The organism is Pseudomonas sp. GW823-FHT02C05, from assembly GCF_058797595.1.
In genome coordinates, this window is sequence record NZ_JBXAJU010000004.1 from 170435 (window position 1) to 281887 (window position 111453).

The following is a 111453-nucleotide window of genomic DNA, read 5'->3' on the forward strand; positions in this document are numbered from 1 at the left end:
TGGCCGAGGCTGCATTGCGCCACGACTACGTCAACGGCACCGACAGCTCCCCCGTGGTCTTTCTTGAAGGCATCTATGTGGCCCCCGGGCATCGTCGCCAGGGCATAGCCCAGCGCCTGATCGAGCAGGTCACCTATTGGGGGCAACAACAGGGATGCGTGGAAATGGCCTCGGACACCAGCCTCGACAACCTGGCCAGCCAGGATCTGCACCACGCGCTGGGTTTCGAGGAAACCGAGCGCGTGGTGTATTTCAAGAAACGCCTGTGACTACAGGCGCACGCTGGCGAAGGTCGATTCGTTGCGTGCCTGGCTCAGGGCCGACAATGGCCCGGACAGCGGCGCCAAAACCATGGCTTGCGGCAGCGGCATCATCGCCACCTGCTGAGTGGTGTTGGAACCGATGCGCTCGTCACGCGGTGGAATACCGAAGTACTCGCGGTAGCACTTGGAGAAGTGCGGCGTGGAGACAAAACCACAGACCGACGCCACTTCGATGATCGACATGGGAGTCTGCTTGAGCAGTTGCCGGGCGCGGATCAGCCGCAGCTTGAGGTAGTAGCGCGACGGCGAGCAATGCAGGTACTTCTGGAACAGCCGCTCCAGCTGTCGCCGGGACACGGCGACGTACACCGCCAGTTCGTCGAGGTCGATCGGCTCTTCGAGGTTGGCTTCCATCAGGGCGACGATTTCCTGCAGCTTGGGCTGGTTGGTGCCCAGCATGTGCTTGAGGGGTACGCGCTGGTGATCCTGCTCGTTGCGGATGCGCTCGTAGACGAACATTTCCGAGATCGCCGCCGACAGCTCGCGGCCATGATCGCGGCTGATCAGGTGCAGCATCATGTCCAGCGGCGCGGTGCCGCCGGAGCTGGTGAAGCGGTTGCGGTCGAGGGTGAACAGGCGGGTGCTCATGGCCACCCGGGGAAAGGCTTCCTGCATCGACGCCAGGCATTCCCAGTGCACGCTGCAATCGAAGCCGTCCAGCAGGCCGGCGCAGGCCAGGGCCCAACTGCCGGTACACACCGCACCCAGACGGCGCGACTGGCGGGCCTGGCTCTGCAGCCAGGACACATGTTCGCGGGTGACGGTGCGCTGGATGCCGATACCGCCGCAGACAATCACGGTATCGAGGCTGGGAGCTTTGTGCATCGCGGCATCGGGGGTGATCTGCAGACCGTCACTGGCCCAGACCTGGCCACCATCGACGCTGAGGGTGGTCCAGCGATACAGCTCGCGACCGGACAGTTGGTTGGCCATGCGCAGGGGTTCGACTGCGGAGGCCAGGGAAATCAGCGTGAAATTGTCCAGCAGCAGAAAGCCGATGGATTGAGGCGCACGGTTCTGGGGTTGGGCCCCGGAGTTGAACGACGTCATCGCGATATCTCCTCACACAAAGCGGGTGATGGCCTCAGGCGGAGGCTCTTTTTATGTGCCCTGTTCCTCAAGGGAGACGGGCTTGATATTCACAGAGCAATTGCCATGCCTAAAGTTGAATGGGCATTCAATAACTCCTGAAAACGACGTCGCGACGTGTCTACATAGCCCTTGTCAATGTGCGGATAAGAAGCGCCGCCGTCGGCGTGCGGTGGCCAGGCCCAGAGAGCTGTGAGCAGTTAGGTAGCACTTGCGCGGCAGGCACTTCGCACAGGGGCGGGCGAGTGTCACTCAAAGCACAACCGGGCCACGGGCACGGGGGCTGCCCGGCCCGGTTGGCGACTTGTCTATTCACGACGCGCTAAAAGGTGGCGCGCCCCTGGGCATGTGAGCGATTTGTGCGCGCCGGCATTCAGCACTCCACGGCGCTGACCGCCAGGCCGCCACGGGAGGTTTCCTTGTATTTGTCGTGCATGTCGGCGCCGGTATCACGCATGGTGCGAATCACCCGGTCCAGGGAAATGAAATGCTGGCCATCGCCGCGCAAGGCCATTTGCGCGGCATTGATCGCCTTCACCGCGGCAATCGCGTTGCGCTCGATGCACGGCACCTGCACCAGCCCGCCCACCGGATCACAGGTCAGGCCGAGGTTGTGCTCCAGGCCGATCTCCGCGGCGTTGCACAACTGCTCCGGGGTCGCCCCGAGAATTTCCGCCAGCCCGGCCGCCGCCATGGCGCAGGCCGAACCCACTTCACCCTGGCAGCCGACTTCGGCACCGGAGATGGAGGCGTTCTTCTTGCACAGGATGCCGATGGCCGCCGCGCCGAGAAAGAAATCCACCACGTTGGCGTCGGTGACGTCTTCGCTGAACTTCATGAAGTAATGCAGCACCGCCGGAATGATCCCCGCCGCGCCGTTGGTGGGGGCGGTGACCATGCGTCCGCCGGCGGCGTTCTCTTCGTTCACCGCCAGGGCAAACAGGTTGACCCACTCCATGGCGCTGAGGGTGGAGCCGATCACATTGGGCTTGTTCAGTTCCTGCAGGCTACGGTGCAACTTGGCCGCGCGGCGACGCACATTGAGCCCGCCAGGCAGGATGCCCTCGTGCTTGAGCCCCTGTTCCACGCAGTCCTGCATGGCACGCCAGAGCGCCATCAGACCGCTGCGGATTTCCTCTTCCGAACGCCAGACCTTCTCGTTGGCCAGCATCAGTTCGGCGACCCGCAGGTTGTGCTTCTGGCACAGGCCCAGCAGTTCCACCGCACTGGAAAAATCGTAAGGCAGCTCGCTGCGGTCCAGGTCCGCCACACCGCTGTCGGCCTGGGCCTGGTCGACGACAAAACCGCCGCCCACCGAATAGTAGGTATCGCGGTGCAGCTCACCCTCTTCGCCCGCGGCCACCAGGGTCATGGCGTTGGGGTGGAACGGCAGGTTGCGGTCCACCAGCTGCATGTCCCGGGCCCAGATGAAAGGCACTGGCAGCCGCCCGTCCAGCAACAGGGTGTCGGTTTCCCGCAGCAGCTCGATGCGCGTGCCGATCAGCGACGGGTCGATCGCGTCCGGCCACTCCCCCATCAGGCCCATGATCACCGCGTTGTCGCTGCCATGGCCGATGCCGGTGGCGGACAGCGAACCGAAGAGCTGCACCTCGACCCGGCGTACCTGCTCCAGCAGTTGCCTTTCCTTTAATACCTGGACGAACAAAGCCGCTGCGCGCATGGGCCCGACCGTGTGGGAACTGGAGGGGCCGATGCCGATCTTGAACAGGTCGAAAACACTGATAGCCATTGCTGCGTAACTCCTGGTTGAGCACTGTCCGGGCGCCGGAAACGCCCTCTGACGGAGCTGCTACGCTCAAGCTGCAATCCGCCGAGAAGGGCGCATCATCAGGCTTTTGCCAAGGCCCGCGACGTCTGACACCGACTCACTCATGCCCACTAACGCCGCCAGGCGCAACGCAGGGGTTTTGGGCGTTTTTTGCGGCTCAGTTGTAGGAAAAATCGCCCGAAAACACTGTAAGCGACCTCACCGACACTGGATGCGACCCTCCCTGTACTGGATACGACGCACCCTGTAGGCGACAGATTTTCACTGGTACATGATCAGTCTCGACTCGATTGCAAGGCACGGTGGTAGAGCTGTTCCCGACACACCAACCGCCACACTTATAAGCGCGGTCCAAACGCCGCCAAAAAAACATCCAGGAGTCCCCCCTATGAAAGGTTCCCCGTCGTTGTTGTTGGCCGCCATGCTGAGTCTGCCGCTTCTGGCACAAGCCGCAGAACCGGCACAATGCAGCACCGTAAACTTCTCCGATGTCGGCTGGACCGATATCACCGTGACCACCGCCACCACCAGCGTCGTGCTCAACGCCCTGGGCTACAAGACCAAGACCACCATGATTTCCGTGCCCGTGACCTACAAGTCCCTGGCCGACGGCAAGAACATGGACGTGTTCCTCGGCAACTGGATGCCGACCATGGAAAACGACATCAAGCCCTACCGCGACGCCGGGACCGTGGCCACCCTGCGGGCCAACCTGGAAAACGCCAAGTACACCCTGGCGGTGCCCGAGTCGCTGTACGACAAGGGCCTGAAGGACTTCGCCGACATCGTCAAGTTCAAGAAGGAACTGGACGGCAAGATCTACGGCATCGAGCCGGGCAACGACGGCAACCGCACCATCCAGACCATGATCGACAAGAATGCCTTCGGCCTGAAGGACGCCGGCTTCAAGGTGGTGGAATCCAGCGAGGCAGGCATGCTGTCCCAGGTCGAGCGCGCACAGCGCCGTGACACCGCGGTGGTGTTCCTGGGCTGGGAACCGCACCCGATGAACACCCGTTTCAAGATGAAGTACCTGACCGGCGGCGACGAGTTCTTCGGCCCCAACTTCGGCCAGGCCACCATCTACACCAACACCCGCAAGGGCTATGCCGAAGAGTGCAGCAACGTCGGCCAGTTGCTGAAGAACCTGTCGTTCACCCTGAACATGGAAAGCACCCTGATGGGCAACGTGCTGGACGACAAGATGAAGCCTGAGGCGGCCGCCAAGGCCTGGCTGAAGCAGAACCCTCAAGTGCTCGATACCTGGCTCGCCGGCGTGACCACCATTGACGGTAAACCTGGCCTGGAGGCCGTGAAAGCCAAGCTTGCACAAGCTTCAAATTAAGTAGTGCGCTTACGCCGGGCGGGCTCGCCCGCCCGGGCTGTTTTTCCCTTGCATGCGGACGTTCAATACCATGCTCACTGATCAGAAAATCCCCCTGGGCCAGTACATCGCAGCTTTCGTCGAGTGGTTGACGAAGCACGGCGCCAGCACCTTCGACGCGATCGCTACCACCCTGGAAACCATGATCCACGGCGTGACGTTCGCGCTGACCTGGTTCAACCCCCTGGCCCTGATCGGCCTGATTGCCCTGCTGGCGCACCTGATCCAGCGCAAATGGGGCCTGACCGCCTTTGTCGTGCTGTCCTTCCTGCTGATCCTCAACCTGGGGTACTGGCAGGAAACCATGGAAACCCTGGCCCAGGTGCTGTTCGCCACCCTGGTCTGCGTGCTCATCGGCGTACCGCTGGGCATAGTCGCGGCGCACAAGCCGCTGTTCTACACCATGATGCGGCCGGTGCTGGACCTGATGCAGACCGTGCCCACCTTCGTCTACCTGATCCCGACCCTGACCCTGTTCGGCCTGGGGGTGGTACCCGGCTTGATTTCCACGGTGGTGTTCGCCATCGCCGCGCCGATCCGCCTGACCTACCTGGGCATTCGCGATGTTCCACAAGAGTTGATGGACGCCGGCAAGGCCTTTGGCTGCTCGCGCCGTCAGTTGTTGTCGCGCATTGAACTGCCCCACGCCATGCCGAGCATCGCCGCCGGCATTACCCAGTGCATCATGCTGTCGCTGTCGATGGTGGTGATCGCCGCCCTGGTGGGCGCCGATGGCCTGGGCAAGCCGGTGGTCAACGCCCTCAATACCGCGGATATCGCCCTGGGCTTCGAAGCCGGCCTGGCCATTGTGCTGCTGGCGATCATGCTCGACCGCATCTGCAAGCAACCTGAAGCCAAAGTAGGAGGTGACGCATGAGCATTATCCGCTTCGACAAGGTCGACGTGATTTTCTCCAAGGACCCGCGCGAGCCCCTCAAGCTGCTGGACCAGGGCATGACCCGCAACGAGATCCTGAAGAAGACCGGGCAGATCGTCGGCGTCGAGAATGCCAGCCTGGACATCGAGAAAGGCGAGATCTGCGTGCTGATGGGCCTCTCCGGTTCCGGCAAGTCGAGCCTGCTGCGCTGCATCAACGGCCTGAACACCGTGAGCCGCGGCAAGCTGTTCGTCGAGCATGAAGGGAAGCAGATCGACATCGCCTCCTGCAGCCCCGCCGAGCTGAAGATGATGCGCACCAAGCGCATCGCCATGGTGTTCCAGAAGTTCGCCCTGATGCCCTGGCTGACCGTGCGCGAAAACATCAGCTTCGGCCTGGAGATGCAGGGCCGCCCGGAAAAGGAACGACGCAAGCTGGTGGACGAGAAGCTTGAGCTGGTGGGCCTGACCCAGTGGCGCAACAAGAAGCCCGACGAACTCTCCGGCGGCATGCAGCAGCGCGTGGGCCTGGCCCGTGCCCTGGCCATGGACGCCGATATCCTGCTGATGGACGAACCCTTCTCGGCCCTCGACCCGCTGATCCGCCAGGGCCTGCAGGACGAACTGCTGGAGCTGCAACGCAAGCTGAGCAAGACCATCGTCTTCGTCAGCCACGACCTGGATGAGGCCCTGAAGCTGGGCAGCCGCATCGCCATCATGAAAGACGGACGGATCATCCAGTACAGCAACCCGGAAGAAATCGTGCTCAACCCGGCGGACGACTATGTACGGACTTTCGTTGCCCACACCAACCCACTGAACGTGCTGTGCGGGCGCAGCCTGATGCGCAGCCTGGACAACTGCAAGCGGGTCAACGGCTCGGTATGCCTGGACCCGGGCGGCGATTCCTGGCTCGACCTGGCCGAAGGCAACACCATCAAGGGCGCACGCCGCAACGGCTCGCAGCTGGACCTGCAGAACTGGGTTCCGGGGCAAGCCGTGGAAGAACTGGGCCGACGCCCGACCCTGGTGGACTCCAGCATCGGCATGCGCGATGCCCTGCAGATCCGCTACCAGACCGGCAACAAACTGGTGCTCCACGACAACCAGAAAGTGGTGGGCATCCTTGGCGACAGCGAGCTCTACCACGCGCTGCTCGGCAAGAACCTGGGTTAAGCAGCAGACACAAAAAACGCCGCGAGCAATCGCGGCGTTTTGCTTTAACCACCCACCCCCTTCTGTAGGAGCTGGCTTGCCAGCGAACAGGCCCTGAAGCCTTGCAGCGCCCTTGAGGACGCCTTCGCCGGCAAGCCGGCTCCTACAAGGATGGGGCGGTTTTCACTCAGCTATAGACACGGCCAAGGAGCTGCCGATGGCTTTCGAACTGATCGAGCACATCCCGGGTGATCTGCTCCTGGGTGAAGCCCATCAAGTCGTATTCCTGGCTGCCGTTGTGCAGATACACCTCGGCGCGGTAGAAACGGCTGCGCACTTCGCTGTCGGCCCCTTCCGGCTGGGTCGATTCGCTAGGCGTCGCCAGGTAGCCGTCCAGGCTCACTTCATAGACGAAGGGATTGCCTTCATCCATTTCCACGCGCAGGCCCAACAGGTTCTTCGACTTGCCCAGGTTGGTCTGCACTTCCAGGCTCAGGTTGCGCAGTTGCGCAGCCGCTTCCTGCAGGGCCGGGCTGACGTGCTTGTCCATGTAGCGCTGCACCACCGACTGGGTCGGTTGCAGGTCCAGCTGGCTCAGGCGCTCGCTGAAACCGCGGCGGCCACGCTCGGCCAGTTGCGCCTGCTCCTGCTCGATCTGCACGTCCTGGCGCATGGCCTTGTGCAAGCCGAACATGAAGCAGATCAGCACCACCGAGAACGGCAGGCCGGCCAGCACCACCATGGTCTGCATGGCTTCGAAGTTGCCGGCGAACAGCAGGCCGATGGTCACCAGGGTGATCACCACCGACCAGAAGATCCGCAGCCAGTGCGGGGCGTCTTCGTCGACGTTGCCGCCCTTGCACGAAAGGTTGGCCATCATCACCGCCCCGGAGTCGGCGGGGGTCAGGAACAGCACGAAGCCGACGAAGATCGACACACCGATGACAATCTTCGAGGCCGGGTAGTGCTCGAGCAGTTGGTAGATCGCCATGGACGGCTGTTCCAACGCCGTCTTGCCCAACTCCACGGCTCCCTGATTGACCACCAGATCCAGGGCCGAGTTACCGAAGATCGACAGCCAGGCCAGGGTGAAGCCCAGGGGAATCAACAGTACGCCGGCCACCAGTTCACGCACGGTGCGACCACGGGAAATACGCGCGATGAACATGCCTACAAATGGCGCCCAGGAAATCCACCAGGCCCAGTAGAACAGGGTCCACAGGCCCAGCCAGCGATCGGACTTGGCGCTGTCGCCCTCATACACATAGAGGTCGAAGGTCTTGAGCACTACACCGTTCAGGTAGTCGCCGATGTTCTGCACGAAGCCGTTGAGCAGGTGCAGGGTCGGGCCAAACAGCAGGACGAAGATCAGCAGGCCGCTGAACAGCACGATGTTCAGGTTGGACAGGCGGCGGATGCCGTTTTCCACGCCGGACACCGCGGCGATGGTGGCCACCGTGCTCATGACGATGATCACGATCAGCAGGTTGGTGTTGCTGTGCTCCATGCCGAACAGGTTTTCCAGGCCGGAAGACACCTGCATCGAACCAATCCCGAGGTTGGTCACCAGGCCCAGCAGGGTCACGAACATGCCGAAACCGTCCACCGCGTGGCCGGCCGCACCCTTGACCCAGCGCTCGCCCACCAGCGGGTACAACGCCGAACGCAGTGCCAGTGGCTGGTTATGCCGATAGGCGAAGTACGCCACCGCCAGGCCCACCAGGGCATAGATGGCCCAGCCGTGCAGGCCCCAGTGCAGGAACGTCAGCTGCAGCGCCTGGCGTGCGGCCAGGTTGCTGCCCGGTACGCCTTCCGGCGGGTTGAAGTAGTGGTCCAGGGGCTCGGAAGCACCGAAGTACAGCAGCGAGATGCCGATGCCGGAGGAAAACAGCATCCCCGCCCAGGCGCCGTAGCTGAAGTCCGGGGTGTCCTGCTTGGTCCCCAGCTTGAGCTTGCCGTAGGAGGAGAACGCCAGGCCCACCACGAACACCAGGTAAGCGGCGATCACCACCATGTAGTACCAGCCGAAGCTGCGGGACAACCAGGCCTGGGCAATGCCCAGCAGTCGGCCGGCCTCTTGCGGGGCGATGATCAGAATGGCGGTCAACAACAGGATCAGCGCGGTGGAGGTGTAGAACACCCAACCGTTGACCCGCACCTTCTCCGGTGGGGTCTTTATAAGAGAGGCAGAACTCATTGCGCAGATGCTCCGGGCAGTGCGAGAGAAGGACACAAGGCAACACGGCACCCGACCAATCGGTTAGTTGGCAGCCGATCATCGGGTGTTATAAAGACACCCCGAAAACACCCGAAACCGCAAAAGCCGCGTTGCGCAACCGCATCCGGGGCCGGTGACGAACCTGCAGTTCGTCGCCTGGAACCCGGAGCGTCCTGCCCCTTCAACACGTGTGCTCTCTTGCCGGTCCACGCTATGCCGCGTGTAAGTTTCGGGCATTTTCGGAGGTCGTTTTTCCGCCATCTGCGAGCAGGAGAAACTCCCCAGGCAGCGACGATTTGTCGCAGATCTTATTCTTTGTTGATTGAACGTTCAATCAAAACAAAATAGACTGGCCCACAAGTCGACGGGCGTCATACGCCAATCGACAGGCCTAAGGAGAGGTATCAGATGCCCAAGGTCGGTATGCAACCCATACGCCGCCAGCAATTGATCGAAGCCACGCTGCAAGCGGTCGATCAGGTCGGAATGGGGGACGCCAGCATTGCGCTGATCGCCCGTTTGGCCGGTGTCTCGAACGGCATCATCAGTCACTACTTTCGGGACAAGAACGGCCTGATCGCAGCGACGATGGGTTACATCATGAGCATGCTCAACGAAGGCGTCAGAGCACGCCGCCAGGCCCTGACGGACGACAGCCCGCGCGCTCATCTGAAAGTGATCATCGAGGGCAACTTCGATGCCAGCCAGGTGAACGGCCCGGCAATGAAAACCTGGTTGGCCTTCTGGGCTTCCAGCATGCACCAGCCCGATTTGCACAGGTTGCAGCGGATCAACGACCACCGCTTGTATTCCAACCTGTGTTGCCAGTTCCGCCGTGCCCTGCCGCTCTACCATGCGCGCAAGGCAGCCCGCGGCCTGGCGGCCTTGATCGACGGTTTGTGGCTGCGTGGTGCCTTGTCGGGTGATGCATTCGACACCGACCAGGCGATACGGATCGCTTACGAATACATGGATCTACAACTGGCTAAGCAGGAGCGCTAGAGCACAAAAGAGACGCTCGGCCCCTGAACCGCCACTGATCAGCGCGCCCCGAACTTAGGGGCATGCCCGGTGGTCAAGCCCACTACTTAATGCACTTGCGAGGACACTATGGCCCGTTTCGAACTGCAAAAACTCTACATCGACGGCGGCTACACCGATGCCGGCAGCGACGCCACTTTCGATGCCATCAACCCGGCCAACGGTGAAGTTCTCGCACAAGTGCAGCGTGCGACCAAGGAAGACGTGGAACGCGCCGTGGTCAGCGCCGAGAAAGGCCAGAAGATCTGGGCCGCCATGACCGCCATGGAGCGTTCGCGCATCCTGCGTCGCGCCGTGGAAATCCTCCGCGAGCGCAACGACGAACTGGCCGCCCTGGAAACCCTGGACACCGGCAAGGCCTTCTCCGAAACCAAGTACGTGGACATCGTCACCGGCGCCGACGTGCTGGAATACTACGCAGGCCTGGTACCGGCCATCGAAGGCGAGCAGATCCCGCTGCGCACCACTTCCTTCGTCTACACCCGTCGCGAGCCCCTGGGCGTGGTCGCCGGCATCGGCGCCTGGAACTACCCGATCCAGATCGCCCTGTGGAAATCCGCTCCAGCCCTGGCGGCCGGTAACGCGATGATCTTCAAGCCGAGCGAAGTGACCTCGCTGACCACCCTGAAACTGGCCGAGATCTACACCGAAGCCGGCCTGCCGGATGGCGTGTTCAACGTCCTGACCGGCAGCGGCCGCGAAGTCGGCACCTGGCTGACCGAGCACCCGCGCATCGAGAAGGTCTCCTTCACCGGCGGCACCGACACTGGCAAGAAAGTCATGGCCAGCGCTTCCAGCTCCTCGCTGAAAGACGTAACCATGGAACTGGGCGGCAAGTCGCCACTGATCATCTTCGACGACGCCGACCTGGATCGCGCCGCCGACACCGCCATGATGGCCAACTTCTACAGCTCCGGTCAGGTCTGCACCAACGGCACTCGCGTGTTCGTGCCGAGCCACCTGAAAGCCGCTTTCGAAGCCAAGATCGCCGAGCGCGTTGCACGCATCCGCATCGGCAACCCGGAAGACGAAAACACCAACTTCGGCCCGCTGGTCAGCTTCCCGCACATGGAAAGCGTGCTGGGCTACATCGCCAAGGGTAAAGAAGAAGGTGCCCGTGTACTGTGCGGCGGCGAGCGCCTGACCGACGGCGAATTCGCCAAGGGCGCCTTCGTTGCACCGACCGTGTTCACCGACTGCACCGACGACATGACCATCGTCCGTGAAGAAATCTTCGGCCCGGTCATGGCGATCCTGACCTACGAAACCGAAGAAGAAGTGATCCGCCGCGCCAACGACACCGACTTCGGCCTGGCTGCCGGCCTGGTCACCAAGGATCTGAACCGCGCTCACCGCGTGATTCATCAGCTCGAAGCCGGTATCTGCTGGATCAACGCCTGGGGCGAGTCCGACGCCAAGATGCCGGTTGGCGGCTACAAGCAGTCGGGCGTGGGCCGTGAGAACGGCATCAGCTCGCTGAACAACTTCACCCGCATCAAGTCGGTGCAGGTCGAGCTGGGCGACTACGCCTCGGTGTTCTAAGCAGCTGTCAGCTACAAGCGGCAGGCCCAGGCAACAGCCTGGCTTGCCGCCTGCTCCCCATTCAATGCCAAGCCCGCTTCGCTGCCTTCCCTGCAGCTTGAAGCTTGAGGCTTGCAGCTCTCCACGGAGGCTCCAATGGCCCAAGAATACGATTACATCATTGTGGGTGCCGGCTCGGCCGGTAACACCCTGGCGACCCGTCTGACTGAAGACGAAGGCGTCACCGTCCTGCTGCTGGAAGCCGGTGGCCCGGACTACCGTTTCGACTTCCGTACCCAGATGCCGGCGGCACTGGCCTTCCCACTGCAAGGCCGTCGCTACAACTGGGCCTACGAGACCGATCCAGAGCCACACATGAACGGTCGTCGCATGGAGTGCGGTCGCGGCAAGGGCCTGGGCGGCTCGTCGCTGATCAACGGCATGTGCTACATCCGCGGCAACGCCATGGACTACGACGGCTGGGCCAAGCTGCCAGGCCTGGAAGACTGGACCTACCTGGATTGCCTGCCGTATTTCCGCAAGGCGGAAACCCGTGACATCGGCCCCAACGACTACCACGGCGGCGAAGGCCCGGTCAGCGTGACCACGCCCAAGGCCGGCAACAACCCGTTGTTCCACGCCATGGTCGAAGCCGGCGTGCAGGCCGGTTACCCGCGTACCGAAGACCTGAACGGCTACCAGCAGGAAGGCTTCGGCCCGATGGACCGCACCGTGACCCCCAAAGGTCGTCGCGCCAGCACCGCCCGCGGTTACCTGGACACCGCGAAAAAGCGTTCGACCCTGACCATCGTCACCCACGCCCTGACCGACAAGATCCTCTTCGAAGGCAAGCGCGCCGTGGGCGTGAGCTACCTGCAAGGCAGCACTGAAGAGCGCGTGGAAGCCCGTGCGCGCAAGGAAGTCATCGTCAGCTCCGGCGCCATCGCGTCGCCGCAATTGCTGCAACGTTCCGGCGTAGGCCCCCGCGCCCTCCTGGAAAGCCTGGACATCCCGGTGGTTCACGACCTGCCGGGCGTGGGCGAGAACCTTCAGGACCACCTGGAACTGTACCTGCAGTACGCCTGCACCCAGCCGGTGTCGCTGTATCCATCGCTGCTGTGGTGGAACCAGCCGGCCATCGGTGCCGAGTGGCTGTTCAACGGCACCGGCATCGGCGCCAGCAACCAGTTCGAAGCCGGCGGTTTCATCCGTACCCGCGAAGAGTTCGAATGGCCGAACATCCAGTACCACTTCCTGCCGGTGGCGATTAACTACAACGGCAGCAATGGTGTGAAAGAGCACGGCTTCCAGGCGCACATGGGCTCCATGCGCTCGCCGAGCCGTGGCCGCGTGCAGCTCAAGTCCAAGGACCCGCGCCAGCACCCGAGCATCCTCTTCAACTACATGGCCACCGAGCAGGACTGGCAGGAATTCCGCGACGGCATCCGCCTGACCCGTGAAATCATGCAGCAGCCGGCCCTGGACCCTTTCCGCGGCCGCGAGATCAGCCCGGGCATCGAGGTGCAGACCGACGAGCAACTGGACAAGTTCGTCCGCGAGCACGCCGAGACCGCCTTCCACCCATCCTGCTCGTGCAAGATGGGCACCGACGACATGGCTGTAGTGGATGGTCAGGGTCGCGTGCATGGCATGCAAGGCCTGCGCGTGGTGGATGCCTCGATCATGCCGATCATCACCACCGGCAACCTCAACGCGCCGACGATCATGATGGCCGAGAAAATCGCCGACAAGATCCGTGGCCGCCAGCCACTGCCACGCAGCACCGCGGCCTACTACGTAGCCGGTGAAGCCCCGGTACGTGGCAAGCCGATGCGCGATGTGACTCCCGCCGCGCAGTAAGCCTGACGGGCGCCGACCGCAAGGGTCGGTGCCCTTTTTCTCTTCCCTTTATTCCCTCAGAACTACTTCCTTGATCGCAGCCTTCGGCAGCGGCTACAGTTCTGCAACTTGCACATCCCCTTTCGCCCCCGCGCTCATCAGCACCTATACCTGTAGGAACCGCCGGGCGGTGTTCCGTTTGCTGGCGAAACGCGTCGACCCGCTATCGCGCCTCACAAGGAGGTCCTCCATGTTCGACTTTCACCCCCAGCTCAAGCAGCGCTTCGCTGCCTTGCGCACGGGCGCCGAATTCTTTTCCCTGCGTTATGTCCGCGAATCGGACCAGTACCTGTCGGTGCGCAAGAACGTCGCCGAGCCGCCGAGCCTGGGCCGAGACGAAGGGGCGATGCTGACCGTGCGGGTGCGCGGCGTGGAAGCCTACGCCGCCACCAACGACCTGTCGCAAAGCGGCCTGCAGGCCGCCCTGGACCGCGCCGAGCAGCAGGCCCGGGTCATCGCCGCCCATGCCCTGCTGGACCTGCGTGAGCAACCGGTCTCCAGCCACCGCGCGGACTATTTCTCGCCCAACCTGGAGCAGCCCTTCCCCTCCCTCAGCGACTGCTATCAGCTGCTGGGCGATGAGTCGGCCTCGGTGCCCAAGGATGAACGCCTGGTGAACTGGCAGGTGGGCATCGGCGTGACCCAGGTCGAACAGATCTACCTCAACAGCGCCGGCGCCGAGCTGCGCCAGGCCCAGCGTTTTGTCTACCCGGGCCTGGACGTGACCGCCTACGACGGCAGCGACAGCCAGACCCGCAGCCTCGGCCGGGAGAACTTCGGCCAGCAGGGCGCCGGCGATGTGATCAGCCGCTGTGGCCTGCTGGGGGCTGCGCCGCGGGTCGCCGACCAGGCCCTGCAACTGCTGCTGGCGCCCAATACCCCCCAGGGCCCGCGGGACCTGCTGCTGATGCCGGACCAGATGATGCTGCAGATCCACGAATCCATCGGCCATCCCCTGGAGCTGGACCGCATTCTCGGCGACGAGCGCAATTACGCCGGCACCAGCTTCGTCAAACAGCAGGATTTCGGCAGCCTGCAATACGGCTCCTCGCTGCTCAACGTGACTTTCGACCCGCAGATCCCCGAGGAACTGGCCAGCTACAGTCACGACGACGACGGCACCGCGGCCAGCAAGCAGTTCCTGATTCGCGAGGGCCTGCTGGTACGCCCCCTGGGCAGCGCCCTGTCGCAATACCGCAGCGGCCTCGACGGCGTCGCCAACAGCCGCGCCAGCAGTTGGAACCGTGCACCGATCGACCGCATGGCCAACCTCAACATCGAGCCCGGCGACCAGCCCCTGGAGCAAATGATCGGGCACATCGAGCACGGCATCCTGATGTCCACCAACCGTTCCTGGTCCATCGACGATGCGCGCAACAAGTTCCAGTTCGGCTGCGAATGGGGCCAGTTGATCGAGAACGGCGAACTCCGGGGCGTGGTCAAGAACCCCAATTACCGGGGGATTTCCGCGCAGTTCTGGCGCAACCTCAGCGCGGTCGGCGACCGCAGCACCTTCCAGGTGCTGGGCACACCCAACTGCGGCAAGGGCGAGCCCAACCAGGTGATTCGCGTCGGCCATGCTTCGCCGGCCTGCGTATTCAGCAAGATTGATGTATTTGGAGGAGACGCCTGATGACCAGGACAGCCGATCAGGCCCAGCCATTCAAGGCCTTGGTGCAGTGGCTCAAAGACGCGCTGCGCGAGACCGAGCAGTTCACCCTGAGCTACGCCGCCGAAGCCTCGGAGTTCATTCGCTTCAACCACGCCAAGGTGCGCCAGGCCGGGCAGGTGCAACAGGCCAGCGTGCATTTCAAGCTGATCGACAATGGCCGCCACGCCGACCTCAGCATCACCCTGAGCAATGACCCCGAGGTGGATCGCCAGCGCCTGGCCGATGGCCTGCAACAACTGCGCGAGACCCTGCCGCTGCTGCCGGCCGACCCGTACCTGATGCTCAACCACACCCATTGGCAAAGCCATCACGTGCAGGACCAGCCGCTGCCCGGCAGTGAGCAGGTGGTGGAAGAAATCGGTCGCGCCGGCGCCGGCCTGGACCTGGTGGGCATCTACGCTGCCGGCCCCATCAGCCGTGGCTTCGCCAGTTCCGGCGGGGCCTTCGGCTGGCACCAGGCCAACAGCTTCAACTTCGATTTCAGCCTGTTCCACGAAAACGGCGAGGCGGTGAAGGCCAGCTACGCCGGGCACGCCTGGGACAGCCAGGCCTTCGCCCTGCGCTTCCAGCAGGCCCGGGAACAACTGGAATTCCTTGGCCGGCCACTGCGCACCCTGGCGCCCGGGCAGTACCGGGCCTACCTGGCGCCGGCGGCCCTGGAGGAGATCATGGGCATGCTGGCCTGGGGCGGCTTCTCGGCCCAGTCGATCGCCAGCAAGCACAGCCCGCTGCAGAAGCTCTATGCCGGTGATGCCGCGCTGAACCCGCTGGTGTCGCTCGACGAACAGGTCAGCGGTTCCCTGAGCCCGGCGTTTTCCGACGAAGGCTACCCGCGCAGCGACCTGTCACTGATCGCCGCGGGCAGCGCCAATGCCCAACTGATCAACTCCCGCAGCGCCGCCGAGTACGGCCTGACCACCAATGGTGCCGGCAGCGGCGAGTACCCCAGCGCGCTGAACATGGCCGCGGGGCAGTTGTCCCAGCAGGAGATCCTCAAGCAGCTGGGCACCGGGCTGTACATCAGCAACCTGTGGTACCTGAACTACTCGGACCTGCCGGCGGCGCGCCTGACCGGCATGACCCGCTTCGCCACCTTCTGGGTGGAGAACGGCGAGATCCAGGCGCCGGTGAGCACCATGCGCTTCGATGACAGCGTCTACAGCCTGCTGGGCTCGCAGCTGGAGGCCCTGACCGAGCAACGCGAGCTGCTGCTGTCGGCCAGTACCTACGGTCAGCGCCAGACCGCTTCGATGCACTTGCCCGGAGCGCTGGTCAGCCGCCTGACCCTGACCCTGTAGAAACCGCCCTCAAACCTGAACTCACCCAGAGGTCCCATGCCCGAACGCGCGCCACTCGATGCCACCACCGCCCGCTGGCTGCCCTGGGTGGTGGCCATCGCCTTCTTCATGCAGTCCCTGGACGGCACCATCCTCAATACCGCCCTGCCGGCCATGGCCCAGGACCTGGCGGAAAACCCGCTGCGCATGCAGGGGGTGATCATCGCCTACATGCTCACTGTGGCCCTCTTGATCCCGGCCTCGGGCTGGATCGCCGACCGCTTCGGCACCAAGCGGATCTTCTTCGGCGCCATCTTGCTGTTCAGCATCGGTTCCCTGCTCTGCGCCCTGTCCAACACCCTGACCCAGCTGATTGGCGCCCGGGTGATCCAGGGCCTGGGCGGTGCGCTGATGCTGCCGGTGGGACGGCTGGTGGTGCTGCGTGCCTACCCGCGTTCGGAACTGGTGCGGATCATGGGCTTCATCACCATTCCCGGGCTTCTGGGGCCGCTGATCGGCCCGACCATGGGCGGCTGGATGGTGCAGTACCTGACCTGGCACTGGATCTTCCTGATCAACCTGCCGGTAGGCGCCGTTGGCTGCTATGCGGTGTGGCGTTTCATTCCCGACCTGCGCGGCAGCGAGCGCACACGCTTCGACAGCCTGGGCTTTGTGCTGTTCGGCGCGGCGATGGTGCTGATCACCATCGCCATGGAAGGCCTGGGGGAACTGCACCTGCCGCACTTGCGGGTGATGTTGCTGCTGTTCGGCGGGCTGGCCTGCCTGGCGGCCTACTGGCTGCGGGCCGTGCACACCGACAACCCGCTGTTCGCCCCGTCACTGTTCAAGGTGCGGACCTTTGCCGTGGGCATTCTGGGTAACCTGTTCGCCCGCCTGGGCAGCGGCGCCCTGCCGTTCCTGGTGCCCCTGCTGCTGCAAGTGGCCCTGGGCTATTCACCGTCCCAGGCGGGGATGAGCATGCTGCCCCTGGCGGCCGCGGCAATGCTGGCCAAATCCATCGCCCGGCCACTGATCGAGCGCCTGGGCTACCGCATCGTGCTCACCGGCAACACCCTGGCCCTGGGCATCATGCTGGCCAGCATGGGGCTGGTCAGCGAACAGACGCCCTACCCGCTGCTGCTGGGCATGCTGGCGGTGCTGGGGGCGATCAACTCGCTGCAGTTCACGGCGATGAACACCGTGACCCTGATCGACCTCGACGATGCCGCCGCCAGCAGCGGCAACAGCCTGCTGTCGGTGGTGGCGCAACTGTCCCTGAGCCTTGGGGTGGCGTGTGCCGGTGCGCTGCTGGGCGGTTTTACTGCTGAAGTGGGCAATGACGGAGTGGACACCGTACTCGGCGCCTTCCAACTGACCTTCCTCACGGTAGGGATCATGGCGATGCTGGCGGCGGCGATCTTCCTCCAGCTGTCGCCCACCGATGGCCGCCGAGCGCGCAAGGTCCAAGAGCAGCACATCGAACACTGAACCCACACACCTCCCCCCGTAGGAGCCGGCTCGCCGGCGAAGAGGCCCATGAGCCCTGCGCCAACCTCGCGGCTGCTTTCGCTGGCAAGCCAGCTCCTACACAAAACCGCTCCTGCGCGGTTGCTCGTCCAGAATTTGCAGGTTGTGGGAGCGGGACTGATACACTGCGCGACATTTTGTTTTGCAGGCCAGTCCCGTGACCACCATTGCCACCGCTTTTAATACTTTGCCCCTGTCTCCCGCCATGCTGGCTAACCTCGACTCCCTCGGTTATGCCCAGATGACGCCGATCCAGGCGCAGAGCTTGCCGGTGATCCTCAAGGGCATGGACCTGATCGCCCAGGCCAAGACCGGCAGCGGCAAGACCGCGGCCTTCGGCATCGGCCTGCTGAACCCGATCAACCCGCGCTACTTCGGCTGCCAGGCCCTGGTGATCTGCCCGACTCGCGAGCTGGCCGACCAGGTGGCCAAGGAAGTGCGCCGGCTGGCTCGCGCCGAAGACAACATCAAGGTCCTGACCCTGTGCGGCGGCGTGTCGTTCGGGCCACAGATCGCCTCCCTGGAGCACGGTGCGCATATCATCGTCGGCACCCCAGGGCGTATCCAGCAGCATCTGCGCAAGGGTTCGCTGGTGCTCGACGGCCTGAACACGCTGGTGCTCGACGAAGCCGACCGCATGCTCGACATGGGCTTCTACGACGCCATCGAAGACATCATCGAAAAGACCCCGTCGCGCCGCCAGACCCTGCTGTTCTCCGCCACGTATCCGGTGGGCATCAAGCAACTGGCGTCGAAATTCATGCGCGATCCGCAAACGGTGAAAGCCGAAGCGTTCCACGACGATACGCAGATCGAGCAGCGCTTCTACGAGATTTCACCGGAAGAGCGCATGAGCGCAGTGACCAAAGTCCTGCACCACTTCCGCCCGGCCTCCTGTGTGGCGTTCTGCTTCACCAAGCAGCAAGTGCAGGAAACCGTCGATCACCTGACCGCCAAAGGCATCTCCGCTGTCGGCCTGCACGGCGACCTGGAGCAGCGTGACCGCGATCAGGTGCTGGCGATGTTTGCCAACCGCAGCACATCGGTACTGGTCGCCACCGACGTCGCCGCCCGTGGTCTGGACATCGATGCGCTGGACATGGTGATCAACGTCGAGCTGGCCCGCGATTCGGAAATCCACATTCACCGCGTTGGCCGTACCGGTCGCGCTGGCGAGAAAGGCATCGCGGTCAGCCTCGTCGCACCGTCCGAAGCCCATCGCGCGCAAGCCATCGAACAACTGCAGAAAGCCCCGTTGAACTGGGATCAGGTCGATAACCTCAAGTCCCAGGGCGGCGCCCCGCTGCAGCCACCGATGAGCACGTTGTGCATCGCCGGCGGGCGCAAGGACAAGGTACGTCCGGGGGATATTCTCGGCGCACTGACCGGCGACGCCGGCATCCCGGGCGCCCAGGTCGGCAAGATCGCGATCTTCGACTTCCAGTCGTATGTGGCGGTTGAACGCACCGTGGTCATGCAGGCGCTGCAGCGCCTGAACAACGGCAAGATCAAGGGCCGCTCGCTGCGCGTGCGCGTCCTTTAACCCCACTGTTTGACCTGTAGCCGCTGCCACAGGGCCGTTCGCTTCTATTGAGGACACCGTTTTGCGTTCTACCGAAGTCGTGATCATTGGCGCCGGCGCCGCCGGCCTGATGTGCGCCCTGACCGCGGCCGGCCGGGGCCGCCAGGTGCTGCTGCTGGACCACGCCAACAAGGCCGGCAAGAAAATCCTGATGTCCGGCGGCGGTCGCTGCAATTTCACCAATATGTACACCGAGCCGGCCAACTTCCTGTCGCAGAACCCGCACTTCTGCAAATCGGCCCTGGCGCGCTACACCCAGTGGGATTTCATCGGCCTGGTGGCCAAGCACGGCGTGCCCTACCACGAGAAGAAACTCGGCCAGCTGTTCTGCGATAACAAGTCCAGCGACATCCTCGGCATGCTGCTCGACGAGTGCGATCAGGTCGGCGTGGAGCTGCGCCTGGACACCTCGATCCAGACCATCGAAAAGGTCGAAAGCGGCTACCTGCTCGACACCACCCTCGGCCAGGTTCAGTGCCAATCGCTGGTGATCGCCACCGGCGGGCTGTCGATCCCGACGCTGGGCGCCACCGGCTTCGGTTATCAGGTGGCCAAACAGTTCGGCCACGAACTGCTGCCGACCCGTGCCGGCCTGGTGCCGTTCACCATCACCGACCAGCTCAAGGAACTGTGCAGCGAGCTATCGGGGACCTCGGTGGATTGCCTGGTGAGCTGCAACGACCAGAGCTTTCGCGAGAACATCCTGTTCACCCACCGCGGCCTCAGCGGCCCGGCGATCCTGCAGATTTCCTCCTACTGGCAGCCCGGCGACAGCGTCGAGATCAACCTGCTGCCGGACCACGACGCCCTGGGCTGGCTGCAACAGCAGCAGGCCGAGCGCCCCAACAGCGAGCTCAAGACCCTCTTGGGGGAGATCTTCACCAAGAAGATGGCCGGCCTGCTGGCCGACCACTGGTTCGTCTCCAAGCCGATGAAGCAGTACACCCCGGCGGAGCTGGCGGACGTGGCGCAGAAACTCGGCAGCTGGCAACTGGTACCGGCGGGCACCGAGGGCTACCGCACCGCCGAAGTGACCCTGGGCGGCGTCGACACCCGGGAAGTTTCGTCCAAGACCATGGAATCGCTGAAGAGCCCGGGGCTGTATTTCATCGGTGAAGTGCTGGACGTCACCGGCCACCTGGGCGGCTTCAACTTCCAGTGGGCCTGGGCCTCGGGCTACGCGGCGGCGCAGTACGTCTGAGCCGCTGCGTCTCCCTGTAGCCGCTGCCGCAGGCTGCGAACGACCCGAAGGGGCGCGGCGATCCGATGTCCGCTGAGGTCCTGCGGACCTGTCGCAGCCTGCGGCAGCGGCTACAGGTGTCCGACCGGCAACGGCAACAGAATTTGCCGGCCGATGTGACGACGGCATTGCGCCGTCGTCAATACTGGCTCAATTTAGCTGCATCGCCCCGGAAGGCCTGCCCTACTCCATGTCCTCGACCTCTTTTCGCCAATCCCTGCGCCGCCTCTGGGCGCTGGATAAATTCAGCTACAGCGTGCGGGTGTTCATCGCCCTGACCGGCAGCATGGCGCTGTGCTGGTATCAGGATGAAATGGCCCTGCTGATCCCGCTGTTCCTCGGCATCATCGCCAGCGCCCTGGCGGAAACCGATGACAGCTGGCAAGGCCGGCTCAATTCCCTGGCCGTGACCCTGGTGTGCTTCAGCATTGCCGCGCTGTCGGTGGAACTGCTGTTCCCCTACCCCTGGATCTTCGCCATCGCCCTGGCCCTGGCCAGCTTCGGCCTGACCATGCTGGGGGCGCTGGGCGAACGCTATGGCGCCATCGCCTCGGCGACCCTGATCCTCTCGGTCTACACCATGATCGGCGTCGACCAGCGCGGCGGCGCGGTGATCGATTTCTGGCACGAGCCGCTGCTGCTGGTGGCCGGCGCCGCCTGGTACGGCCTGCTGTCGGTGCTGTGGCAAGCGCTGTTTTCCAACCAGCCGGTGCAGCAGAGCCTGGCCCGGCTGTTTCGCGAACTGGGTTACTACCTCAAGCTCAAGTCCTCGCTGTTCGAGCCCATCCGCCAGCTGGACGTGGAGGCCCGGCGCCTGGAACTGGCCAAGCAGAACGGCAAGGTGGTAGCGGCCCTCAACGTCGCCAAGGAAATCATCCTGCACCGGGTGGGCAACGGCCGGCCGGGGTCGAAGGTCAGCCGCTACCTGAAGCTGTACTTCCTGGCCCAGGACATTCATGAGCGCGCCAGCTCTTCCCACTACCCGTACAACGCCCTGACCGAGGCGTTTTTCCACAGCGACGTGCTGTTCCGCTGCCAGCGCCTGCTGCGCCAGCAGGGCAAGGCCTGCCGTGCCCTGGCCGAATCCATCCAGTTGCGCCAGCCGTTCGTCTATGACGCCACCTTCGCCGAGGCCCTGGGCGACCTGCACGCTTCCCTGGAACACCTGCGGATCCAGAGCAACCCGGCCTGGCGCGGGCTGTTGCGCTCATTGCGAGCCCTGGCGGCCAACCTCGGCACCCTCGACCGCCTGCTCAGCGACGCCAGCAACCCCGACGCCCTGGCGGACGCCACCGACAGCAGCCTGCTGGACCGTTCGCCACGCAACTTCAAGGATGTCTGGACCCGCCTACGCACCCAGCTGACGCCAACCTCGCTGCTGTTCCGCCATGCCCTGCGCCTGCCCCTGGCGCTGAGCATCGGCTACGGCATGGTGCATTTGATCCACCCTTCCCAGGGTTACTGGATCATCCTCACCACCCTGTTCGTCTGCCAGCCCAACTACGGCGCTACCCGGCGCAAGCTGGGCCAGCGGATCATCGGCACCGCCATCGGCCTGACCATTGCCTGGGCGCTGTTCGACCTGTTCCCCAGCCCCTTGGTGCAGTCGCTGTTCGCCATTGCCGCCGGGGTGGTGTTCTTCACCAACCGCACCACCCGCTACACCCTGGCCACGGCGGCCATCACCCTGATGGTGCTGTTCTGCTTCAACCAGGTGGGCGACGGTTATGGGCTGTTCCTGCCGCGGCTGTTCGATACGCTGCTGGGCAGCCTGATCGCCGGGCTGGCGGTGTTCCTGTTCCTGCCGGACTGGCAGGGCCGACGCCTGAACAAGGTGCTGGCCAACACCCTGACCTGCAACAGCATCTACCTGCGCCAGATCATGCAGCAGTATGCCGCCGGCAAGAGCGACGACCTGGCCTACCGACTGGCCCGGCGCAACGCCCACAACGCCGACGCCGCGCTGTCCACCACCCTGGCCAACATGCTCATGGAACCCGGGCATTTCCGTAAGGAAGCGGACGTGGGCTTCCGCTTCCTGGTGCTGTCCCACACCTTGCTCAGCTACCTCTCGGGCCTGGGCGCACACCGCGAAACCCGGCTGCCGGACGAGGTTCGCGAGCACTTGATCGAAGGCGCCGGGGTCAGCCTGGCGGCCAGCATCGACGAGATTGCCCAGGGTCTGGCCAACAAGACCCCGATCGATATCCAGAGCGATGCCGAAGAAGCCCTGGCCAATGAGCTGGAGCAGATGCCCGACGAGGTCGACGAAGGCCAGCGCCTGGTGCAGACCCAACTGGCGCTGATCTGCCGTCAGCTGGGCCCGTTGCGGACCCTGGCGGCGCATCTGATCAAGGACACCAGCGACAACGCAAAACCGTAGGAGCCGGCTTGCCGGCGAAAGGGGCCGCAAGACTCATGCACGGTCCGGAGTCGCTTTCGCTGGCAAGCCAGCTCCTGCACCTTCGGTTACATGCCGTGCTGGCGCAGCAGGCGGTCGTAGCTGCCGTCAGCTTTCATGGCAGCGATTTCCTTGTCGAACCTGGCCACGATCTGCGCATGCTCGGGGTTCTTCAGGCTGACCAGGATATGCAGGCTGTTCTCGCTCAGGGGCTTGGGCAGAAACTCCACCGCATTGCGTACCCGCGGTGACTCCCGGGCCAAGTAGTAGCGGGCCACGTATTCGTCCTCCAGGGTCAGCTTGACCCGATCCGCCGCCAGCATGCGCACCGCCATGGCGAAGTTGTGCACCGGCACCTTCTGCAGATCGGGGTCATTGTCGAATTCGGGGGAATAGGCGTAGCCACGCACCACTGCCACCGGGTACTCATGCAGCTGCTTGAGGTTGCTGTATTCCAGCGGCGCATCCTTGCGCTTGATGAAGCGCACGCGGTTGACCATGTATTCCGCGGAGAACTGCCCCAACTGGGTGCGCTCTTCGTTGTACCAGGCATTCACCAGCACGTCGTAGCGCCCCTCGCCGATGCCCAGCAGGGCCCGGGCCCAGGGCACCTGCTCGAATTCGCTGGAATAGCCGGCGCGGGACAGGGCGGTGCTGACAATGTCGGTGGCCACGCCGCCATTGACCAGGGTCGCGTCGGTAAAGGGTGGCCAGGCATCGGCGACCAGCCGCAGCCTTTCGGCAAAAGCGCTCTGGCCCAGCAACAGCAATCCGATCAAAGCCAAAGCTCGATGCAGTCGCAGCATGCTAATAGATCCTTAGCGGGCCCTGGGCCCAGCGCGTTCCAGCCCATACTCCAGGGTCGCGGCCTGTGCGGCACAGGTCGGCCCAGCTCCTAACATTAGCTCATCAGAACCCATGCACAGGTCTTGAAAACAGATTACACAAAGAAGACAAATACCAGTGATCTCAGTAGTGGCATTTTGACCCATCTCACAGAAACAATATCTGCGTGACAACCGGCAAGACATCCCGTGGCGATGTGCTTACTATTTCGCGCAGCACTCAATACAGGATATGAAGATGACCATCGAATGGGTCTGCAAACACCACACCGACCTGGGCAAGGAACAGTTGTACGCGATTCTGCAATTGCGCACCGAAGTCTTCGTGGTGGAACAGAAATGCCCTTATCAGGAAGTCGACGGCCGCGACCTTGAAGGCGATACCTGCCACCTGATGGCCTGGGACGGCGACCGGTTGCTGGCCTACCTGCGCCTGCTGGACCCGACTTCCCAGGGTGGCGACGTGGTCATCGGCCGCGTGGTCATCGCTGAACAGGCCCGTGGCCAGGGCCTGGGCCACACCCTGATGGAGCAGGCGCTGAAGCAGGCCGAGCGGCACTGGCCGCAAACGCCGATCTACCTCTCGGCCCAGGCTCATCTGCAGGCCTATTACGGCCGCTACGGTTTCGTGGTGGCGGGCGAAGCATACCTGGAGGACGGTATTCCTCACATCGGCATGCGTCGCTCCTGAGCCTCAGGGATAGCCCAGCACGGCCTTGATCTGCCGCAGGTTGGGCTCGATCCAGCCCTTGTCGATGGCGCCCCAGTTGTGGATCCGGTAACGCCCGGCATGGTTGCGCGCGCCTTCCTGCTGCTCGAACTCGCAGAGGATGTCCAGGTCCGCCAGGGCCGCGATGGTGTCCTGGGCGGTGCGCCGCGGCATACCGGTGACCTCGGTCAGCGCCGGCACGCTGCTGGCCAGGCCGCTGTCGATCAGGTACGCCACATACAGGCGGCGGTAGAAACTGCTCTTGGTCTTGCTCACATCCATCGCCCACTCCTTGCCTTCAGGGGTTAATCCGGCGCTCCCGCCTTGCCTTGCAGGTCGCGCCAGGTCAGGTAGACCCGCAGGTCGAACTCCAGCTGGTGATAGCCCGGCAGCATATGCTCGCAGAGCTTGTAGAACGCCTTGTTGTGATCCGATTCCTTGAAGTGGGCCAGCTCGTGCACCACGATCATCCGCAGGAATTCCGGCGCCGCCTCCTTGAACAGCGAAGCGATGCGGATCTCTTTCTTGGCCTTGAGCTTGCCGCCCTGCACCCGGGAAACCGTGGTATGCAGGCCCAGGGCACGGTGGGTCAGGTCCAGACGGTTGTCGAACAGCACCTTGTCGATGGCCGGCGCATTGCGCAGGTATTCCTGCTTGAGCTCCAGAGCGTAGCTGTACAGCGCCTTGTCGCTCTGTACGGCGTGCCGGCCCGGGTAACGCTGGCTCAGGTAGCCGCCCAGGCGCTGTTCATCGATCAACTGGAGCACTTGCTGCTGCAAGGCAACGGGATAGGCCTGGAGGTATTTGAGTGCGGTCATGAAGGGGCAACGCAGGGCATAAAAAGGCGCCAGTGTAGCGAATTCAGGCCTGTAGCGCGCTCCAGTCAAAGGGCTGGGCAAACTGGCTGGCGATACTGGCGGTCAGCGGCCGAGCCACCAGGAAACCTTGCACATACTCGCAGCCATTGGCCTTGAGCCACTGGTATTGCTCGAGGGTTTCCACGCCCTCGGCGATCACCAGCAGGTCGAACTGCTTGCACAGGTCGATCACGCAGCGGGCAATGGCGGCATCCCTTGGCGAGGTCAGCAGGCGGGCAATCAGGTGGCGATCGAGCTTGAGGGTGTCCAGTTGCAGGTCACGCAGGTAGGCCAGGCAACAACTGCCCGAGCCGAAGTCATCCAGGGCCACCCGCACCCCCAGCTGACGCAGGAGCTGCAACTGTTTGCGGGTGTCATCCAGGTTCTGGGTCAAGGCGGCCTCGGTAACCTCCACCTCCAGTTGGCGCGGTTGCAGGCCATGGCGCGACAGCACCTGGCGCAGCTCGGCCACCAGGTTGGGCATGTTGAACTGGGTGGCACTGAGGCTGACGCCCAGCACCAGGTCGGGACTGAACACCTGCTCCCAGTCCTTGCGCTGGGCCGCGCCCTGTTGATAGATCCAACTGCCCAGGCGGCTGATCAGCCGTGCCTCCTCAAGCAGGGGAAGGAACAGCCCCGGAGGCACGTCGCCCACACTCGGATGACGCCAGCGCAGCAAGGCTTCGAAACCGCGCAGGCGCCCGTCGGCAATGGCCACCTGGGGCTGGTACACCAGGGTGAATTCCTTGCGCTCCACGGCGCTGCGCACGCTTTCCTCGAGCATCAGCCGCGAACGGGCGCGGCCGTTCATCTCGTGATCGTAGTAGCGGTACTGCTGGCGGCCGGCGCGCTTGGCTTCGTACATGGCGATGTCCGCCGCCCGCAACAGGCCGTCCAGGTTGGAACCGCAGTCGGGGTAGATGGCGATGCCGATACTCGCCCCCAGCACCACCTCCAGGCCATCGATCTGCTGGTTGATGGACAGGCGTTCGATCAGCTTCTCGGCGATCTTCGCCGCTTGCTCGGGGAAGCTCAGCTCCAGCAGCGCGGTGAATTCGTCGCCGCCCATGCGCCCGAGAATGTCGAAGGAGTGCAGGCAGTCCTTCAATTGCTCGGAAACCCAGCGCAGCACCCGGTCGCCGGCGTCGTGCCCCAGGGAGTCGTTGACCCGCTTGAAGCCGTCGAGGTCCAGGTAGAGCAGGACCAGGGACTTTCCCGAGCGGTCGCTGCGCAGCAGGATGTTTTCCACCGTCTGATAGAAACCGCGGCGGTTGAGCAGGCCGGTCAGCGGGTCGGTCACGGCCTGGTATTCCAGTTGCTGGTGCAGGTGACGCACTTCGGACATGTCCAGCAGGGTGACCACCATTGCTTTCTGGTCACTGGGCAAGGGCGCACAGGACAAGGCTACGCTGATCAACTGGCCGGGCACGGTGCGCATCTGAGCGTCGTGCAGGCGATAGGTTTCGCCCCGGCGATAACAGGCGTAGAGCTCGGAGCCGCTCCAGTCGGGAACGTGGGGCTTTTGCAGGTAGTCGAGAAAGGGCGAGCCTTCCAGCTCCTTGACCTGGGCATTGAGCAGGCGCGAGACCGCCGGATTGGCGAAACGCACGCACCCGCCCTCGTCCACCACCAGGATGCCCTCGGCAGCGTTGTCCAGCACCGAGGCATTGAAGGCCCGCGCCACCTCCAGGTCGTGACTGAGGTGCTGCAGGGCCCGGCGGTTGCGCTGATGCTCCAGCAGGGCCTGGACCTTGGGCTTGAGAATCTGTGGGTCGAACGGCTTGAACAGGTAGTCCACGGCGCCACTGGCATAGCCCTTGATCACAGCGTCCTGAGACTGTTCGTTGGCGGTGAGAAAGATGATCGGGGTCAGCCGGGTACGTTGGCTGCCACGCATCAGGCGGGCGACTTCGAAGCCATCCATGCCGGGCATCTGTACATCCAGCAACACCAGGTCCACTTCATGTTCGAGCAGCAGGCCCAGGGCCTCGACCCCCGAGGCGGCGGTCATCACCTGCCAGTCCTGGCGCTGCAACAGAGCACGCATGCTGAGGAGGTTTTCAGGATAGTCATCGACGATCAGAAGAGTGGAGTGGCCTTCGGCTGGCTCTGGTTGCACGCATTCCATGCTGCTTCTCTTGTCTGTAATAAGACTGAACGGGTGTAAAAACCCGGTAAAACCTAAGGTTTCACTCTAGACCCGGATCCTCAAAAGCAGAAGCTGCCAACACGCCATCACTTCGCCAATGGGCACGACTCCCGACTAACGGTCACAGAGTTGCCGCATAAAAACCGGGATAGATGGCATTTCGACATTTTGCTGACGCCAGATATCCGCCATACGGGCCTCGCCAAGCACCGCTTCTGCGCTATAAAGACCCCCTAAGAAGCGCAGGCTAAAGCCTTCGGCCACCTGCATCAGCCATGCCTTGCGGAAAACCACCATGATCGACCTGGCAACCTGGAACCTCAGCGTTCCCGTCGGCAGCCCGCCGGCGACCATCGACACCCCGACACTGGTCAAGGGGTTCAAGGACCAGTACTTCCACTCCGATACCGGCACCCTGTTCTTCTGGTCGCCGGTGACCGGCTCGAAAACCGAGAACGCCATCTACCCGCGCACCGAGCTGCGCGAGACCTACTCCAACGGCACCTTGCGCAACTGGACCTACCCCGAAGCGGACAACCTGCTGTACGCGACCCTGGCGGTGAACCAGGTGCCCTCCTCGGGCAAGATCGTCATCGGCCAGATCCACGCCTACAACAGCACCAAGCCGCTGGTGAAGGTCGAGTACCAGTACAAGACCAGCAAGGGCAGCGGCAACATCGTGGCCAAGGTGCGCCTGCACCCGGACGACGAGGAAGGCCGTGTCATCACCATTGCCGAGAACGTGCCCATGGACCGGGAGTTTTCCTACCTGATCCACCTGAGCCCGGGTGGCGCCCTGGGCGTCAGCGCTGCCGGCTATCAGTGGGACAGCCAGTTGAGCGCGACCTGGCGCGACAAGCCGCTGTACTTCAAGGCCGGGGTTTATGTGCAGGACAACACCGGCTATACCAGCGAAGGCGGCAAGGTGACCTTTTCCAAGCTGGACATCGACCACAACAAGACCTGACACCCCTCCCTGCGTAGGGGCCGGCTTGCCGGCGAAGGCGCCCTTGAGCCCGGCATCCGCCCAAAGGCGCTCTTCGCTGGCCAGCCAGCGCCTACGAAGGCAAGAGTTCCGGATACAAAAAAGCCCGCATCGCTGCGGGCTTCTTCGTTCGACGCTTAGGCTCAGTTGACCTTGGCGTTCAGCTCACCCTTGAGGTAACGCTGGAACATGGCTTCCAGGGAGATCGGCTTGATCTTCGAGGCGTTGCCGGCGGTGCCGAAGGCTTCGTAACGGGCGATGCAGACATCGCGCATGGCGGTCACGGTGGCGCCGAAGAACTTGCGCGGGTCGAACTCGCTGGGGTTGGTGGCCATCAGGCGGCGCATGGCACCAGTGGACGCCAGGCGCAGGTCGGTGTCGATGTTGACCTTGCGCACGCCGTACTTGATGCCTTCGACGATTTCTTCAACCGGCACGCCGTAGGTTTCCTTGATGTCGCCACCGTACTGGTTGATGATCGCCAGCCACTCTTGCGGCACCGAAGACGAACCGTGCATCACCAGGTGAGTGTTGGGGATGCGCTTGTGGATTTCCTTGATGCGGTCGATGGCCAGTACGTCGCCGGTAGGCGGCTTGGTGAACTTGTAGGCGCCGTGGCTGGTACCGATGGCGATGGCCAGGGCGTCGACCTGGGTCTTCTTGACGAAGTCCGCGGCTTCTTCCGGGTCGGTCAGCATCTGGCTGTGATCCAGCACGCCTTCGGCGCCAATACCGTCTTCTTCACCGGCCATGCCGGTTTCCAACGAACCCAGGCAGCCCAGCTCGCCTTCTACCGACACGCCGCAGGCGTGGGCCATGGCCACGGTCTGCTGGGTAACACGGACGTTGTATTCGTAGTCGGTCGGAGTCTTGCCGTCTTCACCGAGGGAGCCGTCCATCATGACCGAGGAAAAGCCCAGTTGGATGGAGCGCTGGCAGACGTCAGGGCTGGTGCCGTGGTCCTGGTGCATGCACACCGGGATATGCGGAAACTCTTCGATGGCAGCCAGAATCAGGTGACGCAGGAAAGGCGCGCCGGCGTATTTGCGGGCGCCGGCCGAAGCCTGGACGATCACCGGGGAGTCAGTCTTGTCAGCGGCTTCCATGATGGCGCGCATCTGCTCAAGGTTGTTGACGTTGAAGGCTGGAACGCCGTAGCCGAACTCGGCTGCGTGGTCCAGCATCTGGCGCATGCTGATGAGTGCCATTGTGTGTGTCTCTCCCGGTCGAGGGTCGTTAATCGTGCAAGCCTGCCGTAGCGGCGACTGCTATTCAAGTGATTGCAGATCGGGGGTCAACCCGCTCTGTTCCATTCGTTAAAACCAAATTTCTACAGCCACGCAGGAGCCGGCTCGCCGGTGAAAGGGGCCTTGAACCTTGCACAGGTCTGGAGGCCGCCTCCGCTGGCAAGCCTGCCCCTACATGGCCTTGCAGCCGCGGCCGATCAGGTCATTGGTGGCGACCCAGTAGACCAGGCCCTCCTCGCCCTTGACGTGAAACGCCAGCATGTCGTCGCTGTACAGCGAGCCCGAACCGCTGGGCTCAAGCTTCAGGCGGCGTACCTGGTCGTCGCCCCCCAGGCGCACGTCGACGGCCTTGCGGCTGTCGTCGGTGTAGCGCCAGAGCACCTGGGCCTGGCTGTCGCAGGTCCAGGTGGTCCAGTTGTCAGTGGTCGGCGACTTGAGCAGGTTCAGGTTGGCACAACCTGCCAACAAGCCCAGCATCGCCACGGCGATCAAACCTTTCATCAATGTTCCTCGGCTGGCGGCCAACAGGCCCCGGCGCGTTGCGTTAACCCATCTGACCCGTCAAGGGCAACCCTGTTCCCTGGCCTTTGACGGCGTCTCGTACTTCTCCAGGCCCTCAGGGCCCAGGCGCTTGTTGATCACCGGAGCCGTCTCGGCCTGCCAGTCAGCCTGGTAGCAGCCTTTCTGCACCTCGCCGGCATCCTCCGCAGGCGTTGCCTTGGGGGCACTGGAGCAGCCCGCCAGCAACGCCACGGCGATCAACAGTGGCAACGTCTTGACCATCAGAACACTCCTTTGCCCGGCCAATCGAGGCCTCAGGCCTTGGCCCGGGCTTCCAGGACTTCAACCGCCGGCAGCACCTTGCCCTCGACGAACTCGAGGAAGGCGCCGCCACCGGTAGAAATGTAGGAGATCTGCTGGGCTACGCCATATTTGTCGATGGCTGCCAGGGTATCGCCGCCGCCGGCAATGGAGAACGCGGCGCTGTCAGCGATGGCCTGGGCCAGGACCTTGGTGCCATTGCCGAACTGGTCGAATTCGAACACGCCCACCGGACCGTTCCAGAGGATGGTCCTGGAGGATTTCAGCAGTTCGGCGAACTGCGCGGCAGTCTGCGGGCCGATGTCGAGAATCATGTCGTCATCGGCCACATCGGCGATCAGCTTGACGGTGGCCGCAGCGCTCTCGGCAAATTCCTTGGCCACCACCACGTCCACCGGCAGCGGTACGCTGACCTTGGCGGCGATGGCGCGAGCGGTGTCCAGCAGGTCCGGCTCGTACAGCGACTTGCCCACCGGATGCCCGGCAGCGGCGAGGAAGGTATTGGCGATGCCGCCACCGACGATCAATTGGTCGCAGATCTGGCTCAGGCTATTGAGCACGTCCAGCTTGGTCGACACCTTGGAGCCGGCAACGATGGCCGCCATCGGCTTGGCCGGGTTGCCCAGGGCCTTGCCCAGCGCGTCCAGCTCAGCGGCCAGCAAAGGACCAGCAGCAGCCACTTTGGCGAACTTGGCCACGCCATGGGTCGAACCCTCGGCGCGGTGCGCGGTGCCGAAGGCGTCCATCACGAACACGTCGCACAGGGCAGCGTATTGCTGGGCCAACTCGTCGGCGTTCTTTTTCTCGCCCTTGTTGAAGCGCACGTTCTCGAACAGCACAATGTCGCCGGCCTTGACCTCGACACCACCCAGGTAATCGGCCACCAGCGGTACTTCACGACCCAGGGCGCGGCTCAGGTAGTCGGCCACCGGCTTGAGGCTGTTCTCGGCGGAAAACTCGCCTTCGGTCGGGCGGCCCAGGTGCGAGCAGACCATCACTGCCGCGCCTTTTTCCAGGGCCAGCTTGATGGTCGGCAGCGAAGCCAGGATTCGCGCATCGCTGGTGACAACACCGTCCTTGACTGGGACGTTGAGGTCTTCACGGATCAGCACGCGCTTACCTTGCAGATCGAGGTCGGTCATCTTCAACACGGTCATGGGTCGCAATTCCTGGGTTACTGTTCTTCAGAAACAGAGAGTTGAGTGTCAGTGCGTGGAGCGGCTGTGTGCAGGTAGTGCCCAGCTACGTCCAGCATTCGGTTGGCAAAGCCCCATTCGTTGTCGAACCAGGCCAGGATGTTCACCAGCCGGGGGCCGGAAACACGGGTCTGACTGGCATCGACGATCGCCGAATGGGGATCATGATTGAAATCACAGCTGGCATGCGGCAGCTCGGTGTAGGCCAGCAGGCCCTTGAGCGGACCGCTGGTGGCGGCCTCACGCAGGATCCGGTTGACCTCGGTGGCGTCGGTATCGCTCACGGTCTGCATGGTGATGTCCAGGCAGGACACGTTCACCGTCGGCACCCGCACTGCTTTGGCCTGAATTCGCCCGGCAAGTTCCGGCAACAGGCGCTCGATACCCCGCGCCAGACCGGTGGACACCGGGATCACCGACTGGAAGGCCGAACGAGTACGCCGCAGGTCTTCATGGTGATAGGCGTCGATCACCGGCTGGTCGTTCATCGCCGAGTGAATGGTGGTGATCGATACGTACTCCAGGCCAATGGCCTGATCCAGCAGGCGCAACAGCGGCACGCCGCAGTTGGTGGTGCAGGAGGCGTTGGACACCAGCCGTTCGCCGCCGCTCAGGCAGTCCTGGTTCACCCCATAGACGATGGTGGCGTCGACATCCGCCTCGCTGGCCATCGGCTGGGAGAACAGCACCCGCGGCGCGCCGGCGTCGAGGAAACGCTGGCCGTCTTCGCGGGTGTGGTAGGCACCGGAGCATTCCAGCACCAGATCGACGCCCAGGGACGCCCAATCGATGCCTTCGGGGGTGGCGCTGCGCAACACTTTCACGCAGTTGCCATTGATATGCAGACAATCGCCATCGACCTTCACCTCACCGGGAAAACGCCCGTGGGTGGAATCGAAGCGTGTCAGGTATTCAACGCTGGCCATGTCGGCCAGATCGTTGATGGCAACGATCTCGAACCCGGCCGCAGCCCCTCGCTCGAACAGAGCACGCAAGACGCAACGACCAATCCGGCCGTAGCCGTTGAGTGCAACTTTGTAGGGACGCGGTTGAGGCATGGGGTTCTCAATGACCGGTGGTGAAACCATCAGCTTCGTGCTGCCTGCGCCATCGTCATCGCGAGCAAGCTCGCCCCCACAAGGACGGTATACATCCCTGCAGGAGCGAGCTTGCTCGCGATTGCGTCAGTACAGACAACCCGGCTTCCGGGTTTAGTCTTCCAGCAACTCTTCGGCCTGGCCCAGGATGTTGTCCAGGGTGAAGCCGAACTCTTCGAACAGTGCCGAAGCCGGAGCCGATTCGCCGTAGGTGGTCATGCCGATCACGCGACCTTCCAGACCCACGTACTTGAACCAGAAGTCGGCATGAGCCGCTTCGATCGCGATACGTGCGCTGACCTGCAGCGGCAGAACCGATTGCTTGTAGCCAGCGTCCTGAGCGTCGAACACGCTGGTGCAAGGCATGGAAACCACGCGCACCTTGCGGCCTTGCTCGGTCAGTTTGTCGTAGGCCTGAACGGCCAGGCCGACTTCCGAACCGGTGGAGATCAGGATCAGTTCAGGCTCGCCTGCGCAGTCCTTCAACACATAGCCACCGCGGCTGATGTCGGCGATCTGGCCGGCATCGCGGGTTTGGTGCTGCAGGTTCTGGCGCGAGAAGATCAGCGCCGAAGGGCCGTCTTTACGCTCCAGCGCGTTTTTCCAGGCCACCGCCGATTCAACGGCATCGGCCGGGCGCCAGGTGTCGAGGTTCGGCGTGGTACGCAGGCTGGTCAGTTGCTCGATCGGCTGGTGCGTCGGGCCGTCTTCGCCCAGACCGATGGAGTCGTGGGTGTAGACATGGATCACACGCTTCTTCATCAGCGCCGACATGCGCACTGCGTTGCGGGCGTATTCCATGAACATCAGGAAGGTCGCGCCGTAAGGCACCAGGCCGCCGTGCAGGGCAACGCCGTTCATGATGGCGGTCATGCCGAACTCGCGCACGCCGTAGTACATGTAGTTGCCGCTGGCATCTTCAGCGCTGACACCCTTGCAACCTTTCCACAGGGTCAGGTTGGAACCGGCCAGGTCGGCCGACCCACCGAGCACTTCCGGCAGCAGGGGGCCGAAGGCATTCAGGGTGTTCTGGCTGGCCTTGCGGCTGGCGATGGTTTCGCCCTTGGCGGCCACTTCGGCGATGTAGGCGTCGGCCTTCTCGGCGAAGTCGGCAGGCAGGTCACCGCTAAGGCGACGTACCAGTTCGTTGGCTTCGGTTGGGAATGCAGCGGAATAGGCCGCGAAACGCTGGTCCCACTCGGCTTCGGCAGCGCGACCTTTTTCCTTGGCATCCCACTCGGCATAAATGTCGGCCGGGATTTCGAACGGGCCGTAGTTCCAGTTCAGCGCCTGGCGGGTCAGGGCGATTTCCGCGTCGCCCAGTGGCGCGCCGTGGCAATCTTCCTTGCCCTGCTTGTTCGGCGAACCGAAACCGATGGTGGTCTTGCAGCAGATCAGAGTCGGCAGCGGGCTCTTGCGCGCGGTGTCGATGGCGGTCTTGATCTCTTCCGGATCGTGGCCGTCGACGTTGCGGATCACTTGCCAGTTATAGGCTTCGAAACGCTTGGGCGTGTCGTCGGTGAACCAGCCTTCGACTTCGCCGTCGATGGAGATGCCGTTGTCATCGTAGAAGGCGATCAGCTTGCCCAGGCCCAGGGTGCCGGCCAGGGAAGCGACTTCGTGGGAAATGCCTTCCATCATGCAGCCATCACCCAGGAACACGTAGGTGTGATGGTCGACAATGTTGTGGCCTGGACGGTTGAACTGCGCCGCCAGGACTTTCTCCGCGAGGGCAAAGCCCACAGCGTTGGCCAGGCCCTGGCCCAGCGGGCCGGTGGTGGTTTCCACGCCTGGGGTGTAACCGAACTCCGGGTGGCCCGGGGTGCGGCTGTGCAGCTGGCGAAAGTTCTTCAGGTCATCGATCGACAGGTCGTAGCCGGTCAGGTGCAGCAGCGAGTAGATCAACATCGAGCCGTGGCCATTGGACAGCACGAAGCGGTCGCGGTCGGCGAAGGATGGGTTGCTCGGGTTGTGCTTCAGGTAGTCACGCCAAAGTACTTCGGCGATATCCGCCATACCCATAGGGGCACCTGGATGGCCGCTGTTGGCTTTTTGCACGGCATCCATGCTGAGGGCACGAATGGCGTTGGCACGCTCACGACGGCTTGGCATCGCTGATCTCCTGGGGATTGAATAAAACGAAACGGAAAAAAGGCCTGCATTTTCCCTCAGGCGTCAGGCGGGGGCAATGACAGATAGTCACTCAGGCATGTTTTTCCCCTGTTGAAGACACAATCCATTGATGAAACCCCTTCGCCGCTCGTTGACTGTAGAAGCAGAGGCTCTGGAAAAGCCCCTGCAGACCCCAATATCAAAACTTTTTGATATTGGCCTTGCGAGCATTTGCGGGCATCTCTAGACTGCTGCCCCATGAACCTGCCCGCGCCTGCCATCAGCCATGACGATTGCGACGAACTGGCGGCCCTGTGCAAGGCCGGCGGCGACCCCCTGCGGCTGAATGTATTGCGCGCGCTGAGCAACGATTCGTTTGGTGTGCTGGAGCTGGCGCAGATCTTCGCCATCGGCCAGTCGGGCATGAGCCACCACCTGAAGGTCCTGGCCCAGGCCAGCCTGGTGGCGACCCGCCGTGAAGGCAATGCGATTTTCTATCGCCGCGCCCTGCCCCATACCGGGCTCCTGGGCGGCAAACTGCACGCAGCCTTGCTGGAAGAGGTCGACCAGCTGAACCTGCCGGGCGAGGTACAGGCCCGGATCAGCCTGGTGCACCGGCAGCGGGCTGCAGCCAGCCAGGACTTCTTTTCCCGGGTGGCGGAAAAATTCCGCGCCCAGCAGGACCTGATCGCAGGACTGCCCCAGTATCGCGACAGTGTGCTGGCGCTGCTGGACAAACTGAGTTTCGACCCAGTGGCCACGGCCATTGAAGTCGGCCCCGGCGACGGTGGATTTCTCCCCGAGCTGGCCCGACGCTTTGCCCGGGTTACCGCGCTGGACAACAGCCCGGCGATGCTGGAGCTGGCACGCCAGCTGTGCGAACGCGAAACATTGGCTAACGTCAGCCTGCAATTGGCCGATGCACTGAACGGTGTACAGCTGCAGGCCGATTGTGTGGTGCTGAACATGGTCCTGCACCATTTCGCCGCGCCGGCCGAGGCCCTCAAGCAGATGGCCCAATTGCTGCAACCAGGCGGCAGCCTGTTAGTGACAGACTTGTGCAGCCACAACCAGAGTTGGGCCAAAGAGGCTTGCGGCGATCTCTGGCTAGGGTTCGAACAAGATGATTTGGCCCGTTGGGCCACCGCTGCGGGACTGACTCCCGGGGAAAGCCTGTATGTAGGCTTACGTAATGGTTTCCAGATCCAGGTTCGCCATTTTCAGCGACCGGCTGGCGACACTCACCATCGGTAAATTTTAGGAAACCGTCGAGATGAGCGAATACTCCCTTTTCACCTCCGAGTCCGTGTCTGAAGGGCATCCGGATAAAATCGCTGACCAGATTTCCGATGCGGTGCTGGACGCCATCATTACCCAGGACAAGCACGCCCGCGTAGCGGTCGAGACCCTGGTCAAGACTGGCGTGGCCATTGTTGCCGGCGAAGTCACCACCAGTGCCTGGGTCGACCTGGAACAGATCGTTCGCGATGTGATCTGCGATATCGGCTACACCAGTTCCGACGTCGGTTTCGACGGTGCTACCTGCGGCGTGATGAACATCATTGGCAAGCAGTCCCCCGACATCAACCAGGGCGTCGACCGTGCCAAGCCGGAAGATCAGGGCGCTGGCGACCAGGGCCTGATGTTCGGCTACGCCAGCAACGAAACCGAGGTGCTGATGCCGGCGCCGATCACCTTTTCGCACCAACTGGTCCAGCGCCAGGCCGAAGCCCGCAAATCGGGCCTGCTGCCTTGGCTGCGCCCGGATGCAAAATCCCAGGTCACCTGCCGCTATGAAGGCGGCAAGGTGGTGGGTATCGATGCCGTGGTGCTGTCGACCCAGCACAACCCCGAGGTGTCCTACAGCGACCTGCGCGAAGGCGTGATGGAGCTGATCGTCAAGCACGTGCTGCCTGCCGAGTTGCTGAGCAAGGACACCCAGTTCCACATCAACCCGACCGGCCAGTTCATCATCGGTGGCCCGGTGGGTGACTGCGGCCTGACCGGCCGCAAGATCATCGTCGACAGCTACGGCGGCATGGCCCGTCACGGCGGTGGCGCGTTCTCCGGCAAGGATCCATCCAAGGTCGACCGTTCCGCCGCTTACGCCGGCCGCTACGTGGCCAAGAACATCGTTGCCGCCGGCCTGGCCGAGCGCTGCGAGATCCAGGTGTCCTACGCCATCGGCGTGGCCCAACCGACCTCGATCTCGCTGAACACCTTCGGCACCGGCAAGATCAGCGACGACAAGATCATCAAGCTGGTACGCGAAGTGTTCGACCTTCGCCCCTACGCAATCACCACCATGCTCGACCTGCTGCACCCGATGTACCAGGAAACCGCTGCCTACGGTCACTTCGGCCGGGCTCCGCAAACCAAGACCGTGGGTGACGACACCTTCACCACCTTCACTTGGGAAAAGACCGACCGCGCCGACACCCTGCGCGCCGCTGCCGGCCTGTAAGCTTCACCTGGCAACATCCAAAGCCCCGCCCGGCTCGCCCGGCGGGGCTTTTTTGTCGCCTGAGGTTTCTTGCTCATCCCGCAAACCGCTGCTGGTACGGGGCCGAGCGAGCAAGGACACAGGTGTTCCCTGACGGGGAAACACCTCGCAACCACCTTCGTCCCGGCCGTCAGCCAATCCCCTCTAGCCTTTAGCGCATGACCCACAGAGCAAGGATGCTCCCCATGCTGCCAAGAGCCGTTGTGCTGCTGAGCCTCACTCCATTCTTCGCCCAGGCCGCCTGCCCCGACTGGCCGGTTCCCCGTGCCACCGATGAAATCACCGCCCTGCAGCAGCAACTGCAGCGCTGGGATAGCAGCTATTACCGTGACGGCCGATCACTGGTGGCGGATGAGCTCTACGATCAGGCCCGCCAGCGCCTGCTCACCTGGCGCCAGTGCTTCCCCCAGGCTCCCCGGGCAATGGACCAGCCCCTGCTCGGCGCCGGGGGCAGCATCCGCCACCCCATCCCCCACACAGGAGTGGAAAAACTCGCCGATGCCAATGCCGTGACGGGGTGGCTCAAGGGCCGCGACGACATCTGGGCGCAACCCAAGGTCGACGGCGTAGCGGTGACCCTGATCTACCACCGGGGGCAGTTCCAGCAAGCACTCAGCCGTGGCGACGGCGTGCATGGCCATGACTGGACCCGTGCAGCCTGGCAAATCGAGGCCATACCCAAACGACTGCCACGGCCCGTCGACCTGTTGCTGCAAGGAGAGCTCTATCTGCGCCTGGAGCAGCATGTCCAGGCTCGCTCCGGCAGCCTCAAGGCGCGCAACCGGGTGGCAGGCTGGATGGCTCGCAAACAGCTGACAGCGGCGGAGGCCGCGCAGATCGGGCTGTTTGTCTGGGACTGGCCCCAGGGCCCGGCTACATTGAGCGAACGCCTGGAACAACTGGCAGACCTGGGTTTTGCCGAACCCCGCGAGTACAGCCGACCCGTAGGCGGCTTCGCCGATGCACAACAGTGGCGGGCCCGCTGGTATCGCTCGCCACTGCCCTTTGCCAGTGACGGCATCATCCTGCGGCAAAGCCGGCGTCCCGCCGCCGAACGCTGGCAGGCCAAGGCCCCATACTGGATTGCCGCCTGGAAGTACCCCTACGCCCAGGTGCTGGCCAGCGTTCGTCAAGTCGATTTTCGTATCGGCCGCACGGGGCGCATCACGCCCCTGCTGGAGATCGAGCCGGTGACCCTGGACGACCGGCAGATCCGCCGTGTCAGTCTCGGCTCACTGCAACGCTGGCGATCCCTGGATATCGTTCCCGGCGATCAGGTAGCCATCAGTCTCGCCGGGTTGAGCATCCCGCGCCTGGATGAAGTGGTACTCAGAAGCACCCTGCGCCAAAGCATCCAGCCCCCGCGAGAAGCCGACTTTCACTTCCTGAGTTGCTGGCAGCCATCACCCGGCTGCGAGGAACAATTTCTGGCCCGACTGACCTGGCTCAGCAGCAAACAAGGCCTGAACCTGCAGAATATCGGCAGCCGGACCTGGGCCCGGCTGGTTGAAACAGGCCGTATCAAAGGCCTGCTGGATTGGCTGACCCTGGATCAGGCAGAGCTTGCTAACATTGCCGGCTTTGGTGATCGCAGCAGCAAGCGTTTGCTCGAGAGCCTGCACAGCGCCAGGCAACAGCCCTTCCCACGCTGGCTCAAAGCCCTCGGCATCCCGCCCAGTGGCTCGGCCGACCTGAGCGGGCCATGGCAGGCCCTGGCCATGAAAAGCAGCCTGGACTGGCAGAATGAAGCCGGTATCGGAGCGGAGCGGGCCGCCCAACTGGTGGCGTTTTTTCGCGCTCCAGAGGTCCTGGCCTTGCAAGGCGCCCTGAACAGCGCCGGTATCGAAGGTTTTTAGCCCGATGGCACGTGGAACCACCCAAGCCGGAATACGCTCCAACAGCCCATTCCCGGTACAACAGTCAGTATTTTTATTGGTTATTTCTTGATCTTTTTCACCTGGAGCCTTCAATGAAACTTTTTCCATCGCTCGCCACCCTGACCCTCTGCAGCCTGATGAGCGCGCCACTGCTGGCCGCCGAGCAGGCCCCCGAGTTGACCGGCTGCGCCGCCAAGCGCCAGGCCATCATGAACCAGATCGAACAGGCCAAGGCCCACGGCAACAGCAATCAGCAGGCCGGCCTGGAGCGCGCCCTGAGCGAAGTGACCGCCCACTGCACCGACGCCTCGCTGAAGAAAGAGCGGGAAAACAAAGTGCTTGAGGCCAAGCATGAGGTCAGCCGTCGCCAGGCCGACCTGGAAAAAGCCATGAAGAAAGGTGACTCGGAGAAGATCAACAAGCGCAAGGACAAGCTTGCCGAGTCCCGCAAGGAACTGCAGCAAGCCCTGGACGAACTGGACAAGTAAGCAACCTGATGCCGCAGCCCTGCTCAGCAGAGCCGCCAATCAGTGATTGCGGAACTCTTTGTGGCAGGCGCTGCAAGCATCCTCGACCTTCTGCACCGCCGGCCCCAGATTGCTGGCCTTGTAGGGCTGGACCTGGCTGATCGTCACCAGCTCACCGGTGGCGGCTTCCAGGGTGCGGGCCAACTCCTGGAAACGCGCCTGCTTGCGCCAGACGTCATCGGTGGCGCTGCTGTGATCCTCTTCCTTGACCTCGGGGAAGTGCTTCCACGGCTCATGGGACAGGCTGTCGAGTTTCACCGCGCCTTCGGCAAAGCGCGCGCCGTCGAAAGGAATCCGCCCACGCAGCATGCCCCCCAGGTCCTCGCCGGTCTTGAGCATCTGCTTGAAGATCGCCTTGCGCTGGCCCAGGGGAGAATTGGGATCGACACCGCCACAGGCGGAAAGCGTCAGGCAGGCCAGCAATACAACAGAAAGTCTTTTTAGCGTCATGGTGGCTTCAGGTCTGGTCACGGAAACGGCGGCCAGTATCCTCGCCTCCCCGGCAAAGACCAATAGCCCTATTAATAATATGGGTTGTCCCCCATCACCAATGCGGCGGGCAGCCTCTCAAGGAAATACAGCATGAACCCGAGCCCGCTCCGCTGGCCTCGCCATCTGCTCTGGGCCCTGCCGGCCCTGGCGCTGCTCGCTGGCTGCAACGGCGGCGACAATACCAAGCCAGCCCCCACCCACGCCCTGGCCACCTACAACAGCGCCACCTGGGACGCCCTGCCCAACGTCGCCGACAACGACCTGCTGGCCGGTTTCGGCTCCTGGCGCAGCGCCTGCACCCGCCTCAAGGCCGACCCGGTGTGGGGCGCCACCTGCGCCGCAGCCGCGACGGTGCCGCAAACCCCCGAGGCCATCCGCGGCTTTCTCAAGGAGCACCTGCAGGTCTACGGCCTGCGCTCGGGCAGCGGCAGCAGTACCGGCCTGATCACCGGCTACTACGAACCGGTCTATCCCGGCAGCCTGACCCAGACCCAGGTGGCCAATGTGCCGGTATACGGCGTGCCGGAGGACATGATCATCGTTGCCCTGGACAGCCTCTACCCGGAGCTCAAGGGCAAGCGCCTGCGTGGCCGGCTCGAAGGCCGGGTACTCAAGCCCTATGACGATGCGGCGACCATCGAAAGCAAGGGAACCAAGGCCCCGGTGATTGCCTGGCTGACCGACCCCATGGACCTGCAATTCCTGCAGATCCAGGGTTCCGGGCGAATCCAGCTGGATGACGGGCGCCAATTGCGGATCGGCTATGCCGACCAGAACGGCCACCCCTACCGTCCCATCGGCCGCTGGCTGGTGGACCAGGGCGAGCTGAAGAAAGAGGACGTGACCATGGGCACCATTGCCGCCTGGGCCAAGGCCCACCCGGCACGGATTCCCGAGCTGCTGGGCAGCAACCCCAGCTACGTGTTCTTCAACCGCAACCCGGATAGCAATGAAGGCCCGCGGGGCTCGTTGAACGTACCGCTGACGTCAGGCTATAGCGTGGCCGTGGACCGCAAGGTGATCCCGCTGGGCAGCCTGCTGTGGTTGTCCACCACCCGCCCGGATGGCAGCAGCCTGATACGGCCGGTAGCCGCCCAGGACACGGGCGGCGCAATCACCGGTGAGGTGCGCGCCGATCTGTTCTGGGGCACGGGCGATGCGGCGGGGCAGCTGGCCGGAGACATGAAGCAGCAGGGCCAGATCTGGATGCTCTGGCCCAAGGGCGTAGCGCTGCCCAAGGTGCCGGAAGTGCCCGACGCCCCTTGAGCCCCTGCAGGAGCCGGCTTGCCGGCTCCTGCAAAAGGGTGTCTCAGACTGAAACGAAGAAGAAACTGGCGATCAGGCCCATGCCCACGAACCACACCAGGGACCGCAGGATCGCCCAGTCCGCCAGGTAGCAGATCATGTACAGCAGGCGGCTGGTGATAAACAGCACCGCCAGCACGTTGATCGTCACCAGCTCGGCGTTACCTGCCACATGGGCGATGATCACCGCCGCAGCGAATGCCGGGGTCACCTCGAAACCGTTGAGCTGCGCGTTGTGGGCACGCTTGGGCAAACCCTCCAGAGTACTCAGGAACGCCCGTGGGTCATGGTTGTAGCGAAGCCCGTATTTGCCGGCGCCCTTGGCGATGGCAGTACAGAGATAGGGCAGGATGATTGCAATCAACACACACCAGAAAGCGACAGTCATGGAGCAAATCCTTTTTTAGAGTTTTTAGGGAGCCTTCAGAACTTCATCACCAACATGCCAATCAGCACCAGTCCACAGGCTAAGAGCCGTGGCCGGCCGAAAGGTTCTTTCAGGTAGCGCATGCCGAACAGCACCACCAGGATCACACTGATTTCACGCAACGCAGCCGCTTCGGCGATCGATCCCAGTTGCATGGCCCAAAGCACCAGAGCGTAGCTGAACAACACGCAAAACCCGACGCTCAGCCCCAGGCGCCACTGCTCGCGCCAGAACAGGGCAAAGGCCGGGCGCTTCCAGACCACCGCCACCAGCGGAAAGGGCCAGGCGCTGAGCAGCGTGACCCAGGTCAGATAATCCAGCGGGTGCGACCAGCGGCGCAGCGCCTGGCCGTCAATATAGGTGTAGCAACCGATGCACAGGCCGATCAGCGCCACCACCGGCAGCATCGACCAGGGCAACCGCGCCCCACCGCCGCCCTGCCAGAGCAGGCAGAGCATGCCGAAGGGAATCAGCAGAATGCCTAGGACCTGCTGAGTGCTCAGCGCCTCGCCGGCGAAGACCAGGGTCAACGCCAGCACCACCAATGGCGAAAGTCCGCGCATCAACGGGTACACCAGCCCGAGATCCCCCACGCGATAGGCCTGGATCAGCAGATATCGATACAAGAGCTCGAATGCCGCCGAGGCGATGATCCAGGGCCAGATCTCCAGTGGTGGGGATTCGAGAAAAAACAGCATGATGGCCACGAACAGCAGGGCCACGGTGTCCATGCAGGCCACCACCAGCAAGCGCTCGCCACTGAACTTGATCAGGGTGTTCCAGGCTGCGTGCAACAACGCCGCCACCAAAACCAGACTTGTCGCCAGCACCTTGCACTCCCTGGTTGCCTGAAAAAGCCGGATACCGCACATCCGGGCAGAAGCCGGGAATCCTCGCATGCCTGCGGCCCTGCTTGCACGGGCTACCGGCGCATTTGGCAGTGCCAGCAGCCAATTCGGCAACATGGGCATGTTCGAAGTACTTTTCCCCAAGTGCCTGCAACGTCGGGTCGAGGCTGTGGTCAATGGCTGCGGTCAGGCGACGATGGCGAAAACTGTGTCCCTCGCCGACGCCGGTACATCAAACCCTTAGCCTGAAAGCATTCAGGTCGCTTTTTCTGTAATCATCCAAAGGAGTCCGGATGCTTGAACTTGTCGCTGCCTTTATCTGCCTGACGACGCTGCTCACCTACGTCAACTTCCGCTTTATCGGCCTGCCACCGACCATCGGCGTGATGGTCACCGCCCTGCTGTTCTCGCTGCTGCTGCAAGGCCTGAGCTACCTGGGCTACCCCGGCCTGGAAGAACATGTGGAAGAATTGATTGGCAAGATCGACTTCGGCGATCTGCTGATGAACTGGATGCTGTCGTTCCTGCTGTTCGCCGGCGCCCTGCACGTCAACCTCAACGACCTGCGCAGCTACCGCTGGCCCATCGGCCTGCTGGCCACGGTCGGCGTGCTGATCGCCACCTTCGTCATCGGCAGCCTGGCCTACTGGATCTTCGGCCTGTTCGGCTGGCACGTGAGCTTTCTCTACTGCCTGCTGTTCGGCGCGCTGATTTCCCCCACCGACCCGATTGCCGTGCTGGGTGTGCTGCGTACCGCCAACGCTTCCAAGCCGCTGAAGACCACCATCGTCGGCGAATCGCTGTTCAACGACGGCACCGCGGTAGTGGTGTTCACCGTGCTGCTGGGCATCGCTCAACTGGGGGAAACCCCGACCGTGGCTGCCACGGCCTGGCTGTTCGTGCATGAGGCCATTGGCGGCGTACTGTTCGGCGGGCTGATCGGCTACCTGGTGTATCTGATGATCAAGAGCATCGAGCAGCACCAGATCGAAGTGATGCTGACCCTGGCCCTGGTCATCGGTGGTTCGGCGATGGCCAGCGAGCTGCACGTCTCGGCGCCGATTGCCATGGTGGTGGCCGGCCTGATCATCGGCAACCTGGGACGCAACCTGGCGATGAACGACATGACCCGGCGCTACCTGGACGGTTTCTGGGAGTTGCTCGACGACATGCTCAATGCCCTGCTGTTCGCCCTGATCGGCCTGGAGCTGTTGCTGCTGCCATTCAACTGGCTGCACCTGGCGGCTGCCAGCCTGCTGGCCGTGGCCATCGTGCTCTCTCGCGTGCTCACCGTGGCCCCGGCAATCCTCCTGTTGCGGCGCTGGCGCAGCGTGCCCCGGGGCACTATCCGCGTGCTGACCTGGGGCGGCTTGCGCGGTGGCGTCTCGGTGGCGCTGGCGCTGGCCCTGCCCCTGGGGCCGGAGCGTGACCTGGTGCTGAGCATCACCTACATCGTGGTGTTGTCGTCGATCCTGCTGCAGGGTCTGACCATCGGCAAACTGGTGCGCCATGTCACCCAGGATGCCCCGGCGGCCAAGGCCGAGGCCCACTGATCATTTCTTGATCTGCCGCGGATCGGGCGCCGGTGCCCGGTCTGCGTTCCTGTTCGGCTTGCCACTTTCACTACGCACCTGGGCATGGCTGATCAGGGCGAAGATGAAACTGCCTCCAATGATGTTCCCGGCCAGGGTCGGCCCGGCGAACACCATCCAGAAATCCCGCCACGGCAACTCGCCGGCAAATACCAGGTAGGACACTTCCGCCGAGCCCACCACGATGTGAGTGAAATCCCCCAGCGCCATCAGGTAGGTGATCAGGATGATGATCCACAGCTTGGCGCTCTCCATGGACGGGATCATCCAGACCATGGTGGCAATCATCCAGCCGGAGATGATGCCCTTGGCGAACATCTGCGCTCTGTCGTTCTCCATGACCTTGCGGCCGATTTCCAGAAAGGCCTGATCGGTCTTGCCGTCGAAAATCGGCAAGTGCAGCATCACATAGGCCACCAGCAGGGTGCCGCACAGGTTGCCCACCAGCACCACGCCCCACAAGCGCAGCAAGCGCCCGAAGTTGTTCAGGCTCGGCTTGCTCATCACCGGCAGCACGGCTGTCAGGGTGTTTTCCGTGAACAGTTGCTGGCGCGCCAGAATCACCGCCAGAAAACCCGCGCAATAGCCAAAGCTGGCAATGACCTTGAAGGCCTCGCCGTCGGGCAGGCGGGAGTGGAGCAGGCCCATGCCCATCAGCGACAGGCCCATGGTCAGGCCGGCAGCCAGGGCCGACCACCAGAGGGCTGCGACAGTGCGCTCCAGTTCCTGGTCGCCCTGGGTGCGGATGATTTCATGCAGGACCGCCGCGCGGGGCGGCTGGTTATGGTCGACCTCATGCTGCTCTTGAGCAGAGAGGCCGGGGGTCTTGCCATCTTTTTGCGCGTCCATAAGGCTCCTGAACCAGGCGGGTCATTTAGCTACGACACGCTGGGCTCGGGGCTGTTCCTTTCTGCGCAAGGCATCAGGCGTCGGAAGCGTCATCCTTGAACTGGTCTTTGACGTATTTGATTTCGGTGCGGCCGTGAGGCGCCGGCAGGCCGTCTTCCCCCAGGTTGACGAAGACCATCTTCTCCACCGTGAGAATGGATTTGCGAGTGATCTTGTTGCGCACTTCGCACGTCAGGGTGATCGAGGTACGACCGAATTCGGTGGCGGTGATACCCAGCTCGATGATGTCGCCCTGGCGCGAGGCGCTGACGAAGTTGATTTCCGAGATGTACTTGGTCACGACTCGCTGGTTGCCCAGCTGGACAATGGCGTAGATCGCCGCTTCTTCGTCGATCCAGCGCAACAGGCTGCCGCCGAACAGCGTGCCGTTGGGGTTGAGGTCTTCGGGTTTTACCCACTTGCGGGTGTGGAAATTCATATGCACTCCTGACCGTCCTGCCAATTGATGCCCGGCATAATGGCAGACCGGGCAGTCATGCTCTATGCAACATCGACTATGGTCGCGATTAACGATCTTCATCCAGGTGACATAAACACTTTTGGAAGTCTGGCTCAGGCGGCTATAATCGCCACCGTTTCAAAACGGTCATCTGCACTTGATACCGTTTTCCCGCCACCTGTCCGAGGGGCGCTGCAGCAGGCATGACCTGTCAGGCTCGGATGGGGCGTTGTTGGTACAGGGCTCCCTGTATGGACACTAAACGCACAACGGCGCCCATTCGCACACTACGAATGGAGGCTCTTGATGAGCGCTGTAAACACGCCTGCAGGTTTTACCGACTACAAAGTCGCCGACATCTCCCTGGCTGCCTGGGGTCGTCGCGAAACCATCATCGCCGAATCGGAAATGCCGGCCCTGATGGGTCTGCGCCGCAAGTACCTGGCTGAACAGCCACTCAAGGGCGCCAAGATCCTCGGCTGCATCCACATGACCATCCAGACCGCCGTGCTGATCGAAACCCTGGTTGCCCTGGGTGCCGAAGTACGCTGGTCGTCCTGCAACATTTTCTCGACTCAAGACCAGGCCGCAGCCTCCATCGCCGCTGCCGGCATTCCTGTGTTCGCCTGGAAAGGCGAGACCGAAGAAGAGTACGAGTGGTGCCTGGAGCAGACCATCCTCAAGGATGGCAAGCCTTGGGACGCCAACATGATCCTCGACGACGGCGGCGACCTGACCCAGCTGCTGCACGACAAGTACCCACAGGTACTGGACCGCGTTCACGGCGTGACCGAAGAAACCACCACCGGCGTGCACCGCCTGCTGGACATGCTGGCCAAGGGCGAGCTGAAGGTTCCTGCGATCAACGTCAACGACTCGGTGACCAAGAGCAAGAACGACAACAAGTACGGCTGCCGTCACAGCCTGAACGACGCCATCAAGCGCGGCACCGACCACCTGCTGTCCGGCAAGCAAGCGCTGGTCATCGGCTACGGTGACGTAGGCAAGGGCTCGGCCCAGTCCCTGCGTCAGGAAGGCATGATCGTCAAGGTTTCGGAAGTGGACCCGATCTGCGCCATGCAAGCCTGCATGGACGGTTTCGAGCTGGTTTCGCCGTTCATCGACGGTATCAACCACGGCACCGAAGCCAGCATCGACAAAGCCCTGCTGGGCAAGATCGACCTGATCGTGACCACCACCGGTAACGTCAATGTTTGCGACGCAAACATGCTCAAGGCCCTGAAAAAGCGTGCCGTGGTCTGCAACATCGGCCACTTCGACAACGAAATCGACACCGCTTTCATGCGCAAGAACTGGGCATGGGAAGAAGTGAAGCCACAGGTGCACAAGATCCACCGCACCGGTCCTGGCGATTTCGATGCACAGAACGACGACTACCTGATCCTGCTGGCCGAAGGCCGCCTGGTGAACCTGGGCAACGCCACCGGTCACCCAAGCCGCATCATGGACGGTTCGTTCGCCAACCAGGTCCTGGCACAGATCTTCCTGTTCGGCCAGAAGTACGCCGACCTGTCGCCGGCCCAGAAAGCCGAGCGCCTGACTGTTGAAGTACTGCCGAAGAAACTCGACGAAGAAGTGGCCCTGGAAATGGTTCGCGGCTTCGGCGGCGTGGTCACTCAACTGACCAAGCAACAGGCTGAATACATCGGCGTAACCGTCGAAGGCCCGTTCAAGCCAGACGCCTACCGCTACTAAGAGCAGCTGCAGGCGGCAAGTCATCAGCGGCAAGCAAAGAGTCAAAAGCTCTGCTTGCTGCAACTGACCTGGTGCTTGCCCTAATCGCTATAGCAGTTTCAAGCAGCAGGCTGCAGGCACAAGAAACCAGCGCACCTCCGCTTTTTCTTGGCGCTTGCCGCCTGTTACTTGCAACTGGAGGTCCCCTCCATGTCCAAAGATCGTCGCTACAGCTTCGAGTTCTTCCCCACCAAGACCGATGCTGGGCATGAAAAACTGCTCGCCACTGCCCGTCAGCTGGCCGGCTACAACCCCGATTTCTTTTCCTGCACCTACGGTGCCGGCGGCTCGACCCGTGATCGCACGGTCAACACCGTGCTGCAACTGGAGAGCGAAGTTAAAGTCCCTGCGGCGCCGCACCTGTCCTGCGTCGGCGACAGTAAGGACGACCTGCGCGGCCTGCTGCAGCAGTACCAGGCAGCCGGCATCAAGCGCATTGTCGCCCTGCGTGGCGACCTGCCTTCGGGCATGGGCATGGCCAGCGGTGAACTGCGCTACGCCAATGACCTGGTGAGCTTCATCCGCGAGGAAACCGGCAGCCACTTCCATATCGAAGTCGCCGCCTACCCGGAAATGCACCCGCAAGCGCGCAACTTCGAGGAAGACCTGGTCAACTTCGTGCGCAAGGCCAATGCCGGTGCCGACAGTGCGATCACCCAGTACTTCTTCAACGCCGACAGCTACTTCTACTTCGTCGAGCGCGTGCAGAAGATGGGCGTGAACATCCCGATCGTGCCGGGCATCATGCCCATCACCAACTACAGCAAGCTGGCGCGCTTCTCCGACGCCTGCGGCGCAGAGATTCCGCGCTGGATCCGCAAGCAGCTGGAAGCCTATGGCGATGACAGCGCCAGCATCCAGGCCTTCGGTGAACAGGTAATCAGTGACATGTGCGAACGCCTGCTCCAGGGCGGCGCACCCGGACTGCACTTCTATACCTTGAACCAGGCCGACCCGAGCCTGGCGATCTGGAACAACCTCCAGCTGCCACGCTGACAGGCTGCAACCCAAGCTCCGGGCCCTGGTGAAAACCGGGGCCTTTTTGTTTGCAGCAGCCTTGAGCTAGAGCGTCCGGAACTGCCTCTAGCAATTGCATGATCTCTCGTCGTAATCTCCAGCAATGTCCGTCATAGCCCGGTTGCTGACCACCTTTCTCTGCACTTGCCTGAGCCTTGCCGCCCATGGCGAGAAGCTGCGCATTGTCACCGAACCCTGGGCGCCCTATGTCTATGAGGAAAATGGCACGGCCAAGGGCCTGGACTACGAAACCACCGCCATTGTCTTCCAGCGCCTGGGCATAGAGGTGCAGTGGCAGTTCCTGCCCTGGAAACGCTGCCTGGCGATGCTGGAAACCGGCCAGGCCGATGGCGCCCTGGACATCTTCCACAGCGACCAACGCGACGGCACCCTGCTCTACCCCAACGAGCCGCTCTCGGACGTGGAGTTCGTGATGTTCTATGCCAACCAGCGCCCACACCCGTTCAAGCGCCTGAACGAACTCAAGGGCCTGACCATCGGCACTTCCCCCGGCTATCTGTACAGCGACGATTTCAGCAACTCGACCCTGTTCAACCGCGAACCGGCCCCCACCCACGAAGCCAATTTCGGCAAGCTGCTGCTGGGGCGGATCGACCTGCTGATTACCGACAAACGGGTCGGCCAGCACCTGCTGGACAGCCTGGGGCTGCGTGACCAGGTCAGCCAGAACCCCACTGTCATCAGCCGCCAGAGCCAATACCTGGCCGTGCGCCGCAATGCCGGCATGGACCTGCTGGTACAGCGCTTCGGCGCCGAACTGAAGCGCTTCAAGCGCGAACCGGCCTACGCCCAACTGAGCGCCAAGTACGGTGCTGAACCTGCCCTGCCGCCGGTCAGGTCTTCATCAACCCGCGAGTCAGAAAAAACCGTTGAGCAGCAGGAAAGCAGCGCACACTGATTGCTCTGTTATACTCCGGCCTCCCGCCAGGCTCACGCCCGGACGCTGGACCCTGTTCAAGGCCTCTCCACCCCGCTACGGCGCAGCCAACCGGCCCGCGCGAGCCGCCGGTGAATGACCCTTCAGGCCAGCAGGACCGGACGGGATTGCGTCCTCTTAAACGCCATTCACGCCCGGCAAGATTATCCCTTTGGGCCAAGCCCTCACTAAAACAGGATTACTCATGTCCTTTGCTTCCCTCGGTCTCTCCGAGGCTTTAGTCGGCGCCATCGAAGCCGCCGGCTACACCCAGCCTACTCCGGTGCAACAGCGGGCCATTCCCGCCGTGTTGCAAGGTCGCGATCTGATGGTCGCGGCACAGACAGGTACTGGTAAAACCGGCGGTTTCGCCCTTCCGATCCTGGAACGGTTGTTTCCCAACGGTCATCCGGACAAATCCCAGCGTCATGGCCCGCGCCAACCCCGCGTACTGGTCCTGACCCCCACTCGCGAGCTGGCCGCGCAAGTGCATGACAGCTTCAAGCTGTACGCCCGCGACCTGAAGTTCGTCAGCGCCTGCATCTTCGGCGGCGTCGGCATGAACCCGCAGGTTCAGGCCATGGCCCGTGGCGTCGATGTGCTGGTGGCGTGCCCCGGCCGTCTGCTGGACCTGGCTGGCCAGGGCAGCGTCGACCTGTCCCACGTGGAAATCCTGGTTCTCGACGAAGCCGACCGCATGCTCGACATGGGCTTCGTCCATGACGTCAAGAAAGTCCTCGCCCGCCTGCCGGCCAAGCGCCAGAACCTGCTGTTCTCCGCGACCTTCTCCAAGGACATCACGGACCTGGCCGGCAAGCTGCTGCACAACCCCGAGCGCATCGAAGTGACCCCGCCGAACACCACGGTGGAGCGTATCGAGCAGCGGGTCTTCCGCCTGCCGGCCAGCCACAAGCGTGCCCTGCTGGCGCACCTGATCACCGCCGGCGCCTGGGAACAGGTCCTGGTGTTCACCCGGACCAAGCACGGCGCCAACCGCCTGGCCGAGTACCTGGACAAGCACGGCCTGAGCGCTGTGGCGATCCACGGCAACAAGAGCCAGAACGCCCGTACCAAAGCGCTGGCCGACTTCAAGGCCGGCGAAGTGCGGATCCTGGTCGCCACCGATATCGCCGCCCGCGGCCTGGATATCGACCAACTGCCTCACGTGGTCAACTTCGAGCTGCCTAACGTCGACGAAGACTACGTGCACCGTATTGGCCGTACCGGCCGTGCCGGTCGCTCCGGCGAAGCCATCTCCCTGGTGGCTCCGGACGAAGAGAAACTGCTGAAAAGCATCGAGCGCATGACCAAGCAGAAGATCGCCGACGGTGACCTGATGGGCTTCGATGCCAGTGCAGTGGAAGCCGAGAAGCCGGAAGTGCGCGAGCGTCCGGATGTGCGCAACCCGCGCAATCCCCGTGGCCCACGCGGCGATGGCCCGAACGGCGGTGGCGGTGGTGGCGGTCGCAAGGACAAGGGCAAGGACAAGGGCGGCAAGGAAAAACCCGCCCGTGGCGAACGCCCGGCCCGCGAGCAGAAGCCTCGTGAAGGCACCCCGGCCCGCGAACAGCGTCAACCGACGCCCCGTGCCGATCGCGCACCGGACGAGTTCCTCGATGACGACGTGGACAACTTCGGTAACCGCGCTGACTACGTCAGCCCGTACCAGAACAAGAACAACCAGGGCCGCGGCCGCCGCCCAGGGGCTCCGGCCCAGGGTGCGGGCGCTGGCAATCCGCCACGCGGCGGTGCCGGTGGTGGCCAGGGTCGCTCCGGCAACCCGCGCAACAGCAACGGCAGCACCACCGGCACCGCGCCGGCCAAGCGCAGTGGCGGCCCGCGCAACGGCGCCCCTCGTGACAGCCAGGGCCGTCGCGACGAGCCGCGCAATCGCCGCCCGAACCGTGACGATCAGCCACGCCAGGAACCGGCCGTGCAGAATCCTCGGGGCAACCAGCCGAAGATCATGCACAAGGAATCCAAGGCCGATCGTTTCCCGACGCCTGAGCAGCTGGATCAGTTGCCAAGCCGTCCACGGGGCGAAAAGCCGGCGCTGCTGACCCGCAACCGCTGAGCCTCGCGCTGAAATGAAAAACGCCCCTGGCCGCAAGGCCCGGGGCGTTTTTCATGGCGGCTGGTCGAGGGCGTTTCTGTAGCCGCTGCCGCAGGCTGCGAACGACGGGAAACCCGGCGCCAGGACCTGACCGGCTCACCGCATTTCATGACGGGCAATAAAAAATGCCCCCGGTTTGTGGTCGGGGGCGTTTTTTGCTTTCGCAGGTTGCGATCAGTCCTATAAGGGCTGTGCGGGGGAGATCGCGAAGGCCCTGCGGGCCTTGTCGCAGCCTGCGGCAGCGGCTACAGACGAAGCATTACTTCGCTTTCACGCCTTCGAAGCTGATGTACAGGTCAACATTGTTGGAGGCCGGGCCCAGGTCCATCATCTTGCCGAAATCCTGGCGATTGATGCTGGTGGTACCTTCGAAGCCGGCACGGTAGCCGCCCCATGGGTCCTTGCCTTCACCCAGGAAGGTGGCCTTGACCACGACCGGCTTGGTCACGCCGTGCAGGGTCAGGTCGCCGGCCACGTCAGCGGTCAGCTTGCCGTCGGCGTTCTTGCCGGTGGGCTTGACGCTGGTGGAGACGAACTTGGCGTCGGCAAACTTGCCAGCGTCCAGGAAGTCCTTGCTGGTGATGTGCTTGTCACGTTCGGCGTGGTTGGTGAACACGCTGGCGGTGCGCACGTTGACTTCGATCTTGGCGTCTTCCGGCTTGGCCGCGTCAAAGCTGAACTTGCCGTCCAGGTCCTTGAAGGTACCGGTGATGAAGCTGTAGCCCAGGTGGCTGATCTTGAAGTCGACGAAGGCGTGCTGGCCTTCCTTGTCGATCACGTAGTCCGCTGCCATCACTTGACCGGCCGCCAATACAGCAGATCCGATTGCCAGAGCGGCGAGAGTCTTTTTCAACATGCTTTCTATTCCTTTTGAGTCAAGGTTGAACATCAGGCTTTGCGACCCAGCATACGGGTAAGGGTCGCATCACGATCGATAAAGTGGTGCTTCAGCGCAGCCAGGCCATGGATACCGGCAAAGATCACCAGTGCCCAGGCCAGGTACAGATGCACCACACCTGCTACATCTGCCTGGTCCGGTAGTCCCGAGATCAGGGCAGGAACTTCAAACAAGCCGAACACCGGGATACCCACGCCGTCGGCGGTGGAGATCAGGTAACCGGCAATCATGACCGCGAACAGGCCGAGGTAGAGGAACGCGTGCCCCAGCTTGGCCCCCAGGCGGGTCAGCGGCCCATGGCTGGCCGGGGCCGGCGGCGGTGGGCTGACCCACCGCCACAACACCCGCAGCAGCATGATTGCAAACAGTGTCAGGCCGATACTCTTGTGCAGGTCCGGCGCGTCTTTGCGCCAGGTGCTGTAGTAGTCGAGGCCGACCATCCACAGGCCCAGGGCGAACAGACCAAACACCGCCAGGGCCACGCCCCAGTGCAGAACAATGCTGACCCAACCATAGCGAGAAGAAGAATTACGTAACTGCATCAGTTGCATCCTGTAAGAAACGCAGATCAAGACTAGCGATTTACCTATCGAATTAAAGCGGAATTTTTTGCTTTGAAATATCGAGAAATACGATCAGTAGTCTGGACCGAGCGCGTTAAGAAAAGATTAAGCCTCACGCCAAGCCAGCCTCCTTGCTCCCTCGCGCCGTGCCCTGGGTCTTGCAGGCGGCGTCTTTGCACCTGACGCATCACGCCGTGGCGCGTCTTGCACAATAGGTTGTCCCGCGGCCATGCATTGCATAGGCTTGCCCGATTGTTCGCCCGCGCCGTTGGCGGGCCGCTTCCAGGAGACTGTACATGGGCCTGAATAACCAGTGGATGCAACGCGATCTTGCGGTGCTGTGGCATCCCTGCACCCAGATGAAAGACCACGAACAGCTGCCGTTGATCCCCATCAAGCGAGGCGAAGGCGTCTGGCTGGAAGACTTCGAAGGCAAACGCTACCTGGATGCGGTCAGCTCCTGGTGGGTCAATGTGTTCGGCCACGCCAACCCGCGCATCAACCAGCGCATCAAGGACCAGGTGGACCAGCTGGAACACGTGATCCTCGCCGGCTTCAGCCACCAGCCGGTGATCGAGTTGTCCGAGCGCCTGGTCAAGATCACCCCCGAAGGCCTGACCCGCTGCTTCTACGCCGACAACGGTTCGTCATGCATCGAAGTGGCGATGAAGATGAGCTTTCACTACTGGATCAACCGCGGCCAACCGAACAAGAAGCGCTTCGTCACCCTGAGCAACAGCTACCACGGCGAAACCATCGCCGCCATGTCAGTGGGCGATGTGCCGCTGTTCACCGAGACTTACAAGGCCCTGCTGCTGGACACCCTCAAGGTGCCGAGCCCGGACTGCTACCTGCGGCCCGAAGGCATGAGCTGGGAAGAACACTCGCGGAACATGTTCGCCGCCATGGAGCAGACCCTGGCCGAGCACCACGAAACAGTGGCCGCGGTCATAGTCGAGCCGCTGATCCAGGGCGCCGGCGGCATGCGCATGTATCACCCGGTGTACCTCAAGCTGCTGCGCGAAGCCTGCGACCGCTATGGCGTGCACCTGATCCATGACGAGATCGCCGTGGGTTTCGGCCGCACCGGCACGATGTTCGCCTGCGAGCAGGCCGGCATCCGCCCGGATTTCCTGTGCCTGTCCAAGGCCCTGACCGGCGGCTACCTGCCCCTGGCCGCGTGCATGACCACCGACGATGTCTACAGCGCCTTCTACGACGACTACCCGACCCTGCGCGCCTTCCTCCACTCCCACAGCTACACCGGTAACCCGCTGGCCTGTGCCGCGGCCCTGGCGACCCTGGATATCTTCGAGCAGGACAATGTGGTGGAGAACAACCACGCGCTTGCCCGGCGCATGGCCAGCGCCACCGCGCACCTGGTGGACCACCCCCACGTTGCCGAAGTACGCCAGACCGGCATGGTCCTGGCCATCGAGATGGTCCAGGACAAGGCCAGCAAGACCGCCTACCCCTGGCAGGAACGCCGCGGCCTGAAAGTCTTCCAGCACGCCCTGGAACGCGGCGCCCTGTTGCGTCCCCTGGGCAGCGTGGTGTATTTCCTGCCGCCGTACGTGATCACCCCGGAACAGATCGACTTCCTCGCCGAAGTCGCCAGTGAAGGCATCGATATCGCCACCCGCGACCAGGTCAGCGTGGCGGTGCCCAAGGACTTCCACCCCGGCTTTCGCGATCCGGGCTAGAGCAGGTCGTTAGTTGTGGCGAGGGAGCTTGCTCCCTCGCCACAGAACGCTTTCCACCGATTCACATTCAACAGAGAACCCAGATGAGATTGTCCCGCTTCTTTATCGACGCCCCCCTGAGCCTAGGCGAACACGAGTTGCCGGAAGCCCAGGCACACTACATCGGGCGCGTACTGCGCATGGCCGAAGGTGCTGCCCTGCAGGTGTTCGATGGCTCGGGCACCGAGTTTCGCGGGGCTCTGGTGGAAGTGGGCAAGAAGCGGGTTCGGGTCCAGCTGAATGAAAGCTTCGCCGGCCAGCAAGAATCACCGCTGCGGATTCACCTGGGCCAGGGCCTGTCCCGGGGCGAGCGCATGGACTGGGCGATCCAGAAGGCCACGGAGCTTGGGGTCAGCGAAATCACCCCGATCTTCAGCGAGCGCTGCGAAGTGCGGCTCAAGGACGAACGCGCCGACAAGCGCCTGCTGCACTGGCGCCAGGTGGCCATCAGCGCCTGCGAACAGTGCGGCCGCTCACAGGTCCCGGTGATCCACCCACCCGTGCTGCTGGCGGACTGGATCACGCAGGCCCGGGCCGACCTGAAGCTGGTGCTGCACCCCGTGGCCCAGCCCCTGGAAAGCCACGCCAAGCCTGCCAGCCTGGCGTTCCTCATTGGCCCTGAAGGCGGCCTGACAGACGCCGAAGTGGAACTGTCCCACAGCGCCGGTTTCCTCCCCGCACGCCTGGGGCCGCGGGTGCTGCGTACCGAAACCGCACCGGTGGTGGCCCTGGCCGTGGCCCAGCAACTGTGGGGCGACTTCTAACCCCTCCTGGTGGTGGCTATTGCACCGGATCGCTGGTGGGTTGGGCGATGATCGCTTTGAGTTCACTGGTCATGGGGAATTCCAGGTTCAGGCCCTTGGGCGGAATCGGCTGCTGGAACCAGCGCTGGTAAATGCCGTTGATCTCCCCGGAGCGGTACAGGTCCGCCAGGGCGCCATTGACCAGGGCCAGGAACTGCGGGTCATCCTTGCGCACCATGCAGCTGTAGATCTCCCGCGACTGTTCTTCCCCCACCACCACCCAGTTGTGCGGATCCCGGGCCTTGGCCCGCTCGCCGTACAGCAACGCATCGTCCATGTAGAACGCCGCCGCACGCCCCGACTGGAGCATCTGGAAGGCCTCGCCGTGGTCCTTGGCGCTGATCACGAACATGTCGATCTTGTGCTCGACGTTGTAGCTCTTGAGAAAGCGCTCGTTGGTGGTCCCCGCCGTGGTCACCACGTTCTTGCCCCGCAGGTCGGCGAAGCTCTTGATCCCGCTGTCCTTGGCGGTCAGCAACTGGCCTTTGACGTAGATGAAACCGTAGGAAAACGCCACCTGCTTCTGCCGCTCGGCCGTCACCCCGGTGGAACCGCACTCCAGGTCCACGGTGCCGTTCTGCACCAGGGGAATGCGGGTCTGCGAGGTCACCAGGTTGTATTTCACCTTCAGGTTGGGCAGGTGCAACTGCTGCTGGATGCGCTCCACCACCTTGCTCGCCAGCTCCACGGAATAACCCATGGGCTTGCCGCTGTTATCCCCCACGTAGGAAAAGGGCACCGAGGCATCGCGATAACCCAAGGTAATACTGGCGCTGTTGGCGATCTTCGCCAGGGTGCCCTGCAGAGGCGCTTCATTGGCCTGGGACATGGCGCTGAACAGCAGCCCCAAGGTGCAGCCGAGCAACGTGATCTTATGCATTGTTATTCTCCGTTGTGGGTAAGGGCAGTTAGCGGCGGGCCGCGATGATGCTGATTTCGACAAGGATCTGCGGGCGCGCCAGGGCCGCCTGCAAGGTGGTGCGCGCCGGCGCCTGGCCGGGGGACAGCCAGGCCGACCAGACTTCGTTCATCACCGCGAAATCGGCCTGGATGTCCTTGAGGTAGATCGTCGCGCTGAGCAGGTGCTCCTTGTCGCTGCCGGCCTCGGCCAGCAAGGCGTCGATCTTCTCCAGCACCTCGCGGGTCTGGCCGCCGATATCGCTGCTGGCCCCCGGCACCTGCCCGGAAAGAAACACCAGTCCGGCAAAGCTCACCGCGCCACTCAGGCGCTCGTTGCTGTGGATACGCTGGATACTCATCTGAAGACTCCTTTTAACGTTCAGGCAACGCGGGGCGCCAGGCCCTGCATGTCGATACTGGTGCAACGCTGGCCGATCAGTTCGCCCAGCAATTGGCCGCTGCCACAGGCCAGGGTGAACCCCAGCGCGCCGTGGCCAAGGTTGAGCCACAGGTTGCGGTAGGCGGTGGCCCCGATCAGCGGCACGCCGCTGGGGGTAGCCGGACGCATGCCGGCCCATTCCACGGCTGCCTGATAGTCACCTGCCTCGGCGAAGGTCTGGGCCGCCTGACGGCGCATCAGGGCCAGGCGGCCGGGGTCTGGCGCCGGGTCGAAACCGACGATGTCGACCATGGCCGCCACCCGCAGTTGCTGGCCGATACGCGCATAGACGATCTTGCGGTTGTAGTCGGTGATGCTGATGTCCGGCGCCCGGTGCTGCGGGCCGATGGGCACGCTGAGGCTGTAGCCCTTGAGCGGATACAGCGGCAGTTGGAGCCCGGGCAGGCGCAGTTCGGCGCTGCGGTGCCCGGCCGCCAGCACCAGTTGGTCCACCGGCAACATGCGCTCCCCCAGGTCGATGGCCTGGACCTTATCCCCCCCATGGTGAATGCCCCGCACCCGCTGGCCCAGTAGGATTTCGCAGCGCCCGGAAGCGCGCAGCCGCGTGGCCAGTTGCTGGCAGAAGGCGTGGCAGTCGGCCACTTCTTCATCCGGGGTATAGATACCGCCGACGAAGGGCGTATCCCCCAGGGCCGGTTCCAGGGCCGTGCATTCGACAGCGCAAAGCACCTGTTGCTGGCCGCTGTCCGCCAGGTTGTGGCGGGCGTGCTCGAAGCTTTTTTGCTCGCGGAAAGTCACCAGCTTGCCGTTGCGCCGCCAGTCGAAGCCTTGTAGGCCATCCTCTTCGCGCCAGCTTTGCAGGGTGCTCTGGCTGAGCAGCGCCAGGCGCAGTAGGTGCGCGCCATTGCGCCGGTTCACCGAGTGCCGGCAAGCACCGAGGAACCCCGCCAGCCAGCGCCACTGCGCCGGGTCCAGGCGTGGCCGCAGCTTGAGCGGAGAGTCGCCCTTGAGCATCCAGCCCAGGGCCTGCCAGGGCACCCCGGCATCGGCCAGAGGCGCCACATAGCGATAGGACAACTGCCCGCCGTTGGCGAAACTGGTCTGGCTGCCCAGGGACTCCTGAGCCTCCACCAGGGTCACCTCAAAGCCCTGGCGGACCAGGGCGTAGGCACTGGCCAAGCCGATGACGCCCCCTCCAATGATGCAAACCCGCTGACTCATGACTGCCCCTGGCCTGTTGGTCGATGGCCCAAGGTTAGGGGCAGGTGACAGGCGCCGGACAATGAATAAAGATGGACCTCCCATAAACAAAGGTTATGGACTGCCCCATGCGCCTTCGTCATATCGAGATTTTCCAGGCCATCCGCCAGACCGGCTCCATCAGCGGCGCAGCGCAGTTGCTGCATGTCTCCCAGCCGGCAGTGACCAAGGTTTTGCAGCACGCCGAACTGCAGCTGGGTTTCCCGTTGTTCCTGCGGGTGCGGGGCAAGTTGCAGCCAACCCCGGAAGCCCTGGAGCTGGAGCGGGAAGTGGACAAGGTCAGCGAGAGCCTGCAAGGGGTACGGCGCCTGGCCCAGAACCTGCGCCGGGCGCCGGGCCACAGCCTGCGCATCGGCGCCACACCAGCCCTGGCCCTGGCCTTGCTGCCGCCCGCCATCAGTGAATGGACCCGCCTTTACCCGGACAGCCTGTGCGAACTGTCCAGCGCCCATAGCCGCGAGCTGGTACAGAACCTGCTGATGCGCGAAATCGACCTGGCGCTGACCCTGCAACCCCCGGATCACCCGGGCCTGAGCGCCCAACCCCTGGCCCAGGGTGTGCTGGTGGCCCTGGCGCCGCTGGGCTTCTGGCCCGAACACAGCCGCGGCCAGCCCCTGGCGCTGCAGGAGCTGGCGGACGCGCCACTGATTGGCCTGAGCAGCGCCGACCCGTTGTCGGCCCGGCTCGACAGCTACCTCAAGTCGGTGGAGCCGCCGCCGCGGGTGAGCATTGCCGTGCAGACCTATTCCCTGGCCCGGGCCATGGTTGAGTCCGGCGCCGGGCTGGCCTTGATCGACCCCTTTACCGCCCTGGGCGCCTCAACGGCCAACACCGCTATCCGCCCCTTGAGCCCGCCGCTGCCGATCACCCTGTACGCCGTGACCCGCGCCGCAGAACCGCCGCCCCACACCCTGGCCAGCCTGCTGGAAATCTTCGCCCACCAGGCCCAGGCCCAGCTCGACCGCCCCTTGTAGGAGCTGGATTGCCAGCGAAAGCGTCCGCCAGCCCGGTGCTAATCCAGAGGACCCGCTGCGCCGGCCAGCCGGCCGCTACAGGACGTAGAACAGGATCGCGACGAAATGCAGCAGGCTGCCGGCGATCACGAACAGGTGCCAGATGCCGTGGGCATGACGCAGGCGGCTGTCGAGGGCAAAGAAGATGATGCCCACGGTGTACAGCACCCCGCCCGTGGCCAGCCAGGCGAAGCCGGCTGGCCCCAGGGCCGCCAGCAGCGGCTTGACCGCCACCAGGACGATCCAACCCATCACCGCGTAGATCACGATGGAGAGAATCCGCGCCTCGGAGCGCGGCTTGATCTCCTGGAGGATGCCGATCAGCGCCAGCCCCCAGACGATGCCGAACAGGGTCCAGCCCCAGGGCCCGCGCAGGGTCACCAGGCAGAACGGCGTGTAACTGCCGGCAATCAGCAGGTAGATCGAAAAATGATCAACCTTCTGCATGATGTTCTTCGCCCGTCCGCGCACGCTGTGGTAGACCGTGGACACGCTGTAGAGCACCAGCAAGGTGAAGGAATAGATCGCCACGCTGACGATCTTCCACGGGCTGCCATCCAGGCTGGCCAACACCACCAGCCAGATGCCGCCGATAAACGCCGCGATTGCCCCCAGCAGGTGGGTCCAGGCGTTGAATCTTTCTCCGTGATACATCAGTCGCTCACCCTTGAAACATTGAAAAAACACGCAAGGCTCAGGCCTGCAGCTTGAAAGCGCAATATGTCTATTGGGGCGCGGCCGAGAAAAAACCAGCGGCCACGTCCTGACCGATCGGGCATCATCACCCCCTCCTCAGCAGAGTCCGGACCATGCTCATCGACGAAGAGTTGACCCTGAAAAAGCTCGAAGTGTTTCTGGCCTTCATGCGCACCGGCAACCTGGCCCGCGCCGCCGCCGAGTTGCAGACCAGCAATGTCAGCGTGCACCGGGCCATTCACTCCCTGGAAAATGCCCTGCGCTGCCCGCTGTTCAAGCATGAAGGGCGCAACCTGACGCCCCTGGAAAGCGCCTTCGTCCTGGAGGAACGGGCACAGAAGCTGGTGCAGGACGTGGTCGAGAGCGTGCGCCTGACCCGCGAAGCGGCGGGCTTTTCAGCAGAACGCTTCAAGCTCGGCGCACTTTACTCGCTGACGGTGAAAACCGTGCCGCAGCTGATCATGGGCCTCAAGCTGCGCCGCAGCGAGCTGAACATCGACCTGATCCTGGGCTCCAACATCGACCTTTTGTACAAGCTCAAGAACATGGAGGTGGACGCCATCCTGATTTCCCTGGACGACAGCGCCCATGACCCGGACTGCGAGCAACTGCCGTTGTTTTCCGATGACATTTTTCTCGCCACCCCCGCCGATTCGCCCTTTGCCCAGCAGAGCGAAGTGGACCTGGCCGACGTGCGCGACGCCACCTTCATCACCCTGACCCAGGGCTTTGCCACCCATCAGGACGGGGTGCGAGTGTTCAAGCAAGCAGGGGTCGAACCCAAGGTGGCGATGCAGGTCAACGACATCTTCACCCTGCTGAGCATGGTCAGCTCCGGGGTCGGTTATGCGTTGCTGCCGGGGAGGATCGCGGCGGTGTATGAGAACCGCGTGAAACTGATACCACTGCAGGCGCGCTACCGCCTGCAGCAGCATATCGGCGTGGTGTTTCTCAAGGCCAAGGAGCGCGACCCGAACCTGTTGGCGCTCCTGGCCGAATGCCGGATGTACGCCAACCGGCAAAGTACCTAGAGGCCGGTGCCTACGCGCCCAGCAGGCCGCGCATCAGCAGGAACAGCAACGACGGCCCCAGCAGGCAACCCAGGGCGGTGTAGAACGCCGCCGTCAGGCAACCGTAGGGCACCAACTTCGGATCGGTGGCCGCCAGCCCCCCGGCAACACCGCTGGAGGTGCCCATCAGGCCGCCGAAGATCACCGCGCTGCGCGGGTTGTTGAGGCCGATCAACGGCGCCACGAACGGCGTCATCACCATCACCAGGATCGCCTTGATCAAGCCCGCGGCAATCGACAGCGCCATGACTTCGGAACTGGCGCCAATCGCCGCCCCGGTCACCGGACCGACGATGTAGGTCACCGCCCCGGCGCCAATGGTGGTCAGGCTCACCGCATCGGTATACCCAAAGGCCATGGCCACGCCGACTCCAGCCACAAAGGACGAGCCGACCCCGACGAACAGCGCCAGTACGCCGACGAATCCGGCGCGCTTGAGCTCCTCGACACTGACCCCGAAGGCCGTGGCGACAATCGCGAAGTCCCGCAGCATTGCCCCGCCCAGCAGGCCGATGCCCGAGAGCAGCGGAATGTCCACCACGCCCTTCTGCCCACCGGTGAAAGCACCGCCCACATAGGACAGCACCAGCCCCAGCAGAATGGCGATGGCCGAGCCGTGCAGGCGGCCCTTGGTAAAGGTGTTGGAGATCCAGTAGGACACCCACATGGTGATCCCGATCACCGCAAAGCCGCTAATCAGCCCGTAGCCGGTAATGACCTTCATCATCGATTCGTACATGGCCCTTACCCCACTGTTTTCTGAGCAACGGCAGCATCAGGCGCCTTGTTGCCGATGCGCACCAGCACCGGTACCAGGGCGAAGGCGATCACCACCGCCAAGGTACCGGCGAGAATCGCCATCGGACCGCCCTTGAGCGCGCCATAGACGTTCTGCTGGGCGGCCATGGCCACCACGATGGGGATGTACACTGCGCCCCAGAACTCCACGCCCTGTTCGGACTTGCCGGCGAACAGCCCGCGCTTGTGCAGGTAACTGCCCAGGCCGATCAACAGCAGCATGGCGATACCGACCCCGCCGACATTGGCCGGCACGCCGATCAATTTGCCCAGCAGCTCACCGATGAAAATACCCACCAGGGTACAAAAGGCCAGGAAGGCCACACCGTAGATAATCATTGTCGTAGTCCTCAAAGTGCATCGTCGAAGTTGTTGTTCTTGTGCTTCGTCAGCCTGAGTCGGTGCTCTATCGGTCGCGGCTTCCCTCCTCACTCAACAGGGCTTGCAGGGTATCCAGGCGCGCGCCGTCGAAGGCGATCACCGTCCCTTGGGCAAACACCCGGCGGGCCAGCCCGGTCAGTACCGCGCCGGGAGGCAATTCGATCTGCAGGCGCACCCCGCGCTCGTAGGCGCTTTGCACCGTGCCGCGCCAGTCGACGACGCGGCACATGTTGAAGGCCAGGTCATCGCGCAACGCTTCCACGGAGCGCATGGGCCGCGCTCGGCTGCCACTGAGGTAGCCCAGCTTCGGCAGTTGCAGGGGTACCTCGGCAAAGGCGGCAGCCAGGGCCTGGGCCGGTTGTTCCAGCAGTGGGCAATGGGACGGCACGCTGACCGCCAGGCGCTTGGCCACACCGCCCCCGCACCCCCGGGCCAACTCGGCCACGGCATGCATCGCGGCATCGCTGCCGGCGATCACCACCTGGTTGTCGGCGTTGATATTGGCCAGGTACACCGGCCTCTGCGGGCTGTGGACCTGGGCCAGCAGCCCTTCCACCGCCGCCAGTTCCAGGCCGATCAATGCGGTCATGCCATAGCCCTGTGGATAAGCCTGCTGCATCAACTCACCCCGCAGGCTCACCAGGCGCAAGGCGTCGGCAAACTCCAGGGCCCCGGACACCACCGCCGCCGGATAGGCGCCGATGGACAGGCCCGCCACGTAGTTCACCCGAGTATCGGGCTGCAACAGAGTGCGCGCCGCCGCCACGCCGGCGATCAGCAGGCACAGCTGCACCGCCCGGGTGCTGGCCAGGGCTTGGGGTGAATCCAGCGTCAGTACGTCCTGCCCCAGCATATCGCTGGCCTCTTGCAGGCAGGCCCGCGCTTGCGGGCTTTGCGGCAGACGCTGGAGCATCCCCGGCTGCTGCGCGCCCTGGCCCGGAAACACCAGCAGGCTGCTCATGCCGCCTGCTCCTGAGGGTTCCAGGGGTCGCTGACCAGGCGCGCGCCACTGGCGCTCTTGAGCAGAACCCGGGCAGCCGGCCCGGCCCATTCGCGCAGGGCCAGGGCGCCACCGGGCACCTGCAATTGCATATCCACCGGGCAACCGGCGCCGTCCAGCAGCGCCAGCAATTCACGGGCCCGGGCCCGTGGCAGAAGCTCCGGGGTACGCAGGATCAGGTCCAGGTCGCTGTGCTGATGCAAGGCCGCCACGCCGCTGGCCAGCTCGAAACCGGCACTGCCACTCACGCCCCAGATCCACTCCAGGGCATCCAGCTCATCGCGCAAATGCTGCAACGCCTGCAACGCCGGCCATGGGCGCTGGGGCGGTACATGACACAGCTGCTCGGGGCGCACCCCGCGCTGCACGGCTTGCAGATCCAGCAGCGCCGGATAGCGCTGTTCCCGGGAAACACCGCGCAAACCCACCGCAACCTGCCCCGGTGCAGTCAGGGCCCGGCGCACCACCACCGGCTGCCCGGCCTCCAGCACCGCATGGGCCCAGGCCGGCGCATCGCCCGGCAACTGCGCCGGGGTCATGCCCCACAGCAGATCGTGGGGCAGCCAGGGGCCGCACCCGCTCACCACTGCTCCCGCAGCAACTGCCGGACTCGGCTCGACGCCGCCCGGTTCACCGCGCCCAGACGGCTGCCGAGGTCGACGCCCTTGGCCCGCACATCGGCAATCGCCGCCAACAGGCATTGATCGACCCGGGCCAGATCCTCCGCCGTCGGTTGTTCGATCTGCCGCACCGACAGGGTTTCCCACAGCAGGCCCAGGCCCGCGTAGCTGTCGATGTCATAGGCCATGGGCGGCACACTGGCGGCCAGGGCTTCCAGTTCCTCGACGCTGCGCAGGGTCACCCGCGCCGCCGAGGCCTTGCCCATGGCGTGCACCATCACCCCCGGGTCACGCAGGGCGATCAAGCGGTTGGCCTGATACCCATGGGCCAGAAAGGCCCCGGACATGGCCTTGCCCACCAGCAGGGCAATCACCGGGTGCCCGGCCAGGCGGGCCCGGGCATAGCTGTCGGCGGCGCCCGCCAGGGCCTGATGAATGCCCAGCGCCTCTTCGCGCCGTCCATAGGCCTGGCTCGGCACATCGACAATGGCGATCAGCGCCCGCTTGTGCTCCTGGTCCTGATCGGCGCGGATCACCTCATCCACTGCCTTGGCCAGCCCCCAGCCTTCCAGCAGGCCGACCTCGCCCTGGCGGGCGCGGGGAAAACGGTTGTCGGGGTCAGGCACTACCGCAATGAAGCGCGCCGGCTGCCCGTCCAACTGGCCGTCGGCAACCTTCAAGGAAGGTGGCAGGCCGCTCACGGGGGTCACATCGCCACTCAAGGCGTCGAACCAGTTCAGGCCCCGCAGGGAACTAGCAGTCATGGGCGGTCTCCTTGATACAGGTCGCGAACCGTCGCCGCATCGATTTGCGGCGTCGTGTCCAGGCGGGACAGACGTTGCAGGTACAGCTCGGCCTCGCGGCTGCGTTGCCGCGACGGCAAGCCCAGGGCCAGCAGCTCACGGACCTGGGCCTGGATCAGTGCCACGTCGTCAGCCACGTAGCGGTCCACCAGGCCACTGGCGAAACGCTGCTCGCCGCCGGTCAGGCTCCAGATGAAAGGCCGGTCCCGGGAGTCGTATTCCTCAAGGCCCGCTTCCTGCTCGATCACCTGCGGGCCGTTGAGCCCCAGGCGCGCTTCCTGGGTGACCAACAGATAACTGCACAAACCGGCGGCAATCGACATGCCGCCAAAGCAGCCGACGCTGCCGGCCACCACGCCGACCACCGGCTGGTACTGGCGCAGGTCGACAATCGCCGCATGAATGTCGGCAATCGCCGCCAGCCCCAGGTTGGCTTCCTGCAGGCGCACGCCGCCGGTTTCCAGCAGCAACACGGCGCGGGTCGGGATGCCGTTGCGGTTGTCCTCGGCGGCCAGCTCCAGGGCGCCGGCAATCTTCGCCCCGCCCACTTCACCGAGGCTGCCGCCCTGGAAAGCGCCTTCGATGGCAGCAATCACCACCGGCGAACCCGCGATGCTGCCCTTGGCGATCACCACCCCGTCATCAGCCTGGGGTACTACGCCCTGGCGCTCCAGCCAGGGCGACATGACCCGCTGGAACGGGTCCAGCAACTCACGAAAGCTGCCGGCATCCAGGAGTGCCCGGGCCCGCTGCCGAGCACCCAGCTCGACGAAGCTGTGCTTGTTCAACAAGCGTGCGCTGTCAGTCATGGCCGATCTCCTCGAAGCCCTGCTCCAGGCGCAGGCGCACCACCCCGGGGGTGGCGCCGAAATCATGGATGTCGATCAACAGCGCCGGCGGCGTCTGGCCGTCGAACATGCGCTCGAACAGGTGCTGCCAGCGCGATGCGCTGCCGTTTACCGAGGTCTGTACCTGGATGCTCAGTTTGCCGGGTTGGCCCGGCTCCAGCAGCACTTCCAGGTCGCCGGAGCCGACACAGCCCACCAGGGCGCGGCCACGGCCGGGCTGGCCGGCGGGGAATTCAAAGGACAAGGTTTCCATCAGTTCGCTCCCTGGTTAACAGCATCGCCGGATTCGATCCGGTCCAGCAGCAGGCTGGCCGCCAGCAAGTCGGCAGCGCCGCCGGGCGAGGCATTCAAGGTCAGTAGTTGCAGATCCAGTTCATGCAGGCGACGACGCCCGGCCAAGGTGGCGCTGCCACCAGCATCGAGCACCGCCCGGGCCCCCTGCTGCATGGCCTGCAGGCCCAGCTCACCGGCGCGATAGAGCACGCAGGTGTCCGCCAGCCGGCTCATGATCGCCAGCAAGGCATCGAGCCGGGCATTCTGTTCGCCATGGCCCTGGGCGCGGCTGCGCTTGAGCTGCGGCAGCCCCAGTTGCAGCACGGCGGGAAAGCCTTGCTGGGCTTCTTCGCGGGCACCGCGCACGCCGTAGCGCAGCGCCACCTGGGCGCCATGGCTCAAGGGGCGTGGTGCATAACGGTCTTCGAGCAAGGCCAGGCGCGCGGCCCGCAGCGCGACACTTCCGGCACTCGTGGCTTGAGGTTCCAGCGCGGCGGCGGCCACCAGCAGCCCCAGGGCCCAGATCGCCCCGCGATGGGTATTCACCCCACCAGTGGTGGCGAGCATGGCCTGCTCGCCTTCTCGGCCAATGCGCCCCAGGGCTTCACGCAGGGGCAGGCCCACTTCCCCGAGCAGCAGGGCAGCGTCGGCCATTTCCTTGAAGGCCGGCCACAGCGACAGCGCCGAGGCATGCATCAGGCCCAGGTGCAGGTCGGTGTGGGCGCCATTGCCACGGCGGTCCACCAGGGCCGGCTTGGGCGACAGGTCGGCCTCGTCGATCAGCGCGTCCACCGCCAGGTCCGCCAGGCGCTCGGCCAGGCTCGGGGTGGGTGATTGCAGGTTGAATGCGTGCATTACCAGCTCCTGAACTTGGCGGGCGGGTTGTACAGGCCACCGGACCACTCCACCAGGTCGGCCACGCTTTTCGCCGCCAGCAGCTCGCGGCTGGCGTCGGTGCGGCGAATGCCCAGGTCTTCCGGCAGGGCAATCAGGCCTTCACGGCGCATGCGCGCGGTGTCCTTGGGGTTGTGGCGCAAGCCGATGGCGGTAACCCCGGCCACGGCGGCGATCATCGCCTGGCGCTCTTCCAGGGAACGGGCCTTGTACAGGTAGGCGATGCCTTCCTCGGTCAGCAGGTGGGTGACGTCGTCGCCGTAGATCATGATCGGCGCCAGGGGCATGCCACTCTTGCGCGCCACGTCCACCGCGTCGAGGGTTTCGACGAAGGTCGGTTTGCCGCCTTCCTGGAAGGTTTCCACCATCTGCACCACCAGCTTCTTGCCGCGTTCGAGCATGGCCTGGGGTGCATCGCTCTGATCCTGGCGCATATCCAGCCAGGCTGGAGTGCCGTGGCGGCGCCCGCGGGGGTCGTGGCCCATGTTCGGTGCCCCGCCGAAACCGGCCAGGCGGCCACGGGTCACGGTGGAGGAATGGCCGTCGCCATCCACCTGCAAGGTGGCGCCGATAAACAGGTCCACCGCGTACTGCCCGGCCAGCTGGCAGAACATCCGGTTGGAACGCAGGGAACCGTCGCGACCGGTGAAGAACACGTCCGGACGCGCGGCGATGTAGTTTTCCATGCCCAGTTCGGTGCCGAAGCAATGCACGCTTTCTACCCAACCGCTTTCAATGGCCGGGATCAGGGTCGGGTGAGGATTGAGGGTCCAGTTGCGGCAGATCTTGCCTTTCAGGCCCAGGGATTGGCCGTAGGTGGGCAGGATCAGCTCGATGGCCGCGGTGTTGAAACCGATGCCATGGTTCAGCGACTGCACGTTGTGTTTTTCGTAGATGCCGCGAATCGCCATCATCGCCATCAGCACGTGCACCGGCTTGATATGGCGCGGGTCGCGGGTGAACAGCGGCTCGATATAGAACGGCTTGTCGGCCACCACCACGAAATCCACCCAGGACGCGGGAATGTCGACCCGGGGCAGCTCGCTGACATCGTCCACCAGCTGGTTGACCTGGACGATGACAATGCCGTCGCTAAAGGCCGCCGGCTCGATCAGCGCGGGCGTGTCCTCGGTACTGGGGCCGGTGTAGATGTTGCCGGCGCGGTCGGCCATGAACCCGGCAGAGAGCACCACATTGGGGATCAGGTCCACCACCAGCCGCGCATAGAGTTCGATGTAGGTATGGATGGCGCCGATTTCCAGCAGCCCGTCTTCCAGCAACTGGCTGATGCGCAGGCTCTGGGTGCCGGCAAAGGAAAAGTCCAGCTTGCGGGCGATGCCGCGCTCGAACAGGTCCAGGTGCTCGGAACGGCCGACGCTGGGCATGATCATGTGCAGGTCATGCAGCCTGGTCGGGTCGGCCTTGGCCAGGGAGCGGGAGAGAAAGTCCGCCTGTTTCTGGTTGTTGCCTTCCAGCACCACCCGGTCGCCGGGCAGGATCAGCGCTTCCAGGGCCGCGACGATCTTGTCGGTCGGCAACACCACGCCATCGGCGATGGCCCGCACCTGCTCGAGGCGCCGCTGCTTTTCGCTGCGCCGCCGCGACCAGCGCGCGTCGGGGGAAATTATTGTTGTCATGCTCACTCCACGGGTTCGCTGTCGTGGCAGTCACCTTAGGAGTGAAAACGGGGGACATCAATCAAGCGCGGCGTTAGATCGTTACGCTCAGCGTAATGATTTGGGAGCCATGGCACTCTCATGCTCTCTCGGTACACAATGCCCGCCGTACCAGCCCATGAGCGGCCTGGGCAGACCAAGATGAGAGTCAGCATGGACACACCGATTCGCTCGAACCAGGCGCTGCTGGAGCAGCTCAAGCATGGCCTGAAGCCCGACTACCTGATGTTCTGGGGGCACCAGCCCACCCGGGACGGACGCATCTCCCAGAGCTGTTTCAGCCAGTGGTTCGACGCAGGTCTGGAACTCGATGGCATTCAGTACCCCAGCGCCGAGCATTTCATGATGGCCGGCAAGGCCCTGCTGTTCGGCGACCAGGAAACCCACGGGCGGATCCTCAAGGCCGTGACGCCCGCCGACGTGAAGCAACTGGGTCGCGAGGTGCGCGGCTTCGATGACGCCCGCTGGACCGAAGCACGCCTGGATATCGTGGTGCAGGGCAACCTGGCCAAGTTCAGCCAACATCAGGCGCTGGGGGAATACCTGCTGTCCACAGGCGACCAGGTACTGGTGGAAGCCAGCCCGGTGGACCGGATCTGGGGCATCGGCCTGGCCGCCGAGGATGCCAGGGCCAGCCAGCCGGAACAGTGGCGCGGCCTGAATCTGCTGGGCTATGCGCTGATGGAGGTGCGGGACAGGTTGCGCATTGGCTGAGGGGCTGCCTTCGCTGGCAAGCCAGCTCCTACCGGCGGTGTTGTGTAGCGGCCGGCTTGCCGGCCAAGAGGCCTAGAGCCCCGCCACCAGCAGCTCTTCCAGGGCCAGCAGGTCCGGCACCTTGGCCACCTGCTCGGCCACCTGCACCGCGGCCTTTTCCAGCGCAGCCAGGGGCACGTCGACATAGCTCAACTGGCTGTCGAGCTTGCAGGAGCGGGGAATGCCCTGCACCAGCAGGGCCATGAACTTCAGCTCCGGGCGACCGCCCAGGGCATTGAGCACGACGATCCGCGCCCGCTCGCCAATCACGGTCCTGCCACCGCAGGCCGACTCGAAGCTGATCAGCGGAATCCGCCGCTCGCGCCACAGCACCCGACCCAGGTACCAGGGCGGTGAATCCAGGTCGAAGGTGCCCTGCTGATAGTCGATCAGCTCGGCCACGGCCACGTTGGGCAGGATCAGGGTACGGTCGGCCAGGGGCAGCAGCAGCCCGGTGAGAGTGCTGGCGCGGTGATCAAGCATGGGTCTTGCTCCACAGGGCGATGCTTTCCAGCAGCACCGACTCTTGATAGGGCTTGCCGAGGTAGTCGTTGACGCCGATGGCCATGGCCCGGTCGCGGTGTTTCTGGCCGGTGCGGGAGGTGATCATGATGATCGGCAGGTGTTGCAGGCGCGGGTCGTTGCGTACCTGGATCGCTACCTCGAAGCCATCCATGCGCGGCATTTCGATGTCCAGCAGCATCAGGTCCGGGGTGTGCTCGGCCAGCAGCGCCATGGCGTCGACCCCATCCTTGGCGGTGAGCACATTCATGCCGTGGCGCTCCAGCAGGCGGCTGGTGACCTTGCGCACCGTGACCGAGTCGTCCACCACCAGCACCAGCATCGGCCGCGGCGGTTGCACCTCGCTGGCCGGCTCGTCGCCCGCCAGGCGCGGCAGCGGTGCCTGGGCCTGCAAGGCGCGGATATGCGCCAGCAAATCGAGAATCAGCACCACCCGACCATCGCCGAGAATCGTCGCCCCGGACAGCCCCTGGACCGCGGCGAACTGCGGCCCCAGGCTCTTGACCACGATTTCCCGGGTGCCGGCGGTGGTATCCACCTGCACCGCGATGCGCTGCTCGTTGCAGTGCACCAGCAGCACCGGCAGCGGCTGCACCTGGCCCAGCAGCTTCGGCCGTGGCACGGTGTGCAGCAGCTCCCCCAGGTAGCACAGCTGATAAGACTGGCCGGCGTACTCATAGCGCGGTGGGTCGAGCTGGTAGTAGCCGTCCAGCTCTGCGGGCAGCACCCGGACAATGCCCTCCACGGTATTCAGCGGAATCGCGTACTGCTCGTCGGCGCACTGCACCATCAGCGCGCGGTTGACCGACACGGTGAACGGCAGGCGAATGCGAAAATGCACGCCCTGGCCGGCAACCGAGTCGATGCTCATGCTGCCGCCCAACTGGCGCACCTCTTCATGGACCACGTCCATGCCCACCCCGCGCCCGGAAATCTGGGTGATCTTCTCGGCGGTGGAAAACCCCGGCTGCATGATGAATTGCAGCACTTCGCGGTCGCTGAGCTGCGCCTCGGGGTCCAGCAGGCCGCGCTTGATGGCTTTTTTGCGCACGGCTTCCAGGGGCACCCCGGCGCCGTCGTCGCGCATGTCGAAAATCATGTCGCCGCCCTCGCGGGACAGGTCCAGGCTGATCCGCCCCTGTGCCGGCTTGCCTGCCGCAAGGCGCGCCTCGGCCGATTCCAGACCGTGGTCCACGGCGTTGCGCAGCATGTGTTCCAGGGGCGCGACCATGCGTTCGAGAACGTTGCGGTCCATTTCCCCTTCGGCGTTGCCGACCACGAACTCCACGTCCTTGCCCAGCTCTTCGGCCACCTGGCGGACGATGCGCTTGAGCCTGGGCACCATGCGCTCGAACGGCACCATGCGCGTGCGCATCAGGCCTTCCTGCAATTCGGTGTTGATCCGGCCCTGCTGCTGCAACAGGTTCTCGGCGTCGTGGTTGCGCCGGTCCAGGGTTTCCTTGAGGTCCAGCAGGTCCGAAGCCGATTCGAACAGGGCCCGGGACAGCTGCTGCAACTGCGAGTGGCGGTCCATTTCCAGGGGGTCGAACTCTTCGTAGCCCAGGCGCTCGGCCTCCACCTGCTGGCGGCTGAGAATCCGCCCCTGGGTTTCGGTGTCCAGGCGGCGCAACTGGTCGCGCATGCGCTCGATGGTGGTTTCCATCTCGCCCAATGCCGTGCGCGCATCGTTGACTTGTTGTTCGATACGGCCACGGAAGATCGAGGTTTCCCCGGCCAGGTTCACCAGGTCGTCCAGCAGCTCTGCCGAGACCTTGACCATGTCCCCCGCCACTGCCGCTTCCGCCGCGGGCGCAGCGGGCTCGGGCTTGGTGCTGGGCAGTGCAGCTTCTGCGGCAACGCCGGTCGCTACCCGCGGATGGCTCAGGTCGTGGATCGCATCGATGAGCTTCTGGGCCGGCTCGATGGGCTGGCCGGCACGGGCCGCATCGAGCATCTGGGCCAGGCGGTCGTGGCTCTTCTGCAACAGGGTGAACAACACCGGGCTGGGTTGCAGCAGGCCGGCGGACAGGCCTTCGAAGAGAAATTCCAGTTCATGGGCCAGATCGCCGATGGGGGCGATTTCCACCATGCGCGCACCGCCCTTGAGGGTGTGCAGGTCGCGCAGCAGGGTTTCCACTTCCTGGCGACCCTGGGGCTCGGCCTGCCAGCGGGCCAGGGCCGCGGCAGAGCTGTCGATGATGTCGAAACCTTCTTCGAGGAAGATTTCCAGCAGCTCCGGGTCCTGGGCCGCACGGTCTTCCTCGACCGTGCCCTGGGCCACTTCGCCGGTGCTGGCGGCCTGCTGCCGGTACGACCGCACAGCCTCGATCTGCGCCCGGGATTCGTCTAGGGGATGCTGCCCCTGCAACTGTTCCAGCAGCAGTGCCAGTTGCTCGTGGCTGCTGCGCAACAGCAGGCCCAGGTGCTGGCTGTGGCTGTAGCGCCGGTCCACCAGCCCCTCGTACAGCGACTCCAGCTCCTGGGCCAGTTCCGCCACCGGTGCCACTTCGGCCATCCGTGCGCCGCCCTTGAGGGTGTGCAGGTCTCGCTGCAGGGAAGACAGCGGCGCGCCATTGTCCGGGTCGGCCAGCCAGCGCTGCAGGGCCTGGTCGGCGCTTTCGAGGATATCCACCGCCTCTTCGAGGAAGATCTCGACAATTTCGTCGTCCGCCTGCATCGGGGCCTCGGCCTGCTCCAGGCGGGCCGTGGCCGCGCCCAGTTCGCTGATGCTCAGGGCGCGGCTGCCATCGCTCTTGATCAGGCCCGTGGCAGAAGGGTCCAGACCTTCATCCAGCAGCTCGCGCAAGGCCTGCACCCGTTCCGGGCGCGGGCTGACTTCCTGGCCTGCGGCCAGCTCGTCGAGCATGTTGATCAAGGCATCATGGGCGCTTTCGGCTTCGTGGAAGAAACGCTCGCTGACGGCCAGGCTGCTCTCTTCCACCGCGCCATAGAGATCGAGCAAGGCTTCGCACAGCTCGTCCACCGGGTGCAGGTCGGCCAGGTGCGCGCCCTCGCCCAGGGTGGTCAACTCATCCAGCAGGGCGCTGAGTTCCTGACGCTCGCCCGGGTGCTGCTGCCAACGGCGCAGCAGGCTTTCGGCATCCAGCAGGATGTCCATGCCCTGGGCCAGGAAGTTGTTGATCAACTGCGGGTCGCGCTTGGCCCGGGGCGCGCTGTCCGGGGCGCTGAGCAGGGTTTCCAGGCGCTCCCCCAGCAGGGCCAGGGCGCGGCCCACCAGGGAGCGGGCGCCATCGATGGGCGCCAGCGGGTCGCTGTCCAGCTGCCGCAAGCCCCGGCGCAGCAGGCCTTCGGCTTCCAGCAGCAGCTCCACCTCGTCCAGGTCCAGGGGGATCAAGTGCGCCCGGTATTCCCGGGCCAATTGGTCCAGAGGGCCGGCCAGCTCGGCAATCGGCAGCACTCCGGCCATGGAGGCGCTGCCCTTGAGGGTGTGCAGGGCCCGTTGCAGTTCGTCGCTGGCCTGCAGCGGTACGTGTTCGGCGGCCTGCTCGAGAAAGCGGTTGATGCTGTCCAGGTGGGTCTGGGCCTCGGTGCGGAAGATCTCCAGCAACTGCGGGTCCAAGGCCTCGGCCGGCACTGGCGCCGAGCCTTGCGCGCCATTGGCCAGGGCATGGGCCCGGGCGGCCAGGCGGTCGACATCGTCGCGCTGGCGCTGGGCCTGCTGGGCGAACTCGGCGATCAGTTCCGGCAACAGTTGCAGGGTGTCGGCCACCAGTTGCCGGGCTTCGACACCGGGCTCCACGCTGTGCTCCAGCACCCGGTTGAGAAGGTTTTCCACCGCCCAGGCCAGCTCTCCCAGCACCAGCGCGCGCACCATGCGCCCGCTGCCCTTGAGGGTGTGGAAGGCCCGGCGCAGTTCGCTCAGGGCAGATGTGCCATGGGGGTCCGCGGCCCAGCGCGGCAGATACTCGCGCAGCATCTCCAGCACTTCCTCGGTTTCTTCGAGGAAGACTTCCCGCAGTTCATCGTCCACCGGCTCCTCGTCCCCTGGCGGCGGCAACAGGCTGCCCGGGGTAATCAGGGCCGGCGGGTTGAGGGCCGAGACCGGCACCGCCAGGACATCCGCCAGGGACTGCGCCACTCGGGGATCGTCCAGCTCTTGCAGGTCCTGCATCACCAGGGCTTCGCTGGGGCTCAGGGGCTGATCGAGCAACGGCACCTGCTCCACCGGCACATAGCCCAGGGCGAGCAGGCCCTGCTGGGCCACATCGAGGATCTTCTCCCCCGGCGCCTCGTGATCCTCGCTCAGGCGTTCCAGGTAGTACTCCAGGCTGGTGAGCACATCCGCCAGGTGGTCCAGTTGCTGCCAGTCGGGCCGGGAACGGGCCGCCAGCAGGTGTTCGACGACAAACTGCTGGCAGGCCTGCATCAGCCCCGCCGCGCGGGGCAGCGGGATCATCGCCAGGGCGCCGCGCACCTGGGTCAGCAGCTCGGGCAGCGCCTGCAGGTGTTCGGCGTCCCAGTCGGCCTCGATGCACTCGGCGATCAGGTCCTTGGCCTGGTGCAGGCAAACCCGCGCCTCCTGGATCACCAACTGGTGGATCTGGGTCAGGTCGGTGGTGGGCAGGCGGCTTTCCTCACGGCTTTCGGGCTCCACGGTGCCGGCCATGCCGGCCAGGGTCGCTTCCACGTACAGCAGGGCCCCCGCCACATCCATCAGCACCGCGTCGTCCGGCGCGCGCTGGCCCTGGGCCAGGCTCTGGACCACCGCCAACTGATCGATGATGACCTTGCGCGGCTGGCCGAAGCCCAGCACCGCCAGGGTGTCGGCGATCTGCCGCAGGGGCGACAGCAGCCCTTCGAGGTCGTCCGTGTGCTGGCGGTCGCTGCGCACGAACAGGTCGAGGCGTTCCTTGACCCGCACCAAGCCATCGCACACCGCGGTCAGCACCGAGCGCATGGCATCCCGGTCGGGGCCGGCCAGGCGGGCCCGCTCCTCGTCCACCACCGCGCTGTCGGGCAAGGCGTCATCCAGTCCGTAACGTTCTTTCATGGTCAGCATCAATGGGGTGGGATGGCGCGCCTTGGCGATATAGAACAGCAGGCTCTTGAGCAATTCATCGGGGGCCGGCCGGTTGATCCCGGCCATGCCCTGTTCCAGCAGACGCTTGAGCTCCTTGTCGGCATCCTTGAGCAGGCTGCGCACCGCCGGGCTGTTGGCGATCTCGTCGTGGCGCATGCCTTCCACCAGGGCCGAGGCGATATGCCACAAGGGCGCCAGCGGGGCGTCCTGGCACAAGGCTTCCAGGCGTTCGAAGACCTTGGCCATGTAGCCCAGGCTCTGCTCGTCATCCTGCTCGCGCAGCAGATCCACCAGGGCGGTCTGCAACATGTGTCGCAGCTTGCGCAACTGGTTGGGCAATTCCAGGGGTTCCAAAGCCGCCAGGGCCTTGTCGCTCAGGGGCGGCAGGCTGGGCAGTTGAGGGCTGAACAAGCTGGTTTCCGAGAGCAGGCTCTCGCCCCGGGCACTGCGCAGGTCGTTGAGCAGCGGCAGCACCACCAGCGGCAGGTCGCGCCGCGCGCTCTGCACCCGGTCCAGGTACTGGGGCAACTGGCCGATGGCCTGGCGCAGCAGGCGCAGGGCTTCGTCGCGCTGGGCCACGCGCCCCTGCTGCAGGGCCAGGGCGAGCTTTTCCATTTCTTCAGCCAGCAGCGCGGCGCCGTAGAACTCCACCATCTGCAGGCTGCCATGGACCAGGTGAATGCCTTCCAGGCACTGGTCGATGGCCTCCAGGGCCTGGGGATCGTCCGCCAGATGCTCCAGCGCCTGATGCGCCTGCTTCAGGGTCTCGGCAATTTCGCCCTTGACCCACTCCAGGGCTACATAGTCGTGCCGATCAACCATAACCACTCCAGTCAAAGCCTTGTGTCAGCGGTTGTCATTCGGGGCCGGGCCCCGGGTGGCCGGCAGGGTGAAGCCGGACACCGAGCGGCGCAGCTGGCTGGCCATCTTCGCCAGATTGCCGATGCTCTCGGCGGTGGCGGTGGAACCGGACGAAGTCTGCGAGGTGATCTGCTGGATCACGTTCATGGTCAGGGAAATCTGCCCGGCCGAAGAGGTCTGCTGCTGGGCCGCGTTGGAGATGCTCTGGATCAGCGCCGCCAGGGTCTTGGACACGCCTTCGATCTCTTCCAGGGCCACCCCGGCGTCCTGGGCCAGGCGCGCGCCGCGCACCACTTCGGTGGTGGTCTGCTCCATGGAGATCACCGCCTCGTTGGTGTCGGTCTGGATCGCCCGCACCAGGGTCTCGATCTGCCGCGTGGCTGCCGAGGAACGCTCCGCCAGCCGCTGCACCTCGTCGGCCACCACGGCAAAGCCGCGCCCGGCGTCACCGGCCATGGAGGCCTGGATCGCCGCGTTGAGGGCGAGGATGTTGGTCTGGTCGGCAATGTCGTCGATCAGGCTGACGATATCGCCGATCTCCTGGGAAGACTCGCCCAGACGCTTGATCCGCTTGGCGGTGTCCTGGATCTGCTCACGAATGTTGTCCATGCCGTGAATGGTGTTGTGCACCACCTCGTTGCCCTTGTTGGCGATTTCCACCGAGCGCTCGGCCACCGCCGAGGATTCCGCGGCGTTGGCCGATACCTGGTCGATGGACTGGGCCATTTCGTTGATCGCCGTGGAGGCTTCGGAAATCTGCTGGGCCTGATGCTCCGAGGCTTCGGCCAGTTGCATGGCGGTGGCCTGGGTTTCCTGCACTGCGCCGGCCACCTGGCCGGCGGTGAGGTTGATGGTGGCCACCAGGTCACGCAGCTGGTCGACGGAATAATTGATGGAGTCGGCAATGGTGCCGGTGAAGTCCTCGGTCACCGAAGCGGTGACCGTGAGGTCGCCGTCGGCCAGGTCCTCGATCTCGTCCAGCAAACGCATGATCGCGTTCTGATTGCGCTCGTTCTTCTCTGCGGTCTCGCGCAACTGGCGGTTGGTCTCGCGCACCATCACCAGGCCGATGAGGATGATCGAGGCCAGGGCCAGCAGGCCCAGGACGTAGCCGCCGATGGTGTCCAGCTTGCGGCTGCCGGCCAGGTTCTCGAAGCCGCTGGCCAGCAGCGAAGCTTCGTCCAGCAGGGTCTGGGACAGGCTGAAGATGTTGCTCGCCGACTCGCGGACCTGGAACAGCTCGGGGGAGGTTTCGAGGATCTCGTCCACGGAGCCGGAGACGAACTCGAACAACTCGGAAATCTCCGCCAGCCGCCCCCGGGCATCCGGGTCTTCCACCTGGCTGATCTTCAGCCCCGGGTTGCCCTGCAACATGCCGTTGAGCACCTGGCCGAAGCGCGCGGCATCGCGACCGAAGGCATCGGCGGCCTGGACCGCGTTTTCGTCGCCGGCCAGCACCGTGTTGACCGCACCGAGAATCCGCTCGGCCAGCAGCGACTGGCGCTGGGCCATGGCCACCTGGGCCGCCGGGGCGCCACGCTGGAGCAGGATCTCGACGACCTTTTCATACTCCACCTGCAATTGCGGCACGGTTTCCGCCAGGGTTGCCGCCACCTGGTGCAGGGACAGCACGGTCTGCTCGCTGGCGAGAATCGCGTCGGTGTTTTTCAGCAGTTTTTCCCAGTCCAGCTGCACCGCGCGCATTTCCTGGCGCAAGGCCACCGGGGCCCCGGGCAGCCCGGTGTCCGGGTCACCCTTTTTCAGGTAGCCCCAGCGCCGGGCGAAATCGTTGCGCGCATCCCCCAGCAGCTTGAACGCCGCAGCCTTGCCCGCCGCCGCTTCGGTGGCGTTCTTGGCAATGCGCTGGGACAGCACCCGCAGCTCGCCGGCATGGCCGATGTACTGTTTGTCGTAGGTGGCCTGGGTATTGAGGTAAGCGAAGTTGGCGAACAACAGCATGATGAACACGATCAGTGCGATGAACAGCACGATGATCTGCGAGCGACTGCGGGAGCCTTCCAGGGGCTTGCCGGTTTTGGCTTTGGTCATCGATCAGGCCTGTGGCGAGCGGGCGGTCCCGCATTCGAGTGCCCGGGGCGCGCGCAACGCCGGGGCAGCATGGGTTGATCCAGGGAAACACGCGCTTCCCGTGGCACGGCCAACGGGTTGCCCAGGCGCCGGGGCGCCCTTCACGCTGCCACCTCCAGGAACCCCGGCGAACGGGCCAGGGCGAAGGGGCTGAAGACCTGCCAGACCTGATCGCGGCGGAACTGGCCCTGCAGGTAGGGGTTGACCGCGGCGTCGGCAAAGTCGGTGATGCCGGGCTCCAGGCTGTCCTGGGCAAAGTGCTGCAGGCCGGCCACCTCGTCCACCAGCAGGCCGGCGAACAGCTCCTTGTACTCCACCACCAGCACCCGTCGCTGCTTGCGCAGGGGCGACAGCTCATGGCCGAAGAAACCGCACAGGTCCATGATCGGCAGCAGCCGCCCGCGCAGGTTGGCGACGCCCTTGACCCAGGGCTTGACCCCGGGCAGCAGGGTGTAGCGCGGCTCGTGCAGGACTTCGCTGATCTCGCCCATGGCGGCCACGTACCAATGCTCGCCCAGGCGAAAGCCGATGCCGCTCCAGCTGTGCTGGCGGGTTTCCTGGGACGGCAGGTCGGCGGCCAGCAAGCGGCAGCGCTGGTCGATCTCCAGCAGCAGCTCGAAGGCGGTCTGGGATTGGCTCATGGCGCGGCTGTCAGCCGGCCAGGACGTTGTTCAGGGTCTTGATCAGGGTCTCTTCGTCCACCGGTTTGGTCAGGTAGTCCTTGGCGCCCTGGCGGGTGCCCCAGACCTTGTCGGTTTCCTGATCCTTGGTGGTGATGATGATCACCGGGATATGGCTGGTCTCGGCATCCTTGGTCAACTGGCGGGTCGCCTGGAAACCGTTGAGGCCGGGCATGACGATGTCCATCAGCACCGCGTCGGGCTTTTCTTCCCGGGCCAGGGCCACGCCGTCGGCACCGTTCTCGGCCTTGAGCACTTCATGGCCGTGCTTTTCCAGCATGCCGGTGAGTTTGTACATTTCAGTCGGCGAGTCATCGACGATCAGAATACGAGCCATGGTCTTCCCCATACGGTATAGGCGCGCGGCCTGCTGGCCGGGCGTCGCTGTGCGTGTCTACTGTGGCGCAAGCGCGACAAAGTCCGGGACATGGGCCTTGATCGCGCTCAGCAGTTCTTCCTTGCTGAAGGGTTTGGTCAAAAACTGGTCGGAGCCGACGATGCGCCCCTTGGCCTTGTCGAACAGGCCATCCTTGGAAGACAGCATGATCACCGGGATGGACTTGAACGCGCTGTTGTTCTTCACCAGCGCACAGGTCTGATAGCCGTCGAGCCGCGGCATCATGATGTCGACGAAGATGATGCCGGGGTGATGGTCGACGATCTTCGACAGGGCTTCGAAGCCGTCCACTGCGGTGATGACCTCGCAACCGACGTTCTTCAGCAGCATTTCGGCCGTGCGGCGAATCGTCTTCGAATCGTCGATCACCATCACCTTCAAGGCGTTGGAATGCTGTTCCATATCTGCTCTGTCATCGCCCCAGCGAATGATTTGGTCCGGTACCGCCGGGCAATGGGTGAAACCCTTGAACTTCAAGGCTTGGGCCCGGCCTGCGAGCCTTTTTAGCACACTCTCCCCCCTGCAATCTATGGACCACGCCAGGCAGTGGTTTTTCCTTGACCCAGGCCCCTGTCAGCGCCACTCTGACGCCACTTTTTTTGCCTCGCTCCCACTCATTTTCTTAAAGGAATCCACCCATGAGCGTTCGCGTCGGGATTGTCATGGACCCTATCGCCAGCATCTCCTACAAGAAGGACAGCTCGCTGGCCATGCTGCTGGCCGCCCAGGAGCGCGGCTGGACCCTCTTCTATATGGAACAGCGCGACCTGTACCAGGGCGCCGGCGTGGCCCGGGCCCGCATGCGCCCGCTGCAAGTGTTCGCCAACCCGCAGAAGTGGTTCGAGCTGGACGCCGAGATCGACTGCCCGCTGAGCGATCTGGACGTGATCCTGATGCGCAAGGACCCGCCCTTCGACATGGAGTTCGTCTACTCCACCTACCTGCTGGAACAGGCCGAAAGCGCTGGCGTGCTGGTGGTCAACAAGCCCCAGAGCCTGCGTGACTGCAACGAAAAGCTGTTTGCCACGCTGTTCCCCCAGTGCACCCCGCCCACCGTGGTCAGCCGCCGCGCCGACGTGCTGCGCGAGTTCGCGGCCCAGCATGGCGATGTGATCCTCAAGCCCCTGGATGGCATGGGCGGCACCTCGATCTTCCGCCACCGCGCGGGTGATCCGAACCTGTCGGTGATCCTGGAAACCCTGACCGTGCTCGGCAGCCAGCAGATCATGGCCCAGGCCTACCTGCCGGCAATCAAGGACGGTGACAAGCGCATCCTGATGATCGACGGCGAACCGGTGGATTACTGCCTGGCGCGCATCCCCGCCGCCGGTGAAACCCGCGGCAACCTGGCGGCCGGCGGTCGTGGCGAAGCCCGCCCGCTGAGCGACAAGGACCGCTGGATCGCCGCCCAGGTCGGCCCGACCCTGCGGGCCAAGGGCCTGCTGTTCGTCGGCCTCGACGTGATCGGCGAACACCTGACGGAAATCAACGTCACCAGCCCCACCTGCATCCGTGAAATCGACAACGCCTTCGGCACCAACATCGGCGCGATGCTGATGGATGCCATCGATCAGAAGCTCAAGGCCAAGTGATGTAGAACAACCAAGCACAAACCAACATTGCGTTATCATGCGCCGCCTGTGAAACCGTGATGTTGGTTGTGTGATGCCTCCTGTGATGTCGAACTGCCGATGAGCCTCCCGTCCGATCTGCCCCCCGAGCTTGCCCATAGCGGCGTGCGTGCGGCCGATCGCCTGGGTTTTACCCTGTTCCTGGCGGCGCTCCTGCACCTGGCACTGATCCTCGGCCTGGGCTTTTCCTTCGCCGAGCCCAAGGCCATCAGCAAGACCCTGGAAATCACCCTGGCCACCTTCAAGAGCGAGACCAAGCCGAAGAAGGCCGACTTCCTCGCCCAGGACAACCAGCAGGGCAGCGGCACCCTGGACAAGAAGGCCATTCCGAAAACCACCGAAGTCGCACCGTTCCAGGACAACTCGGTGAAGAAGGTCACGCCGCCGCCCTCGGTCAAGCCCGAGGTCAAGGACACCGCGCCCAAGGCCGCCGTGGCCACCACCGCGCCCAAGCCGAAAAAGACCGTCACCCAGCGTGAAGAGGTCAAGAAAGACCCGACGCCCAAGGCCCCCACTCCGACGTTCGACAGCTCGCAACTGTCCAGCGAGATTTCCAGCCTGGAAGCCGAGCTGGCCAACGAACAGCAGTTGTATGCCAAACGCCCGCGCATCCACCGCCTCAGCGCCGCCTCTACCATGCGCGACAAGGGCGCCTGGTATAAGGACGAATGGCGCAAGAAGGTCGAGCGCATCGGCAACCTCAACTACCCCGAGGAAGCCCGGCGCAAGCAGATCTACGGCAACTTGCGGCTGATGGTCTCGATCAACCGTGACGGCTCGCTGTATGAAGTGCTGGTGCTGGAGTCCTCCGGGCAACCGCTGCTGGACCAGGCGGCCCAGCGCATCGTGCGCCTGGCGGCGCCGTTCGCCCCCTTTACCGGCGACCTGTCGGACATCGACCGCCTGGAAATCATCCGCACCTGGCGCTTCGCCCGGGGCGACAAGCTTTCCAGCAACTGATCGGCCGGCAATCGGCCGCGTGACAGCGCCATGGCCGCACATCGCCAGCTTGTCAGCCGGGCCCGCCACCGCCACACTAGCGCTCATGAAAAATGTCAGCCCAAGCTATCTCAAGCATCATTTCCTGATCGCCATGCCCCATATGGCCGACCCGAACTTTGCGCAGACCTTGACCTACATCGTCGAGCACAACGCCAGTGGCGCCATGGGCCTGGTGGTCAACCGCCCCCAGGACCTGAACCTGGCCGATATCCTCGAACAATTGCGCCCTGACCAAGAGCCGTCCCTGCTGTGCCAGCACGTGCCCATTTTCAGCGGTGGCCCGGTGCAGACCGATCGCGGCTTCGTCCTGCACCCCAACGGCCCGGTCTACCAGGCCACGGTGGAACTCGAGGGGCTGTCCCTGTCCACGTCCCAGGACGTGCTGTTCGCCATCGCCGATGGCGTGGGCCCGGCCAAGAGCCTGATCGCCCTGGGCTATGCCGGCTGGGAAGCCGGGCAGCTGGAAGCCGAACTGGCGGACAACGCCTGGCTGACCTGCCCCTTCGACGCCGACATCCTGTTCAACACCAGCAGCGAACTGCGCCTGGAAGCCGCCGCCCGGCACCTGGGGGTCAACCTCAGCCTGCTCACCAGCCAGGCGGGCCACGCCTGATGGCCCTGCGACTGATCCTCGGCTTCGACTACGGCACCAAGCAGATCGGCGTTGCCGTGGGCCAGGCCATCACCGGCCAGGCCCGGGAGCTGTGCACCCTCAAGGCGCAGAACGGGGTGCCCGACTGGAACCAGGTGGAAGCCCTGATCAAGGAATGGAAGCCCGACGCCGTGGTGGTGGGCCTGCCCCTGAACATGGACGGCAGCCCCAGCGACATGTGCGTGCGCGCCGAAAAGTTCGCCCGGCGCCTGAACGGCCGCTTCAATGTGCCCTTCTATACCCACGACGAACGCCTGACCACCTTCGAGGCCAAGGGTGAACGCCTGGCCCGGGGCGGCCAGAAAGGCAGTTACCGCGACAACCCGGTGGACGCCATCGCCGCCGCCCTGCTGCTGCAAGGCTGGCTCGATGAAAACGCCGGCCTGTTGAACACCTGAGACCACATCCTGAAGATGCGCGGCCCCGGGGCTGCGCGCCTCCTGGCCCAACACCAGCCGTAAGTTCCCGCGCCCAGCTGCCCGGCAGCAGGCGCGAGCCCACGAAGGAGCCACCATGAGCCTGCCCAATCCCGCCGCCCTGATCAGCCAGATGGCCGCTGATCTCAATGCCCACCTGGCCCAGCGCGCCATCAGCGAGCCACGCTTCATCGGTATCCGTACCGGCGGCGTCTGGGTGGCCCAGGCCCTGCTGGAAGCCCTGGGCAGCGATTCGCCCCTGGGTACCCTGGACGTGTCCTTCTACCGCGACGACTTCAGCCAGAACGGCCTGCACCCGCAGGTGCGTCCTTCGGAGCTGCCGTTCGAGATCGAAGGCCAGCACCTGGTGCTGATCGACGACGTGCTGATGAGCGGCCGGACCATCCGCGCCGCCCTCAACGAACTGTTCGACTACGGCCGGCCGGCCAGCGTGACCCTGGTCTGCCTGCTGGACCTGAACGCCGCTGAACTGCCGATCCGTCCGAATGTGGTGGGCGCGACCCTGTCGCTGGCCGCCCACGAGCGGGTAAAATTGTCCGGTCCTGCGCCGCTTCAACTCGAGCTCCAAGACCTCGCCCTCTAACTCGCCCTTTTAAGAGTCCATTGCGATGACGCCTCTAGACGCCAAGCGCCCGCTGCAGCTCAACGATCAGGGCCAGCTGCGCCACTTCCTGTCCCTCGACGGCCTGAACCGCGAGCTGCTGACGGAAATCCTCGACACCGCCGACTCGTTCCTCGAAGTCGGCGCCCGGGCGGTGAAGAAAGTCCCGCTGCTGCGCGGCAAGACCGTGTGCAATGTGTTCTTCGAGAACTCCACCCGAACCCGCACTACCTTCGAACTGGCGGCCCAGCGGCTGTCGGCGGACGTGATCACCCTGAATGTCTCGACCTCTTCGGCGAGCAAGGGTGAAACCCTGCTGGACACCCTGCGCAACCTGGAAGCCATGGCCGCCGACATGTTCGTGGTGCGCCACGGCGACTCCGGCGCCGCGCACTTCATCGCCGAACACGTGTGCCCGCAAGTGGCGATCATCAACGGCGGCGACGGCCGTCACGCCCACCCGACCCAGGGCATGCTCGACATGCTGACCATTCGCCGGCACAAGGGCGGCTTCGAGAACCTCTCGGTAGCCATCGTCGGCGACATCCTGCACTCGCGAGTGGCGCGTTCGAACATGCTGGCGCTGAAAACCCTCGGCTGCCCGGACATCCGCGTGATCGCGCCGAAAACCCTGCTGCCCATCGGCATCGAGCAGTACGGGGTCAAGGTCTACACCGACATGACCGAAGGCCTGAAGGACGTGGACGTGGTGATCATGCTGCGCCTGCAGCGTGAACGCATGCAGGGCGGCCTGCTGCCCAGCGAAGGCGAGTTCTACCGCCTGTTCGGCCTGACCACCGCGCGCCTGGCCGGGGCCAAGCCCGACGCCATCGTCATGCACCCGGGTCCGATCAACCGCGGCGTGGAGATCGAATCGGCGGTAGCCGACGGCCCGCACTCGGTGATCCTCAACCAGGTGACCTACGGCATTGCAGTGCGCATGGCGGTACTGTCCATGGCCATGAGCGGGCAGACCGCCCAGCGACAATTCGAGCAGGAGAACGCCCAGTGAAGCTCAGCATTCTCGGCGCCCGCGTCATCGATCCAAGCAGCGGCCTGGATCAAACCACCGATCTGCACCTGGAAGCCGGCAAGATCGTCGCCATCGGCGCCGCGCCTGGCGGCTTCAATGCCGTTACCACCATCGACGCCAAGGGCCTGGTGGCCGCACCCGGCCTGGTGGACCTGAGCGTCGCCCTGCGCGAGCCGGGCTACAGCCGCAAGGGCAGCATTGCCAGCGAAACCCGCGCCGCAGCCGCCGGGGGCGTCACCAGCCTGTGCTGCCCGCCGCGCACCAAGCCAGTACTGGACACCTCGGCGGTGGCCGAACTGATCCTCGACCGCGCCCGCGAGGCCGGCAACAGCAAAGTGTTCCCCATTGGCGCCTTGAGCAAGGGCCTGGAAGGCGAGCAGCTTGCGGAGCTGATCGCATTGCGTGACGCCGGTTGCGTGGCCTTCGGCAACGGCCTGGAAGGTTTCCGCAGCACCCGCACCCTGTGCCGCGCCCTGGAATACGCCGCCACCTTCGACCTGACGGTGATCTTCCATTCCCAGGACCGCGACCTGGCCGAAGGCGGCCTGGCCCACGAAGGCGCCACCGCCAGCTTCCTCGGCCTGCCGGGTATCCCGGAAAGCGCGGAGACCGTGGCCCTGGCCCGGGACCTGCTGCTGGTGGAACAGAGCGGCGTGCGCGCCCACTTCAGCCAGCTGACCAGCGCCCGCGGCGTGGAGCTGATCGCCCAGGCCCAGGCCCGCGGCCTGCCGGTCACCGCCGATGTGGCGCTGTACCAGCTGATCCTGACCGACGAGGCGCTGATCGACTTCTCCAGCCTGTACCACGTGCAGCCGCCGCTGCGCTCGCGGGCCGACCGCGATGCCCTGCGCGAAGCGGTGAAGTCCGGGGTGGTGCAAGCCATTTCCAGCCATCACCAGCCCCATGAGCGGGACGCCAAGCTGGCGCCGTTCGGCGCCACCGAGCCGGGCATCAGCAGCGTCGAGCTGTTGTTGCCCCTGGCCCTGACCCTGGTGCAGGACGGCCTGCTGGACCTGCCGACCCTGCTGGCACGCCTGAGTGCCGGCCCCGCCGCGGCCTTGCGCCTGCCGGCAGGCAAGCTGGCAGCCGGTGGTGCGGCGGACCTGGTGCTGTTCGACCCGGCCAGTTCCACCGTGGCCGGCGAGCGCTGGCTCTCCAAGGGCGAAAACTGCCCGTTCCTCGGCCATAGCCTGCCGGGCGCGGTGCGCTACACCCTGGTGGACGGGCATATCAGCTATCAGGGCTGATCGCCTGGCAAACACCCTGTAGCCGCTGCCGCAGGCTGCGAACGGCGCCGAAGGAGCCGCCGCTCCTGATGGCGCCCTGCGGCAGTGGCTACAGGCTGCGCCATCACCGCCTGCGCCGATGACGGGATCAACGGCGCTTGGCGTTCTCCAGCGATACCTGATCGTTCAGGGTCCAGAAGTCGTACAGCACCCCCAGGAAGAACAGGCCGCCGGTGAACAGGTAGATCACCCCGCTCAGCCATTTGCCCTGGTACATGCGGTGCACGCCGAAAACCCCGAGGAAGGTCAGCAGAATCCAGGCCACGCTGTATTCCACCGGACCTGCGGTAAAGCGAAGGTCCGCTTCCCGGTCCATGGACGGGATCAGGAACAAGTCGATCAGCCAACCAATGCCCAGCAGACCGAAGGTGAAGAACCAGATAGTCCCGGTCACCGGCTTGCCGTAATAGAAGCGGTGGGCCCCGGTAAAACCGAAAATCCACAACAGGTAACCGATCACCTTGCTGTGGGTGTCATGGGTGGATGCATCCTGACGATAGGTGTTCATTAAGTGCCTCTTTGCAGGTGATAGATAAATATTCTTAAAAACTTTGTGACTTTTTTACAGGCATTCGACGTGCGGGCAATGTTACCTTCTGTTCCGCCAAAGCCTTGTACTGCCTGACTTCTGACGGTTTTCTGCGTCAAGTTGCCACCTCTTTGCCGAAGTTGACCCCAAGGTTGAATCGACAAACGGCCACGGAAGTGACCTGAAAGCTGTTATAAAGTTGCGCGCTAACCAATAAGAGCCTTGCCTAATGCGTCCATTTTTCAAGACATGGCTAACCATTTGCCTATTAATGCCACTGGCCGCCCACGCCACCAACCGTGAGCAACGACTTCCCAACGTTAATGGCTACACCCCGAAACCGCACGTTTCGACGGTCACCGCCAAGAACAAGAGCACCATCAAGCACCCCACCCGCCTGAGCAAGGCCGACAGCAAGCTGGTGGCCAACAACGCCGGCCGGCCGAGCACCACGGTTCTCAGCCGCGCGGTCAATGTCCTCGGTACACCCTATCGTTGGGGCGGCAGCAGCCCAAGCAAAGGCTTCGACTGCAGCGGCCTGGTGCGCTACGCCTTCAACGATGTCGCCGCCGTGGACCTGCCACGCACCTCCAACGCCATGGCCAGCGGCCACGGGCAGAAGGTCGAACGCAAGGACCTGAAGCCGGGCGACCTATTGTTCTTCAACATCAAGAGCCGCAAGGTCAACCACGTCGCCATCTACCTGGGCGAAGACCGCTTTATCCACGCCCCGCGGCGCGGCAAGGCAGTGACCATCGATACCCTGAAGAAGCCCTACTGGCAGAGCCACTACGTGGTTGCCAAGCGGGTCCTGCCCAAGGAGCACGCGCCCCTGCGGGTCGTGCAACGCTGATACCCCGCTTCGCCGGCAAGCCGGCTCCTGCACCCACCTGTAGGAGCCGGCTTGCCGGCGAATGCATTTCCAGCCCCGTCAAAAGCTGTCCGGCATCCGCGCCTGCTCCCGCGCCTGATCGCGGCTGATCAACCCCTGCCCGAGCAATGCCTTGAGGCTCATGTCCAGGGTGCGCATGCCCTGGGCGCCGCCCGTCTGGATCGCCGAATACATCTGCGCCACCTTGTCCTCGCGGATCAGGTTACGGATCGCCGGGCTGCCCAGCATGATCTCGTGCGCCGCTACCCGGCCACCGCCCACCTTCTTCACCAGCACTTGCGCGACCACTGCCTGCAGCGACTCGGCCAGCATCGAGCGCACCAGGGCCTTTTCCTCCCCCGGAAACACGTCCACCAGCCGGTCGATGGTCTTGGCCGCCGACGAGGTGTGCAGGGTGGCCAGTACCAGGTGCCCGGTTTCCGCGGCGGTCAGGGCCAGGCGGATGGTTTCCAGGTCCCGCAGTTCGCCCAGCAGGATCACGTCGGGATCTTCCCGCAGCGCCGCACGCAAGGCCGTGGCGAAGCTCTGGGTATCGCGCTGCACTTCGCGCTGGTGCACCAGGCAGTTCTTCTGCGGATGCACGAATTCGATAGGGTCTTCGATGGTCAGGATGTGCTGCTGGCGGTGCTGGTTCAGGTGGTCGATCATCGCCGCCAGTGTGGTGGACTTGCCGCTGCCGGTGGGCCCGGTCACCAGCACCAGCCCGCGGGGCGCCTCGGTAATCTGCCGAAACACTTCCCCCAGCCCCAGCTCCTCCAGGCTCTGTACCCGCGCGGGAATCAGGCGCAGCACCGCACCGACACCACGGGCGTGCCGGAAGGCATTGACCCGAAACCGCGCCACACCCGGCAGTTCATAGGCGAAATCCAGGTCATTGCAGGCGGCGAACGCCTGGCGCTGTGCTTCGCTCATCAGCTCATGGATCAGCGCCTGCACCTGTGGCCCTTCCAGGGCCGGGCCCGGCAGCGGGCGAATATCGCCATCGATGCGCAACATCGGCGCCAGCCCGGCGGACAGATGCAGGTCCGAAGCGCCCCGGGAAGCGCTCAAGCGCAAGAGTTCGGTGATGTCCATAGTGCCCCCCAATTCCAGTAGAATGCCGCGAGCTTCAGACCCGCCCGCGCCTGGCAGATTCAATGGCCAGGCCGCGGACGATGCCCGACGCGACCCTTGAGCGTGGCTCGGGCCGGCGGAGAATCGAGGTCTGGTGGATTCACGCGGCAGCCGGTGGCCAGGGCCGCCGGTACTTTTGAGACGAAATCGAATGTCCACGATAGCAGACAACATTGCCCAGGTAGCCGAGCGCATCCGCAACGCCTGCCAGGCCGTACAGCGCGACCCGCACAGCGTCCAGCTGCTGGCCGTGAGCAAGACCAAGCCAGCCGCCGCCCTGCGCGAGGCCCATGCCGCCGGCCTGCGGGATTTCGGCGAGAACTACCTGCAGGAAGCCCTGGGCAAACAGCAGGAACTGGCCGACCTGCCCTTGAGTTGGCACTTCATCGGCCCCATTCAGTCGAACAAGACTCGTGCCATTGCCGAGCATTTTGACTGGGTGCACTCCGTGGATCGCTTGAAAATCGCCCAACGCCTGTCCGAACAACGCCCGGCCGAGTTGCCGCCACTGAACATCTGCATCCAGGTGAACGTCAGTGGCGAAGCCAGCAAGTCCGGCTGCGCCCCGGCCGACCTGCCGGCCCTGGCCAGCGCCATCGGTGCCTTGCCACGCCTGCAACTGCGGGGGTTGATGGCGATTCCCGAGCCTACCGAGGACCGCACTGCCCAGGACGCCGCCTTCGCCGCGGTACAACGCCTGAACAACGACCTGCGGGACAGCCTCAAGCTGCCCCTGGATACCCTTTCCATGGGCATGAGCCACGACCTCGAAGCGGCCATTGCCCAAGGCGCCACCTGGGTGCGGATCGGTACCGCGCTGTTCGGTGCCCGCGACTACAGTCAGTCCTGATGCGACTGACCCCGACCTCTTGTAAGGACCTGTCATGAACACGACTCGTATCGCTTTTATCGGTGCCGGCAACATGGCGGCCAGTCTCATCGGCGGCCTGCGGGCCAAAGGCCTGGAGGCCTCGCAGATCCGCGCCAGCGACCCGGGCGAGCAGACCCGAGCGAAAGTCGCGGCCGAACATGGCATCCAGGTATTTGCCGATAACGCCGAGGCCATCGAAGGCGTCGACGTGATCGTCCTGGCGGTCAAGCCCCAGGCCATGAAAGCCGTGTGCCAAGCCCTGCGCCCGAGCCTGAAGCCGCAGCAGCTGGTGGTGTCCATCGCCGCCGGCATCACCTGTTCGAGCATGAACAGCTGGCTCGGCGCCCAGCCCATCGTGCGCTGCATGCCCAACACCCCGGCACTGCTGCGCCAGGGTGTCAGCGGCCTGTACGCCACCGCCGAAGTCAGCGCCCAGCAACGCCAGCAGGCCGAGGAACTGCTGTCCGCCGTGGGTATCGCCCTGTGGCTGGACCAGGAGCAGCAACTGGACGCAGTGACTGCCGTCTCCGGCAGTGGCCCGGCGTATTTCTTCCTGCTGATCGAAGCCATGACCGCCGCCGGCGAGAAGCTCGGCCTGCCCCGGGAAACCGCCGCCCAGCTGACTCTGCAGACCGCCCTGGGCGCCGCCCACATGGCGGTCTCCAGTGACGTTGACGCCGCCGAGCTGCGCCGCCGCGTGACTTCACCGGCAGGCACCACGGAAGCGGCCATCAAGTCGTTCCAGGCCGGTGGCTTTGAAGCCCTGGTGGAAAAAGCATTGGGTGCCGCTGCGCACCGCTCGGCCGAAATGGCCGAACAACTGGGCCAATAAGGAGCCAATGATGATTGGATTGAACACCGCTGCGGTGTATGTGCTGCAAACCCTGGGCAGCCTGTACCTGCTGATCGTGCTGATGCGTTTCGTCCTGCAACTGGTGCGCGCCAACTTCTACAACCCGCTGTGCCAGTTCATCGTGCGGGCCACCCAGCCGCTGCTCAAGCCGATGCGCCGGGTCATCCCGAGCATCGGCGGCCTGGACATGTCCTCGCTGCTCCTGGCGATCCTGGTGCAACTGGCCCTGATGGCCCTGACCCTGCTGCTGACCTACGGCACCACCGGCAACCCGCTGCAACTGCTGATCTGGTCGATCATCGGCGTCACCGCGCTGTTCCTGAAGATCTTCTTCTTCGCCCTGATCATCAGCGTGATTCTGTCCTGGGTCGCCCCTGGCAGCCACAACCCCGGCGCCGAACTGGTGAACCAGATCTGCGAACCCGCCCTGGCCCCGTTCCGTCGCATCCTGCCGAGCATGGGCGGCCTGGATATCTCGCCGATCCTGGCATTCATGGTGCTCAAGCTGCTGGACATGCTGGTGATCAACAACCTGGCGGCCATGACCATGATGCCGGACATCCTGCGCCTGCTGATCTGACCCGGGCGGCCTGCATGAGTTATTACCGCTGGGACGGTGACGATCTGATCCTCGATTGCCACCTGCAACCCAAGGCCAGCAGCGACGAGTTCGCTGGCCTGCACGGCGAGCGGTTGAAGATCCGCCTCACCGCGCCACCAGTGGAAGGCAAGGCCAATGCGCACCTGATGGCGTTCCTGGCCAAAGCCTTTGGCATTCCCAAGAGCAACATCAGCCTGGTCAGCGGCGAACTGAACCGGCAGAAGCGGGTGCGCCTGCAAGCGCCGAAGAAGCTGCCGGACCTGCCGGGGCTGGCTCGCCCCGCCTGATTCGCCGGCAAGCCGGCTCCTGCGCCCCATGTTCACTGCAGGAGCTGGCTTGCCAGCGAACCTCCCACATCATTTCCCGCAACGAAACACAGCCCCGGGCTTTGCTTGCCGCTGGGGGCAGCGGTCTTTAGACTTACGCCTCATTTAAATGAGAGCAGGGTCGATGCCAACTGCCTTTCCCCCCGATTCTGTTGGTCTGGTCACGCCACAAATAGCGCACTTCAGCGAACCCCTGGCCCTGGCCTGCGGGCGCGCGCTGCCGGCCTACGACCTGATCTACGAAACCTACGGTCAGCTCAACGCCAGCGCCAGCAACGCGGTGCTGATCTGCCACGCCCTGTCCGGCCATCATCACGCCGCCGGCTACCACAGCGTCGACGACCGCAAGCCCGGTTGGTGGGACAGCTGCATCGGCCCGGGCAAGCCGATCGACACCAACAGGTTCTTCGTGGTCAGCCTCAACAACCTCGGCGGTTGCAACGGCTCCACCGGTCCCAGCAGCCTCAACCCGGACACCGGCAAGCCGTTCGGCGCCGACTTCCCGGTGCTTACCGTGGAAGACTGGGTACACAGCCAGGCGCGCCTGGCGGATCGCCTGGGCATCGACCAGTGGGCAGCGGTGATCGGCGGCAGCCTCGGCGGCATGCAGGCCCTGCAATGGACCATCACCTACCCGGACCGTGTACGGCACTGCCTGGCCATCGCCTCGGCGCCCAAGCTCTCGGCGCAGAACATCGCCTTCAACGAAGTGGCGCGCCAGGCGATCCTCACCGACCCGGAATTCCACGGCGGCTCGTTCCAGGAACAGGGGGTGATCCCCAAGCGCGGGCTGATGCTGGCGCGAATGGTGGGCCATATCACTTACCTGTCCGACGACTCCATGGGCGAGAAATTCGGCCGTGGGCTCAAGAGCGAGAAGCTCAACTACGACTTCCACAGCGTCGAGTTCCAGGTGGAAAGCTACCTGCGCTACCAGGGCGAGGAGTTCTCCGGGCGTTTCGATGCCAACACCTACCTGCTGATGACCAAGGCCCTGGACTACTTCGACCCGGCGGCCAACTGCGACGACGACCTGGCCAAGACCTTCGCCCATGCCACCGCCAAGTTCTGCGTGATGTCCTTCACCACCGACTGGCGCTTCTCCCCGGCCCGCTCCCGGGAACTGGTGGATGCATTGATGGCCGCACGCAAGGACGTCTGCTACCTGGAGATCGACGCACCGCAGGGGCATGACGCCTTCCTGATCCCGATCCCGCGCTACCTGCAGGCGTTCAGCCACTACATGAACCGCATTACCTTGTGAGGACACGATGAGAGCCGATCTGGAAATCATCCAGGAATGGATCCCCGCCGGCAGCCGCGTCCTCGACCTGGGCTGCGGTAACGGCGAGCTGCTGAGCTGGCTGCAGGAGCACAAGCAGGTCACCGGCTATGGCCTGGAAAACGACCCGGACAACATCGCCGAGTGCGTGGCCAAGGGCATCAACGTGATCGAGCAGGACCTGGACAAGGGCCTGGGCAACTTTGCCAGCAACAGCTTCGACATCGTGGTCATGACCCAGGCCCTGCAAGCCGTGCACTACCCGGACAAGATCCTCGACGAAATGCTCCGGGTCGGCCGCCAGTGCATCATCACCTTCCCCAATTTCGGTCACTGGCGCTGCCGCTGGTACCTGGCCAGCAAGGGGCGGATGCCGGTCTCGGAGTTCCTCCCGTACACCTGGTACAACACGCCGAACATCCACTTCTGCACCTTCGAGGACTTCGAAGAACTGTGCCGCGAGCGGCAAGCCCGGGTGATCAACCGCCTTGCCGTCGATCAACAACACCGCCATGGGTGGGCCAGTAAGCTATGGCCTAATCTCTTAGGAGAGATCGGCATCTACCGTGTCAGCAGTCCCGGCCTGCAAGATCACAAGGTCGCGGTATAAACCACGTTGCATCGAGGAGAACCATCATGGGACGTCTGGTTACATTTCTACTGGCTGCCTGCCTGAGCGTCAGCGCCCTGGCGGCGGACCCGATCAAGGGCGAACGCCAGGAAGTGTTCGGTGACATCACCGTGCACTACAACACCTTCAACTCCACCTACCTGCAGCCTGATATCGCCAGGGCGGCGGAGCTGGTCCGCAGCAAGAACCAGGGCGTGATCAACGTTTCCCTGATCAAGGACGGCAAGCCGCTGGTCGGCCAGGTCAGTGGCACGGTCAAGGACCTGACCAGCAAGAGCATCCCGCTGAAATTCCGCCAGATCACCGAGCAGGGCGCGATCTACTACATCGCCCAGTTCCCGGTGGAGCAGCAGGAAAACCGTACGTTCACCATCAATGTGCAGACTGGCGGTGACACCAACAGCTTCAGCTTCAACCAAGAGCTATTCCCGGGCGAATAATGAACCTCACGCAACTCGTACTGGCCAGCCATAACGCCGGCAAACTCAAAGAACTCCAGGCCATGCTCGGCGCTTCGGTGCAATTGCGCTCGATCGGCGAGTTCAGCAGCGTCGAGCCGGAAGAAACCGGCCTGTCGTTCGTCGAAAACGCCATCCTCAAGGCGCGCAATGCCGCACGCATTTCCGGCTTGCCGGCACTGGCCGACGACTCCGGCCTGGCAGTGGACTTCCTCGGTGGCGCCCCGGGCATCTACTCGGCCCGCTACGCCGACGGCCAGGGCGACGCGGCGAACAACGCCAAGCTGCTCGAAGCCCTCAAGGATGTCCCGCAAGCCGAGCGCGGTGCGCAGTTCGTCTGCGTCCTGGCACTGGTACGGCACGCCGACGATCCGCTGCCGATCCTCTGCGAAGGCCTGTGGCACGGGCGCATCCTTACCGCCGCCAGCGGCGAGCACGGCTTCGGCTACGACCCGCTGTTCTGGGTGCCGGAACGCAACTGCTCCAGCGCCGAACTGGGCCCCGAGGAGAAAAACCAGCTCAGCCACCGCGCCCGCGCCATGGCCATTCTGCGGCAACGCCTGGGCCTGAAATGAGCCACGAGCCCTCCGCGTCGCCGCTGCTTCTCGGCGGCGCGCATACGCCCCGGGCGGCGCTGCCCCAGTTGCCGCCCCTGGCGCTGTACATCCACATCCCGTGGTGTGTACGCAAATGCCCCTACTGCGACTTCAACTCCCACGCGGCCAGCCCGACGCTACCGGAAGAGGAGTACGTCGACGCCCTGCTGGCCGACCTCGACCAGGACCTGCACGCCGTGCACGGTCGCGAGCTGAGCTCGATCTTCTTCGGCGGCGGCACCCCGAGCCTGTTCAGCGCCCAGGCCCTGGGTCGGCTGCTCAAGGGCGTGGAACAGCGCATCCGGTTTGCCCCCGACATCGAAATCACCCTGGAAGCCAACCCCGGGACCTTCGAGCAGGAAAAATTCACCGCCTACCGCGCCCTGGGCATCAATCGCCTGTCCATCGGCATCCAGAGTTTCCAGGAACAGAAGCTCAAGGCCCTGGGCCGCATCCACAACGGCGATGAAGCGATTCGCGCCGCTGGCATGGCGCGCCAGGCCGGGTTCGACAACTTCAACCTGGACCTGATGCACGGCCTGCCGGACCAGTCCCTGGACGATGCCCTGGGCGACCTGCGCCAGGCCATTGCGATGAAGCCGACCCACCTGTCCTGGTACCAGCTGACCCTGGAGCCCAACACGGTGTTCTGGAACCAGCCACCGGTACTGCCGGAAGACGACACCCTGTGGGACATCCAGGAAGCCGGACAGGCCCTGCTGGCCGAGCACGGCTATGCCCAGTACGAAGTCTCGGCCTACGCCCAGCCCGGGCGCGCGGCGCGGCACAACCTGAACTACTGGAGCTTTGGCGACTTCATCGGGATCGGCGCCGGTGCCCACGGCAAACTCAGCCACCCGGACGGGCGCATCCTGCGCACCTGGAAGACCCGCCTGCCCAAGGACTACCTGAACCCGGCCAAGCAGTTCAAGGCGGGCGAGAAGGCCCTGGGCAACGAAGAGCTGCCGTTCGAGTTCCTGATGAACGCCCTGCGCCTCACCGATGGCGTGGACGCTGCGCTGTTCGCCCAACGCACCGGCCTGGACCTGGTCAGCCTCGCCGAAGGCCGGCGCCAGGCCGAACAAAGCGGCTTGTTGCAGGTCGAACCGTCACGCCTGGCGGCCACGGCCCGCGGGCAACTTTTTCTCAATGACCTGCTGCAATACTTTCTGATCTAAGGAAATCACATGGATCTGGTACTCGACCTGCTCGCCACCGTATCCCGCTGGAGTCGCAGCAACCTCTCGGAAATCGCCCTGGCACTGGTGGGCTGCCTGCTGGTGCTGTTCGGCGCGGACATCAAGGGCTGGGTCGAACAGCGCCTGGGCGGCATCGCCGGCGCCCTGCGGGTGCCGCTGATGGCCCTGCTGTGCATGGTGGGCAGCGGCCTGGCGCTGATCTACGCCACACCGTGGATCGTCCGCGGCCTGAGCCAGTTCAACAACTACAGCCTGGCGCCAGTGCTGTTGGTGGTACTGGTGCTGATTGGCGTGGTCGCTGATCGTCGTTAATTCGCAGGGCCCCTTCGCCGGCAAGCCGGCTCCTACACCAAGCCGGCGAACGCAATCCAACGGCTGCCCCCGTTATCAAGGAAGAACATGAGCAAGAAAGTCATCGAGGACACCAGCAAGTTCCTCAGCTATGTGCTGCGCCACGAGCCCCAGGCCATCGGCCTGGAACTGGACAGCGAAGGCTGGGGCGATATCGACGCGCTGATCAGCGGTGCGGCCAAGAACGGCCGGCAACTGAGCCGGGAATTGATCGAGCTGGTGGTCGAAGGCAACGACAAGAAGCGCTTCGCCCTCTCGGCTGACAGCCGGCGGATTCGTGCCGTTCAGGGGCATTCCAACAAGGCCGTGCAATTGCAGCTTGAGGCAAAGCAACCGCCCGCCGTGCTCTTCCACGGCACCGCCACGCGCTTCATGGATTCGATCAACGAAAAGGGGCTGATCCCGGGTTCACGGCACCACGTGCACCTGTCCCAGGAAATCGACACCGCCCGGGCCGTGGGCCAGCGCTATGGCAAGGTGGTGATCCTGCAGATCGACGCCCAGGCCATGCAGGCCCAGGGCTTCACCTTTTATCAGGCAGAGAATGGGGTGTGGCTGACCGACCAGGTGCCGGTCGGCTTCATCAAAGCCCTGTAGGAGCCAGCTGGCTGGCGAAGGCGACCTTGAAGGCCTCTTCGCTGGCAAGCGGAACGCCGCCCGGCAGCTCCTACAGCAGCGTGTCCGCGGGGCTCAGGCGAGCTTTTCGAACTTCAAATCCCACACGCCGTGGCCCAGGCGCTCGCCGCGACGCTCGAACTTGGTGATCGGGCGTTCGGCCGGGCGCGGTACACACTTGCCGTCTTCGGCCAGGTTGCGATAACCCGGGGCGACGTTCATCACCTCCAGCATGTATTCGGCATAGGGCTCCCAGTCGGTGGCCATGTGCAGAATGCCGCCAACCTTGAGCTTGCTGCGCACCAGCTCGGCGAAGGAAGCCTGGACGATGCGGCGCTTGTGGTGCCGGCTCTTGTGCCACGGATCGGGGAAGAACAGCATCAGCCGGTCCAGGCTGTTGTCGGCGATGCAGCGGTTGAGCACCTCGATGGCGTCGCAATCGTAGACCCGCAGGTTGGTCAGGCCCTGGGTCAGCACGCCATTGAGCAGCGCGCCGACACCCGGGCGGTGAACCTCAACGCCGATGAAATCCTGTTCCGGAGCCGCCGCCGCCATTTCCAGCAGCGAGTGACCCATGCCGAAGCCGATTTCCAGGGAGCGTGGTGCCGAACGGCCGAACACCTGGTCGTAATCCACCGGGGCGTCGGCCAAGGGCAGCACGTACAGCGGCGCGCCCTGGTCCAGGCCGCGTTGCTGGCCTTCGGTCATGCGCCCGGCGCGCATCACGAAACTCTTGATGCGGCGGTGTTGGCGCTCGTCGCCGGCTTCCGGCTGGATTGGCGTGTCGTTTGATTCAGTCATCAATGGCTCTTACTTGATCAGACCATCCAGCGGCGAAGAGGCGCTGGCATAGAGTTTCTTCGGCATGCGACCGGCGAGGTACGCCAGGCGGCCCGCGACAATTGCGTGTTTCATGGCTTCGGCCATCATCACCGGCTGCTGCGCGTGGGCGATGGCCGAGTTCATCAGCACCGCCTCACACCCCAGTTCCATGGCGATGGTGGCGTCGGAAGCGGTACCGACACCGGCATCCACCAGTACCGGAACCTTGGCTTCTTCAAGGATGATCTGCAGGTTGTACGGGTTGCAGATCCCCAGCCCGGTGCCAATCAGGCCGGCCAGCGGCATGACCGCGATGCAGCCCATTTCCGCCAGCTGGCGGGCGATGATCGGGTCGTCGCTGGTGTAGACCATCACGTCGAAACCTTCCTTGACCAGCACTTCGGCGGCCTTGAGGGTTTCCAGCACGTTGGGGAACAGGGTCTTCTGGTCGGCCAGGACTTCCAGCTTCACCAGGTTGTGGCCATCAAGCAGCTCACGGGCCAGGCGGCAGGTGCGCACGGCCTCGACCGCGTCATAGCAGCCGGCGGTGTTGGGCAGGATGGTGTAGCGATCCGGCGGCAGGATATCCAGCAGGTTCGGTTCGCCCGGGTTCTGGCCGATATTGGTCCGGCGCACGGCAACGGTCACGATCTCGGCACCCGAGGCCTCGATGGCCAGGCGGGTTTCTTCCATGTCGCGGTACTTGCCGGTGCCTACCAGCAAACGCGACTGGTACGTCCGACCGGCCAGGACGAAAGGCTTGTCACTACGAACGTTGCTCATCGGAAATCCTCTGTTGGGGTGAGGTTCTTGCAGAATTCTTTATCAGGCCCGGGGCGCTGGTAACCCTCGATCGTGGGCCGGTGAAAGCATGTCGTCCATGAAAGGGCCCGGAATCGGGCCAGGGCGCTGCGCAGATGGACAGCAGCGCTGTTGAAGCCAGTGACTAGCCGCCGCCGATGGCGTGGACCACTTCAACCTGGTCACCTTCGTTGAGGGCGGTTTCGGCGTGCTGGCTGCGCGGAACGATATCCAGGTTGAGTTCCACCGCGATCCGCCGTCCGGTGAGTTCCAGATGGCTCAGCAGGGCCGCAACGGTCGAGCCGTCGGGCAGTTCAAAGGATTCACCGTTCAACTGAATGCGCATGCCAAGGCCGCCATCATTTTTAGGGGCCAGCATTCTAGCCCGATCATGACCTAAAGGTCAGCTACAAGCGTCAGCCGGCAACTTGCAGGCGCCAGGCGGCAAGCCCCAGCAGGAACCAGCCGACCAGGAAGGCCACACCGCCGAAGGGGGTGATGATCCCCAGCTTGCTGGTGCCTGTCAGGGTCAGCAGGTACAGGCTACCGGAGAACAGCAGGATGCCCAGGGTGAAGGCAGCGCCGGCCCAGGTCACCAGCCGCCCGGGAATATGAGCCGCCAGCAAGGCGACGCCGAACAACGCCAGGGCATGCACCAGTTGATAGGTAACACCTGTATGAAAAATAGCCAGGTAGTCCGTGCTCAGGCGGTTTTTAAGACCGTGGGCGGCGAAAGCGCCAAGGGCAACCCCGGTGAAACCGAAGAAGGCGGCCAGCATCAGGAAGCCACGCAACATGAGGAACTCCAGTCAGATTCAGCACAAAGGGTCTGTATAATGGCGCGCTCAACGGGTTCGGCCAAGCCATCTCTATGCTGCGTTATCTGTTTCGTCGTCTTGTAAAAGCCTTGATGTGGTTCATGGTCGGCAGCGTCCTGCTGGTGCTGCTGTTGCGTTTCGTACCGCCACCGGGCACCGCCCTGATGGTAGAGCGCAAGATCGAGTCCTGGGTCGACAACGACCCCATCGACCTGCAGCGCACCTGGAAGCCTTGGGATGAAATCTCCGACAACCTCAAGGTGGCGGTGATCGCCGGCGAGGATCAGAAATTCCCCGAGCACTGGGGCTTCGATATCGATGCAATCCAGGCAGCGTTGATCCACAACGAAAGGGGCGGTTCGATCCGTGGCGCCAGTACCCTGAGCCAGCAAGTGTCGAAAAACCTGTTCCTGTGGTCCGGCCGCAGCTACCTGCGCAAGGGACTGGAAGCCTGGTTCACCGCGCTGATCGAAGTGTTCTGGCCCAAGCAGCGGATTCTTGAGGTCTACCTCAACAGTGTCGAATGGGATGAAGGGGTGTTCGGGGCAGAAGCCGCGGCGCGCCATCACTTCGGCGTCAGCGCGGCCAATCTGTCACGCCAGCAAGCCAGCCTGCTAGCCGCTGTCCTGCCCAATCCAAGGGTGTGGAGCGCAGCACGTCCCAGCACTTATGTGATGCAGCGGGCGGGCTGGGTTCGGCGGCAGATGAGCCAGTTGGGTGGAGCCGATTACTTGAATCGGCTGAACGAGTCGCGCAGGGCGCCTTGGGCGGAGTAACCCGGATTTGGCTTTGCACCGGTTCTTCTTGAGCATGTTCGAGATGGGTGCTGGGCTGGGGATTCGCCAGCAAGCCGGCTCCTACGCCAACCGCACAAACAAAAACGCCCCGAGGTAATCGGGGCGTTTTACATGACGCTTCAGGCTTAAGCGGCGATGGACAGTTTCAGCTTGTTCATCGCGCTTTTTTCCAGCTGGCGAATCCGCTCGGCCGAAACGTTGTACTTCTGCGCCAGGTCGTGCAGCGTGGCTTTCTCTTCGGCCAGCCAGCGCTGGTAGAGGATGTCACGGCTGCGTTCGTCCAGCACTTCCAGGGCTTCGTGCAGGTTGCTGGTGGAGTTGTCGCTCCAGTCGGCATCCTCAAGTTGCAGCGCCGGGTCGTAGCGGTGGTCTTCCAGGTAGTTGGCTGGCGACTGGAAGGCGCTGTCGTCGTCCGCTTCCGCAGCCGGATCGAACGCCATGTCCTGGCCGGTCAGCCGGCTTTCCATTTCCCGCACTTCACGAGGCTCCACGCCCAGGCTTTCCGCCACGCGGTGAACTTCTTCGTTGTTCAGCCAGGCCAGACGCTTCTTCTGGCTGCGCAGGTTGAAGAACAGCTTGCGCTGCGCCTTGGTGGTAGCAACCTTCACAATCCGCCAGTTACGCAGGATGAACTCGTGAATTTCCGCCTTGATCCAGTGCACGGCAAAGGACACCAGGCGCACACCCATTTCAGGGTTGAAGCGCTTCACGGCTTTCATCAGGCCAACGTTGCCTTCCTGGATCAGGTCAGCCTGGGCCAACCCGTAGCCGGAATAGCTACGGGCGATATGTACGACAAAACGCAGGTGGGCGAGCACCATCTGCCGAGCCGCCTCAAGATCCTGCTCATAGTAGAGACTCTCGGCCAGTTCACGCTCCTGCTCGGGTGTCAGCAATGGAATGCTGTTCACCGTGTGCACATAAGCCTCCAGGTTTGCGCCTGGAACCAATGCGTAAGCAGGTTGCAAAGAAGTGGTCATACGAAAAAACCTCCGACTCACATAACTCGTGCCGTTCAGCACTGCGAAAATTGACCGGAAACCGCGAAACAAGTTCCCAAAAATGCTGAAAGGTCAATACAAGCAAAAAGATATTACTTCGGTGCCAGTTCCCTCAGGTGACGGGCCACCGCAATCCACGCACCGATATAACCCAACAGCACCGCCCCTAGCAAGAGCGACAGACCATCGGCAACCGGCACCCCCGCGAGGGCAAAATCGCTGCCATACAAGCCAGCCAGACCGATTACCGCATCGTTCAGCCAGTTCAGGCCAAACGCCAATACCCCCCAGGACAGGATCCCCGCGCCGAAACCATACAGCGCCCCCATATAGAGGAAGGGCCGACGAACATAACTGTCCGTGCCGCCGACGAGTTTAATCACTTCTATCTCGGTGCGGCGGTTTTCAATATGAAGACGAATGGTATTGCCTATCACCAAAAGTAATGCAGAAACCAGCAGCACCGTCAGGCCGAAGACAAAGCGGTCCCCCAGCTTGAGGATCGCCGCCAGCCGCTCGACCCATACCAGGTCCAGTTGCGCCAGTTGCACCTTGGGCATTTCCGACAACCGCTGGCGCAGGGCTTCCAGGGTCGCCTTGTCCACTTCGTTCGGTGTGACCAGCACTACACCCGGCAGCGGGTTATGAGGCAGTTCGCGCAAGGCCTCGCCCAGCCCGGACTGCTGCTGGAACTCCTCCAGGGCCTTTTCCTTGCTGATGAACTCGGCATCCGCCACACCGGGCAGGCCCTTGATCTCTTCACTGAGCTTCTCGCCCTCGGTGGCAGAAGCCCCCAGATCCAGGTACAGCGAGATCTGCGCCGCGCGCTGCCAGGAACCGCCCAGGCGCTCGACATTATTGAGCAACAGCGACAAGCCCATGGGCAGGCTCAAGGCCACGGCCATCACCAGGCAGGTAAAGAAGCTGCCGATGGGCTGTTTGCCCAGGCGCCGCAGGCTGTCCAGCAGGCTGGCGCGATGGCTTTCGATCCAGGCGTGCAGCAGGGTGCCGAAATCCGGGCCGTCGTCCTCGTCACGCTTTTTCTTCGGCGGTGGTGCTTCGGAAGCCTTGGGCGCTACGCGCTCCGCCACTTTAGGGGTACGTGTAGCACTCATACGCCGGCCTCCCCGTCGCCGATCAAGCGTCCGCGTTGCAAGGTCAGCATGCGGTGGCGCATGCGGGCGATCAGTGCCAGGTCGTGGCTGGCGATCAGTACGCTGGTGCCCAGGCGGTTGATGTCTTCGAACACGCCCATGATTTCCGCCGCAAGACGCGGGTCGAGGTTACCGGTGGGTTCGTCCGCCAGCAGCAGAGCCGGGCGGTGGACGATGGCCCGGGCGATGCCCACGCGCTGCTGCTGGCCGGTGGACAGGTCGCCGGGGTACAGATCGGTCTTGTCCGACAGCGCTACGCGCTCCAGGGCCGAGTCCACCCGCTTGGCGATTTCCGCCTTGGACAGGCCGAGGATCTGCAGCGGCAGGGCGACGTTGTTGAATACGGTGCGGTCGAACAGCAACTGGTGGTTCTGGAACACCACGCCGATCTGCCGCCGCAGGAACGGGATCTGCGCATTGCTGATCTGCCCCAGGTCCTGCCCGGCCAGCAGCAGCTTGCCGGTGGTGGGACGCTCCATGGCCAGCAGCAGGCGCAGCAAGGTGCTCTTACCGGCGCCGGAATGGCCGGTGACAAACAGGAATTCGCCGCGACGCACGCGAAAGCTCAGCTCATGCAGGCCAACGTGACCGTTGGGGTAGCGCTTACCGACCTGTTCGAAACGAATCATGAACGCTCCCGCTCGGCAAACAGTGCCTGGACAAAGGGTTCGGCTTCAAAGGTACGCAAGTCGTCGATGCCTTCACCGACGCCGATATAACGGATCGGCAGGCCGAACTGCTTGGCCAGGGCGAAGATCACTCCCCCCTTGGCGGTACCGTCGAGCTTGGTCAGGGCCAGGCCGGACAACTGCACCGTCTGGTTGAACTGCTTGGCCTGGTTGATGGCGTTCTGGCCGGTACCGGCGTCCAGCACCAGCAGCACCTCATGGGGCGCGTCGGCATCGAGCTTGCCGATGACCCGACGGACTTTCTTCAGCTCTTCCATCAGGTTGTCTTTGGTGTGCAGGCGCCCCGCCGTGTCGGCGATCAGCACGTCAATGCCACGGGCCTTGGCCGCTTGCACCGCATCGAAGATCACCGAGGCCGAATCGGCACCGGTGTGCTGGGCGATGACCGGGATCTTGTTGCGCTCGCCCCAGACTTGCAGCTGCTCCACTGCCGCGGCGCGGAAGGTGTCGCCGGCGGCCAGCATGACTTTCTTGCCTTCCAACTGCAGCTTCTTCGCCAGCTTGCCGATGGTGGTGGTCTTGCCGGCGCCGTTGACGCCCACCACCAGGATCACGAACGGCTTGTTCTGGGCGACGATCTGCAGTGGTTGTTCCACCGGCTTGAGCATGCTGGTGAGTTCGGCCTGCAGCGAGGCATACAGCGCATCGGAGTCGGTGAGCTGCTTGCGTGCCACCTTCTGGGTCAGGTTCTGGATGATCACCGAAGTCGCCTCAACCCCGACGTCTGCGGTCAGCAGGCGGGTTTCCAGGTCTTCCAGCAATTCGTCATCGATGGCCTTCTTGCCCAGGAACAGGCTGGCCATGCCTTCGCCAATGCTGGCGCTGGTCTTGGACAGGCCCTGCTTGAGGCGAGCGAAGAAGCCGATCTTGCTCTCTTCGGCGGGACGGACGGGCTCGGTCACAGGCTCGGGCTCTGCCGCCGCCACAACCGGCTCGGCTACAGGAGCAGGAGCAACAGGTTCAGGGGCGACGAATACCGGGGCAACCGGGGCTTGCACCTCGACCACGGGGGCCGGGGTAACCACCGGGGCTTCGACCACCGGCTCAGGGTGCACGGCAACAGCCGGAATCGGCGGAGCCACATGCTCGGCCTGGGCGTCTTCCACCAGGGCCACGGGTTCTTCCGCCACCGGCAGGGTCAACCAGGGCTTGTGCTCGGCGCTTGGCGCCAGCGGCAGGTCGGGCGCCGCGGGGGCCGCCGGTTCAGGCGCGATGTGCGGTTGCAGCACCGGCTCGGCCATTGGCAGCACCACCGGCTCGGCCGGGGCTACGCTGGCGGCAGGTTCGATGACCGGGGTCGGTGCCGGCTCGGCAGGCACTTGCGGCTGTTCGACGACGGGTTCCTGCGGCTTTTTGCGCAGCCATCCGAACAGGCCTTTCTTCTCGCCAGCCGCGGCTGGGGTCTTTTTGTCGTCGTTGGAACCAAACATGGAGACGGCTATCTCAAGGTAGCGATGCGCCACTGGGCGCCTCGGTAAATAAATATTCGATGCAGAACAGACTGTGTTTCATCCAGCTTGTTCACGCGCAACATGTTGTCGAAATGCCCAAAAGCACTTCAAGGAGCGATTTTACTAAAGGACTGGAACGGCAAAATCGGCGAAAAGTCGAAGTCTAGCTGGTAAATCAGGGCTTCTTGCCGGTAACTCATACAACCTGCTCAAGTACATGCTGATCCGCGAAGACCTGATAGGCGTGGCCGCCAGTAAAACGGATCAGTATCCTAGCACCTCCTCGCCCGCACAGGCTAAGACCAAGCGGGCAGCCCAACAGGTTTAAAAACGAATGAATGCTCTAGCCCGCCGCGCCGCAGGCCTGCTGCTCAGCACAGTTTGTCTGCCCCTTGCAGCCCTGGCTGCCGACCCTCAACCCACCCATGAATTCACCCTCGACAACGGCCTCAAGGTCGTGGTCCGCGAAGATCATCGCGCGCCGGTGGTGGTGTCCCAGGTCTGGTACAAGGTCGGCTCCAGCTACGAAACCCCGGGCCAGACCGGTTTGTCCCACGCCCTGGAACACATGATGTTCAAGGGCAGCGAGAAAGTCGGCCCCGGCGAGGCCTCCCTGATCCTGCGGGACCTGGGCGCCGAAGAGAACGCCTTCACCAGCGACGACTTCACGGCCTATTACCAGGTCCTGGCCCGCGACCGCCTGGGCGTGGCCCTGGAGCTGGAAGCCGACCGCATGGCCAGCTTGCGCCTGCCGGCCGACGAGTTCAGCCGCGAAATCGAGGTCATCAAGGAAGAGCGCCGCCTGCGCACCGACGACAAGCCGATGTCCAAGGCCTACGAGCGCTTCAAGGCCATGGCCTACCCGGCCAGCGGCTACCACACGCCGACCATCGGCTGGATGGCCGACCTGAACCGGATGAAGGTCGAGGAACTGCGCCACTGGTACCAGGCCTGGTACGTGCCGAACAATGCCACCCTGGTGGTGGTCGGCGACGTCACCCCGGACGAGGTGAAAACCCTGGCCCAACGCTACTTCGGCGCGATCCCCAAGCGTGACGTGCCACCGGCGAAGATCCCCATGGAGCTGGCCGAGCCCGGCGAGCGCCTGATCACCTTGCACGTCAAGACCCAACTGCCGAGCCTGATGCTGGCCTTCAACGTGCCGAGCATCGCCACCGCCGAAGACAAACGCGCGGTGAACGCCCTGCGCCTGGCCGCGGCCCTGCTGGACGGCGGCTACAGCGCTCGCATCCCGACCCAGCTGGAGCGCGGCGAAGAGCTGCTGTCCGGCGGCTCCACCAGCTACGACGCCTACACCCGGGGCGACAGCCTGTTCATGCTTTCGGCCACCCCCAACAGCCAGAAGAAGAAAACCATCGCCCAGGCCGAAGCCGGGCTGTGGCGCCTGCTGGACCAGTTGAAGACCACCCCGCCATCCGCCGAGGAACTGGAGCGGGTGCGAGCCCAGGTGATCGCCGGGCTGGTCTACGAACGTGACTCCATCACCAGCCAGGCCACCGCCATCGGCCAGCTGGAAACCGTCGGCCTGTCGTGGAAGCTGATGGACACCGAGCTTGCGGAACTGCAAAGCGTGACCCCGGAAGACATCCAGAAGGCCGCCCGCACCTATTTCACCCGGGAACGTATGAGCGTGGCCCATGTACTGCCTGAGGAGTCCGCTCATGAGTAAGCGCAAGAATGCCTCGCCGGTCCTGCTGGGCCTGGCCCTGGTGGCCCTGCTCACCGCCGGCGGCCTGTACCTGTCGCGTTCCGGCGAATCCAATGCCAGCCAGGCCCTGGACAACGCCAAGACCAGCCAGAAGCTCCAATCCCTGGCCGAGCTGGATGGCAAGGCCCCCAGCCACCGCAACCTCAATGTGCAGACCTGGAGCACCGCCGAAGGCGCCAAGGTGCTGTTCGTCGAAGCCCGCGAGCTGCCGATGTTCGACCTGCGCCTGATCTTCGCCGCCGGCAGCAGCCAGGACGGCAACGCGCCGGGCGTGGCCCTGCTGACCAACGCCATGCTCAACGAAGGCGTGGCCGGCAAGGATGTAGGCGCCATCGCCCAGGGCTTCGAAGGCCTGGGTGCGGATTTCGGCAACGGCGCCTACAAGGACATGGCCGTGGCCTCGCTGCGCAGCCTGAGCGCTGTGGATAAGCGCGAACCGGCGCTGAAGCTGTTCGCCGAAGTGGTGGGCAAGCCGACCTTCCCCGCCGACTCCCTGGCGCGGATCAAGAACCAGCTGCTCGCCGGCTTCGAATACCAGAAGCAGAACCCCGGCAAGCGGGCCAGCCTGGAGCTGATGAAGCGCCTGTATGGCACCCATCCTTACGCCCATGCCAGCGACGGCGATGCCAAGAGCATCCCGCCGATCACCCTGGCCCAGCTCAAGGCTTTCCACGCCAAGGCCTATGCCGCAGGCAACGTGGTGATCGCCCTGGTCGGCGACCTGTCCCGCAGCGATGCCGAGGCGATTGCCGCACAGGTCTCCGCCGCCCTGCCAAAAGGCCCGGCGCTGGCGAAGATCGAGCAACCTGCCGAACCCAAGGCCAGCATCGGCCATATCGAGTTCCCGTCGAGCCAGACCAGCCTGATGCTGGCGCAACTGGGCATCGACCGTGACGACCCGGACTACGCCGCTGTCTCCCTGGGCAACCAGATTCTCGGCGGCGGCGGCTTCGGCACCCGGCTGATGAGCGAAGTGCGCGAGAAGCGCGGCCTGACCTACGGCGTCTACTCGGGTTTCACCCCGATGCAGGCCCGCGGCCCGTTCATGATCAACCTGCAGACCCGCGCGGAAATGAGCGAAGGCACCCTGAAGCTGGTGCAGGACGTGTTCGCCGAGTACCTGAAGAACGGCCCGACCCAGAAGGAGCTGGACGACGCCAAGCGTGAACTGGCTGGCAGCTTCCCGCTGTCCACCGCCAGCAACGCCGATATCGTCGGCCAGCTGGGCGCCATGGGTTTCTACAACCTGCCGTTGAGCTACCTGGAAGACTTCATGCGTCAATCCCAGGAGCTGACGGTGGAGCAGGTCAAGGCCGCCATGAACAAGCACCTGAATGTCGACAAGATGGTCATCGTCAGCGCCGGCCCCACCGTCGCACAAAAGCCGTTGCCGCCCCCCACTGACAAACCCGCCGAGCAGCCGCTCGGGGTTCCGGAGCATTAATGGCCCGTCCAGCCCGTCCCAGCAAGAAACCCGTCCACAACCAGCACAATGGCGTGGGCCAGTTGCGCATCATTGGCGGCGAATGGCGCAGCCGCAAGCTGAGCGTCCCCGACCTGCCGGGGCTGCGCCCGACCCCGGACCGGGTGCGTGAAACCCTGTTCAACTGGTTGGCGCCCTATGTGGCCGGGGCCAAGGTCATCGACCTGTTCGCCGGCAGCGGCGCGGTGTTTCTCGAAGCCCTGTCCCGTGGCGCCGCCACGGGCCTGGCCCTGGACAGCAGCAGCGTGGCCATTTCCAGCCTGCGCGAGCACCTGGGGACCCTGCGCTGCACCGTCGGCCAGGCCCAGACCGCCGACGCCCTGCGCTACCTGGAAACCCAGCCGGCCACGCCGTTCGACCTGGCCTTCCTCGACCCGCCGTTCAATCAGAACCTGCTGCCCGCCGCCTGCGCCCTGCTGGAAGAGCGCGGCTGGCTGGCGGACGACGCCTGGATCTACACCGAAAGCGAAACCGCGCCATCGACCCTGGGGCTACCCGGAAGCTGGCGCCTGCACCGTGAACAAAAATCCGGGCAGGTGTATTACTCGTTGTGGCAACGTATGGCAGACAACGTCGCCTAGAACCTGATCACGACCTCGCAAGCAACGCTCAGGCCCGAGCCGCGCAGCAGATCGTAGTCAGGCTCTCAAGCCGACCGGAACAAGGTACGCAGCCCGCCCGGGCTGCGCGCCGCTGCATCGAGACCCTCCCCGTGCCCGACTCGCCTGATCGCTTCACCCCCGCCTTCGGCCTTGGCAACCCGCACCTGCAGACCCTGTGGGGCCCGCTGTGGCGCCCGACCACTCATCTTGAGCGCCAGCGCGAACGCTTGTGGCTGGACGACGGCGACTTTCTCGACCTGGACTGGCACGGGCCCCATAGCGCCGACGCGCCCCTGGTGCTGGTGCTGCATGGTTTGACCGGTTCCTCCAACTCGCCTTACGTGGCCGGCCTGCAGCAGGCCCTGGCAACCCGGGGCTGGGCCAGCGCGGCGCTGAACTGGCGCGGCTGTTCCGGCGAGCCCAACCTGCTGCCCCGCAGCTACCACTCCGGGGCCAGCGAAGACCTGGCTGCAGCCATCGCTCACCTGCGGGCCAAGCGCCCCCAGGCGCCGCTCTATGCGGTGGGCTACTCCCTGGGGGGCAATGTGCTGCTCAAATACCTAGGGGAAAGCGGCAGCGACAGCCCGTTGCAAGGCGCCACGGCGGTATCGGTGCCGTTTCGCCTGGACCAGTGCGCCGATCGCATAGGCCAGGGGTTTTCCAAGGTCTACCAGGCGCACTTCATGCGCGAGATGCTGGCCTACATCAAGGACAAGCAGCGCCAGTTCCAGCACGACGGCCGCCACGAAGGCCTGGCCACCCTGGCGCAACTGGGGCCGCTGACCAAGATGCGCACCTTCTGGGACTTCGACGGCCGGGTCACCGCACCGCTGCACGGCTTTGCCGATGCCCAGGACTATTACCGCCGCGCCTCCAGCCGCTATTTCCTGGGGCAAATCCGTACCCCGACCCTGATCATCCAGGCCGCGGACGACCCCTTCGTATTCCGTCACAGCCTGCCCGAAGCCAGCGAGCTATCCGCCAGCACCCAGTTCGAGCTGCAGGCCAAGGGTGGCCATGTGGGTTTTGTCGACGGCAGCCTGAAACACCCCGGCTATTACCTGGAGCGGCGGATCCCGCAGTGGTTGGCTGGCCTGGATCGCCATGGATAAGCCAGCCCGGGAATCGATCCGCTTCTGGCAGAGTGCGCCCCTGGCCGGGGTCGAGTTGCTGGCCGCGCGTTACATCGAGCAGCATTTCGTGCCCCATGTGCATGAGGGCTATGTGATCGGCATGATCATGGCCGGTGCCCAGCGCTACCGCTATCGCGGAGCCGAGCATTTGGCGGGCAGCGGCACCCTGGTGCTGATCAACCCGGACGAGCTGCACACCGGGGCAAAGGGCGTGGAAGACGGCTGGCTGTACCGCGCCTTCTACCCGGAGAACCAGCAAATATTCGGCCTGCTGGATGAACTGGAACTGCCCAGCGGCAGCCTGCCGGCCTTCGGCGCCACCTTGTACCGCGATCCGGACCTGGTACAGGGTTTTGCCCGCCTGCACCACTTGCTGGAAAGCCCGGCCACGGCCCTGCAACAACAGACCCAATGGCGAGAAATGCTGCTGTTGCTGTTGCAACGGCACGCCGGAGTGCGGGCACCAGGTGAACCCGGGCAGGAACACCGGGCCATCGTCCAGGCCAAGGAGTTGCTGCGCTCGCAGTTGGCGGCGCCGCCTTCACTGGAGGAACTGGCAGCAGCGGTGAACCTGTCACCGTTCCATTTCGCCCGGGTGTTTCGCCGGGCTACGGGGATTCCGCCACACACCTGGTTGATGCAACAGCGCATCGCCAAGGCCCGGGCCTTGCTGCGTGATGGCTGCCTGCCCCTGGAAGTGGCGACACAACTGGGGTTTGCCGACCAGAGTCACCTCAGTCGGCAGTTCAAGCAGGTGTATGGGGTAGCGCCGGCGGCTTATCGCAGTGCCGTTCTGCAGTAGGGCGGTGCGGCTTTCGCGAGCAAGCTCGCTCCTACAGGTTCGCGGGGGCCTGCGGGCCGTAGGAGCTGGCTTGCCAGCGAAGGGGCCGCGGGTAAAGGCCGTCAGTCACCGGTGGCGACAGGCCGCTGCGCATCGGTGATCCACTCGCTCCACGAACCGGCATACAGCCGCCCCAGGGGGTAGCCGGCCAGGCTCAGGGCAAACAGGTTGTGGCAGGCGGTGACGCCAGAACCGCAATAGGCCACCAGTTGCTGCGGGTCACGCCCGGCCAGTTTCTGCGCGAAACGCTGCTTGAGCTGATCGGCCGGTAGAAAGCGCCCATCCTCCCCCAGGTTGTCAGTGAACGCCGCGCATTGCGCCCCGGGAATATGCCCGGCCACCGGGTCGATGGGTTCCACTTCGCCACGAAAGCGCGGCAGGCCACGGGCATCCAGCAGGGTCAGGTCCGCCTGGCCCAGGCGCTTGCCCAGGTGCTCGGCATCCAGCAGCAGGCTGTGATCAGGGTGCCCGACGAACTGCCCCGGCGCGTTTTCCGGGGCATCCAGGCTCAGCGGCAAGCCAGCGGCGTGCCAGGCTTTCAGGCCGCCATCGAGAATGAAAACGCCATCACGCTTGCCCAGCCAGGCCAGCAACCACCAGGCACGAGCGGCGTAGGAACCGGGGCCGTCGTCATAGAGCACGATCTCGCTGTCGTTATCGATGCCCCAGGCCTGCAGGCGCGCCACCAACTGCGCGGGCTCCGGCAACGGATGCCGACCGGTCACGCCCTTGATCACCGGCGCGCTCAGATCCCGGTTCAGGTCCGCGAAATGCGCCCCGGCGATATGCCCGTCGGCGTAACTGCGCTGGCCGTAATCCGGGTCTTCCAGAGCAAAGCGACAATCCAGAATCACCAGGCCGGGCTGCTGTTTCTTCTGGTCCAGGGCAAGCGGGCTGATCAACTGCGCGAGGGGCATGGCGGGCTCCTGTGAATAAGTTGGAGGTTGATCCTACTGCACTTCTTCCAGGGCTTGGGCCAAGGGCACATAAAACTCTTCGAACAGGCCGTTGACCGCTTCCCGGGCCTGGTCGGTGACGAAACCGGCCTCCAGCACCAGCACCTGGTACACCCCGCGCTTGATGGCCTCTTCGCTCAGGTGCGTGGAGTTTTCCCGGGTCGTGCACAGAAAACGCACCCAGGAGGTGAGGATGATCCAGGCATTGAGGGTCAGGGATTCGATCTGCACCTTGTCCATGGCCACTATCCCGGCGTCGACGAAACGCCCGTAGATGGCCATGCCCTGGATCAGGCAGCGCTGGGAAAAGCGTCGGTAGCGCGCAGCCAGCTCGGGGTCGCTGTCCAGCAGGTGCTCCAGGTCGCGGTGCAGGAAGCGATAGCGCCACATGGCCGCCAGCAGAGCCTGCAGGTAGTAGCGCTTGTCTTGCACGGTGACCGCGCGCCCGGGTGGCGGTCGAAGGAAGCTGTCCACCAGGCTTTCGTACTCGGCAAACAGCACGGCGATGATCGCCTGCTTGTTGGGGAAGTGGTAGTACAGGTTGCCCGGGGAAATCTCCATGTGCGCCGCAATATGGTTGGTGCTGACGTTACGCTCGCCCTGCTGGTTGAAGAGTTCGAGGCTGAACTGGACGATGCGTTCGCGGGTTTTTATGCGTGGGGCCATGGGCGTGGGCTTTAATCAGAAGGCTGGCGTGCATCTTACGTTCTATCCCCCCGGGGATAAATCGCCACCGGCGCAGGAGGGCAATTGACATTTTAGAGCATAAGCTCTAAAAAACTAGCCACCTTACAAAGACGGAGCCCGTCCATGTCTGCCGAAATCGCTTACCTGCAGGATTCCCTTCAGCAACAGGACGAGCTGCTTGAGCTGTTCGAAGCCCAGCGCCGGGCCTTTGCCGCCAACCCGATGCCCCCCGCAGCGCAACGCCAGCAATGGCTGAAGGCACTGCAGGAGCTGCTTAACAACGAGCGCCAGGCCCTGATCGATGCCATCAGCCAGGACTTCAGCAACCGCAGCGCCGACGAAACCCTGCTGGCCGAGCTGATGCCCAGCCTGCACGGCATCCACTACGCCAGCAAACACCTGAAGAAATGGATGAAGCCGTCCCGCCGCGCCGTGGGCCTGGCCTTCCAGCCGGCCTCGGCCAAGGTGGTCTACCAGCCCCTGGGGGTGGTCGGGATCATAGTGCCGTGGAACTACCCGCTGTACCTGTGCATGGGCCCGCTGGTGGGGGCGCTGGCCGCCGGCAACCGAGTGATGCTCAAGCTCAGTGAGTCCACACCCGCCACCGGGCAACTGCTCAAGCAACTGCTGGCCCGGGTCTTCCCCGAGGACCTGGTGTGCGTGGTGCTGGGCGAGGCCGAGGTGGGCATGGCGTTTTCCAAGCTGCGCTTCGACCACCTGCTGTTCACCGGCGCCACCAGCATCGGCAAGCACGTGATGCGCGCCGCCGCGGAAAACCTGACCCCGGTGACCCTGG

Annotated in this window: 108 protein-coding genes and 1 riboswitch (2 of these 109 only partly in view); of the genes, 56 read left to right on the top strand and 52 right to left on the bottom strand. The window is 64.1% G+C overall.

Going from position 1 to position 111453, the window contains the following annotated elements; all coding sequences use genetic code 11:
* On the top strand, positions 1–269 hold the 3' portion of the coding sequence (gene aac(6') / locus AC1RGE_RS22155; RefSeq protein ID WP_011063934.1) for an aminoglycoside 6'-N-acetyltransferase. It extends 178 nt beyond the left edge of the window; 269 of the gene's 447 nt are visible here — the last part of the coding sequence; the start codon falls outside the window, past its left edge; its stop codon occupies positions 267–269.
* Here aac(6') and gbdR read toward each other — a convergent pair whose 3' ends face one another.
* Positions 270–1373, bottom strand: a complete 1104-nt coding sequence (gene gbdR, locus AC1RGE_RS22160) for a choline metabolism transcriptional regulator GbdR (protein ID WP_011063935.1) — start codon at positions 1371–1373, stop codon at positions 270–272.
* 412 nt (positions 1374–1785) lie between these two features.
* On the bottom strand, positions 1786–3162 hold the full coding sequence (locus AC1RGE_RS22165; protein WP_011063936.1) for an L-serine ammonia-lyase: 1377 nt from the start codon (positions 3160–3162) through the stop codon (positions 1786–1788).
* 427 nt (positions 3163–3589) lie between these two features.
* Between AC1RGE_RS22165 and AC1RGE_RS22170 the strand changes: the two genes are divergently transcribed.
* From AC1RGE_RS22170 to choV, 3 genes are all read left to right on the top strand, one after another.
* Positions 3590–4546, top strand: coding sequence for a choline ABC transporter substrate-binding protein (locus AC1RGE_RS22170; protein ID WP_011063937.1), 957 nt, complete (start codon positions 3590–3592; stop codon positions 4544–4546).
* A gap of 70 nt (positions 4547–4616) precedes the next feature.
* The gene (gene choW / locus AC1RGE_RS22175; protein ID WP_019095263.1) at positions 4617–5462 is read left to right on the top strand and encodes a choline ABC transporter permease subunit; all 846 of its coding nucleotides are present in this window, start codon (positions 4617–4619) and stop codon (positions 5460–5462) included.
* Complete coding sequence (gene choV / locus AC1RGE_RS22180) at positions 5459–6637, top strand: choline ABC transporter ATP-binding protein (RefSeq protein ID WP_011063939.1); 1179 nt, start codon at positions 5459–5461, stop codon at positions 6635–6637. The genes choW and choV overlap by 4 nt, the downstream gene beginning before the upstream one ends.
* Before the next feature lie 166 nt (positions 6638–6803).
* Here the strand turns inward: choV and AC1RGE_RS22185 are convergent, their stop codons facing one another.
* Positions 6804–8756 (bottom strand): BCCT family transporter, encoded by a 1953-nt coding sequence (locus AC1RGE_RS22185; protein ID WP_225368821.1) that lies wholly within the window; start codon positions 8754–8756, stop codon positions 6804–6806.
* A gap of 486 nt (positions 8757–9242) precedes the next feature.
* Between AC1RGE_RS22185 and betI the strand changes: the two genes are divergently transcribed.
* From betI to yccS, 9 genes are all read left to right on the top strand, one after another.
* Positions 9243–9836 (top strand): transcriptional regulator BetI, encoded by a 594-nt coding sequence (betI, locus tag AC1RGE_RS22190; protein ID WP_011063941.1) that lies wholly within the window; start codon positions 9243–9245, stop codon positions 9834–9836.
* Positions 9837–9944: 108 nt separating this feature from the next.
* Positions 9945–11417 carry a betaine-aldehyde dehydrogenase gene (gene betB / locus AC1RGE_RS22195; protein WP_011063942.1) on the top strand — a complete coding sequence of 491 codons (1473 nt, stop codon included), beginning with the start codon at positions 9945–9947 and terminating at the stop codon, positions 11415–11417.
* Positions 11418–11552: 135 nt separating this feature from the next.
* Positions 11553–13256, top strand: coding sequence for a choline dehydrogenase (gene betA / locus AC1RGE_RS22200; RefSeq protein ID WP_011063943.1), 1704 nt, complete (start codon positions 11553–11555; stop codon positions 13254–13256).
* Between the two features lie 229 nt (positions 13257–13485).
* A complete protein-coding gene (locus AC1RGE_RS22205) occupies positions 13486–14928 on the top strand; it encodes a TldD/PmbA family protein (RefSeq protein WP_019095264.1) in 1443 nt (480 codons plus the stop codon).
* Positions 14928–16265, top strand: coding sequence for a TldD/PmbA family protein (locus AC1RGE_RS22210; protein ID WP_053154309.1), 1338 nt, complete (start codon positions 14928–14930; stop codon positions 16263–16265). The genes AC1RGE_RS22205 and AC1RGE_RS22210 overlap by 1 nt, the downstream gene beginning before the upstream one ends.
* Before the next feature lie 36 nt (positions 16266–16301).
* Positions 16302–17732: a multidrug transporter subunit MdtD gene (gene mdtD, locus AC1RGE_RS22215; RefSeq protein WP_492585043.1), complete on the top strand. Its 1431-nt coding sequence runs from the start codon at positions 16302–16304 to the stop codon at positions 17730–17732.
* A 244-nt stretch (positions 17733–17976) separates the two neighbouring features.
* Positions 17977–19314 (top strand): ATP-dependent RNA helicase DbpA, encoded by a 1338-nt coding sequence (gene dbpA / locus AC1RGE_RS22220; RefSeq protein WP_230493580.1) that lies wholly within the window; start codon positions 17977–17979, stop codon positions 19312–19314.
* A gap of 61 nt (positions 19315–19375) precedes the next feature.
* Entirely contained in the window at positions 19376–20554 is a 1179-nt protein-coding gene (locus AC1RGE_RS22225; RefSeq protein WP_011063948.1) for a BaiN/RdsA family NAD(P)/FAD-dependent oxidoreductase, read from the top strand.
* Positions 20555–20783: 229 nt separating this feature from the next.
* Positions 20784–22976, top strand: a complete 2193-nt coding sequence (gene yccS, locus AC1RGE_RS22230; protein ID WP_019095267.1) for a YccS family putative transporter — start codon at positions 20784–20786, stop codon at positions 22974–22976.
* Positions 22977–23062: 86 nt separating this feature from the next.
* On the opposite strand, the gene AC1RGE_RS22235 is transcribed toward yccS, so the two are convergent.
* On the bottom strand, positions 23063–23800 hold the full coding sequence (locus tag AC1RGE_RS22235) for a substrate-binding periplasmic protein (protein WP_011063950.1): 738 nt from the start codon (positions 23798–23800) through the stop codon (positions 23063–23065).
* Positions 23801–24077: 277 nt separating this feature from the next.
* Here AC1RGE_RS22235 and AC1RGE_RS22240 point away from each other — a divergent pair, with 277 nt between their 5' ends.
* Positions 24078–24530, top strand: a complete 453-nt coding sequence (locus AC1RGE_RS22240) for a GNAT family N-acetyltransferase (RefSeq protein ID WP_011063951.1) — start codon at positions 24078–24080, stop codon at positions 24528–24530.
* Between the two features lie 3 nt (positions 24531–24533).
* On the opposite strand, the gene AC1RGE_RS22245 is transcribed toward AC1RGE_RS22240, so the two are convergent.
* The 4 genes from AC1RGE_RS22245 to AC1RGE_RS22260 form a co-directional block, all read right to left on the bottom strand.
* Positions 24534–24830, bottom strand: coding sequence for a winged helix-turn-helix domain-containing protein (locus AC1RGE_RS22245; protein WP_492585044.1), 297 nt, complete (start codon positions 24828–24830; stop codon positions 24534–24536).
* Positions 24831–24853: 23 nt separating this feature from the next.
* On the bottom strand, positions 24854–25366 hold the full coding sequence (locus AC1RGE_RS22250) for a M48 metallopeptidase family protein (protein WP_492585046.1): 513 nt from the start codon (positions 25364–25366) through the stop codon (positions 24854–24856).
* A 43-nt stretch (positions 25367–25409) separates the two neighbouring features.
* Positions 25410–27533: a putative bifunctional diguanylate cyclase/phosphodiesterase gene (locus AC1RGE_RS22255; protein ID WP_011063954.1), complete on the bottom strand. Its 2124-nt coding sequence runs from the start codon at positions 27531–27533 to the stop codon at positions 25410–25412.
* A gap of 135 nt (positions 27534–27668) precedes the next feature.
* Positions 27669–27851, bottom strand: a complete 183-nt coding sequence (locus AC1RGE_RS22260) for a hypothetical protein (RefSeq protein ID WP_065365099.1) — start codon at positions 27849–27851, stop codon at positions 27669–27671.
* Here AC1RGE_RS22260 and AC1RGE_RS22265 point away from each other — a divergent pair.
* Complete coding sequence (locus tag AC1RGE_RS22265; protein ID WP_011063955.1) at positions 27850–28521, top strand: polysaccharide lyase family 7 protein; 672 nt, start codon at positions 27850–27852, stop codon at positions 28519–28521. The two genes, AC1RGE_RS22260 and AC1RGE_RS22265, sit on opposite strands and share 2 nt — an antisense overlap.
* Before the next feature lie 161 nt (positions 28522–28682).
* Here the strand turns inward: AC1RGE_RS22265 and fba are convergent, their stop codons facing one another.
* From fba to tkt, 6 genes are all read right to left on the bottom strand, one after another.
* Positions 28683–29747 carry a class II fructose-bisphosphate aldolase gene (fba, locus tag AC1RGE_RS22270; RefSeq protein WP_003229012.1) on the bottom strand — a complete coding sequence of 355 codons (1065 nt, stop codon included), beginning with the start codon at positions 29745–29747 and terminating at the stop codon, positions 28683–28685.
* Between the two features lie 210 nt (positions 29748–29957).
* Entirely contained in the window at positions 29958–30287 is a 330-nt protein-coding gene (locus tag AC1RGE_RS22275; protein WP_011063956.1) for an MliC family protein, read from the bottom strand.
* Between the two features lie 60 nt (positions 30288–30347).
* A complete protein-coding gene (locus AC1RGE_RS22280) occupies positions 30348–30569 on the bottom strand; it encodes a hypothetical protein (protein WP_011063957.1) in 222 nt (73 codons plus the stop codon).
* Between the two features lie 32 nt (positions 30570–30601).
* Positions 30602–31765, bottom strand: a complete 1164-nt coding sequence (locus AC1RGE_RS22285) for a phosphoglycerate kinase (RefSeq protein ID WP_011063958.1) — start codon at positions 31763–31765, stop codon at positions 30602–30604.
* A gap of 17 nt (positions 31766–31782) precedes the next feature.
* Positions 31783–32862, bottom strand: coding sequence for an erythrose-4-phosphate dehydrogenase (gene epd, locus AC1RGE_RS22290; RefSeq protein ID WP_492585048.1), 1080 nt, complete (start codon positions 32860–32862; stop codon positions 31783–31785).
* 153 nt (positions 32863–33015) lie between these two features.
* Positions 33016–35013: a transketolase gene (gene tkt / locus AC1RGE_RS22295; protein WP_011063960.1), complete on the bottom strand. Its 1998-nt coding sequence runs from the start codon at positions 35011–35013 to the stop codon at positions 33016–33018.
* 258 nt (positions 35014–35271) lie between these two features.
* On the opposite strand from tkt, the gene AC1RGE_RS22300 reads away from it, so the two are divergent.
* The 4 genes from AC1RGE_RS22300 to AC1RGE_RS22315 all read left to right on the top strand — a co-directional run bounded on the left by AC1RGE_RS22300 (position 35272) and on the right by AC1RGE_RS22315 (position 39881).
* The gene (locus AC1RGE_RS22300) at positions 35272–36267 is read left to right on the top strand and encodes an ArsR/SmtB family transcription factor (protein ID WP_011063961.1); all 996 of its coding nucleotides are present in this window, start codon (positions 35272–35274) and stop codon (positions 36265–36267) included.
* A 19-nt stretch (positions 36268–36286) separates the two neighbouring features.
* Complete coding sequence (gene metK, locus AC1RGE_RS22305; RefSeq protein ID WP_401401761.1) at positions 36287–37477, top strand: methionine adenosyltransferase; 1191 nt, start codon at positions 36287–36289, stop codon at positions 37475–37477.
* A 224-nt stretch (positions 37478–37701) separates the two neighbouring features.
* A complete protein-coding gene (gene ligB / locus AC1RGE_RS22310; protein ID WP_258611262.1) occupies positions 37702–39372 on the top strand; it encodes an NAD-dependent DNA ligase LigB in 1671 nt (556 codons plus the stop codon).
* 113 nt (positions 39373–39485) lie between these two features.
* Positions 39486–39881 carry a DUF1090 domain-containing protein gene (locus tag AC1RGE_RS22315; protein WP_011063964.1) on the top strand — a complete coding sequence of 132 codons (396 nt, stop codon included), beginning with the start codon at positions 39486–39488 and terminating at the stop codon, positions 39879–39881.
* Between the two features lie 39 nt (positions 39882–39920).
* On the opposite strand, the gene AC1RGE_RS22320 is transcribed toward AC1RGE_RS22315, so the two are convergent.
* Entirely contained in the window at positions 39921–40370 is a 450-nt protein-coding gene (locus AC1RGE_RS22320; RefSeq protein ID WP_011063965.1) for a c-type cytochrome, read from the bottom strand.
* A 132-nt stretch (positions 40371–40502) separates the two neighbouring features.
* On the opposite strand from AC1RGE_RS22320, the gene mltA reads away from it, so the two are divergent.
* Positions 40503–41678, top strand: a complete 1176-nt coding sequence (gene mltA, locus AC1RGE_RS22325) for a murein transglycosylase A (protein ID WP_011063966.1) — start codon at positions 40503–40505, stop codon at positions 41676–41678.
* A gap of 43 nt (positions 41679–41721) precedes the next feature.
* Here mltA and AC1RGE_RS22330 read toward each other — a convergent pair whose 3' ends face one another.
* Positions 41722–42105, bottom strand: a complete 384-nt coding sequence (locus AC1RGE_RS22330) for an MAPEG family protein (protein ID WP_011063967.1) — start codon at positions 42103–42105, stop codon at positions 41722–41724.
* A 35-nt stretch (positions 42106–42140) separates the two neighbouring features.
* Entirely contained in the window at positions 42141–42974 is an 834-nt protein-coding gene (locus tag AC1RGE_RS22335; RefSeq protein WP_011063968.1) for an EamA family transporter, read from the bottom strand.
* A gap of 311 nt (positions 42975–43285) precedes the next feature.
* Here AC1RGE_RS22335 and AC1RGE_RS22340 point away from each other — a divergent pair, with 311 nt between their 5' ends.
* Entirely contained in the window at positions 43286–44545 is a 1260-nt protein-coding gene (locus tag AC1RGE_RS22340; RefSeq protein ID WP_011063969.1) for a cation:proton antiporter, read from the top strand.
* Here AC1RGE_RS22340 and AC1RGE_RS22345 read toward each other — a convergent pair whose 3' ends face one another.
* Positions 44546–45433 (bottom strand): formate/nitrite transporter family protein, encoded by an 888-nt coding sequence (locus AC1RGE_RS22345; protein ID WP_492585050.1) that lies wholly within the window; start codon positions 45431–45433, stop codon positions 44546–44548. It lies immediately after the preceding gene.
* Between the two features lie 73 nt (positions 45434–45506).
* The gene (locus AC1RGE_RS22350) at positions 45507–45911 is read right to left on the bottom strand and encodes an acyl-CoA thioesterase (protein ID WP_011063971.1); all 405 of its coding nucleotides are present in this window, start codon (positions 45909–45911) and stop codon (positions 45507–45509) included.
* A gap of 199 nt (positions 45912–46110) precedes the next feature.
* A riboswitch (S-adenosyl-L-homocysteine riboswitch) is annotated at positions 46111–46217 on the top strand.
* Positions 46218–46238: 21 nt separating this feature from the next.
* Between AC1RGE_RS22350 and ahcY the strand changes: the two genes are divergently transcribed.
* From ahcY to rhlE2, 4 genes are all read left to right on the top strand, one after another.
* Positions 46239–47648 carry an adenosylhomocysteinase gene (gene ahcY, locus AC1RGE_RS22355; protein ID WP_011063972.1) on the top strand — a complete coding sequence of 470 codons (1410 nt, stop codon included), beginning with the start codon at positions 46239–46241 and terminating at the stop codon, positions 47646–47648.
* Positions 47649–47837: 189 nt separating this feature from the next.
* A complete protein-coding gene (gene metF, locus AC1RGE_RS22360) occupies positions 47838–48683 on the top strand; it encodes a methylenetetrahydrofolate reductase [NAD(P)H] (protein ID WP_011063973.1) in 846 nt (281 codons plus the stop codon).
* Between the two features lie 124 nt (positions 48684–48807).
* The gene (locus tag AC1RGE_RS22365) at positions 48808–49623 is read left to right on the top strand and encodes a substrate-binding periplasmic protein (protein WP_011063974.1); all 816 of its coding nucleotides are present in this window, start codon (positions 48808–48810) and stop codon (positions 49621–49623) included.
* Positions 49624–49846: 223 nt separating this feature from the next.
* Positions 49847–51715 (top strand): RNA helicase RhlE2, encoded by a 1869-nt coding sequence (rhlE2, locus tag AC1RGE_RS22370; RefSeq protein WP_011063975.1) that lies wholly within the window; start codon positions 49847–49849, stop codon positions 51713–51715.
* A 298-nt stretch (positions 51716–52013) separates the two neighbouring features.
* Here the strand turns inward: rhlE2 and AC1RGE_RS22375 are convergent, their stop codons facing one another.
* Positions 52014–52610, bottom strand: a complete 597-nt coding sequence (locus AC1RGE_RS22375) for a YceI family protein (protein WP_011063976.1) — start codon at positions 52608–52610, stop codon at positions 52014–52016.
* Positions 52611–52642: 32 nt separating this feature from the next.
* Entirely contained in the window at positions 52643–53194 is a 552-nt protein-coding gene (locus AC1RGE_RS22380) for a cytochrome b (protein ID WP_103290349.1), read from the bottom strand.
* Between the two features lie 317 nt (positions 53195–53511).
* Here AC1RGE_RS22380 and AC1RGE_RS22385 point away from each other — a divergent pair, with 317 nt between their 5' ends.
* Together AC1RGE_RS22385 and AC1RGE_RS22390 are read left to right on the top strand one after the other, a co-directional pair.
* A complete protein-coding gene (locus tag AC1RGE_RS22385; RefSeq protein WP_019095273.1) occupies positions 53512–54918 on the top strand; it encodes an adenosylmethionine--8-amino-7-oxononanoate transaminase in 1407 nt (468 codons plus the stop codon).
* Positions 54919–55001: 83 nt separating this feature from the next.
* Entirely contained in the window at positions 55002–55721 is a 720-nt protein-coding gene (locus AC1RGE_RS22390) for a 16S rRNA (uracil(1498)-N(3))-methyltransferase (RefSeq protein ID WP_072443597.1), read from the top strand.
* 16 nt (positions 55722–55737) lie between these two features.
* Here the strand turns inward: AC1RGE_RS22390 and AC1RGE_RS22395 are convergent, their stop codons facing one another.
* The 3 genes from AC1RGE_RS22395 to AC1RGE_RS22405 are packed head-to-tail and all read right to left on the bottom strand — an operon-like array spanning position 55738 to position 58281.
* On the bottom strand, positions 55738–56640 hold the full coding sequence (locus AC1RGE_RS22395) for a transporter substrate-binding domain-containing protein (RefSeq protein ID WP_011063980.1): 903 nt from the start codon (positions 56638–56640) through the stop codon (positions 55738–55740).
* Between the two features lie 28 nt (positions 56641–56668).
* Positions 56669–57019: a RidA family protein gene (locus AC1RGE_RS22400; RefSeq protein ID WP_011063981.1), complete on the bottom strand. Its 351-nt coding sequence runs from the start codon at positions 57017–57019 to the stop codon at positions 56669–56671.
* Between the two features lie 20 nt (positions 57020–57039).
* Entirely contained in the window at positions 57040–58281 is a 1242-nt protein-coding gene (locus AC1RGE_RS22405) for a D-amino acid dehydrogenase (RefSeq protein ID WP_492585052.1), read from the bottom strand.
* A 107-nt stretch (positions 58282–58388) separates the two neighbouring features.
* Here AC1RGE_RS22405 and AC1RGE_RS22410 point away from each other — a divergent pair, with 107 nt between their 5' ends.
* Complete coding sequence (locus tag AC1RGE_RS22410; protein ID WP_047289693.1) at positions 58389–59294, top strand: LysR family transcriptional regulator; 906 nt, start codon at positions 58389–58391, stop codon at positions 59292–59294.
* A 75-nt stretch (positions 59295–59369) separates the two neighbouring features.
* Here AC1RGE_RS22410 and trhA read toward each other — a convergent pair whose 3' ends face one another.
* Positions 59370–59987: a PAQR family membrane homeostasis protein TrhA gene (gene trhA, locus AC1RGE_RS22415; RefSeq protein ID WP_011063984.1), complete on the bottom strand. Its 618-nt coding sequence runs from the start codon at positions 59985–59987 to the stop codon at positions 59370–59372.
* A 155-nt stretch (positions 59988–60142) separates the two neighbouring features.
* Here trhA and AC1RGE_RS22420 point away from each other — a divergent pair, with 155 nt between their 5' ends.
* Positions 60143–61060: a LysR family transcriptional regulator gene (locus AC1RGE_RS22420; protein ID WP_346624717.1), complete on the top strand. Its 918-nt coding sequence runs from the start codon at positions 60143–60145 to the stop codon at positions 61058–61060.
* 10 nt (positions 61061–61070) lie between these two features.
* On the opposite strand, the gene madM is transcribed toward AC1RGE_RS22420, so the two are convergent.
* The 9 genes from madM to mdcA all read right to left on the bottom strand — a co-directional run bounded on the left by madM (position 61071) and on the right by mdcA (position 68353).
* The gene (gene madM / locus AC1RGE_RS22425; protein ID WP_016968745.1) at positions 61071–61838 is read right to left on the bottom strand and encodes a malonate transporter subunit MadM; all 768 of its coding nucleotides are present in this window, start codon (positions 61836–61838) and stop codon (positions 61071–61073) included.
* A gap of 5 nt (positions 61839–61843) precedes the next feature.
* Positions 61844–62236: a malonate transporter subunit MadL gene (gene madL / locus AC1RGE_RS22430; RefSeq protein WP_060841513.1), complete on the bottom strand. Its 393-nt coding sequence runs from the start codon at positions 62234–62236 to the stop codon at positions 61844–61846.
* A 67-nt stretch (positions 62237–62303) separates the two neighbouring features.
* A complete protein-coding gene (gene mdcH / locus AC1RGE_RS22435) occupies positions 62304–63239 on the bottom strand; it encodes a malonate decarboxylase subunit epsilon (protein WP_492585054.1) in 936 nt (311 codons plus the stop codon).
* Positions 63236–63862 carry a malonate decarboxylase holo-ACP synthase gene (locus AC1RGE_RS22440; RefSeq protein ID WP_492585056.1) on the bottom strand — a complete coding sequence of 209 codons (627 nt, stop codon included), beginning with the start codon at positions 63860–63862 and terminating at the stop codon, positions 63236–63238. Before AC1RGE_RS22440 ends, mdcH begins: the two co-directional genes overlap by 4 nt.
* Positions 63859–64662, bottom strand: coding sequence for a biotin-independent malonate decarboxylase subunit gamma (gene mdcE, locus AC1RGE_RS22445; protein WP_123577187.1), 804 nt, complete (start codon positions 64660–64662; stop codon positions 63859–63861). Before mdcE ends, AC1RGE_RS22440 begins: the two co-directional genes overlap by 4 nt.
* Positions 64659–65510: a biotin-independent malonate decarboxylase subunit beta gene (locus AC1RGE_RS22450; RefSeq protein WP_011063991.1), complete on the bottom strand. Its 852-nt coding sequence runs from the start codon at positions 65508–65510 to the stop codon at positions 64659–64661. The genes mdcE and AC1RGE_RS22450 overlap by 4 nt, the downstream gene beginning before the upstream one ends.
* Positions 65503–65802 carry a malonate decarboxylase subunit delta gene (locus tag AC1RGE_RS22455; RefSeq protein WP_015637356.1) on the bottom strand — a complete coding sequence of 100 codons (300 nt, stop codon included), beginning with the start codon at positions 65800–65802 and terminating at the stop codon, positions 65503–65505. The genes AC1RGE_RS22450 and AC1RGE_RS22455 overlap by 8 nt, the downstream gene beginning before the upstream one ends.
* Entirely contained in the window at positions 65802–66677 is an 876-nt protein-coding gene (locus tag AC1RGE_RS22460; protein WP_015637357.1) for a triphosphoribosyl-dephospho-CoA synthase, read from the bottom strand. Before AC1RGE_RS22460 ends, AC1RGE_RS22455 begins: the two co-directional genes overlap by 1 nt.
* Positions 66677–68353: a malonate decarboxylase subunit alpha gene (mdcA, locus tag AC1RGE_RS22465; protein ID WP_019095282.1), complete on the bottom strand. Its 1677-nt coding sequence runs from the start codon at positions 68351–68353 to the stop codon at positions 66677–66679. The genes AC1RGE_RS22460 and mdcA overlap by 1 nt, the downstream gene beginning before the upstream one ends.
* A 192-nt stretch (positions 68354–68545) precedes the next feature.
* On the opposite strand from mdcA, the gene ybiA reads away from it, so the two are divergent.
* The gene (gene ybiA / locus AC1RGE_RS22470; protein WP_072451795.1) at positions 68546–69106 is read left to right on the top strand and encodes a riboflavin biosynthesis intermediates N-glycosidase; all 561 of its coding nucleotides are present in this window, start codon (positions 68546–68548) and stop codon (positions 69104–69106) included.
* Between the two features lie 72 nt (positions 69107–69178).
* Here the strand turns inward: ybiA and AC1RGE_RS22475 are convergent, their stop codons facing one another.
* The 6 genes from AC1RGE_RS22475 to pilG all read right to left on the bottom strand — a co-directional run bounded on the left by AC1RGE_RS22475 (position 69179) and on the right by pilG (position 79136).
* A complete protein-coding gene (locus tag AC1RGE_RS22475; protein WP_019095284.1) occupies positions 69179–69628 on the bottom strand; it encodes a chemotaxis protein CheW in 450 nt (149 codons plus the stop codon).
* On the bottom strand, positions 69621–75530 hold the full coding sequence (locus tag AC1RGE_RS22480) for a hybrid sensor histidine kinase/response regulator (RefSeq protein WP_492585058.1): 5910 nt from the start codon (positions 75528–75530) through the stop codon (positions 69621–69623). Before AC1RGE_RS22480 ends, AC1RGE_RS22475 begins: the two co-directional genes overlap by 8 nt.
* A gap of 24 nt (positions 75531–75554) precedes the next feature.
* Entirely contained in the window at positions 75555–77618 is a 2064-nt protein-coding gene (locus AC1RGE_RS22485; protein ID WP_011063998.1) for a methyl-accepting chemotaxis protein, read from the bottom strand.
* Between the two features lie 140 nt (positions 77619–77758).
* Positions 77759–78298, bottom strand: a complete 540-nt coding sequence (locus AC1RGE_RS22490; RefSeq protein WP_011063999.1) for a chemotaxis protein CheW — start codon at positions 78296–78298, stop codon at positions 77759–77761.
* A gap of 10 nt (positions 78299–78308) precedes the next feature.
* A complete protein-coding gene (gene pilH, locus AC1RGE_RS22495; RefSeq protein WP_011064000.1) occupies positions 78309–78674 on the bottom strand; it encodes a twitching motility response regulator PilH in 366 nt (121 codons plus the stop codon).
* 57 nt (positions 78675–78731) lie between these two features.
* Complete coding sequence (gene pilG, locus AC1RGE_RS22500; RefSeq protein WP_011064001.1) at positions 78732–79136, bottom strand: twitching motility response regulator PilG; 405 nt, start codon at positions 79134–79136, stop codon at positions 78732–78734.
* Positions 79137–79372: 236 nt separating this feature from the next.
* Between pilG and gshB the strand changes: the two genes are divergently transcribed.
* The 7 genes from gshB to AC1RGE_RS22535 all read left to right on the top strand — a co-directional run bounded on the left by gshB (position 79373) and on the right by AC1RGE_RS22535 (position 85337).
* On the top strand, positions 79373–80326 hold the full coding sequence (gshB, locus tag AC1RGE_RS22505; protein WP_011064002.1) for a glutathione synthase: 954 nt from the start codon (positions 79373–79375) through the stop codon (positions 80324–80326).
* Between the two features lie 99 nt (positions 80327–80425).
* The gene (locus AC1RGE_RS22510) at positions 80426–81325 is read left to right on the top strand and encodes an energy transducer TonB (RefSeq protein ID WP_011064003.1); all 900 of its coding nucleotides are present in this window, start codon (positions 80426–80428) and stop codon (positions 81323–81325) included.
* A gap of 85 nt (positions 81326–81410) precedes the next feature.
* Positions 81411–81980, top strand: coding sequence for a YqgE/AlgH family protein (locus tag AC1RGE_RS22515; RefSeq protein ID WP_011064004.1), 570 nt, complete (start codon positions 81411–81413; stop codon positions 81978–81980).
* The gene (gene ruvX, locus AC1RGE_RS22520; protein WP_011064005.1) at positions 81980–82417 is read left to right on the top strand and encodes a Holliday junction resolvase RuvX; all 438 of its coding nucleotides are present in this window, start codon (positions 81980–81982) and stop codon (positions 82415–82417) included. The genes AC1RGE_RS22515 and ruvX overlap by 1 nt, the downstream gene beginning before the upstream one ends.
* Before the next feature lie 115 nt (positions 82418–82532).
* Entirely contained in the window at positions 82533–83039 is a 507-nt protein-coding gene (pyrR, locus tag AC1RGE_RS22525; protein ID WP_011064006.1) for a bifunctional pyr operon transcriptional regulator/uracil phosphoribosyltransferase PyrR, read from the top strand.
* Between the two features lie 25 nt (positions 83040–83064).
* Positions 83065–84069 carry an aspartate carbamoyltransferase catalytic subunit gene (locus tag AC1RGE_RS22530; protein WP_011064007.1) on the top strand — a complete coding sequence of 335 codons (1005 nt, stop codon included), beginning with the start codon at positions 83065–83067 and terminating at the stop codon, positions 84067–84069.
* On the top strand, positions 84066–85337 hold the full coding sequence (locus AC1RGE_RS22535) for a dihydroorotase (RefSeq protein WP_011064008.1): 1272 nt from the start codon (positions 84066–84068) through the stop codon (positions 85335–85337). Before AC1RGE_RS22530 ends, AC1RGE_RS22535 begins: the two co-directional genes overlap by 4 nt.
* 127 nt (positions 85338–85464) lie before the next feature.
* Here the strand turns inward: AC1RGE_RS22535 and AC1RGE_RS22540 are convergent, their stop codons facing one another.
* Complete coding sequence (locus AC1RGE_RS22540) at positions 85465–85884, bottom strand: NINE protein (RefSeq protein ID WP_011064009.1); 420 nt, start codon at positions 85882–85884, stop codon at positions 85465–85467.
* Positions 85885–86134: 250 nt separating this feature from the next.
* On the opposite strand from AC1RGE_RS22540, the gene AC1RGE_RS22545 reads away from it, so the two are divergent.
* Positions 86135–86758: a C40 family peptidase gene (locus AC1RGE_RS22545; protein ID WP_011064010.1), complete on the top strand. Its 624-nt coding sequence runs from the start codon at positions 86135–86137 to the stop codon at positions 86756–86758.
* A 78-nt stretch (positions 86759–86836) separates the two neighbouring features.
* On the opposite strand, the gene AC1RGE_RS22550 is transcribed toward AC1RGE_RS22545, so the two are convergent.
* The gene (locus tag AC1RGE_RS22550; RefSeq protein WP_492585060.1) at positions 86837–87871 is read right to left on the bottom strand and encodes a type IV pilus twitching motility protein PilT; all 1035 of its coding nucleotides are present in this window, start codon (positions 87869–87871) and stop codon (positions 86837–86839) included.
* Between the two features lie 190 nt (positions 87872–88061).
* Between AC1RGE_RS22550 and AC1RGE_RS22555 the strand changes: the two genes are divergently transcribed.
* The 11 genes from AC1RGE_RS22555 (at position 88062) to AC1RGE_RS22605 (ending at position 95675) form a co-directional block, all read left to right on the top strand.
* Positions 88062–88760, top strand: coding sequence for a YggS family pyridoxal phosphate-dependent enzyme (locus AC1RGE_RS22555; protein ID WP_072443580.1), 699 nt, complete (start codon positions 88062–88064; stop codon positions 88758–88760).
* Positions 88761–88794: 34 nt separating this feature from the next.
* Positions 88795–89613: a pyrroline-5-carboxylate reductase gene (gene proC, locus AC1RGE_RS22560; RefSeq protein ID WP_011064013.1), complete on the top strand. Its 819-nt coding sequence runs from the start codon at positions 88795–88797 to the stop codon at positions 89611–89613.
* 10 nt (positions 89614–89623) lie between these two features.
* On the top strand, positions 89624–90214 hold the full coding sequence (locus AC1RGE_RS22565; protein WP_011064014.1) for a YggT family protein: 591 nt from the start codon (positions 89624–89626) through the stop codon (positions 90212–90214).
* 14 nt (positions 90215–90228) lie between these two features.
* The gene (locus tag AC1RGE_RS22570; RefSeq protein ID WP_019095290.1) at positions 90229–90522 is read left to right on the top strand and encodes a DUF167 domain-containing protein; all 294 of its coding nucleotides are present in this window, start codon (positions 90229–90231) and stop codon (positions 90520–90522) included.
* Between the two features lie 163 nt (positions 90523–90685).
* A complete protein-coding gene (gene metX, locus AC1RGE_RS22575) occupies positions 90686–91825 on the top strand; it encodes a homoserine O-succinyltransferase MetX (RefSeq protein ID WP_041752663.1) in 1140 nt (379 codons plus the stop codon).
* Between the two features lie 7 nt (positions 91826–91832).
* Complete coding sequence (metW, locus tag AC1RGE_RS22580) at positions 91833–92453, top strand: methionine biosynthesis protein MetW (protein ID WP_011064017.1); 621 nt, start codon at positions 91833–91835, stop codon at positions 92451–92453.
* Between the two features lie 26 nt (positions 92454–92479).
* A complete protein-coding gene (locus AC1RGE_RS22585) occupies positions 92480–92914 on the top strand; it encodes a DUF4426 domain-containing protein (protein WP_011064018.1) in 435 nt (144 codons plus the stop codon).
* The gene (gene rdgB, locus AC1RGE_RS22590) at positions 92911–93507 is read left to right on the top strand and encodes an RdgB/HAM1 family non-canonical purine NTP pyrophosphatase (protein ID WP_026020234.1); all 597 of its coding nucleotides are present in this window, start codon (positions 92911–92913) and stop codon (positions 93505–93507) included. The genes AC1RGE_RS22585 and rdgB overlap by 4 nt, the downstream gene beginning before the upstream one ends.
* Positions 93504–94706: a radical SAM family heme chaperone HemW gene (hemW, locus tag AC1RGE_RS22595; protein WP_492585062.1), complete on the top strand. Its 1203-nt coding sequence runs from the start codon at positions 93504–93506 to the stop codon at positions 94704–94706. The genes rdgB and hemW overlap by 4 nt, the downstream gene beginning before the upstream one ends.
* Before the next feature lie 9 nt (positions 94707–94715).
* Entirely contained in the window at positions 94716–95039 is a 324-nt protein-coding gene (locus AC1RGE_RS22600) for a DUF3392 domain-containing protein (protein ID WP_011064021.1), read from the top strand.
* An 87-nt stretch (positions 95040–95126) separates the two neighbouring features.
* Positions 95127–95675, top strand: coding sequence for an RNA 2'-phosphotransferase (locus tag AC1RGE_RS22605; protein WP_011064022.1), 549 nt, complete (start codon positions 95127–95129; stop codon positions 95673–95675).
* Positions 95676–95768: 93 nt separating this feature from the next.
* On the opposite strand, the gene trmB is transcribed toward AC1RGE_RS22605, so the two are convergent.
* From trmB to AC1RGE_RS22625, 4 genes are all read right to left on the bottom strand, one after another.
* Positions 95769–96494: a tRNA (guanosine(46)-N7)-methyltransferase TrmB gene (gene trmB / locus AC1RGE_RS22610; RefSeq protein ID WP_011064023.1), complete on the bottom strand. Its 726-nt coding sequence runs from the start codon at positions 96492–96494 to the stop codon at positions 95769–95771.
* Between the two features lie 9 nt (positions 96495–96503).
* Positions 96504–97298: a thiazole synthase gene (locus AC1RGE_RS22615; protein ID WP_011064024.1), complete on the bottom strand. Its 795-nt coding sequence runs from the start codon at positions 97296–97298 to the stop codon at positions 96504–96506.
* Positions 97299–97461: 163 nt separating this feature from the next.
* On the bottom strand, positions 97462–97662 hold the full coding sequence (gene thiS, locus AC1RGE_RS22620; protein WP_011064025.1) for a sulfur carrier protein ThiS: 201 nt from the start codon (positions 97660–97662) through the stop codon (positions 97462–97464).
* 70 nt (positions 97663–97732) lie between these two features.
* Positions 97733–98113 carry a DUF423 domain-containing protein gene (locus AC1RGE_RS22625; protein WP_011064026.1) on the bottom strand — a complete coding sequence of 127 codons (381 nt, stop codon included), beginning with the start codon at positions 98111–98113 and terminating at the stop codon, positions 97733–97735.
* Between the two features lie 74 nt (positions 98114–98187).
* Between AC1RGE_RS22625 and mtgA the strand changes: the two genes are divergently transcribed.
* Complete coding sequence (mtgA, locus tag AC1RGE_RS22630) at positions 98188–98910, top strand: monofunctional biosynthetic peptidoglycan transglycosylase (RefSeq protein WP_011064027.1); 723 nt, start codon at positions 98188–98190, stop codon at positions 98908–98910.
* Between the two features lie 146 nt (positions 98911–99056).
* Here mtgA and rpoH read toward each other — a convergent pair whose 3' ends face one another.
* The 4 genes from rpoH to ftsY all read right to left on the bottom strand — a co-directional run bounded on the left by rpoH (position 99057) and on the right by ftsY (position 103205).
* Entirely contained in the window at positions 99057–99911 is an 855-nt protein-coding gene (rpoH, locus tag AC1RGE_RS22635) for an RNA polymerase sigma factor RpoH (RefSeq protein ID WP_011064028.1), read from the bottom strand.
* A 113-nt stretch (positions 99912–100024) separates the two neighbouring features.
* Complete coding sequence (gene ftsX, locus AC1RGE_RS22640) at positions 100025–101047, bottom strand: permease-like cell division protein FtsX (protein WP_015637373.1); 1023 nt, start codon at positions 101045–101047, stop codon at positions 100025–100027.
* On the bottom strand, positions 101044–101715 hold the full coding sequence (ftsE, locus tag AC1RGE_RS22645) for a cell division ATP-binding protein FtsE (protein WP_011064030.1): 672 nt from the start codon (positions 101713–101715) through the stop codon (positions 101044–101046). The genes ftsX and ftsE overlap by 4 nt, the downstream gene beginning before the upstream one ends.
* A complete protein-coding gene (gene ftsY, locus AC1RGE_RS22650; RefSeq protein ID WP_041120261.1) occupies positions 101712–103205 on the bottom strand; it encodes a signal recognition particle-docking protein FtsY in 1494 nt (497 codons plus the stop codon). The genes ftsE and ftsY overlap by 4 nt, the downstream gene beginning before the upstream one ends.
* Before the next feature lie 355 nt (positions 103206–103560).
* Here ftsY and AC1RGE_RS22655 point away from each other — a divergent pair, with 355 nt between their 5' ends.
* The 5 genes from AC1RGE_RS22655 to AC1RGE_RS22675 all read left to right on the top strand — a co-directional run bounded on the left by AC1RGE_RS22655 (position 103561) and on the right by AC1RGE_RS22675 (position 108975).
* On the top strand, positions 103561–104916 hold the full coding sequence (locus AC1RGE_RS22655) for a M16 family metallopeptidase (protein WP_011064032.1): 1356 nt from the start codon (positions 103561–103563) through the stop codon (positions 104914–104916).
* A complete protein-coding gene (locus AC1RGE_RS22660) occupies positions 104909–106399 on the top strand; it encodes a M16 family metallopeptidase (protein WP_492585064.1) in 1491 nt (496 codons plus the stop codon). The genes AC1RGE_RS22655 and AC1RGE_RS22660 overlap by 8 nt, the downstream gene beginning before the upstream one ends.
* Positions 106399–107019, top strand: coding sequence for a 16S rRNA (guanine(966)-N(2))-methyltransferase RsmD (gene rsmD, locus AC1RGE_RS22665; protein WP_492585066.1), 621 nt, complete (start codon positions 106399–106401; stop codon positions 107017–107019). Before AC1RGE_RS22660 ends, rsmD begins: the two co-directional genes overlap by 1 nt.
* Before the next feature lie 131 nt (positions 107020–107150).
* Positions 107151–108152 carry a hydrolase gene (locus AC1RGE_RS22670; RefSeq protein ID WP_019095297.1) on the top strand — a complete coding sequence of 334 codons (1002 nt, stop codon included), beginning with the start codon at positions 107151–107153 and terminating at the stop codon, positions 108150–108152.
* The gene (locus tag AC1RGE_RS22675) at positions 108145–108975 is read left to right on the top strand and encodes an AraC family transcriptional regulator (RefSeq protein ID WP_492585067.1); all 831 of its coding nucleotides are present in this window, start codon (positions 108145–108147) and stop codon (positions 108973–108975) included. The genes AC1RGE_RS22670 and AC1RGE_RS22675 overlap by 8 nt, the downstream gene beginning before the upstream one ends.
* A gap of 101 nt (positions 108976–109076) precedes the next feature.
* On the opposite strand, the gene AC1RGE_RS22680 is transcribed toward AC1RGE_RS22675, so the two are convergent.
* Both AC1RGE_RS22680 and AC1RGE_RS22685 read right to left on the bottom strand, forming a co-directional pair.
* On the bottom strand, positions 109077–109931 hold the full coding sequence (locus tag AC1RGE_RS22680; protein WP_011064037.1) for a sulfurtransferase: 855 nt from the start codon (positions 109929–109931) through the stop codon (positions 109077–109079).
* A gap of 33 nt (positions 109932–109964) precedes the next feature.
* Entirely contained in the window at positions 109965–110636 is a 672-nt protein-coding gene (locus AC1RGE_RS22685; protein WP_011064038.1) for a TetR/AcrR family transcriptional regulator, read from the bottom strand.
* A 99-nt stretch (positions 110637–110735) separates the two neighbouring features.
* Between AC1RGE_RS22685 and AC1RGE_RS22690 the strand changes: the two genes are divergently transcribed.
* Positions 110736–111453, top strand: partial view of a coniferyl aldehyde dehydrogenase gene (locus tag AC1RGE_RS22690; RefSeq protein ID WP_225369017.1) — the 5' end (the start) only. 758 nt of this gene lie beyond the right edge of the window; the window shows 718 of its 1476 coding nt (coding positions 1–718); it begins with the start codon at positions 110736–110738; its stop codon lies off the right edge, out of view.

What these genes read in the sequence shown, in the direction of transcription:
- gbdR (WP_011063935.1), bottom strand. Translation starts at nt 1,373, where the DNA reads ATGACGTCGTTCAACTCCGGGGCCCAACCCCAGAACCGTGCGCCTCAA.
- AC1RGE_RS22165 (WP_011063936.1), bottom strand. Translation starts at nt 3,162, where the DNA reads ATGGCTATCAGTGTTTTCGACCTGTTCAAGATCGGCATCGGCCCCTCC.
- AC1RGE_RS22170 (WP_011063937.1), top strand. Translation starts at nt 3,590, where the DNA reads ATGAAAGGTTCCCCGTCGTTGTTGTTGGCCGCCATGCTGAGTCTGCCG.
- choW (WP_019095263.1), top strand. Translation starts at nt 4,617, where the DNA reads ATGCTCACTGATCAGAAAATCCCCCTGGGCCAGTACATCGCAGCTTTC.
- choV (WP_011063939.1), top strand. Translation starts at nt 5,459, where the DNA reads ATGAGCATTATCCGCTTCGACAAGGTCGACGTGATTTTCTCCAAGGAC.
- betI (WP_011063941.1), top strand. Translation starts at nt 9,243, where the DNA reads ATGCCCAAGGTCGGTATGCAACCCATACGCCGCCAGCAATTGATCGAA.
- betB (WP_011063942.1), top strand. Translation starts at nt 9,945, where the DNA reads ATGGCCCGTTTCGAACTGCAAAAACTCTACATCGACGGCGGCTACACC.
- betA (WP_011063943.1), top strand. Translation starts at nt 11,553, where the DNA reads ATGGCCCAAGAATACGATTACATCATTGTGGGTGCCGGCTCGGCCGGT.
- AC1RGE_RS22205 (WP_019095264.1), top strand. Translation starts at nt 13,486, where the DNA reads ATGTTCGACTTTCACCCCCAGCTCAAGCAGCGCTTCGCTGCCTTGCGC.
- AC1RGE_RS22210 (WP_053154309.1), top strand. Translation starts at nt 14,928, where the DNA reads ATGACCAGGACAGCCGATCAGGCCCAGCCATTCAAGGCCTTGGTGCAG.
- mdtD (WP_492585043.1), top strand. Translation starts at nt 16,302, where the DNA reads ATGCCCGAACGCGCGCCACTCGATGCCACCACCGCCCGCTGGCTGCCC.
- dbpA (WP_230493580.1), top strand. Translation starts at nt 17,977, where the DNA reads ATGCTGGCTAACCTCGACTCCCTCGGTTATGCCCAGATGACGCCGATC.
- yccS (WP_019095267.1), top strand. Translation starts at nt 20,784, where the DNA reads ATGTCCTCGACCTCTTTTCGCCAATCCCTGCGCCGCCTCTGGGCGCTG.
- AC1RGE_RS22235 (WP_011063950.1), bottom strand. Translation starts at nt 23,800, where the DNA reads ATGCTGCGACTGCATCGAGCTTTGGCTTTGATCGGATTGCTGTTGCTG.
- AC1RGE_RS22240 (WP_011063951.1), top strand. Translation starts at nt 24,078, where the DNA reads ATGACCATCGAATGGGTCTGCAAACACCACACCGACCTGGGCAAGGAA.
- AC1RGE_RS22245 (WP_492585044.1), bottom strand. Translation starts at nt 24,830, where the DNA reads ATGGATGTGAGCAAGACCAAGAGCAGTTTCTACCGCCGCCTGTATGTG.
- AC1RGE_RS22250 (WP_492585046.1), bottom strand. Translation starts at nt 25,366, where the DNA reads ATGACCGCACTCAAATACCTCCAGGCCTATCCCGTTGCCTTGCAGCAG.
- AC1RGE_RS22255 (WP_011063954.1), bottom strand. Translation starts at nt 27,533, where the DNA reads ATGGAATGCGTGCAACCAGAGCCAGCCGAAGGCCACTCCACTCTTCTG.
- AC1RGE_RS22265 (WP_011063955.1), top strand. Translation starts at nt 27,850, where the DNA reads ATGATCGACCTGGCAACCTGGAACCTCAGCGTTCCCGTCGGCAGCCCG.
- AC1RGE_RS22260 (WP_065365099.1), bottom strand. Translation starts at nt 27,851, where the DNA reads ATGGTGGTTTTCCGCAAGGCATGGCTGATGCAGGTGGCCGAAGGCTTT.
- fba (WP_003229012.1), bottom strand. Translation starts at nt 29,747, where the DNA reads ATGGCACTCATCAGCATGCGCCAGATGCTGGACCACGCAGCCGAGTTC.
- AC1RGE_RS22275 (WP_011063956.1), bottom strand. Translation starts at nt 30,287, where the DNA reads ATGAAAGGTTTGATCGCCGTGGCGATGCTGGGCTTGTTGGCAGGTTGT.
- AC1RGE_RS22280 (WP_011063957.1), bottom strand. Translation starts at nt 30,569, where the DNA reads ATGGTCAAGACGTTGCCACTGTTGATCGCCGTGGCGTTGCTGGCGGGC.
- AC1RGE_RS22285 (WP_011063958.1), bottom strand. Translation starts at nt 31,765, where the DNA reads ATGACCGTGTTGAAGATGACCGACCTCGATCTGCAAGGTAAGCGCGTG.
- epd (WP_492585048.1), bottom strand. Translation starts at nt 32,862, where the DNA reads ATGCCTCAACCGCGTCCCTACAAAGTTGCACTCAACGGCTACGGCCGG.
- tkt (WP_011063960.1), bottom strand. Translation starts at nt 35,013, where the DNA reads ATGCCAAGCCGTCGTGAGCGTGCCAACGCCATTCGTGCCCTCAGCATG.
- AC1RGE_RS22300 (WP_011063961.1), top strand. Translation starts at nt 35,272, where the DNA reads ATGAACCTGCCCGCGCCTGCCATCAGCCATGACGATTGCGACGAACTG.
- metK (WP_401401761.1), top strand. Translation starts at nt 36,287, where the DNA reads ATGAGCGAATACTCCCTTTTCACCTCCGAGTCCGTGTCTGAAGGGCAT.
- ligB (WP_258611262.1), top strand. Translation starts at nt 37,702, where the DNA reads ATGCTGCCAAGAGCCGTTGTGCTGCTGAGCCTCACTCCATTCTTCGCC.
- AC1RGE_RS22315 (WP_011063964.1), top strand. Translation starts at nt 39,486, where the DNA reads ATGAAACTTTTTCCATCGCTCGCCACCCTGACCCTCTGCAGCCTGATG.
- AC1RGE_RS22320 (WP_011063965.1), bottom strand. Translation starts at nt 40,370, where the DNA reads ATGACGCTAAAAAGACTTTCTGTTGTATTGCTGGCCTGCCTGACGCTT.
- mltA (WP_011063966.1), top strand. Translation starts at nt 40,503, where the DNA reads ATGAACCCGAGCCCGCTCCGCTGGCCTCGCCATCTGCTCTGGGCCCTG.
- AC1RGE_RS22330 (WP_011063967.1), bottom strand. Translation starts at nt 42,105, where the DNA reads ATGACTGTCGCTTTCTGGTGTGTGTTGATTGCAATCATCCTGCCCTAT.
- AC1RGE_RS22340 (WP_011063969.1), top strand. Translation starts at nt 43,286, where the DNA reads ATGCTTGAACTTGTCGCTGCCTTTATCTGCCTGACGACGCTGCTCACC.
- AC1RGE_RS22345 (WP_492585050.1), bottom strand. Translation starts at nt 45,433, where the DNA reads ATGGACGCGCAAAAAGATGGCAAGACCCCCGGCCTCTCTGCTCAAGAG.
- AC1RGE_RS22350 (WP_011063971.1), bottom strand. Translation starts at nt 45,911, where the DNA reads ATGAATTTCCACACCCGCAAGTGGGTAAAACCCGAAGACCTCAACCCC.
- ahcY (WP_011063972.1), top strand. Translation starts at nt 46,239, where the DNA reads ATGAGCGCTGTAAACACGCCTGCAGGTTTTACCGACTACAAAGTCGCC.
- metF (WP_011063973.1), top strand. Translation starts at nt 47,838, where the DNA reads ATGTCCAAAGATCGTCGCTACAGCTTCGAGTTCTTCCCCACCAAGACC.
- AC1RGE_RS22365 (WP_011063974.1), top strand. Translation starts at nt 48,808, where the DNA reads ATGTCCGTCATAGCCCGGTTGCTGACCACCTTTCTCTGCACTTGCCTG.
- rhlE2 (WP_011063975.1), top strand. Translation starts at nt 49,847, where the DNA reads ATGTCCTTTGCTTCCCTCGGTCTCTCCGAGGCTTTAGTCGGCGCCATC.
- AC1RGE_RS22375 (WP_011063976.1), bottom strand. Translation starts at nt 52,610, where the DNA reads ATGTTGAAAAAGACTCTCGCCGCTCTGGCAATCGGATCTGCTGTATTG.
- AC1RGE_RS22380 (WP_103290349.1), bottom strand. Translation starts at nt 53,194, where the DNA reads ATGCAGTTACGTAATTCTTCTTCTCGCTATGGTTGGGTCAGCATTGTT.
- AC1RGE_RS22385 (WP_019095273.1), top strand. Translation starts at nt 53,512, where the DNA reads ATGGGCCTGAATAACCAGTGGATGCAACGCGATCTTGCGGTGCTGTGG.
- AC1RGE_RS22390 (WP_072443597.1), top strand. Translation starts at nt 55,002, where the DNA reads ATGAGATTGTCCCGCTTCTTTATCGACGCCCCCCTGAGCCTAGGCGAA.
- AC1RGE_RS22395 (WP_011063980.1), bottom strand. Translation starts at nt 56,640, where the DNA reads ATGCATAAGATCACGTTGCTCGGCTGCACCTTGGGGCTGCTGTTCAGC.
- AC1RGE_RS22400 (WP_011063981.1), bottom strand. Translation starts at nt 57,019, where the DNA reads ATGAGTATCCAGCGTATCCACAGCAACGAGCGCCTGAGTGGCGCGGTG.
- AC1RGE_RS22405 (WP_492585052.1), bottom strand. Translation starts at nt 58,281, where the DNA reads ATGAGTCAGCGGGTTTGCATCATTGGAGGGGGCGTCATCGGCTTGGCC.
- AC1RGE_RS22410 (WP_047289693.1), top strand. Translation starts at nt 58,389, where the DNA reads ATGCGCCTTCGTCATATCGAGATTTTCCAGGCCATCCGCCAGACCGGC.
- trhA (WP_011063984.1), bottom strand. Translation starts at nt 59,987, where the DNA reads ATGTATCACGGAGAAAGATTCAACGCCTGGACCCACCTGCTGGGGGCA.
- AC1RGE_RS22420 (WP_346624717.1), top strand. Translation starts at nt 60,143, where the DNA reads ATGCTCATCGACGAAGAGTTGACCCTGAAAAAGCTCGAAGTGTTTCTG.
- madM (WP_016968745.1), bottom strand. Translation starts at nt 61,838, where the DNA reads ATGTACGAATCGATGATGAAGGTCATTACCGGCTACGGGCTGATTAGC.
- madL (WP_060841513.1), bottom strand. Translation starts at nt 62,236, where the DNA reads ATGATTATCTACGGTGTGGCCTTCCTGGCCTTTTGTACCCTGGTGGGT.
- mdcH (WP_492585054.1), bottom strand. Translation starts at nt 63,239, where the DNA reads ATGAGCAGCCTGCTGGTGTTTCCGGGCCAGGGCGCGCAGCAGCCGGGG.
- mdcE (WP_123577187.1), bottom strand. Translation starts at nt 64,662, where the DNA reads ATGACTGCTAGTTCCCTGCGGGGCCTGAACTGGTTCGACGCCTTGAGT.
- AC1RGE_RS22450 (WP_011063991.1), bottom strand. Translation starts at nt 65,510, where the DNA reads ATGACTGACAGCGCACGCTTGTTGAACAAGCACAGCTTCGTCGAGCTG.
- AC1RGE_RS22455 (WP_015637356.1), bottom strand. Translation starts at nt 65,802, where the DNA reads ATGGAAACCTTGTCCTTTGAATTCCCCGCCGGCCAGCCCGGCCGTGGC.
- AC1RGE_RS22460 (WP_015637357.1), bottom strand. Translation starts at nt 66,677, where the DNA reads ATGCACGCATTCAACCTGCAATCACCCACCCCGAGCCTGGCCGAGCGC.
- mdcA (WP_019095282.1), bottom strand. Translation starts at nt 68,353, where the DNA reads ATGACAACAATAATTTCCCCCGACGCGCGCTGGTCGCGGCGGCGCAGC.
- ybiA (WP_072451795.1), top strand. Translation starts at nt 68,546, where the DNA reads ATGGACACACCGATTCGCTCGAACCAGGCGCTGCTGGAGCAGCTCAAG.
- AC1RGE_RS22475 (WP_019095284.1), bottom strand. Translation starts at nt 69,628, where the DNA reads ATGCTTGATCACCGCGCCAGCACTCTCACCGGGCTGCTGCTGCCCCTG.
- AC1RGE_RS22480 (WP_492585058.1), bottom strand. Translation starts at nt 75,530, where the DNA reads ATGGTTGATCGGCACGACTATGTAGCCCTGGAGTGGGTCAAGGGCGAA.
- AC1RGE_RS22485 (WP_011063998.1), bottom strand. Translation starts at nt 77,618, where the DNA reads ATGACCAAAGCCAAAACCGGCAAGCCCCTGGAAGGCTCCCGCAGTCGC.
- AC1RGE_RS22490 (WP_011063999.1), bottom strand. Translation starts at nt 78,298, where the DNA reads ATGAGCCAATCCCAGACCGCCTTCGAGCTGCTGCTGGAGATCGACCAG.
- pilH (WP_011064000.1), bottom strand. Translation starts at nt 78,674, where the DNA reads ATGGCTCGTATTCTGATCGTCGATGACTCGCCGACTGAAATGTACAAA.
- pilG (WP_011064001.1), bottom strand. Translation starts at nt 79,136, where the DNA reads ATGGAACAGCATTCCAACGCCTTGAAGGTGATGGTGATCGACGATTCG.
- gshB (WP_011064002.1), top strand. Translation starts at nt 79,373, where the DNA reads ATGAGCGTTCGCGTCGGGATTGTCATGGACCCTATCGCCAGCATCTCC.
- AC1RGE_RS22510 (WP_011064003.1), top strand. Translation starts at nt 80,426, where the DNA reads ATGAGCCTCCCGTCCGATCTGCCCCCCGAGCTTGCCCATAGCGGCGTG.
- AC1RGE_RS22515 (WP_011064004.1), top strand. Translation starts at nt 81,411, where the DNA reads ATGAAAAATGTCAGCCCAAGCTATCTCAAGCATCATTTCCTGATCGCC.
- ruvX (WP_011064005.1), top strand. Translation starts at nt 81,980, where the DNA reads ATGGCCCTGCGACTGATCCTCGGCTTCGACTACGGCACCAAGCAGATC.
- pyrR (WP_011064006.1), top strand. Translation starts at nt 82,533, where the DNA reads ATGAGCCTGCCCAATCCCGCCGCCCTGATCAGCCAGATGGCCGCTGAT.
- AC1RGE_RS22530 (WP_011064007.1), top strand. Translation starts at nt 83,065, where the DNA reads ATGACGCCTCTAGACGCCAAGCGCCCGCTGCAGCTCAACGATCAGGGC.
- AC1RGE_RS22540 (WP_011064009.1), bottom strand. Translation starts at nt 85,884, where the DNA reads ATGAACACCTATCGTCAGGATGCATCCACCCATGACACCCACAGCAAG.
- AC1RGE_RS22545 (WP_011064010.1), top strand. Translation starts at nt 86,135, where the DNA reads ATGCGTCCATTTTTCAAGACATGGCTAACCATTTGCCTATTAATGCCA.
- AC1RGE_RS22550 (WP_492585060.1), bottom strand. Translation starts at nt 87,871, where the DNA reads ATGGACATCACCGAACTCTTGCGCTTGAGCGCTTCCCGGGGCGCTTCG.
- AC1RGE_RS22555 (WP_072443580.1), top strand. Translation starts at nt 88,062, where the DNA reads ATGTCCACGATAGCAGACAACATTGCCCAGGTAGCCGAGCGCATCCGC.
- proC (WP_011064013.1), top strand. Translation starts at nt 88,795, where the DNA reads ATGAACACGACTCGTATCGCTTTTATCGGTGCCGGCAACATGGCGGCC.
- AC1RGE_RS22565 (WP_011064014.1), top strand. Translation starts at nt 89,624, where the DNA reads ATGATTGGATTGAACACCGCTGCGGTGTATGTGCTGCAAACCCTGGGC.
- AC1RGE_RS22570 (WP_019095290.1), top strand. Translation starts at nt 90,229, where the DNA reads ATGAGTTATTACCGCTGGGACGGTGACGATCTGATCCTCGATTGCCAC.
- metX (WP_041752663.1), top strand. Translation starts at nt 90,686, where the DNA reads ATGCCAACTGCCTTTCCCCCCGATTCTGTTGGTCTGGTCACGCCACAA.
- metW (WP_011064017.1), top strand. Translation starts at nt 91,833, where the DNA reads ATGAGAGCCGATCTGGAAATCATCCAGGAATGGATCCCCGCCGGCAGC.
- AC1RGE_RS22585 (WP_011064018.1), top strand. Translation starts at nt 92,480, where the DNA reads ATGGGACGTCTGGTTACATTTCTACTGGCTGCCTGCCTGAGCGTCAGC.
- hemW (WP_492585062.1), top strand. Translation starts at nt 93,504, where the DNA reads ATGAGCCACGAGCCCTCCGCGTCGCCGCTGCTTCTCGGCGGCGCGCAT.
- AC1RGE_RS22600 (WP_011064021.1), top strand. Translation starts at nt 94,716, where the DNA reads ATGGATCTGGTACTCGACCTGCTCGCCACCGTATCCCGCTGGAGTCGC.
- AC1RGE_RS22605 (WP_011064022.1), top strand. Translation starts at nt 95,127, where the DNA reads ATGAGCAAGAAAGTCATCGAGGACACCAGCAAGTTCCTCAGCTATGTG.
- trmB (WP_011064023.1), bottom strand. Translation starts at nt 96,494, where the DNA reads ATGACTGAATCAAACGACACGCCAATCCAGCCGGAAGCCGGCGACGAG.
- AC1RGE_RS22615 (WP_011064024.1), bottom strand. Translation starts at nt 97,298, where the DNA reads ATGAGCAACGTTCGTAGTGACAAGCCTTTCGTCCTGGCCGGTCGGACG.
- thiS (WP_011064025.1), bottom strand. Translation starts at nt 97,662, where the DNA reads ATGCGCATTCAGTTGAACGGTGAATCCTTTGAACTGCCCGACGGCTCG.
- AC1RGE_RS22625 (WP_011064026.1), bottom strand. Translation starts at nt 98,113, where the DNA reads ATGTTGCGTGGCTTCCTGATGCTGGCCGCCTTCTTCGGTTTCACCGGG.
- mtgA (WP_011064027.1), top strand. Translation starts at nt 98,188, where the DNA reads ATGCTGCGTTATCTGTTTCGTCGTCTTGTAAAAGCCTTGATGTGGTTC.
- rpoH (WP_011064028.1), bottom strand. Translation starts at nt 99,911, where the DNA reads ATGACCACTTCTTTGCAACCTGCTTACGCATTGGTTCCAGGCGCAAAC.
- ftsX (WP_015637373.1), bottom strand. Translation starts at nt 101,047, where the DNA reads ATGAGTGCTACACGTACCCCTAAAGTGGCGGAGCGCGTAGCGCCCAAG.
- ftsE (WP_011064030.1), bottom strand. Translation starts at nt 101,715, where the DNA reads ATGATTCGTTTCGAACAGGTCGGTAAGCGCTACCCCAACGGTCACGTT.
- ftsY (WP_041120261.1), bottom strand. Translation starts at nt 103,205, where the DNA reads ATGTTTGGTTCCAACGACGACAAAAAGACCCCAGCCGCGGCTGGCGAG.
- AC1RGE_RS22655 (WP_011064032.1), top strand. Translation starts at nt 103,561, where the DNA reads ATGAATGCTCTAGCCCGCCGCGCCGCAGGCCTGCTGCTCAGCACAGTT.
- AC1RGE_RS22660 (WP_492585064.1), top strand. Translation starts at nt 104,909, where the DNA reads ATGAGTAAGCGCAAGAATGCCTCGCCGGTCCTGCTGGGCCTGGCCCTG.
- rsmD (WP_492585066.1), top strand. Translation starts at nt 106,399, where the DNA reads ATGGCCCGTCCAGCCCGTCCCAGCAAGAAACCCGTCCACAACCAGCAC.
- AC1RGE_RS22675 (WP_492585067.1), top strand. Translation starts at nt 108,145, where the DNA reads ATGGATAAGCCAGCCCGGGAATCGATCCGCTTCTGGCAGAGTGCGCCC.
- AC1RGE_RS22680 (WP_011064037.1), bottom strand. Translation starts at nt 109,931, where the DNA reads ATGCCCCTCGCGCAGTTGATCAGCCCGCTTGCCCTGGACCAGAAGAAA.
- AC1RGE_RS22685 (WP_011064038.1), bottom strand. Translation starts at nt 110,636, where the DNA reads ATGGCCCCACGCATAAAAACCCGCGAACGCATCGTCCAGTTCAGCCTC.